Source organism: Leisingera sp. M658 (assembly GCF_025144145.1).
In the GTDB taxonomy this organism is placed as follows: Bacteria; Pseudomonadota; Alphaproteobacteria; order Rhodobacterales; family Rhodobacteraceae; genus Leisingera.
Window position 1 is genome coordinate 936503 of the sequence record NZ_CP083546.1, and the last position, 115023, is coordinate 1051525.

Here is a 115023-nt window from a genome sequence, read left to right on the forward strand (position 1 = left end):
CATTGCCAACCGGCTGGAACCGGGCAAGCGTCCGCGCTCCTCGATGGCGCCGACGATCGTGCTGCGGGACGGCAAGCCGGTGCTGGCCATCGGCTCCCCCGGCGGCAGCCGGATTATCGGCTATGTGGCGAAATCCATCGTGGCATGGGCCGATTGGGGGATGAACATCCAAGCGGCGCTGGCGCTGCCGCATCTGGTCAACCGGTTCGGCACCTATGATCTGGAGGCAGGCACCAGCGCCGAGGGGTTGGAGCAGGCGCTGACAGACATGGGGTATGAGGTCAATATCCGCGATCTGACCTCCGGCCTGCACGCAATTGAAATCGGCGAGGGGCTGAGGGGAGCTGCGGACCCGAGACGGGAAGGGATTGCGCTGGGCGGTTAGCCCGTTATGGCCCGGCCGCCATGCCGGGCGGCATCAGCGCTACGGGGTTCTGGGTATTGCTGAACTGCAAGTTCGCGGCTTAGGTTAACAGGTGAAGTTCCGGGCTCTGTGCCCTGACCCCGAGGAGACCCATCATGGTGCAAGCCATCTCATTGCCCCGCAACGAGGCCGGGATTGCCGCCGCTGTGGAAACGCTGAAACAGCGGTTCGGCGATCAGCTGCAAACTGGCCAAGCCATCCGCGATCAGCACGGCCACACCACTACCTGGATCACCAACCAGCCCCCCGATGCAGTGGTCTTCCCCACCTCTGCGGAAGAAGTTTCCGAGATTATCAAGGTCTGCGCCGAATACGGCGTGCCGGTCATTCCCTTCGGCACCGGCACCTCTCTGGAAGGGCATGTGAACGCCCCCGCCGGCGGTATCTGCATCGACATGATGCGGATGGACAGGATTATCGCCGTCCATGCCGAAGACCTCGACGTGGTGGTGCAGCCCGGCGTCACCCGTGAACAGCTCAACACCAATCTGCGCGATCAGGGTCTGTTTTTCCCGATCGATCCCGGCGCCAATGCATCCTTGGGCGGGATGGCGGCGACGCGGGCCTCGGGCACCAATGCGGTGCGTTATGGCACCATGAAGGACAACGTGCTGGCGCTTGAGGCGGTGATGGCCGACGGCGGCGTGATCCGCACGGCGCAGCGGGCCAGGAAATCCTCGGCAGGTTATGACATGACTAGCCTGCTGGTCGGCTCCGAGGGCACCCTGGGCCTGATCACCGAGCTGACGCTGAAACTGCAGGGCATCCCCGAGGCGGTCCGCTCCGCCCGCTGCTCCTTCCGCACCGTGGACGACGCCTGCCGCGCGGTGATGATGACCATCCAATACGGCATCCCCGTTGCCCGCATCGAACTGCTGGATGCGCTCAGCGTGCGGGCGGCCAATGCCTATTCCGGCCTCGACCTGCCAGAGACGCCGCTGCTGCTGCTGGAATTCCACGGCTCGGACGCGGGCGTGGTGGAACAGTCGGACATGTTTGCCTCCATCGCCGAGGAATTCAGCGGCTTTGATTTCGCGGCAACCTCAACGGCGGAGGAGCGCAACAAGCTTTGGCAGGCGCGCCATGACATGTATTGGGCCAGCCTGCAGCTGCGCCCGGGCGCCAAGGGGATTTCGACCGATGTCTGCGTGCCGATCTCGCGCCTTGCGGAATGCGTCGGCGCCGCGCGGGACAAAGCCGAGGGCATGGGGCTGATGGCGCCGATTGTCGGCCATGTGGGCGACGGCAATTTTCACGCGCTGCTGCTGATTGATATGGACAGCGGGATCGAGCGGCAGAAGGCGGATGATTTTGTCGGCTGGCTCAACGATCTGGCGATCTCGATGGACGGCACCTGCACCGGCGAACACGGCATCGGCCAAGGCAAACGGCCCTATCTGCAAAAGGAGCTGGGCAAGACAACCCGTTACATGGCTGCGGTCAAGGCCGCACTGGACCCGGAGAACATCATGAATCCGGGCAAGATCCTGGAGATGTGATCCGCAAACGTCCGCCAGCCGTCCGCACTGGGCCAGTGGAGGATTTGAATATTTGGAAAAAGGTGAAGCACAAGCCGGTCGCTTCATCTTTTCTCAAATACTCACTGCGCAACGGGGCCAACGGGATGCAGTGCCAGGATGTTGCGCCCCCGGCGCACGCCTGCCTCAGCGTATCTTAAATCCGCTCTGTCATGATCCCCCTTGATCGCGGTCACCGCCGGGCCTGACATCCCCGGCATTTTGGAACAGGGCCCTGTGGCAAGGGCACGCAGAGACAAGTTTCAGCGTGCGGGAGAAACCTCCCGTCCCGCCTCCGCCTCCATGGCGGCGCCGCCATTCCTTACTGCTGACGATCAAAGCATCAGACAGCACCCAAGGATCAGCACCGGCAGAATGCGGCAGCAACCGGCAGGGCAGGGTCCTGGCTGGGCAGCGGCAATTGCACTGCATTCTTCCCTGAAATGCCGGAAAGCTGCCGTAATTCTGCGCCGGGTCCTGAATTGGGATGAAGCCGGAGCGTTTCGCAAAACCGGAGAACGGCATGGGACTGAAAAAGGCTATGGGCATTCTGGTGTTCAGCACCCAGGCGGTGATTGGCTATGACTACTACATCCAGACCCGTGCCGCGGGGCTGAATTGGGGGGATCTCAGCGCCACCGACTACAGCACCATCCTGCAGGACCGCTTTACCCGCGCCCGTGCCGCCAAGGAGGCAACCAGCCTCGCCGGGCTTGCTGCCGGGGATGGCCAGTCGATTTGGAGCGAGGCGGCGGGCTATGGCAAGAGCCTGCTCTCGGGCGGTCAGCAGGTTGCAGATGCACAGAGCAACGAGGACGCGCCGCAGCCCGTCTGCATCCGCCGCGGCAATGTTGCGGACTGCTGACAGCCTCAAACCAGCCTGATCAAGGCACCACAGGGGGCGCCGGCCCGCTTTCTGCTGCGTAGAAAAACGCCATTTCCGGCAGGCCTTCCATCAAAATCCTGTATGCTGTGGCGCGCAAGGTCGGTTTTGGCTGTTTTTGCGTCGGCCTGATTTTGCGCCGATTGCGCGGCTTGGGCATAACCGCAGGCAAGAATCTCACAAAGCTGGAGAGCCGGAGAATGAAAACCCAAGTCAAAGCGCTTGTTGTTGGCGGCGGCGCCGTTGGCACCTCGATTGCCTATCACCTGGCCAAGGCCGGCTGGGAAGACGTCATGCTGATCGAGCGTGACGAGCTGACCTCCGGCTCGACCTGGCACGCAGCCGGCCTTCTGCCGCTGTTCAACATGTCCTATGCGACCACCCACATCCACAAGTACTCGGTCGATTTCTACAAGACCCTGGAAGAGGAAACCGGCCTGAACGCAGGTTTCGCCGTGGTCGGCAACCTGCGCATGGCGCAGACCCAGGAGCGCATGGACGAATACATGCTCTATGCCTCCATCGCGGAAACCTGCGACGTGCCCTATGAATGGCTGACCCCGGATGAGATCAAGGCGCGCTGGCCGCTGATCGAAACCTCCGACCTGAAGGGGGCGATCTACCACACCGAAGACGGCTATATTAACCCTGCGGACGTGACCCAGGCGATGGCCAAGGGCGCCCGTCAGCGCGGTGTTGAGATCGTTCGCAAGCTGCAGGCTGATGAATTCCACTGGACCGGCACCCACTGGGAAGTCACCTGCACCAAGATGGTGGAGAAGGGCGGCAACCTGGTTGAGAGCGACGAGAAGGTGGTGATCACCGCCGAGCATGTCGTGACCGCATCCGGCAACCACGCGCAGCGCACCGCCAAAATGCTGGGCATCAAGATGCCGGCGATCCCGGTCGAGCACACCTTCATCGTCATGGACAAGGACCCCGAGCTGGTCAAATGGCGCGAAGCTGGCAACCCCGAGCATCCCGTGGTGCGCGACGCCGACAATGAATCCTATGCCCGCGAAGAGCGCGGCGGCTGGATCCTGGGGATCTATGAGCGCGGCGCGCCCGCACGTTTCGAACACGGTGTGCCGGACAGCTTCCGCGCCGACCTGTTCCCGCTGGAGCTGGACCGGATTGCCGATCAGTACATGGCGATGGCGGAACGGGTGCCCTCTTGCGCCGAATCCGGCCTCAAGGACGACTTCAACGGTCCGATCTGCTACACCCCCGACGGCAACCCGCTGGTCGGCCCGGCACCGGGCCTGCGCAACATGTGGCTGGCGGAAGGTTTCTCCTTTGGCATCACCGCTGCTGGGGGCACCGGCTACTATCTGGCGCAGATGATGGTGGACGGCGAAGCCGAGATCGACATGGCGTCGCTCGACCCCAAACGCTATTCCTCCAACTGGATGACCACCGAGTTCGCGGCCCGCAAGAACGAAGAGTGCTATGAGCACGTCTATATCCTGCACCATCCGGACGAAGAGCGCCCGGCAGCCCGCCCGCTTCGCACCGCGCCTGCGTTCGACCGTCAGAAAGCCCGCGGCGCACAGTTCGGCTGGGTCAACGGCTGGGAACGCCCGAACTACTTCGGCCCCGTCGATGCGCCTGAGAACTTCGACCACGATGCCCGCTCCTTCCGCCGCGGCGGCTGGTGGCAGCATGCCGTGGACGAAGCCAAGGCAATCCGCGAAGGTGTTGGCTTGGTCGACGCAACCGCGTTCACCAAGCACATCGTCAAGGGCCCCGGTGCCACTCAGTTCCTGGACTGGTTCACCTGCAACAAACTGCCCAAGGTCGGCCGCATCAACCTGACCTATGCGCTGACCGTTCTTGGCACCACCCGGACTGAGTACACCATCGTCCGCCTGAAGGACGACGAGTATTACCTGGTGTCCGCTGGCGCCTGGACCGAATACGACGCCGACTTCCTGAAGAAGGCGATCGCGGACAAGGAAGCTGAGTTCGGCCGTATCGAGCTGCAGGACGTGACCACCCAGTGGGGCGTGTTTGCGATTGCCGGTCCGAAATCGCGCGACGTGCTGAAAGAGATCATCAACGACGCCGATCCGGAAACCGCGCTGTCCAACAAGCGTTTCCCCTGGCTGTCGGCCCGTCAGATCGAACTGGGCATGTGCCCGGTCAATGCGATCCGTGTGGCGTATACAGGTGAACTCGGCTGGGAACTGCACCACCCGATGGAGATGCAGAACTACCTGTTTGATCTGCTGGAAAAAGCCGGTAAGAAGCACGGTATGAAACTGGTGGGTGCGCGCGCCCAGAACTGGCTGCGCCAGGAGAAATCCTATCGCGCCTTTGGCAACGAACTGGGCCGCGATGCGACCCCGCTGGAAGCCGACCTGCCGCGCTTTATCGACCTGGAGAAGGACTTCCACGGCAAGGAGAAACTGGTCGAGACCGGCGTGCGCGTGAAATGCTGTACCCTGCTGATCGACGGCCCCGAAGACGCCGATCCCTGGGGCCGCGAGGCGCTGTACGCCGAGGATGGCACCCGTGTGGGCCGTCTGACCTCGGGCGGCTATTCGGTGGCCTTCGAGAAATCCATCGGCATGGGCTATGTAAAGCCCGAGATGGCGGTGGAAGGCACCAAGCTGAAGGTCAAGATCCAGGACAAGCTGTGGGACGCGGTTGTGACCTGCGACAGCCCCTATGACCCGAAGAACGAGACCATCCGCCAGAACGGGTGATCTTTGGTCCGGGCCCCTTGGGGTCCGGCATCCCGTCCAAGGGACGGGTTAAGGAGATCGCGGCGGAGCCCCGGATCTGTCTCTGGAAACAGCAATATACCCCGGCCTGCGCGCCGGGGTATTTTTTTGTTCGGCCTGGCACTGGCGGCCTGGTCGTTGCCTTCTGAGCCATGTGTCAGTCCGCTGAATGTATCACGCGTGCTTTGCGCAGATGATTTCCCCTTTAAAGTGTGATATAATTGCTGCCGGAACGCAGGCCTTCCACACTGCAAGTTCCGCAGTTTGCCGATCCTTTTAAGGCACAGAACGGCGCGGCGTGGCCGCTGAAACGTACCTTGGCGCGATGCAACCGCGCAGCAGCTAAGCTCGCGGGCAAGGCGCTGAAAAACCTGCCTTTCTATGGGGTTTCCCGTTTCGAGACATGCTGCGCAATGCCCCTGCGCGGCCTGTTGCGGCATGTGCAGGGAGGCGTGCCGTAAGAGGCCGCAGCCCCGCGCCCAGGTGTCTTGCCGCCTCTGCTGAATGAACGCGGCCTGCACTGCGATACCAGTAACGATTGTCCGAAAAGGAGGTTTGAAATGGCCGCTCGCAAAACCCAATCCAGCCGCATCGAGGAACTGGAAGACCGGATTGACGACTTAGAGGAACAGCTTGGCCAGGACCCGGACGGCTATGGCCGTTCCGGCAGCGCGCCTCAGGTCTGCTCGCTGCCGGTGCTGCCGGAACGTGCATTTGATGCCGGAGTATCTTCCGACCGGCAGCGGGCGATACTGGCGACCGGCGATAAATGGGTCAATGGCACCAATATCCACTATTTCCTGTTTTCCAGCGGGTTGTTTGGCGGTGCCAGCGACCAGCGGGCCGTTGTGCAGCAGGCGTTTCAGGTTTGGAAGGATCTGGGTATTGGCCTGAATTTCACCGAGGTGACCGATATCCGGGATGCAGAACTGCGCATCGGGTTCCTGCGCAACGATGGCTCATGGTCCTACATCGGCACCGTGGCGCTGCGTTTGGGCCAGCAAGAGCGCACCATGAATTTCGGCTGGGACCTTACCCAGGCCGGCCCGAACGGGCTGGACACAGCCATCCATGAGATCGGCCACGCGCTTGGGTTGAAACACGAACACCAAAACCCCAACGCGGGTATCGTCTGGAACCGCCAGGCGGTGTACGACTACTTTGCCCGCACGCAGAACCCGCCCTGGGACGAGGAAACGACCGACCACAACATTCTGAACAAACTCGACCCGGCGACGGTCGACGGAACGGAATGGGATCCCGACTCGGTCATGCACTATGCCTTTGCCGCCGGCCTGATCAACCAGCCGCCGGAATTCCGCGGCGGGCTTGAGCCTGCAGCGGGGCTTTCGCAAAAGGACAAAGAGGTGATCCGCCGCTTCTATCCGCCAATCGGCGCGGCGGCGCTGCCGCAGCTCATCCCGTTCAAATCCGAGCAGCTGGCCCTTATGCCCGGCGAGCAGAAGAATTTTGCAGTGATCCCGGACCATTCGCGTGATTACACATTTTCAACCTTCGGATTGTCCGACACGGTTATGGTGCTGTTTGAGGATATTGACGGCACCCCGGTCTATGTGGAGGGCGACGATGACAGCGGCTTTAACCGCAACGCCCGTTTCACCGTACGGCTGATAAAAGACCGGAGCTACAAATTGCGTATCCGTCTTTACTATGACTGGGCTGCAGGCGATGCGGCTGTCATGATGTGGTGAGCGCATAGGTTTTGTATCTGCGCGCCCGAGGGTAAAGCCTGGGCGCGCAGCCTGTGCCGGCATTTGGGATGCGGTTATCGCGCGGCGGCCGGAAGCCATTGATCCGGCCCCGGGGAGGCGGAGTTGCTGTTGTCTGGCTTATTCCTCCGCCGTCTCTGCCAGCTCCATATGGCCCCAGCCGCGCGACAAAACCCGGCGCAGGATCGGCTCGAAGAACTCCAGCGGCTTGGTCGGATAGTGCGGATCAAAGGCGCATTGATCGTATTTTTCGCAGAAATACCGGCAGTCCTCCCAATGGGGGCTGTCACGGTATTTGTCGCGGGCGTTGCGGTCGCCGCCGAAATGATGGTTGTAGTAAAACCCCTGAAACACGCAGTGATGTTTGAGGATCCAATAGGTTTTCTCGCTGACATAGGGTTTCATCATCGCCGCTGACAGCTCGCCATGGTTATAGGGCGACAGGATATCGCCGGTGTCATGCACCAGGGCGGCCACGATGATTTCGTCATCGGCGCCGTCTTCATGCGCGCGGGTCGCCGCCTGCAGCGAGTGCTGGTAACGGTTCACCGGGTAGGGGGTCCAGTCCTCGTCCAGTGAGCGGATCGCGTCCAGGATCCGGTCGGGCAGGGCGGCGTTATAGGCCTCCTCGTATTTCTCCACTGCGGCCCAGTCTTCGGGCGTGGCGTCTTCGAAACTGGTCCAGGTTGGCTTGTGGCTTTTGTCCAGCATGTCGCGGGTCCTTTGGTTGATATGGTTTCAGCCTAGCGAAACGTGTCTGAGCAGGAAAACGAATTGATTTGCTCGATCCAAGCAGAAATAGTGATCGTCATGCAGATCAACGCTTTTGAGACCTTTCTGGCTATTGAGGCCGCCGGCAGTTTTCACGCTGCGGCGCGGCGGCTGCACATCACCCAGACCGCGGTCAGCGCCCGCATCAAGGCGCTGGAGGAGGCGCTGGGCGCCAGCCTGTTTGAACGCGGGCCGGGCGGCACCCGGCTGTCTGCGGCGGGCCGGCAGTTTCTGCCCTATGCCGAGCAGATGATGCGGACCTGGGAGTTTGTTTCCGGCGATTTGCGGGAAAGCCTGGCAGGACGGGTTTCATTGCGGCTGGGGGCGCAGCTGTCGGTTTGGGATCCTCTGCTGGTCGATGTGGCCGTCTGGCTGGAGCAGGCGCAGGGCACCGTGCCGTTCACGCTGAACTATGATCACGGGCTCAACATGGGTGAAGCGGTGGCGCGCAGGCTGCTGGATCTGGCAATTGTGAACGAGGTTCCCGCAGGCACAAGGCTGGGGGTAGAGGAGCTGCCGCCGGAGGAGCTGGTTCTGGTGTCGGACCAGCAGTTGCGGCTGGGCCGGGACGCATTGCCGCTGTTCATCAACCTGGAGTTCGGCAGCGAATATGCGGCGCAGGTGCAGCAAGTGCTGCCGCAGCGCAGCCGCCAGCATATTGTGCTGGGTAACGCCCCGATGGGCTTGCGCTATCTGATGAAGCGGGGCGGCATGGGGTATTTTCCTGCCTATATGGCGGCGGGGGCGCTGGCGGCCGGGCAGATCCACAGGGTCGAGGGCGCGCCGCCAATCCAACTGAGCTGCAAGGTGCTGTACCTGCCGGACAACCCGGCGCTGGAGCAGATCCGCCAGGTCTTGCAAGGGCTGCGGGAGGTGCGCACTCAAAATTCCGGCGCGGAAATTCCGCCGGAAAACAGGTGGTCTCCGGGCTGAATTCCGCGTTGGAATTCAGCGGGTCAGCTGATCGAAACAGTCCATCGCCTTGGCCGCATACATCATTGCCGGTCCGCCGCCCATCTGGATCGACATCGCCAGCACGTCGCCGACTTCCGCCCGGCTTGCCCCCGACTTGACCAGCGCCTCCACATGCAAACCGATGCAATCCTCGCAGCGCAGGGCCACCGCTATGCCAAGGGCCACAAATTCCTTTTGCTTGAACTCCAGCACGCCGCCCTGTTTCACAGCCTTGCCAAGGGCGCCGAAGGCCTGCGCGGCTTCGGGGATGGCGCCGTTCAGATTGCGCAGACCCTTGCGGGTCTCATTCAGTTTGCCGTGCCAGTCCATCTGCCTGTCCCCCAGTGATACATTCCAATTTACGAAGGTGTATGGGCCGCAGGGGCGGGCAGCATTGATTCAGATCAGAGGCGTGGTTTTTCCGCAATCAGCGCAAGGTTGTTGGCGGGCATCTCGACCGCATGCAGCAGCTCCAACCCGTTGCTGTGCAGCCAGCCGATAGTGTCGAAATCGTCCTTGTAGCCGATCTGCGGGTCGTGGGCGGTGAGGCTGGCGTGAAAGGTCCGGTCGCCTTCGCTGGTCAGCCCGCCGCCGCGCAGGAAGGGTCCGTAGATCACAAAGCGTCCGCCGGGGGCGAGGGCGGCGGCGGCCTCAGAGATGAGGGTTTTCGCTTCATCTTCGCTGATCAGATGCAGCAGGTTCACCAGTACAATCAGGGTCTGGCCGGGGTGCTTTGCACCCCAGCCTAGGGCGGTTGCATCCAGCGGCACGGGCGGGGCGATGTTCGCCAGGCCCGCTTCATCGGCATAGGCCCGGATACTGGTAAGCCGGGCCGCCTCCGCTTCGCTGGGCTGCCACATCAGGCCGGGCAGGCGGGCGGCATAGGCCGCAATATGCTGGCCGGTGCCGCTGGCCAGTTCCAGTGCGCGGCCCTGTGCCGGGGCAACTCTGGCCAGCAGATCGCACAGCACATCGCTGTTGCGGGCGGCGGCAGGGGCGAACAGCTTGCCATCCTCTGGTGCCGCCACCGAGGCTGATCCGGGAACAGAGCGCACCGGCATCAGCGCAGCCTTGCAGGCGACAGGGCCGCGACGGCGGACGCATCCAGTACCGGCGTGCGGCCTGCCGTCAGATCGGCAATCAGCTGCGAGGCGGAGGGGGCGGTCATGATGCCATAGCCGCCCTGGGCCGCACACCAGATGAAATCCGGCTGCTCCGGGTCCGGGCCCAGCACCAGGGTGCCGTCGGCCACAAAACTGCGCAGCCCGGCAAAGTTGCTTTCGACCCGCGTCACCGGCTCGGTCACCATTTCCTCGTAGCGCGCCAGTCCCTCGGCCAGCACCATGTCGTCGGCATAGGCGTCATGCGGGTCCACCGGGTCGGTATCGGCGGGGGAGACCAACAGCTTGCCCGCGTCGGGTTTGGCGTACCAGGTTTCACCGACACCGATCATCATCGGCCAGCCGCTGACGTCATGCCCGCCCGGCGCAGGCAGCCGCGCCATCGAGCGGCGTTTGGGCTGCAGGCCGATGGTTTTCACACCCGCCAGTGCCGCAACCTGATCCGCCCAGGCGCCCGCCGCGTTGACCAGCTTGCGGGCCTGATAGGTCTGGCCGCCCGCAGTGACCTCCCAGCCTGACGCAGAGCGGGTGATGGCGGTAACCGGCGTCTTGGTCACGATCTGCCCGCCGGCGGCGCGCAAGGTTTTGGCGAAATCCTGCAGCATCCGGTCGGTGTCGATATCCTCGGCCGCGCCGCTGACGGCGGCAAAGCCGACGGTATCGGGGTTCAGGATAGGAATCATGGCGCGGGCCTCGTCCAGCTCCAGCGTAGCCATCTGCAGCTCATCCACGTCGCGGGCAAAGCCCTCGGCATCGTCCTTGGTCCCCACCAGCATCAGCCCGCGCGGCGACAGGTAGCCGCCGTCGCGCAAATAGGCGGCGCTGGCGCGGTTCAGGTCGATGGTGGGGCCGTGGCCGTAGTTTTCCTCGAACAAAGCAGCGGAGCGGCCCGAGGAATGGTAGCCAAGCGCATCCTCCATCTCCAGCAGGGTAACGCTGCCAAGGTCTGCAAGCCGGGCGGCGGCGCTGGTGCCGGCCATGCCGCCGCCGATGACGATGAAATCCTGCATGGGTCTAATCCTGTTCTTCCAGCCGGTCGGTCGCGGGTGCGGGCCGGGGGCTGAGTGCTTCAATTGCTTGGTAAAGGTCCGGGTCCATAGCGAAATCCAACGCCGCCAGCGAGGGTTGCAGCTGCTGGACAGTGCGGGCGGAGATGATCGGCACAGGGCGGCTGGGATGCGCTGCGGCCCAGGCAACGGCCAGAGTGGCGGGATCGGTTCCATGATCCGCTGCCAGAGCGGTCAGGGCTTGGGCGGCTTCATGCATGAAGGCCAGCCCGTAGCGGGTGCGGTAGCCTTTGTCCTCGGTGATGCGGCCGCTGCCGCCGGCGGCGTATTTGCCGGTCAGCAGCCCGCCGCCCAGCGGGGAATAGGGGGCGGCGGTTATGCCCTGATCAGCGCACATCGGCAGGATTTCCACTTCAGCCTGGCGCTTCACCAGCGAATACATCGGCTGCAGGATGTCCACGGCGGTGCCGGAGGCAAGGCCCGCCATCTGCGCCTTCATCACTTGCCATGCAGCAAAGTTCGACAGCGCCGCATATCGGATCAGCCCTTCGTCTTTGAGGGCCGCAAAACAGTCCATGGTTTCGCGCAGGCCGGTATGCGGATCAAACCGATGCAGGTAGAGCACATCGACCATGTCCAGCCCCAGCCGGCGGCGGCTTTCGTCAAACTGAGTGCGGATGTTCGCGGCGCCGGCACCGCCGGTATAGCCGGCCTTGGTGGCGATCAGCAGCTGCTCGCGCTCCTCCCGGATCAGGCGGCCCAGGATCTCCTCCGAGCGGCCACCCGTATAGATCCAGGCGGTGTCAAAGTGGCTGATGCCAGCGGTGCGGCAGGCGGCGTACATCCGGGCCGATTGCGCCTCATCGGCGCGGCCGCCGAATTGCATGCAGCCAAAGGCAAAGCGGCTCGCGGGGGTGCCATCGGTGGAAGTCAGATTCTGCGTCATGCGCGGAGCTTGGCATAGGGGGCGCGGCAGGGAAAGACGGATTGCAGCCTTCGTGCAGCCCAGGCCTGGATGCCATAATGCGGCCCGGTTTTCTTGTCAGGATAGGCGCGGCAAAGCTACGGAGAGTAAACGTGAAACAGTTTCTGATGATCGGGGCGGCGGCGCTTCTGGCAGCCTGTGCGGGACCGGAGAAGCCCGATTACTGGTCGGCAACACGGGCAGGTTCCGGTGCGCAGGCGGGAGGGCAGATCAGGGTGCGGACCGGGGCAAGCGGCACAGATTACCGTGCAGCAGCCGAGGCTGAGATGGCCCCCCATGCAGCGATGCGCCCGGGCCTGCACAAGACCCGCACCGGCGCCCCATGGCTGGTGGCCCATTCGGCGGGCTTCCAGGCTGGCGGCGCACGGCTGACGGCCCCCGAAGCCGCCGGGGCTGCGATTGCCTACAAGGCGTTTGAACGCAAGTCGCCCTATGCGGCAAAGACCCGTCTGGGGGATGCACAGACCCGGTTCCGGATCGTCACCGTGGATGGCAGCAGCTTTGCAGTGCTGTTTGCCATCAGCATGCCCAATGCCGGGCTGCAGACCGGCGGCAGTGCCGCGCTGCAGGAGCTGACAGCCTATGTCGCGCAGATTTCAGGCTGCGCAGTGACCGGCGCGCCGCTGGCTGAACGGGATGGCGGACAGGTGCGTCGGCTGGCGGCGCCGGTGCGCTGTTCCTGACCGGGGCCGGGGACACCGAATGAAAAAGGCCCGCCAACTGGCGGGCCTTTCCATTTCTGAGTGACGCGCAGCTTACTGCGGGATGTCGCCTTCCAAGCCTTCGACATAGAAGTTCATGCCAGCCAGGGTGCCGTCGTCTGCGGTCTCGCCCTCAGCCAGCCAGTCCGAGCCGTCCTGCTTTTTGATCGGGCCGGTGAACGGGTGGTAGGAGCCGTTTGCAATGGACTCCTTGATTGCCAGCGCGGCGGCTTTCACATCCGCCGGTACCGCGTCGGAAATCTCGCCGATGCCAACCATGCCGGCGCCGATGCCGTCCCAGGTGTCAACCGACTCCCAGTTGCCGTCGATCACCGCCTTGGTGCGGGCGATGTAGTAGGGCGCCCAGTCGTCGATAATTGAAGACACCCGCGGCTTGGGACCGTATTCCGCCATGTCGGAGGCCTGGCCGAAGGTGATCACATTGCCTGCGGCCTGTGCGGCGGCCTGCGGCGCGGTGGAGTCGGTGTGCTGCAGGATCACGTCGGCACCCTGTTCGATCAGCACCTTGGCGGCATCTGCCTCTTTCGCCGGGTCGAACCAGGTGAAGGCCCAGACGATCTTGAACTGGACGTCGGGGTTCACCTTCTTGGCGTGGATATAGGCGGAGTTGATGCCCCGCACCACTTCCGGGATCGGATATGAGCCGATGTAGCCGACCACGTTGCTTTCAGTCATGTGGCCCGCGATGGTGCCCTGTACTGCACGGCCCTCGTAAAAGCGGGCGGAATAGGTCGAGACGTTGTCGGCGCGTTTATAGCCGGTGGCGTGCTCGAACTTCACGTTCGGGAACTTCTTGGCGACGTTGATGGTCGGGTCCATGTAGCCGAAGGAGGTGGTGAAGATCAGGTCGGCGCCCTCCAGCGCCATCTGGGTCATAACCCGCTCGGCATCCGGGCCTTCGGCGACGTTTTCCACGTACACAGTTTCGACCTTGTCGCCGAATTCAGCCTCAACCGCTTTGCGGCCCTGGTCGTGCTCATAGGTCCAGCCGCCGTCGCCGACGGGGCCGACATAGACAAAACCCACTTTGGTGGTGTCGGCCATCGCCGCACCGGCGGCCAGGCCAAGCGCCATCGCGGCGCTGGTCAGAAGTTTGGTCAGTTTCATCAATTTCTCCCCAGTTTGGATCTTTTTGGCCCCGGGGTGCCGGGGCAGTGAAAAGCCCCCCTTAACGGGAGGCATGGAAGTTGCGGCCAAGCGAGGCGGGTGCGCTGCTTTTGTCCGCCGAAAGGATAACAAGCACAATGATCGTAATCAGATAGGGCGACATTGCCAGATACTCGACCGGAATGGCAACGCCTGCCGCCTGCAGATTGAGCTGCACCACGGTGACCCCGCCGAACAGGTAGGCACCCAGCAAAGCGCGCCAGGGTTTCCAGCTGGCAAAGACCACCAGCGCCAGCGCAATCCAGCCGATGCCGGCGGTCATGCCTTCGGTCCATTGCGGCACGCGAATGAGGCTGATGTAGGCACCGCCAAGACCGGCGCAGGCGCCGCCGAACATGATTGCCATCAGGCGGATTTTCAGCACCTTGTATCCCAGCGCATGGGCGGCGTCGTGGTTCTCGCCCACTGCGCGCAGCACCAGCCCGATGCGGGAATACTTCAGCACCCACCAGACCGCGGCGGTCAGCACGATACCGAAGTAAAGGATGATGTCATGGCCGAACAGGATCGGGCCGACCACGGGCAGATCGCTGAGCACCGGGATATGGATATCGCCCATCTGCGGCGGTTTCACACCGACATAAGACTGCCCCAACAGCGCCGAAAGCCCCAGCCCGAACAGGGTCAAAGACAGGCCCGAGGCCACCTGATTTGCCTGGGCAAACTGGGTGAGGATGGCAAACAGGATCGACAGCGCTGCACCTGCAATGGCGGCAGCGACAAAGCCCAGCAAGGGCGAGCCGCTCTCCACCGCCACGGCAAAGCCTGCGATGGCGCCGATGATCATCATCCCCTCGACGCCGAGGTTCAACACTCCGGATTTCTCGACCACCAGCTCGCCTATGGCGGCCAGCAGCAGCGGAGTTGCCGCCACCATCAGCGAAGCGATGAGCAGGACCGGGTTGATTGCAGAAAGATCCATTATGCCACCTCCGGCTTGCTGAGTGCGATACGGAAATTGGTCAACAGGTCGAAGGCCAGCAGGAAGAACAGCAGCATCCCCTGGAACACCTGAATGGCCGCGGCGGGCAGCTGCAGGTTCGACTGCGCGATGTCGCCGCCGATGTATGTCAGCGCCATCAGCCCGCCGGCCAGCAGGATGCCCACGGGATGCAGGCGGCCCAGGAAGGCGACGATAATGGCGGTAAAGCCATAGCCCACGTTAAAGTCGATGCTGACCTGGCCGGACGGGCCGGAGACCTCGAACATGCCGGCCAGCCCGGCCAAAGCGCCAGAGGTGCCAAGGCAGAACAGCACCAGCCGGGTGGGGTTCACGCCGGCAAATTTGGCCGCGCGCGGCGCCTCGCCAGTGAGGCGGATGTGGTAGCCAGTCATGTGGCGGTTCAGCAGCACATAGGCAAAGATCACCGCAATCAGCGCCGCCACCACGCCCCAGTGCATCCCAGATCCGGCAATCAGCTCAGCATTATGGGCGCTGTCCCAGGATTGCAGGTTGCGTGATCCGGGGAAGCCGAAACCCTCCGGGTTCTTCAGCAGCCCCAGCGAGACGGATGCCAGGAACTGCTCGGCCACATAGACCAGCATCAGCGAGACCAGGATTTCATTGGTGCCGAACCGGGTTTTCAGAATGGCCGGGATCATCGCCCAGATCCAGCCGCCAAAGGCACCGGCGATCACCATAAAGGGGAAAATGAGGAAGGATTCGGAAGGATAAAACGCCAGCCCGGCCCCGGCACCGAATATGGCGCCCATGATGTACTGCCCTTCGGCACCGATATTCCAGATGCCGGCCCTGAAACCCAGCGACAGGCCGATGGCAATCAGCACCAGCGGCGCACCTTTGACCAGCAGCTGGGGGCGGTAGTAGAAAGAGAACTCGCCAAACAGCGGCTCCCAGAAAATGGTGCGGATCGCCTCAACCGGCGGTTTGCCAAGGGCTGCAAATAACAGTCCGCCAAACAGCATCGTCGCCAGCACCGCCACCAGCGGCGTTGCCATCGACCAGGCGCGCGACGGCTGCGGCCGTTTCTCAAGCCGGATCATGTAGCGGCTCCCTGTTTCATCGTTATATTTCTTTTGCGGAGGTCAAACATGCGCCACCTCCATGCCGTGGGCGCCGCCCATCATCAGACCGATTTCGTCCACCGTCAGACCCGCGGCCTCACGCGGGGCGCTCAGGCGGCCTTCGTTCAATGCGGCAAAGCTGTCGGAGATTTCCATCAGCTCGTCCAGATCCTGGCTGATGCAGATCACCGCCGCCCCCTTGGCGGCCAGATCCAGCAGCGACTGGCGGATGGCTGCGGCAGCTGCGGCATCAACGCCCCAGGTCGGCTGGTTCACTACCAGCACATCCGGGTCCTGCAGAACCTCGCGTCCGATCACAAACTTCTGCAGATTGCCGCCGGACAGCGAGCGCGCCGCATTGCCGGGACCAGGCGTGCGGACGTCAAAAGCCTTGATGATCCGCTCGGCAAAATCCTTGGTCGCCCCCCAATCCAGAAACCCGTTTTTTTCCAGCCCCTCGCGCACCGATCCGGTGAGCATGGCATTCTCCGTCAGGCTCATATCCGGGGCGGCGGCGTGGCCAAGGCGTTCTTCGGGTGCTGCCAGAACGCCCAGCTTGCGCCGCGCGGCGGGGCCAAGGCGGCCGATGGGTTGCCCATGCAGTTTCACCGCATCCGCATCGGTCAGGACCTCGCCGGAGAGCACACCCAGCAGTTCGTCCTGCCCGTTGCCTGCCACGCCGCCGATGCCAAGGATCTCGCCCTTCTTCACCGTCAAATGCACGTTCTTCAGCGCGGTGCCAAAGGCCGAAGGCGCCGGCACCGACAGGCCGGAGATATCCATCGCCACACCGCCGAATTCGCGGCTGCCGCGTTCCGGGGTCTGCAGGGTGCTGCCGACCATCATCTCCGCCATGTCGCGGGCCGAGGTTTCAGCCGGTGTGCATTCGCCGACGTTCTTGCCCAGCCGCAGAATGGTGGCGTGATCGCAGAGCGTGCGGATTTCCTCCAGCTTGTGCGAAATATAGAGGATCGAGGTGCCCTCGGACTGCAGCTTCTGCAGGGTCTTGAACAGGATCTCCACCTCCTGCGGGGTCAGCACCGAGGTCGGCTCGTCCATGATCAGCAGTTTCGGGTCCTGCAGCAGGCAACGGATGATCTCCACCCGCTGACGTTCGCCGGCGGACAAATCTCCAACAGTGCGGAAGGGATCCAGCGGCAACCCATAGGTCTCCGACACTTCGCGGATGCGGGCGGCGAGGTCGCGCAATTCCGGCGGGTTTTCCATCCCCAGCGCGATATTCTCGGCCACGTTCAGCGCGTCGAACAGCGAGAAGTGCTGGAACACCATGGCGATGCCGTCAGCGCGTGCCGCACGCGGTTCAGCCGGGGCGAAAGGCTCCCCGCGCAGCAGCATCTGGCCGCTGTCGGGCTTCACAAGGCCATAGATCATCTTGACCAGCGTCGATTTCCCGGCGCCGTTTTCACCAAGAAGGGCATGTACTTCGCCCTCGCCGATGTCAAAGGAGACGGAGTCATTGGCCACAACCCCGGGGTAGGCCTTGGTCAGGCCTTGCAGGCTTAACAGTGGTACACTCACGCGCGCCGGTCCTTTCTCAGTTCTTCTTTTGCACTCAGCCGCAGCAGCTGGGCCGCGACGCCGACCGCAATCATCTGCGGATGTTTTCCAAGTTGCGGATCGCCGATCGGGCAGGTGATCCGTGAAATCCGGTCCGGGCTGTGGCCCAGGGCGGCAAGACGCGACCGGAACCGCGCCCATTTGGTTTTGGAGCCGATCAGCCCGGCGAAGGCAAAGCCGTGGCCCAGCAAAGCGTGGCATAGCGCCAGATCCAGCGCGTGGGAATAGGTTAGCACCAAATGCGCAGCGTTTTCAGGCGCATGCGGCACCAGAAGCGCAACGTCAGCTGCCGGAACCGCGGTGACGCCGTCGGGGATCTTAGCCGGGAACCGCTCGGCGGCGGTATCGGCCCAGGTGATCTGCAGGTCCGGCAGCGGCGCCAGAACGTTCACCAGCGCCCGGCCGACATGGCCCGCGCCCCAGATCCAGACCGGCAGTTGCGGCTGATGCAGCGGTTCGATCATCCAGCCGTCCACCAGCTGCGGCGAAGGGGGCAGGCCCTGGCTGCGGGCGGCAGCGAGGATGCGTTTCACCGCCATCGGCATCGGCGCCGGGCTGGCGGAGCGGGCGATGATCTCCTGATCCAGCGCGGCCAGATCCGCGGTCTCATAGACCTCGCTCAGCAGGGTGACGGCGCCGCCGCAGCATTGGCCCAGGTCCGGCCCCAATGCATGGGTGCTGAACGTCTTGGACTCGGCTTGCAGGCGTGCGGCTTCGGCGGCCTCAAACTCCAAGGCGCCACCGCCGATGGTGCCGCTTTGGCCATCCTTCCACACCAGCATGGCGGTGCCCGTCTCGCGCGGGGAGGAGCCGCGGATGGCAGCGATCACCACGCGAGTGACGCGGCCATGTTCGGAAACCGCCTTGCGGAGGGCTGCAACATCAAACCCCATCGCGCACCCTCCGGATTGCGCGCCAGACTTTCTCTGCCGTCGCCGGCGCGTTCAGCGCCGGGTAGCTGTCGCCAAAGGCGGAAACCGCATCGCTGAGCGCCAGCCAGGCGGAGATGCCCAGCATAAAAGGCGGCTCCCCCACCGCCTTGGAGCGGTAGATGGTGTCCTCGCGGTTCTGCCCGTCGTAAAGTGCAACGTTGAACACATCGGGCCGGTCCGAGCAGGCAGGGATCTTGTAGGTCGAGGGCGCATGAGTCCTGAGCCGCCCGGCACCGTCCCAGACCAGTTCTTCGGTGGTCAGCCAGCCGGCGCCCTGCACATAGCCGCCCTCGATCTGGCCGATGTCGATGCCTGGGTTCAGCGACGCGCCGGCATCGTGCAGAATGTCTGCACGCAGGATACGGTTCTCACCGGTGAGGGCGTCCACAACAACCTCGGTCACAGCGGCGCCATAGGCGAAATAGTAAAACGGGCGGCCCTGGCCCTTGATCCGGTCCCATTCCACCTTGGGTGTCTTGTAAAAGCCGGTGGCTGACAGGCTGACGCGGCCCTGGTAGCAGGTCATGGCGGCCTGATCGAAGGACATTTTGTCCTGGCCAATGCGCACCATGCCACCTTCAAACACCACATCGCCGGGGCGGGCCTGATGTTGCAACGCCAGATACTCGGCCATGCGGTCTCGAAGGATGTCGCAGGCCGCCTTCACCGCCATGCCATTAAGGTCGGACCCCGACGAGGCCGCGGTGGCGGAGGTATTGGGCACTTTGGCGGTGTCGGTTGCGGTGATCTTGACCTTCTCCAGCGGGATGCCAAAGCGGCTGGCGGCAACCTGTGCCACCTTCTGAAACAGCCCCTGGCCCATCTCGGTGCCGCCGTGGTTCAGATGCACCGAGCCGTCCTGATAGACATGCACCAGCGCGCCGGCTTGATTGAGATGCGTCAGCGTAAAGGAAATCCCGAACTTCACCGGCGAAAAGGCAATGCCGCGCTTCAGATGCGCCTGGCCCTTGTTCCACTTCGCAATGGCTGCTTTGCGCGCCGCATAATCCGAGGAGCGCAGCAAATCCGCCGTCATCCCATGCAGCTCAAAATCTGTGACTTCCATGCCATAAGGCGTGGTGTTGTCTTTCCTCTTGCTGGAAATATCCCGGGGGGGCGGGGGGGCAGAGCCCCCCTCCGCCGGTGCCGCGTAATAATTCCTCCGCCGCAGCTCCGCCGGGTCCATCCCGAGGTCATGGGCGATATGGTCCATCACCCGCTCGATCCCGACCATGCCCTGCGGTCCGCCAAAACCGCGGTAGGCGGTGGCGCTTTGCCGGTTGGTGCGCAGGCGGTGGCTCTCGATCCGGATATCGGGGATCAGATAGGCGTTATCCGCGTGCAGCATCGCGCGGTCGGCGACCGGCAGCGACAAGTCCTGCGCCCAGCCGCAATCTGCCAGATGCAGGAACTCGACCCCTTGCAGAAGGCCGTCCTCATCAAATCCAGCGCGGTAGGAGATGCGGAAGGCGTGGCGCTTGCCGGTGATCACCATGTCGTCGTCACGGTCATAGCGCATCTTGCAGGGCTTGCCGGTCAGCCGCGCCGCAACGGCACAAGCGACGGCCAAAGCATTGCCCTGGCTTTCCTTGCCGCCAAAGCCGCCGCCCATGCGGCGGGTTTCGACCCTGACACTATGCATTGGCAGGCCGATGGCGTCCGCCACTTTGTGCTGGATCTCGGCCGGGTGCTGGGTCGAGGAGAAGACATGCATGCCGCCATCCTCCTGCGGCCAGGCCATTGCCGCCTGGCCTTCGAGGTAGAAATGCTCCTGTCCGCCGAGGTCGAATGTGCCCTCAATCATGCGCGGAGCGGCAGCGATGGCGGCAGCGGCGTCGCCCTTGGCATAGATGCGCGGGCCTTCCTCGAACCGGCTGTCAGCGGCAAGGGCCGCGTCCAGTGTCAGCAGGGCGGGCTCCTCGGCATAGTCCACCCGGCCCTTGCGGGCGGCGATGCGGGCGTTGCGATGGCTGTTGGCAACCACCAGGAACACCGGCTGGCCGACGTAGTTGACCGTGCCCGAAGCCAGCAGCGGCTCGTCATGGATCGAAGGGGAGACGTCGTTGGAAAACGGCAGCCCCCTGGCGGTCAGCACCGCCACGACACCGGGGCTGTGCTGCGCGTCGTGCAGGTGCATGCCGGTGATATGGCCGCGGGCGATGGGGGAGAGGCCAAAGGCCAGATGCAGCGTGCCAGCGGGCGAGGGTATGTCATCCACATAGCGGGCGGCGCCGGTCACATGCAGTTCGGCGGCGTCATGGGGGAGGGGTTTTGAAATGCTCATGGTTTCACCTCCAGCACCGAAACTGCCGCGCCGTTCATCTCTGCGAAATAGCGGCAAAGCATGCTGCGCGCGGTTTCCAGCCGGTAATCGGCTGAGGCACGCATGTCGCTCATCGGGGTGAAGTCCTGATCAAAGGCCGCGGCGGCGGCCTGGATCGTGGCTTCATCCCAGGGCTGGCCTGTGAGCGCGGCCTCGACGTTCGCGGCGCGCTTGGGGATACCTGCCATGCCGCCGAAAGCGATGCGGGCCGTGGTGATCCGGCCGTTCCCGACTGTCACGTTGAAAGCACCCAGCACGGCGGAGATGTCCTGATCAAAACGTTTCGACAGCTTGTAGACCTTCAGCGCGCCGGGCTGGCGGGGAAAGCTGACGGCCTCGACAAATTCGCCGGGCTGGCGGTCCTGTTTGCCGTAGCCGAGGAAGAAATCCTCCAGCGGCAAATCGCGGCGGTCATCCCCATTGCGCAAGTGCAGGGTGGCACCGAGCGCGATCAGTGCGGGCGGGGTGTCGCCAATGGGGGAGCCGTTGGCGATATTGCCGCCAACTGTCGCGGCGGCGCGCACCTGCTGGGAGGCGAAGCGGCGGAGCATTTCGGCGAATGACGGGTGCAGCGGTTCTATTGCGGTACGCAGGGCGTTCATGTCTGCCATAGCGCCAATGCGGACGGAGGTGTCCGTGACCTCAATGTCCTTCAGGTCTGTGCAGCCGTCCAGGAAGATCATCTGCGGCAGATGGCGCAGCTGCTTGGTGACCCAGAGGCCGACGTCGGTGGCGCCGGCCACAAGGGTTGCATCCGGGTTGGCGCTGTAGAGTTCGGCTAGTTCGTCTGCGGAGGCGGGCAGCAGCGGGGGCGTTGCCGCAGGGGGGGCGGAGGGGGGCGCTGCCTCCCGGCCTGCGGCCTCCCCCCGGAGTATTTCGGAAAAAGTGAAAGAGGTTTCATCCGCGATCCAGTCCGGGACCGGGGCGCCGCTGGCGGCCTTGGCGGCGCGGATGATCGGGGCGTAGCCGGTGCAGCGGCAAAGGTTGCCGGCCAGCTGGTCGTCATAATCCGTCGCACCGTTGGTGTGGGCGGTCACCATCGACATGATGAAGCCGGGGGTGCAGAAGCCGCATTGGCTGCCGTGATGATCGATCATGGCCTGCTGCACCGGATGCAGGCTGCCGTCCGGGCCTGCGGCACCTTCGACAGTGCGGACAGATTTGCCGTTGAGCTGGGGCAGGAACAGAATGCAGGCATTCAGCGCCTTCGATCCGCGTGAATCGGTGACCATCACGGTGCAGGCGCCGCAATCGCCCTCATTGCAGCCTTCTTTGGTGCCGGTGAGACCCTTAGCGTCGCGCAGCCAGTCCAACAGCGTGACTGAGGCGTCTGCGTGTTCGATCAGAACGTCTTCACCATTCAGACGAAAGGCGAGTGCCATCTTCCCGGGATCCGCCGCGTTACCCTGTTGACCCGGTGTGCCTCCCTTCGATGCGGCGTAGAAGGAGAGGCGGGCTGTGTATTGCTTGCGGATACCAGCCTAGGGAGCAGGCCCTTGGCAAAGCAAGGAAAACCGCTGCTGCGCTGCAGTATTCCGCGGCGCAAGAAAATTGCGGATGCAGCGGTTATGCTGTTATTTTTTATGCCTTTTAGCTGTATGTTTGGGGCGGGTCTCTCTTTGCGGGGCGAAACAGCTTCAAATTAATCCTGAAAATGGCGGGTAATCCTTTCGCTATTCCGGGAGGCGGACCGGCACTTCACCCTTTCACCGTGCTGCGGCAATAAGATAGCGTGGCGGCATGACAAGCTCTCCCCGATTCATTCACCTGCGCAGCCATACCGAGTATTCCCTGCTGGAAGGCGCGCTGCGGCTGAAAAAACTGCCGGACCTGTGCAAGAAACACGGCATGCCTGCGATTGCTGTGACCGATACCAATGCCATGTTCTCGGCGCTGGAATTTTCGGTGACGCTGTCCGGTGCAGGCATCCAGCCGATCCTTGGCTGCCAGGTTGATCTGACCTTTCAGCAGGCGGAGCCGGGCGGCAAGCCCAAGCTGCCCGCGCCCCTGGTGCTGCTGGCGCAGAGCGAAGAAGGGTATGAGGGCCTGATGCGGCTGTCGTCCTGTCTGTATGTGAACAATGGCGGGCAGCTGCCGCAGGTCACTTTGGACGATCTGGAGGCCAACAGCGCCGGGCTGATCTGTCTTAGCGGCGGGCCGGACGGGCCGGTGGGGCTGTTGCTGCAGCAGGGACAGCGGCCGGCGGCAGAGGCGCTGATGCAGCAGCTGAAGCGGATTTTTCCAGACCGGCTGTATGTGGAACTGCAGCGCCACCCCGGCGAGCACGGCCAGCCGGAGGCGGAAAAGCAGACCGAGCGCGGCCATGTGGAGATGGCCTATGCGATGGAGCTGCCGCTGGTCGCGACCAATGACGTCTATTTCCCGAACACCGAAATGTACGAGGCCCATGATGCGATGATCTGCATCGCCGAGGGTGCCTATGTCGACCAGTCCGAGCCGCGCCGCCGGCTGACCGCGCAGCATTACTTCAAAAGCCAGGAAGAAATGGTGGCGCTGTTTGCCGACCTGCCCGAAGCGGTTGAAAACACGGTGGAGATCGCCAAGCGCTGCGCGTTCAAGGCCTATTTGCGGGATCCGATCCTGCCCAAATTCGCCGATGATGAGGTCTCAGAACTGCGCCGCATCGCCAATGAGGGCCTGCAGAAACGTCTGGCGGTGATCCCGCACGCGGTGAGTTTGGAAGAATACCAGGCACGGCTGGATTTTGAGCTGGGCATCATTGAGGGCATGGGATTCCCCGGCTATTTCCTGATCGTTGCGGACTTCATTCAATGGGGCAAGGATCAGGGCATTCCAGTGGGGCCGGGGCGGGGCTCGGGCGCGGGATCTTTGGTGGCCTATGCACTGACCATCACCGACCTTGACCCGCTGCGCTATTCGCTGCTGTTTGAACGGTTCTTGAACCCGGAACGGGTGTCGATGCCCGACTTCGACATCGACTTTTGCATGGACCGCCGCGAAGAGGTGATCCGCTATGTGCAGCAGAAATACGGCCGCGACAAGGTGGGGCAGATCATCACCTTCGGAGCGCTTTTGTCCAAGGCGGCGGTGCGCGACATCGGCCGGGTCCTGCAGATGCCCTATGGCCAGGTGGACCGGCTGTCCAAGATGATCCCGGTGGAGGGGGTCAAACCCGTCTCGATTGAAAAGGCGCTGGTGGATGAGCCGCGGCTGAAGGAAGAGGCACGCAATGAGCCGGTGGTGGACCGGCTCTTGACCTATGGCCAGCAAGTCGAGGGGCTGTTGCGCAATGCCTCGACCCATGCCGCCGGTGTGGTGATCGGCGACCGGCCGCTGGACGCGCTGGTGCCGCTCTATCAGGATCCGCGATCCGACATGCCGGCCACCCAATTCAACATGAAATGGGTGGAGCAGGCCGGGCTGGTGAAGTTCGACTTCCTTGGCCTGAAAACCTTGACCGTCATTCAGAACGCAGTGGACCTGATCAAGCAGTCGGGCCGCGATCTGCATACCGGCGAGGACGGCACGCAATTGTACGAGCCGCCCGAGGGCGCGGTGAATGAAATCAACGCCATTCCGTTGGACGACAAGGTCACCTATGACCTTTATTCCCGGGCCAAGACGGTGGCAGTGTTCCAGGTGGAATCCACCGGCATGATGGATGCGCTGAAGCGCATGAAGCCGACCTGTATCGAGGACATCGTGGCGCTGGTGGCGCTGTACCGGCCCGGCCCGATGGAGAACATCCCGACCTATTGTGAGGTGAAGAACGGGCTGAAGAAGATCCAGTCGGTGCATCCGCTGATCGACCATATCCTGGAGGAAACCCAAGGCATCATCGTCTACCAGGAGCAGGTGATGCAGATTGCCCAGGTGATGGCCGGCTACAGCCTGGGCGGCGCCGACCTGTTGCGCCGGGCAATGGGCAAAAAGATTAAGGAGGCGATGGACGCCGAACGCCCGAAGTTTGAAAAGGGCGCGGCGGAGAATGGCGTGCCTGCCAAGAAGGCCTCGGAAGTCTTCGACCTGCTGGAGAAATTCGCCAACTACGGCTTCAACAAATCCCACGCGGCGGCATATGCGGTGGTCAGCTATCAGACCGGCTGGCTGAAGGCGAACCACCCGGTAGAGTTCATGGGCGGCGTCATGAACTGCGATATCCATCTGACCGACAAGCTGGCGATCTACTTTGAAGAGGTGAAGAAAGGGCTGGGGCTGAAATACGTGCCGCCCTGTGTGAACCGGTCGATGGCGACGTTTAATGTGGTCAAGGGCGAGTTGGTCTATGCGCTGGGCGCGCTGAAAAACGTCGGTGTCGAGGTGATGCGATTGGTCACCGACGCGCGCAATGAGAGCGGGTATGACCGGGTTTTTGTGAACCTGTTCGATTTTGCCCGCCGGGTGAATTTAAAGCGCGTCGGCAAGCGGCCCTTGGAGATGCTGGCGCGGGCAGGGGCGTTTGACCAGCTCGACCCGAACCGCCGCCGGGTGTTTGAAAGCCTCGGCCCGTTGGTGGATTATTCCGCCGCGGTGCATGACCAGCGCAATTCCAGCCAGGTGTCGCTGTTCGGCGAGGCGGGCGAGGACCTGCCCGAACCACGCCTGCCGAGCGTACCGGACTGGCTGCCGGCTGAGCGGCTGAGCGAGGAATTTAAGGCGATCGGGTTCTACCTGTCGGGCCATCCGCTGGACGACTACATGCCGGCGCTGAAGCGCAAGGATGTCATGACGCTGGACGAAGTGACGGCGAAGGCCGAGCGCGGCCCGTTCATGGCCAAGATGGCGGGCGTGGTGGCCGGACGGCAGGAGAGGAAGTCTGCCCGCGGCAACCGCTTTGCCTTTGCCCAGCTGTCGGACCCCTCCGGTGCCTTTGAGGTGACGCTGTTTTCCGAAGTGCTGGAGAAATCCCGCGAGTTCCTGGAGACCGGCGCCAAGGTGGTGATCACCGCCGAGGCGACGATGGAGAGCGATCAGCTGAAGCTTCTGGTGCGCTCGGTTGGTCCGGTGGATTCGGCGATCGCCGATGCCGGCCGCAGTTCCCTGCGGGTCTACCTGAGCGATGCGGCTGCGGTGGGCACCGTGGCGCAGGTGCTGGAGGACGCCAAGGCGGCGGCCCGCAATGCCGCGCGCGGGGAAGTCTACATGTACCTGCAGGATCCGGGCCTGCCCGGCGATGTGGAGATGGATCTGGGCCAGGTGTTCCCGATCAATCCACAGATCAAAGGGGCGCTGAAGTCGCTGGACGGGGTGCTGGATGTGGAGGAGATTTGAGGGGTGCAGGGATTTTCTACCGCGCTTCAAATACAGGGACTGGTTGAACGTGCTCGCCAAACATATTCAGGAGAATATGAAAGTTGAGTGCGCGTAGGACGTTCACTTGCTTCTGTTCGAGGGGATAATCAGGGGCACGCATTCGAACATCTTGATGCAAACGTCGATCTTATTTTGAGGCAGTTGGAGAGCGATCAGATAGCAGCGTTGGAGAAGTTTGGAGAGCATCTCGGCGGCGGGGTCATGTTTATTCAAATAAGCCTGTCGAAGATGTGGCTGTTTTCCATGTACGAGATATTGAGGGAGACCTGCGATTTCCCGAGTTGTCTGGGCGCGGGCAAAAGCGTGTACTGCATTCGAAAAGATTGTCTGCGTTGCAGAGTTAGAAATTTACGTGACGAATTGAATCCAGTTCGAACCGCATTGGCCAAACTGCAGCCTGAAAAGGCGTGGAAAGCCTCTCCGAGTAAACGCAATTATCATCCTTCTCTCTTGCTCGACGAAAGTAGCGGCTCGTTTGCTTGGAAAGCACATTCAGACCGCAGGGGATCGTGTGCAACGGTTAGCCGGTTGGAGTTTTCTAATAAGGTATTAGAAGTCTTGGGCCCGGAGTAACGGCGCGGAGCGCCCCGGGCCTGCGGCAGCCCGTTCGGGCGGGCTGCCGCAATGGCAAGGCTGGGTGCTCCGCCGGAGAAGTCGTACCGGTTTGGCCGGGATAAACTGCCCCGAATACCTGTTGAGGCGCCAGCCCACGGGCTGCCGCAGGCCCGTCATGACTGGATTTTGCTCAGTAATGCGGCGGGCGTTCGTCGCCGAAGACCGCGCCGCCGGTGCCGTCCTGCTCGCGGGTGGCCTCGCGCTGCATCAGCATGGCGACGCGGCGGGTCAGGGTGTCGATCTCCTGCTGCTGCCGGGCGATCACGTCGCTCATCTCCTCCACGCTGCGGGTCAGATGGGCGATTTGCTCTTCCAGATGCTGCATGGGGCTCTCCTGTGCGCGGCTGGCCTGTCATAGGGCCATTGCCTGCCTGGGTCCATGGGGCGGCTGTTGCTGACGCGGGTTTTCTGGCGGAAAACCCGCGGGCCTCCGGCGGGGATATTTTCCGTCAGAAGAAGGCGGCGCGGCGCTATGGCCGTTGGGTTCCTGCGTCCCTGTGTGTGCCCGGCTCCTTCTTGCTGTTGCGGCTGGCATCCGCTAGACCGCCGGGCAAGTGAAACCGCTACCCGTGAGGAGGCCGAACATGGCCAAAGTGAAGAAACAGCCCCGCCCCAAGGCACAAACGCCCAAGGGGTTCCGTGACTATTTCGGTGCGGAGGTGACCCAGCGCAGCGAGATGCTGCGGGCCATTGCGGGTGTGTATCATCATTACGGGTTTGAGGCGCTGGAGTCCGCGGCGGTGGAAACCGTTGAGGCGCTGGGCAAGTTCTTGCCCGATGTGGACCGCCCCAACGAGGGTGTGTTTGCCTGGCAGGAGACCGAGGACGATGGAAACGGCGACTGGATGGCGCTGCGCTATGACCTGACGGCGCCCTTGGCGCGGGTCTATGCCCAGCACCGCAATGATCTGCCGACACCGTACCGCCGCTATGCGATGGGGCCGGTCTGGCGCAATGAAAAGCCGGGACCGGGCCGCTTCCGCCAGTTTTACCAGTGTGACGCGGACACCGTGGGCACCGCCTCGATGGCCGCCGATGCCGAGATCTGCGCGATGCTGTCGGACACGCTGGAGACCGTCGGCATTCCCCGCGGCGACTATCTGGTCCGGGTCAACAACCGCAAGGTTCTGAACGGCGTGCTGGAAGTGATGGGGATCGGTGACGACCCTGCTGTACGTGACAACGTTCTTCGCACTATCGACAAGTTCGACAAGGTGGGTGAGGCGGGCGTGCGCGAGCTGCTGACCAAGGGGCGGCTGGATGCTTCGGGTGCCTTCATCGACGGCGTTGGCCTGTCTGATGATCAGGCCGCGCCGGTGCTGGCGTTTCTGACCTCCAAGGCGGCGGAGGCGGCGGGCACCATTGCCAACCTGCGTGCTGCCGTGGGTGACAGTGCGGTGGGCCAGGAGGGCATTGCCGAGCTGGAGCAGATCGGCGAGCTGCTGGCTGCGGGCGGCTATGGCAAGGACCGGATCGAGATTGATCCTTCGGTTGTGCGGGGGCTTGGCTATTACACCGGGCCGGTGTTTGAGGCGGAGCTGACCTTTGATATCCTCGACGAAAAGGGCCGCAAACGGCAGTTCGGATCGGTTGCGGGCGGCGGGCGCTATGACGGGCTGGTCAAGCGCTTTACGGGCCAGGAAGTGCCTGCAGTGGGTGTGTCCATAGGCGTTGACCGGCTGCTGGCGGCGCTGCATGCCAAGGGGCGGCTTTCGGCGGAGGCTGCCGGCCCCGTTGTCGTCACCGTCATGGACCGCGCCCGGATGGCAGATTACCAGGCCATGGTTGCTGAGCTGCGCAACGCGGGCATCCGGGCCGAGGTTTACCTGGGCAATCCCAAGAATTTCGGCAACCAGTTGAAATATGCGGATAAGCGGAATTCGCCTGTGGCCGTGATCGAAGGCGGTGATGAAAAAGCAAATGGCGTGGTGCAGATCAAGGACCTGATCCTGGGTGCCAAGATCGCCGAGAGCGCGACCCTGGAAGAGTGGAAAGAACGTCCGAGCCAGTTTGAAGTGCCGCGCACGGAACTGGCCGCCAAGGTGCGGGAAATTCTGGACGGGCAGGACTGATCATGGCGGCTCAATCGCAAATTCAGGCCCGCGCTGCGATGCTGCGGGTCCGCTTTGAGGCCGCAGGCGCGCAGGTGGTGGACACGCCGCTGCTGCAGCCGGCCGGCACGTTGCTGGATCTTTACGGCGAGGACATCCGGGCGCGCGCCTATGTGACGTCAGATGCGCTGCACGGCGAGCAGATGCTGCGCCCGGATTTCACTGTGCCGGTGGTGGAGGCGCATATGCGCCACGGGGCGGAGCCTGCGCGCTACACCTATTCAGGCGAGGTGTTCCGGCGGCAGGAGGTCGACCCTGACCGGCCCAACGAATACCTGCAAGTCGGCTATGAGGTGTTTGAGCGCAACGATGCGGCGGCAGCGGATGCGGAGGTGTTTGCGCTGTTTGCGCTGCAGGTGCGCGGGCTGCCTTTGCGGGCGGCAACCGGCGATATCGGCATTCTGATGGCCGCCGTGCAAGGGCTGAAAACCACGGAAAAGCGCAAGGCGGCGCTGATGCGCCATATCTGGCGGCCGCGCCGGTTCCGGGCGTTGCTGGACCGGTTCGCGGGCCGGGCATCGGTCCCGGAGAACCGCAAGAAGCTGCTGGAGACCGAGGGTGATCTGACCGGGTCGGCGGTGGAGCTTGGCAAACGCCGCGCGGCAGAGGTGCAGGCGCGGGTTGAAGCGCTGCGCGAAGATGCCAAGGCGCCGCCGATTGCCGAGAATGAGCTGCTGGCGCTGGAAGCGCTGATGGCGGTACGCGAAACGGTACCCTACGCGGTAGAGCAGATGCGCGACATCGCGGTGGACCTGCCGCAGATCAATCTGGCGCTGGACCGCCTGGATGAACGCACCGCGGCGATGAAGGCGCGCGGAGTGGATGTGGAAGCCCTCGATTTCGAGGCCTCTTACGGGCGCACCTCGATGGAGTATTACGACGGGTTTGTGTTCGGCTTTTATGCCGAGGCGCGGCCTGATTTGCCGCCGATCGCCAGCGGCGGGCGCTATGATGCGCTGACCCGGCGCCTGGGCGGGGGCGAGGAAATCCCGGCGGTCGGCGGTGTGCTGCGCCCGGACCTGATGCTGCAGCTTGAGGAGGTGCGCGCATGAGTTTGAAGCTGGGGGTGCCGTCCAAGGGGCGGCTGATGGAGAAGACATTCGACTGGTTCGCCAAACGCGGCGTGACATTGGCGCGTACCGGGTCCGACCGGGAATATGCCGGCGCGGTCGAGGGTGTTGCGAACATGGAGCTGGTGCTGCTGTCGGCGGGGGAAATCCCGCGCGAGCTGGCGGCGGGGCGGATCCACCTGGGCGTCACCGGCACCGATCTGGTGCAGGAGAAGCTGCCGCGGTTCGAGCAGCAGCTAGAGAGCCTGGCCGAACTGGGCTTTGGCCATGCCGACCTGATCCTGGCGGTGCCGCAGTTCTGGATTGATGTGGACACGCTGGATGATCTGGATGCGGTGGCGTCTGCCTTTCGCACCGAGCATGGGCACCGGTTGCGGATTGCCACCAAATACCACCGGCTGGTGCGGGAATTCCTGACCGATGCCGGGGTGGCGGATTACCAGCTGGTGGACAGCCAGGGCGCGACTGAGGGCACGGTAAAAAACGAGACCGCCGAGATGGTGGCCGACATTACCTCGACCGGCGAGACGCTGCGGGCCAATCATCTGAAGCTGCTGGCGGACGGGCTGGTGCTGAAGTCCCAGGCGACGCTGTGGCGCAGCCGGGTGGCGAAATACGGGCTGGATGAGAAGGCGGCGCTGAACACGCTGCTGGATCTGCTGGAACACCAGCGATAGACGGGACCGCCCGCGCGTAAGCGCGGGCTGAGCCCAACGCCATTCGGGCATCTTTGATGCCTGCAATGGGGACGGGAGATCCTCTTTTTTGAAACCTAAGCGGTCCGTGAGCCAGAGTTCTCCCGCCCGGAGCAGCGGCATCCAAGATACCGCCGTTCCGGTTGGGCCGGGCGCCGGGCTGACGCCCGGCGCTGGCGAGGCACGCCGCGGGGGGGTGCGGAAAGCCTCAGATCACTCCGATTTCCGCCAGTGCCTGCGAGAGTTCCAGCGGCAGCGGCTCTTCTTGGCTTTTGCCGGCAGGCAGGTCGGCGGGTGAGTCTTCGGTTTTCAGATAGCGCCAGCCCTGGAATGGGCGTTTCGGCGCGGTGAGGGTACGGTGCAATTCCGGTTCCAGAATGATGGCGCAGCGGCGGATGCCGTCTTCGCCGATGACCTCATCCATGCGCAGCACGCGCTGGCGGCATTGGATCAGCCCCTTGATCACCCAATAGATTGAGCCGCCGTTGAGGATCTCCGCCTCGCGCTTGGGCCACATGCGGGTGACGTGGCGTGGCAGGCCTTCGGGCAGTTCGCGGCGGCGCATCTCCTGCCAGGCCATCAGGCTTTCGACGCTTTCGGTGCCAACCGAAAGCTTCACAAGGTTCACGCATTTATCCACAGGTTCCCCACAGAGTCGTCCAGAGCGGCACCTTTATATAGTAGTTCGGAGTTTGGTGCTAGCAAGGTCTTGTGGTACACTCGGTAATAAATTCTCAGCGATGTACGTTTTCAGCGTTGAGAAATCTGTCTTGCCTGTAGTATCGAAGCCGCCATTCAAGCTGCATTCGTGCTGCCACACGACTCAAAGGATTCGCCATATGAGCCGCTTCGCCGCCCCCATCGCCGAGCAAATCTGGGATATGAAATACCGTTTCAAGCAGGCCGATGGCACGCCGATCGACGTCACCGTCGAGGACAGCTGGCGGCGCATCGCGCGCGATTTGGCGCGGGCGGAGCAATCGCCGGATGCCTGGGAGGAGAAGTTCTTTGCCGCGCTGGAAGACTTTAAATACCTGCCCGCAGGCCGGATCACCGCAGGTGCAGGCACCGCGCGCCAGGTGACCCTGTTCAACTGCTTTGTGATGGGCACCGTGCCGGACAGCATGTCGGGGATTTTCGACATGCTGAAAGAAGCAGCGCTGACCATGCAACAGGGCGGCGGCATCGGCTATGACTTCTCAACCATCCGGCCGCGCGGCGCGGATGTGAAGGGCGTGGCGGCGGATGCCTCCGGCCCGTTGTCGTTCATGGATGTGTGGGATGCGATGTGCCGCACCATCATGTCGGCGGGCTCGCGCCGCGGCGCGATGATGGCCACCATGCGCTGCGACCATCCGGATGTTGAGGCTTTCATCACTGCCAAATCCGATTCTGCCCGCCTGCGCATGTTCAATATGTCGGTGCTGATCACCGATGCTTTCATGGATGCGGTCAAGGCCGACGGGTCCTGGGAACTGGTGTTTGACGGCAAGGTCTACCACACCGTGCAGGCGCGCGATCTGTGGAACAAGATCATGCAGGCGACCTATGATTATGCCGAGCCCGGCGTGATCTTCATCGATCGGATCAACAAGGCCAACAACCTTTCCTATATCGAAAACATCTGCGCCACCAACCCCTGCGGCGAGCAGCCGCTGCCGCCCTATGGTGCGTGCCTTTTGGGCTCGGTCAACATGGCGCGGCTGGTGGCCAATCCGTTTGAGAAAGACGCGCATCTGGACCAGGAGGCGATGCAGGAGCTAGTCGCCACCGCGGTGCGGATGATGGACAATGTGGTCGATGTCTCCAAATTCCCGCTGGAGGCGCAGGCGCAGGAAGCCAAGAACAAGCGCCGGATCGGCCTGGGGGTCACGGGCCTGGCCGATGCGCTCTTGATGCTTGGTCTGGAGTATGGTTCGGACGAAGCGGCGCGTCAAACCGACGAATGGCTGCATAGCATTGCCCGCGCCGCGTATCTGGCGTCGGTGGATTTGGCCAAGGAGAAGGGTGCCTTCCCGCTGTTCGACGCCGAGGCGTACCTCAGCTCCGGCAATATGCTGAACATGGACGAGGACGTGCGCGACGCAATCCGCGAGCATGGCATCCGCAACGCACTGCTGACCTCCATCGCGCCGACCGGCACCATTTCGCTGTATGCCGGCAATGTGTCCTCGGGCATTGAGCCGGTGTTTGCCTATGCATACACCCGCAAGGTGCTGCAGAAGGACGGGTCGCGCACCGAAGAGGAAGTGGTCGATTACGCAGTGCAGATGTACCGCGAGAAATTCGGCGCCGATGCCAAACTGCCCGGTTACTTCGTCAACGCCCAGACCCTGCCGCCCGCGGCCCATGTCAAGATGCAGGCGGCGGCGCAGAAATGGATCGACTCGTCGATCTCCAAGACCATCAACTGCCCGGAAGACATCTCCTTTGATGACTTCAAGGACGTTTACATGCAGGCCTGGGATCAGGGCTGCAAAGGCTGCACCACTTACCGTCCGAATGACGTGACCGGCTCGGTTCTGTCGGTCAGCGAAAGCGCCGACACCGCGCCGGGCGAGACCGCCCAGGCACCGCATGAGAGCGATAGTGCCGAAGTGGTCTACATGTCCGAACCGCTGGACCGCCCGCAGTCTCTGGAGGGCCATACCTACAAGCTGAAGTGGCCCGACAGCGAGCACGCGATCTATCTGACCATCAACGATATCATCATCAACCACCACCGCCGTCCGTTCGAGGTGTTTATCAACTCCAAGAACATGGAGCATTATGCCTGGACGCTGGCGCTGACCCGGATGATCTCGGCCGTGTTCCGCCGCGGCGGTGATGTGTCCTTTGTGGTCGAGGAGTTGAAAGCGGTGTTCGACCCGCGCGGCGGCGCCTGGGTGCAGGGCAAATACATCCCGTCGATCCTGGCGGCGATTGGCGGCGTGATCGAAACGCATATGGTCAAGACCGGCTTTCTGGAAGGCGAGGGAATGGGGCTGAAATCCGACCCGCAGGCGCAGGTGGTGAACCTGAACGCCCCGCGCGGCAAAGCCTGCCCGAGCTGCGGCCAGTTCGACATGCAGATGGTCGAAGGCTGCATGACCTGCCGCAGCTGCGGTCATTCGAAGTGCGGCTGAAGGGGCTGGGGGTTCTTGTTGATGTGTGACGTCCGACAGCGGAACTGCGTCTTTGCGACAAAAAACGGGTTTTTGATCTAGGCTTCTACGGCGCTGTAGAACTGTCCGTTTGGGCGGCAAAGTGCCTCACCAATCAGAGAAGGCGGAGCTAGTGCTCCGCCTTCCTCGCTTTCTGGGTGGGTACATGCGAAACTGGATTGCTTTCCGCAGTCATTTGCAATTCCTTGAGCCCAATTTTGTTTGCCGCTCAATCCAGTATGACCTCCTGTTGTCAACGCGACATAGCCTGAAGTTCAATGCTCAAGAAGGGCCGACAGCGTCCTTTCAGTGAGGTCTTCCGCAAAGTGCAGGTCCAGTTTGACCTGGGCGTTTGAAGCGGTGTCTTCCGCGAACCTGCGGACCATTGCGCGCTCCCCGCAAGACAGCTTGCCCAGTATCATTAGGTCAATGTCCGAGTGCTCTCGGAAATCCCCCTTAGCGAGCGATCCGAAAAGCTCATGTGCGATTCCTTTGCGTGCCAATTCCGAATGAATCGTCTGCCAGGCGGCTTTTGCCGCCTTCAGATGCAGTTGCCTGCGCTGCTCCTGCAAAACTTCGAAACGTGTCATCCGGGTCTCCCTGCCCCCAAAATAGAGGCTGCTCCGGTAACTGTCATGGGAAAGGTTGATTTGGGGCAGCTGCATGGCCACAAGCGAAAGCTTGATTTGGGAAATGGCAAAGGGCCGTTCCCGGTACTCGTGTAAACAGGGGCGGAAAGCAGACGATCGCTACGGGCGCGGGATAAATTCAAGCAGCTAAGCAAAGCAGACATCGAATAGGCTGACGTTTTGAGCACGGTAGCCCTAGATGCACACATGGCATTTCAAATTGAAATGCATCTCAATATACTCATCCTAAACGTGCCACGTGATCTTGATAGCGGCCGAAACAGGAATTTTTAATGCATATTCATCGTCTCAAGATTTCCGGCCTGCGTGGGGTGCAAGACGCAGACATTACATTTGGCAAACACTCAGTTCTTGTTGGGCCGAACAATAATGGCAAGACAACGATTGTTGAGGCTCTTGCACTGTTGCTAGGGAGGGACCGATTGGTTCGGCGCTTGACCGAACATGACTTTCACCAAAGCAGACCAATCGAAACATCTCGAATCTTAATTGTCGCCACCATCGCAGGCTTTCCCGAAAATGACCCGCAACATAGTCCGTCTTGGTTTGCGATGGATCGCGGAGGCGTTGAGAAGTGGCTCAACCCAAGTACAGGCTCCCTTGCCGCCTCGGCAGACGAACATCACACTGAGCTTAGTGTTCAGATAGCATTTGCGGCCCGTTTTGATCTCCAAGAACTCGAAGCCGAAACTGTCAGGTTCTTTGTGGATGATGAAGCAAACCTTGGTGATCCGTTCCATGAAGATACAAGCCACACTCCGATTTCGTCAAAGACGCTTCAAGAACTTGGATTCTTCATGGTCCCAGCTTCCCGAGCATGGGACAAATGGATTTCTTTTACTTCAGAGCTTTTTCGACGTCTCGTTGCAACATTGGGTGGTCTTCCTGCGACTGCTATACGCGATGCAAGGGAACGTCTTTGGGAACCGGGAACAGGTCAGCGGTTAGAAGAACAGGACGGCCTAAAAGCAATTGTTGAGCAGGCCAATGATGAACTTGGAAAGCTCATGCCATCATCACCAAGACTTCAGCTTCGGATTACAGGCACAGACAGCAATTCAGTCCTTGAAACTGTCGTGCCTCATTTTGCTCACGGGGACGGCCCAACCCTCCCTTCCGCCCGGCAGGGAACTGTCTTGACTTCCTTGCAAAGCCTTCTGTTGCTGATGCAATTCGGCAAGGCCAGAGCAGATGCGAATAAGTCATTCGTCCTCGCGGTGGAGGAGCCCGAACTACACATTCAACCTTCTCAACAAAAGCGGCTCGTCAACCGGCTAAACGCGCTCTGCGATCAGACTATTGTCACTACACACTCGCCACTTGTTGCGGCGATGTTCCCTGTCGAAGCAACTTACTTTGTCGACAACGACGATGGGCAAATGTCTGTTTCGCCATTGTCAAAGACAGCACCCGCTGGTCCGACCAATCACAAGCAACACCTCTTTTTTGCTTGGCGACAAAAGCTGATTGCCGCGCTGATGCATCAGCGTGTTTTGGTCCCAGAGGGTATCAGCGATGTCGCTTGGCTAGAGGCGCTCCAAACTGCTTTGGAGCTTAGGCAAAGTTGGGATTCGCCTGAAGACGAACAATCGAAGTTTTCGACGTTTGTTGGGGTCGTGCCCACAGACGACGCAAAGATTGCTGAGACGCACGAAGCGGTCAGACGGGTCCATCATCATTGCGCGATCCTTGTCGACGGAGATCAAGCCGGAAGGGACTACCTAACGGAACTGAATGCGGTTGATCCATCGCCTAGTGCGGCAATCATATGGCCAACTGGTTGGAAAGTTGAGCACGTGGTCACTTGGATTGCGGAAGCAAACCTTGCACAAGTTTTGCCTCACTTAGCTGAAGCCAATGGCACGGCAATCGGTAACGCGGCAGAGCTTTCTGCTTTTCTAGAAAAAAGAAAGTCCTACGCCCCCACACAAGAAATCACGTCGGCGATCCTGATGGGCGAAGCCGCATGCCGCAAGAGGGCAGCGCAGCTACTTAATGCACTGTGTGACACACTAATTGACCCATCAGTCCAGAGCTCTCCACTTTTCGTTCGAGAGACCGACGACGGTGCTGCAATGCCCACCTTCCGTTTCGAACCGCCCAATGACCTTTGACTTCTTCGAAGGGCCTGCTGGATCTGGAAAGACCTTCAGCATGGTGGCTCACGCCCGTCAATTGATCGAGAACGACGTGTTGGGTGAAGGTCAACGTATGCTTGCCCTTACCTTTATGAACGGTGCGCGACGGCGGCTAACGGAAAGCTTGAACGCTGAAACTTCATTCAGACGGAAGTTCGACTGTCTTACCTTTGACTCTTTTGCTCAGACATTAGCCACACGAAGAAGCGCGAAACTGACCGACGAGATGCGGCAGCAAGCAGGGGAATTGGGCCAGTTTCACGGGCCTTGTTTCTTGGCTGGTGAGCTCCTGAAAGATGCAGAGGTTCGCCGTTGGGTGGCAAGAACCTACCCCTTGGTGCTGGTCGATGAGGCTCAAGACCTTGATATCCATCGGCAAGGAATAATTCTTGGTTTGAAGGAGTGTTGCGCGGTTGTTGTTGCCGCGGACAGTTTCCAGTGTTTGAGCGATGGCCAAGAAACAGCAGACTTCATCGACCAATTGCTAGGCGCCGGAACCTCTCACTCCCTTACTCAAAGTCACCGAACAGACAAGAGTGGTTTGCTTGCCGCCGCTTTGGCAGTGAGGAGAGGTGAAGACATTCGGGACGTGTTGAAAGAGGAAACGATCGGGAAGACTGACAGGGTTCATTGGGTCGGCGAAGGTATTGAACTTTTGGAAGTTCCAGCCACGGCTAAAAATCCAGGATTGCTCGCATGGAATTTGGCGTTTCAATTGAGACTTGGCTCTGACGACGTTGCAATCCTCACGCCAGATTCGAAGTACACAATCATACGGAGAGCAATTAATACGGTCACAGAAAAGCAAAGGCCATGGCCACACAACGCATTTTCAGTCTGTTGGGAAGGCGGTGATAACAGCATTGCGGACGAGCTGACAGAAGCGATTGGGTTTCCAGCCTCAGCTTCATACGATGAAGTATGTGCATTGCTGGCCAATCACTTGGCAATGCCCACGGTCAAATCAGTGGACCGGCGTATCCGCAGGCTGCATAGGGTGACAGGCCAAAGTGAGTTCAAAAAAGATCAACTGGTTTCCTTTGTCTCAGATGCAGTCAGAACCAACACACGCCTTGGCTTCAGGAAAAGTGCGAGAATAAAAGCTATGTCCATTCATGGAGCAAAAAACAGGGAGTTTGACAGAGTTATTGTCTTGTGGCCGCAATCAGCAACCGGAAGTGATGAGCACAAGCGGCGCTTGCTCTACAATGCAGTGACACGCGCAAAGAGCCATTGCGCCATTATTGTTCTTGGAGATGGGCGGCTGAATTCATCTCCCTTCGCTCCATCCTAAAGGGATTTTCATGGAATTCATCACCCAGTTTTTTCAGGCTTTGAAGTCACCAAAAACGGCCCTTGTGCTGTTTTTGTTTAGTGGAGCGCTCCTGTTTATTCCCATCGACCGTTTGGGGCTAAAACAGCCCGAGTTTACCGACGCGTATCAGACGCAAATTCTGTTAGTTTTCTTTTTGTCCTCGGCAGTTCTTATCTTGGAAATGGCAATATGGACGGTTTCCACGATCAGTGCTCCCTTCCAAAGGCGGGCACGCGAAAAGGCTTACCAAGAGAATATCGAAAAGACTTTTTATTCACTGAACCTCGATGAACTTTGTGTGCTTTGGGCAATGACTCAAGGTGGCTCAAAAACGATTAAGGCGAGCTATGACAACCATGTAATGGTGTCGCTCAGGCAGAAAAATGCCTTAGGATTGATGACGGGTTTCCAAAGCTTACACGAGGCGCATCACTATATGCCTGACGCACTTTTTGAACTTGTGGCGGAGCGTGGTTACGAGCGCATGCCTGCAGAATTTAGGAACTCCGTACGGTTTGAGGATGAAGTCCGAGAGAGAGTGCATCGATCTATAGATTGGCGCACTTGGGGCTAGTTTCCCCGTGCTCTGTTCGTCCTAGGTAGTTGAGGTTTTTGCGTGTTCAGCGAACGACCCCAACTTGGGCTGCAATCGCAGCATTGCAGTGTTGCGCCGAGAGCCCACTCTGGGCCGCCCGTGCCGGCCGTGTGCGCACTTCCATGCTGTATCAGTTGGAGAATAGAAACGATGACGGTTTGCGGCTCCCCATGATCCATCTTGCCAAGAACAATGCCAGTGAGTGTCTGTAGCATCCAGGGTGAGCTGAGATGCGACACGGACTACCGCCTTTGTTAGGCTGATTCCGGAATCCAAGTTACCCATTTAGCGGGTAGTGTTGAGGTCCTGGGGCAATAGTGGAAGGACGTTCAGGCGCGGTATAACTGACGCTCTCAACGTATCGCACTCCAGAATGGGCGTCTACAAATGCCGCATTCGTTGGGTCGAAAAGGCAAAGGTTGGCACCTTCTGAAACCGAACTGCGAAAACGAACTGCATCGAACCCTCGCTGCTTCAAAACCTCGGCCAGCAATTGAGTGATCCGATAGCTGACCTTGTCCTCCGGCGTCACGGGTGTGCTCATCAGGCGATCAAAGTAATGAATGACTTCGTACATCTCTAGCCGATTTTCGTTGGTCGCAAAGAGGGCAATATCTGGATCAAAGTCTGCAACGCAAAGATCCTTGTTGATTTCAAATCCACCCAGAGAAACATAGTGCCCGGGATGGGGGCGTATTTCCGCGAGAGCGGTATCTGGATTGGATCCAAGGTAAAGTACAGGATTGCCTATGCGGTTGAGTCGACCGTTTCCTGGGTTCGGTGACGCGCCAATCTGGGCGCCCATGTGAGGTTTGCGTACGATTTTACTTTCGAAGCCCAGGGAGCGAACGAAGCGACTTTCGTAGCCGGTGCGCGCCCTAAACCAAATGCCTCCCTTTGGCAACACGAATTTCAGGTCTGATATGAATGGGGAAATCACCGCATCGAGTTCTCCCGAAACTTCTTCGAAGTTTTCAGCATCGATGCGCTTTCTTAGATCGCTTACTGTTTTTGGCCTTGCACGAGAGATGGCGAAGTTCATCATGCGCTGGCCACCGGAATCGAATCCCGCATAAACTGAAATTCCCTTATCCCAATCCGGATAAGCCGGCTCCTGCAATAGGTAATCAAATTCGTCAAGATGTTCGTCACAAGCAAACGGCTTGAGTATTGGGTTCTCAGGGTTACTAAACAGATCGAGAACTGAATCTCCACCCCAATGGTGGTTGTATGCGAGTTCATCCCAGTAAAAACGGATCAGTGCTCGAATTAGCATTACCATTGATTCAGTGTCGTTCGGATTGCGCACCGTGGCATCCGTTTTGCAACAAATGCCACAGACCCCAATGACACTGTCGGCTTCAATGTTGCGTTTTAAACTCGGATGCTGTGCGCACTCTAAACAAACGCTGACCTTCAAATCTTCTTCATCCACTTGCACTAGTCTACTGCCTCGTCTAGTCAACAAGCGAGAGAATGTCATCAGATGTGGTGAACCTCCATAGGGGAACACCACATTTTTTCAGAGTAATTCATCCCATTTCTGTCGGCTGGCGCTATATGTTTGATGCCCAACTGAGCGACAGGAATAAGCCTTTGGTTGCTTTGGATTATTTGCCGTCGTTTGCGTCTATTACGCGAGTGGCGGCATTGCCCCGCCTCACCGGCCTCTGACGATCGTGCCGATGCTGCATAGCGCATGAAGGGCCGTTTCGGTGAAGCCGCGTCGCAGCGACCGGTTCGGGTGTGAAAGGCAGCAATGGGCGTCAGTGTCGGAGCGGTTTTGGCCCTTCAAGTCCCAATTTGAGCCGTTCGATCTGAGTGGACGCGGACTGTGCTCTTGCAATGAAATGATGCCATTCTGAAGGTGCCGACGCATCAGGCTTGGGTGTTGAAGCAAGGAGTTCTTTAAGCGTTTTCAATCCTGTACGCTCAATTGTGCTAATGTGTTGCGTTTCATCCGGTTCAGCAAACATCGAGCACCCCAGACTACTGCCAAGTGCAGGAAAGTGCCGGGCCTTGTGACTGTCCCATTCCTGTCGCGTTTGAAGGCAAGCCTCTTGAAGTATCAGGAAGCTACGCTTCGCATTTGAGATGCTGTCCTGCGCTTTTACTTGCAAAGCCGTGATATCGGAATCTCTGGCAGCTTTGATCGCTTGCTTTGACGTGCGGAAGGCAAGTGCCGCATAGAATAATGCACCAGCGGAAATCAGGATTGAAAGGATCTCAAAAGCATTTTGCACAACAAGTTCCAAATTTTCCAAATGTAGTTTCCTTCCGAATGCAGTCTCAAAAAGTCATTTTATGGTGCCCTTCGATAATACAAGATCGGGTCAGGTTTGATTGATTTCAAGACGTCATATTCGACATACCATCGCCAATGGCAGCTTTGCGGAAGTGGCGTTGCTGCATTTTAGCAAGCGATCAAAGTCCGGTAAGGGCCGACTATGTCTTTGGTGAGCGCCGGGCGTTACGAACTTTAGCAACCCTGCTACCCGAGCTCAGCGGCAGCGAGGAGTGGCATGGCCTCTCGCAAGCGGCAGTTCACAGACTGCAACCTGGTTCCACCGCATTCCAGTACTGGTTTACAGGCAACCTTCGGGCGCGCTGCTCAATCTCTGGCAGGCTCACAGGTTGGAAATCCCAAACGTCGACACCCACGTTTATGCTGTTGCGCGTACCCTGCCAGTTATTGTGGACGTGGCCGAACAATTGGAGCGCTTTGCGGCGGGCGCCCGGGAAGGTGATCATTGGGTAATGGCATAGGAACACTCTCCGGCCATCAACCAGAATCTCAGCCATGTCCCTGACGCTGTCCCATTGCAGCCTTCGAACCCAGGGACGGTCATGGTTCCCCGTGATCAGGTGCTTTTTGCCCGGGATCTGCTCGAATAATTGGCGCAGTCTTTCCCGTTCCTGGTTGGTGACCTTCCCAACGGCAAAGTCGCCCAGAATCCAAAAGTCATCATCGGGCTGCACGCGCGCCCGGTACCGCTCAAGGATGTGCGCATCCATTTCTTCAGCACTGGCATAAGGCCGGTTGCAGAAACGAATGGCGTTCTCATGGCCAAAGTGCGGGTCCGCGGTAAACCAGACAGCCATGTGATCCCCTCGTTCTCAGCGCAGTACTGCCTGCCTGTTCTGGAAAGGCTGCCGTTTTCCGCCGCGAGACTCAAGGAATAAGTTAGCCACTTCAAGTGCTTGTCAGAATTTCCCGTTTTCGCAAAGTCGGCGCACCATGGGGCTGTGGCTCCTTTCCAAGGCTGCTCGCTTGCCGCGATTTCAGCTTCGCCATTATCCTCAACGTGTGCCGCGGCAGGAGTTGCTGATACACTTGAACCCTGTTCCAGGATCGAATTTTGCTTCCACCCTTCTTAGCTGGAACCGGCTGAAGCGAAGATCTGGCACATAGTTTTTCCGTCGCTGGAATAGAAGTGAGCCCAGCCTATTTGAGGCCGTGTTGAAGCCCCGGCGTCCAGGCAAATGGCCCGGTAGTTATCAATCCCGTCCATCTCGGCCATGGCCTCTACCCGCGGGTTCAAATCCTCTCGCACGGCCGGTGTGTGTCCATGGACAACGATTGTTGCCCCCTTGAAATAACCCCCTTCGCCATAGTCCCAGCCATCTGCGAAACATAAGAACTTGTGACGGATTCCGGCCCAGTGGCTATCAGAGAGAGGCCGGTGCCGGTCTAGATGTCTTTCCGGAGAGGCATCCGGATCCAAACCGGCATGAACCATGAGAAGATCGCCGATCCTCACATGCGATGGTGCGGAATGGATCGCGCGAATGAATGCCTCCGGAATGGAAGAGGCAATGCGCTCCCTGACATCCGAAAATGGCTCTGGAGCCATGTCCGGGGCGATTTCCGCCAGCAGTGACCGGCCGCCATTGGCCAGCCAGAGATGATGATCACCGCCGTTCAGAACATTGAGGAGCGCCAGCTCATGGTTGCCTGGCAAAATGAGCTTTTCGTCTGCGCCTGCCAGGCTTCCCGCTTCTAGTGCCAAGCGGATGGCGCGCAAGCTCTCAGGGCCGCGGTCAATCAGGTCACCGAGAAAGACCAGCACCCGCTTCTCAGCAGTTCTGTCTATTACGCGAATTGCCTCAAGGATCGCTGCAAGCTGGTCCGCTCTCCCATGCACATCTCCGATGGCAAAAAGCTCGATACCTTGCGGAAGGGTGCCGGGCAGAGGGCGCTGCGGAAGGCTGAAATTTCGGGTCTGTGGCATGTTCCATCACGGTGGTTGATTGTTGTTTTTTGGGGGGCGGAGAGGAATGACCTGAGATGTTTTCCAGGCATGGTCCTAGCGGCGCTTAGGGGGAACTATTCCATCCTCCAATTTCACCCTGAAGCACCCGGCAACGGGACCAGGCACAGCTCCTCCAGCGGAAGCTCTTCTGGACCGTGCTTTTCAAGGGGAAAGCCGACGGAGACATTGCGCACGGGGGTGCTTCCGACCTGGGCCGCCAGCCGACGGTGAGAGTGCCCGAAGTACCATCCGTCAATCCAGTGCTGATCGAACAGAGGCGTGAGGTCAGAGTGAAACGCCGGGGTGAGGTCGTCGATCTGACCGGCGGCGTCGGGATGGGGGCCGTGGTGCGTGACTACGAAGCTGCGGCCGTTTGGGACCCAATGAGGTTCTGCAAGTCGATCCTCCAGCCAACTCCGCTGGGTGTTGTGCAAGGCCAGGATGTCCTCCGGTGTAATGGCAACCTGCTGCGGACGCCCGAGCAGTTCGGATGGTGAGAGCGGGCCAGCTTCCAGCCGTTTGAAAATCTGCGAATAGTCGTTCATGTGCTGACGCGCCACGTTCATGGCAGCCTCGGGATCGTTCAGCATGGCAAAGTCTGTCCAAAGGGTCGTGCAGAAGTAGCGGTCGTCGCCATGGCGCACCTCGCGCTGCTGTGCGAATTGAACCCCGGCCGCTTTGGCCAGCTTTTCCAGCTCATCATCAGCGCACAGACAGGCGGCGTAATAGTCGTGATTGCCTGGGAAAATGATCGTCCTTGATGGGTCTATGAAGCGGCGCAGATAGGCGAAGGCTGCCGACCAGTTTGTGAATGGAGCGTTTGCTAGGTCTCCCGCAATGATCAAGGCATCGAGTTCAGCCCATTGCAGGCTGCGATCCAGGCCGTGCGACTCGAATGGCTCTCTGCGGATTTTATTGTAGCTGTCGTGGTGGAGGTCTGCGAGCACTGCGACCTTGCCCGTTTTCCAGGGAATTTCGATCGGGGTACGGGACATGATCATGTTTCGGTGCTTCGGCTCTGGCTGGCTTTCTTAGATCGCCCGTAACATCCATGCACGTTTCCGGGGTGGAGTCTAGGCGTTTGGTTTTAAATGATTTTTCGCAAAAGCCATTGCCGTTCTCAGATCGGGTGGAATGGAAAAGACCGCTACAGAGAGCATCTCGGCGAACTGGCTTCAGCTCAGGCTTCGTCGAGCAGGAGGTCAATCTCTGATCTCTCAAAAATAGCCCCATAGTCTTCGCCATCCGGACTGAACGGAAGAACACCATTCTCTTTCAATCTGACCCGCAGGGACTGCCAAGTCATTCCCTTTTCGACGGCGAGGCCGCGCAGCGTAACGAACCTTTTGTGGAATGCCTCGATATCTGCTGGCGATAGAAAGCGTTGCATTGCGCCCGTTTTGGGGTTCAACCCTACGGTTGAAGGGGTGTGGCCTCTCCTCACCAAACGAACCGCGGCAGCCCTCACGAGACCGCACTGCTGTGCAAACTTTTCCAGGCTGATGCCTGGTGCATCGGGTCGCTGCATTAGGCGTTCAACTTCATCAGTCGTAACGAGAAGAGAAAGATAGCCGTCCTTGGTCATGTGTTTGCCAATGCGGCGCAGTTGGCCAGTTTCAATCATTTGGATGATCGCGCCAGGCCTGATCTGAAGACGCTGTCCAGCCTTTGGAATGTCAGACCATTGGTGCATCGGCACATAGATCGGTTCTGCTCCGGTCAACAGTTTTTCGATGAAGGCCCGGCCAGCCCGAACATCCCACAGGGGCTTATGATCCGCCCCATCGAGAAAGGGTTGAAAATAGCCGTCTTCTCTAAGAAGTTCGAACTGATACCTTGGAATACTCAGTGCGGTCTGGAATTCACCTGCTGACTTTAGTGAATTCAAACCATCAAGGAATGGTTTGGCCGCAGCAGCGTCAAATACTTCCCACTTGCCCTTGTCGCCAGCCTCCCTAGGCTGGACGTATCCGGCTTCGACAAGGAGCTTGCGCAACCGGCGGGGGTCCATTCCCACCTCCCGCGAAGCCGTGATAACCGAGTGGACGCGGCGCTCCAAAACAGGTTCGCCCATGAGATCGTCTCCAGGCCCCAACGGCCAGGTTGTCGCAATGTGGTCACGCAGAATAGCTCTGAATTGTGAGTACTCTTCAGAACGCAAATCGAATGCCAACCGGTCATAGAGGTCTCCGAACTTCTTCTTGGGGCCCTCTGTCGGTTCTCCAACCTGGTCCTGGATCTGGCCCAGAGCATCGCGGATGCGTTCTTCGCCGCAATATGCCCATTGGAATCCTGCGCTAAAGACGAGCCAGGCATCTTCAGGTGGGAATTTTCTCCATTTCGGCCACTTTTGGGTCCAAAGGGTTCTTCCCAACAACTCGCAGAAATGAGCGGCAGGATAGAGGGAAAACTGATCCAGCCAGATGCCGGATTTCTCGCCGCGCAGCCGCGCTCCAATCCATTTGTCGAAATCACTGGGTTCACGCGTGGGTTCGTCCAGTTCGCCTGAAAAGATGGCTGGAGCGATTTCTGCCATGCGAGTAGCTACATCGTACCTGTCTGTCTTGGATGAAGCTTTCCAAAGAGGGACAAGCGGGTGAAGGTGCTCAAGACAAAGCGTGACCGGCCGGAAAAGCCAGTCTCCGCGTAGATGCATTGCCTGGTCTGGCGGCAAATCCTGACCTTCTGCGTCCTCGCGCAGGCATAGAGGGCAGCCGCGAACCGTTGTTTCTCTAATCGCCTTGGCATGCATGTACTGCCCGCGGAACCGATGCCGCCTGGAGCCAAGGTATTTCGGAGACCAGGCTTCGATCGCCTCCGCGGACTGGCTGCAGAGTATCGCAAGCTGCGCCAAGTCCTTTGTTGCCCCGTCGATGATCCTGGTGAAAGAAAGCCCCATGTCGGCAGTGAAATCCTGGGTGCTGACGCCATTGTAGGCAGCAACACGGGAAGCGAAGGAAAAGGCTGGCTCGCGGTTGCCAAGCTCCGGGACAAGGGACAGGTGCTGGTTCATTTCACTTGGATATCAAATGCCACAGATGGTGTAAGGCGCGATTTGACTAGGAAGCCTGGGAAGCAAGGCAATCTAGATTGTGTCCGCGCTAGGCTTCAATGGAGAAGTAGTGCGTTGTAATCAGGGCTTGTGTTTAAGCGTTGGGCGGGGCAGAGCTGACAGATGCTGGCCGCGTCTGCCAGATTTGGGCCAAGTGGCCCTGCCTCGAAAGGTGTGTTGGGTCTTGAGCTGTCAGCACCCTGATGCTTGGCCTTGGCTCCCTATTTCAAAAAGTACTTCTCCGCTTCAGGATGATCCTTGAGTTGTTCCGGCCGGTAGGCACGCATCTCACCGAGATGAGAGACGGTTTCAGCTTCCAGCCGGGTGATTACTGAAGGATGTAAGGGAAAAATGGAGTTCACAATCCGTGGCTTTTGTGGCCAGCGTTTTTTCAGCGGGCCAAAACTGAACATGAAAGTCTCTTCGTGCTGCATGCCGAGAGGATCTGGCATAACGTAGAGCTTGTCGGCATTGAATTGGACTTCTGGTACGCATTCCTCCAGTTCTTCAAGCATCCAGCCAAGGGCTATATCGCTCAACCGGGATTCCGGTTCGGGATAGCTTCCACCGACGTCGCTGTGGCAGCCTGGGAACCAGACCTGCTTCAGCCATGGCGGGTTACGTCCTTCTGTCTTTTTTGCCTCTGCTGGCATTGCCCATTTCACGCGCGGAAAATTTTTCCTGTGCTCGTCGATAGCGAGCGCGTGTCGGGCAAAGCCGACATCTGAGTCCAGCCACTTGTCATAATTCTTCAGGTTCCATTTGGCGTAATGGCCGTATCTCCAGATCAACGGCCAATCCGCTATCCTGGAGAGCCTCAGTGGGCGATCCTCGTCAGGCGAGAAAAATTTCCACTGCGACCACTTCAGCTTGCCGTACCAGTAAGCAATGACCCCCAGAAGAATGACAAGTGGTGCCCATACGAACCACGGCCAGGAGAGCCACAGTGCCATTACTAGTGCAGCCAATAGAGCGACTACCGCCGTCCCAGCCGCAATTCCTACTTGCGCATTGCCTAGGGCAGCTACTGTATCGAAGACACCAATGAATGTTGGCTGCACGTTGCCTTGCACATCCTTTTCCGCATCCGGAACGTAGCTGCCGTACTTTTGCCGGAACCGGCGCCCGAGCTCTTCCCTTCTCTCGTAATACGGTTGCTGCCCCCGGGGATAGCCGTTGCCGTGATTGTAAACGTAGTTGACGGCATCAGAGGCGAGCTTGCGAAGTCTTGGCCCGAACCGAGGTACCTGTGAACCGTCTGGCATCTTTGTGGGAATGCCGCAGAGGTTCATTACATTGGCTACAGCACGGACAGTGTATGCTCCGCGGGAAAAGCCAAAAAGCAGGATCCTGTCGCCAGGCTCGTAGTACGAAATGATCTTCTCATAGCAATCAATGACGTTTTCATCGATACCGGTTCCGACAGCCGCAGACAGGACATTGCGAAGCCGCTTCAGGGTAAAGCCGCCAACTTCCCCCGCGCCCAGGCCGGCGTCGTAGAAACAAACCTGCTCGCTTGGCTTGATGGGTGAAGATGGGCCGGGGCGCATTGCCCGGTACATCTTGTAAATGTTTGAAAGGCGCTGGTCTGGACGCAGGCCGCCCACTTGTCCTGTTCCATCTGAGAAGATCAAAATGTTCTTGGGCATTATCGCGCTCGTAATATTCCAGGGGCGGTTTAGTAACGGATAGCGGTATTCTTTCACCAAATCACTACTAATAATTGTGCGCCTGACACCGAGCTGAGCAACCGCCCCTCAACCTGTTCTTGGAAGCCGACTTTAGTGCCGCCTGCGGCGAACTTGCGGCATGAGCCCTCACCAGTCGTTGCCATTTTGTGCTGCATGCGCTCGCAGCTAAGATTTTTCTGCACGCGCGCAAATTCTCATGTTGCGGTGCGGCGGCCATTCCGGCTGTTCGCGCACCACGCAGCATTCATTAAGGTGGGAATTTACAGGTCGCCGGACCTTGCTGTCATTCGCTGCGCAAGCAGCCTAGCCAACTCCATGTGTCCGCTTAGCGCGGCAGGAATACGTGCCTTGCAACCGTCCGAACGGTAGCTGTTACTGAGGCTCGACCCCTGGCGATTTGGCACTCAAAGGTTCCTCCAGGTGCTTCAATCAGTGCGGGCTGGTCAGGTGTCAACGCCCCATTCCCTAGGCCGGCCGCTAAAACGGATAAAGCTCCGGTGCCCCCCGCAGAATTTGCCACTTCACCTTTGTCAGACACCCAAACAGTCTTGATGTGATTGTCTGAAGCCTTGGTAAAGAACATGACCAGGTATTGGCTGTAATTGCCCCCTATACCAAATTGAGCCATCGGAAACTGACTGCCCGCAGTTGCACTTAACTCGATGGCGGCGTCAGATAAAGCGGAGTGGTCGCCGAGTGCGATGTTAAGCTTGTCCGTATCTACAACCAAGTACGGCAACCCGGCATTGACCACTGAAACCGGGACTGCCTCACCTCCAGTTCGTAGCAGCTCTTGGGTGTTGATCAGCAAATCCGGAGCGGAAACAAACCATTTGGCATGTGTCACAGCAATATTCCTGCGCACCAGCTCCACTTCCATTGAACCACTTGCGGTGTCGAGAACGAAGTGCTGTTGGTCCGCAGATAACGTGGAACCTTGTTTCTCCGCGAGTACTGTAGCCGCTGCCATCAGTGCGGTTCCTGCATAGGGTGCGAAAGCAAATCGGGAAGCCAGAAACAACGCCCCGTCCGAGCCTTGCTCAAATGGCGGGTAGAGCAGGCAAGAATTGATTAAGTGGTTGCCGTTGGGCGGCAGGTTCAGGAAATCGCGGATCGGTTCATGTTCCAACCGGAGCTCTGTTAAGGCGTCAACTGCGTTACGCGACGCAAGCTCCGGCAAACCAGTGTTTACTACTCGAAGTATGTCACCAGCCAACTCTACATCAATTGCAGTAATTGGCTTCTGCTTTGCAACGGCTGCCATCGAGATTCCTTAACGTCAGATGATTGATCAACTTGTTCCACTGGAAATTCTTAGAGTCAGCTGTTCTGAAAGACAATCTGGCCCCTGAGGCCGATCCGCCTGTCACGCCGACACAGACCGCGAAGCCACGCAAATCCAACCGGGGGTCATTTCCAAAACATTTGCCACGCATCGAACAAGTGATTGAGCTGGACAGCACGGTCTGTGGTTGTGGTTCTGAACGGCATGTCATTGGCGAGGATGTCAGTGAGCGGCTCGATATCATCCCGGCCCACTTCCGCGTGATCGTCACCCGCCGCCCAAAGTATGCCTGCCGGTCTTGCGAAGATGGTATTACCCAGGCACCCGCTCCGGCGCATCTGATCCCCGGTGGCATGCCGACCGAGGCAACCATTGCCCATGTGATTGTCAGCAAATACGCTGATCATCTTCCTCTGTATCGCCAGGCGCAGATTTATGGACGTCAGGGGATCGATCTGGACCGGTCCACACTGGCCGCATGGGTCGGCCGGGCAGCGTTCGAGTTGCGCCCCGTATACGAGGCGCTGATGGCTGATCTGAAGCGGTCAACCAAACTGTTCCTGGACGAGACGGTGGCGCCGGTCCTTGATCCTGGCCGTAAGAAAACGAAAACCGGATACTTTTGGGCGCTCGCCCGAGATGACCGGCCCTGGACTGGAGAAGATCCACCCGGCGTGGCCTTCACCTATGCGCCGGGCCGCGCTGGTGAATATGCAGAGCAAATTCTGAGGGGCTTCAACGGCACGCTGCAAGTTGACGGCTACGCCGGATACAACCGCCTGCTTAAGCGGCAGGAAGGTGCGATCCGATTGGCTCACTGCTGGGCGCATGCCCGACGCAAGCTCTTTGACGTTGCCAAATCTGGCACAACCACCCCAATTGCGGATGAGGGGATCGCGCAAATCCAGGCTCTCTACCGCATAGAAAAGGCAATCAGAGGCAACGCCCCTGAAGCCCGAAAAGCAGCGCGGCTGGAGCGTGCAAAACCACTGATTGATCAGATGGACATCTGGCTCAGGGACAATCGTGCTCGTGTTTCCGCCAAATCACCCATCGGTGAGACCTTGAGTTACATTGCCAAATACTGGGAAGGCCTGACCGTGTTCCTTGGCGACGGTCGCGTGGAACTGGATTCCAACAGCGTCGAGCGGACAATCCGTCCAATTGCCCTGAACAGGAAAAACGCATTGTTCGCTGGGCATGAAACTGGAGCGCAGAACGGGGCAATCCTCGCGTCGCTGATTGAAACCTGTAAACTGAACAGCGTCGATCCCCATGCCTGGCTTGTCAAAACCCTGACCGCCATCGCCAATGGACATAAGCAATCCGATATCAACGCCCTGCTGCCCTGGACTTACACTCCGCAAGTGTGATCGGCGCACCGCTTACGTATATCTCGGCCGCTTCCCGTGTCCTACTCCTCAGTTGTTACGCTGAGCCAGTAACACTCTCATATCAAATTGCCCTAGTTGGACCCATTCGCGCTGACGTCAAACAGTATCCCTTTTGTGCATATCTGATCCTTTAACTCGGGAATCGAATACAATATTGGACTCAGCTCGCAAATCCTTGTCCGAATTCTCGGCGGTAGGCGACTTTCATAGTTGAGACATTGGAGAAGCCGCAGGCCAGGGCGATGTCCAATACCCGCATGTCCGTTTGGCGGAGTAGGGATTTTGCGTGGTGTAGTCGCATGTGCTGGTAGTATTTAGAGGGAGTCAAAGCTGTGTGGATCTTAAACAGTCGCTCCATTTGACGTCGTGAAATATGAGCCTTCTTGGCAACCATTTCCATGGACAAAGGGTTTTCAATGTGTTCGCTCATCAGGCGAATAGCTGTTTTTAAGGCTTTGTGTCGTGATTCATGCAAGTCACCCGCCACGTTTTGAGGCTGATCGGACCCCGCACGAAGCTTAGATTGGCCACATTGCTGCAGCACCGCCAGTGCCAACGAGCGCCCCATGTCCTGTTCAATGAAACTGGCCGCAAAGTCCAATGCCGCAGTGCCGTCCACGCAACTCAACACGTCTCTTTCTCGACAAAAAAGGCCTTCATGCGGAAGAAGGTGAGAATAGCATTCAGAAAAGGCGGATTTCTCGGATTGAGAGACCACAAATTGTTCGGAAACCAGAACCCCCGCTTCGGCGAAAAGGCGGGCGCATGGGCCAATATAGCCGATCCCGTTTCCAAACCGTTTGCGTCGGCGGATCCAGTTGATAACAAGCTGCCGTTCAGTCGAAGAGGTCAACTCCCCGCCGACAACCAGGCTACAGCGCTGGCAACCTTCGGTGCCGAGCAGTACATCCTCATCGATATGAAACCCGTTAGAGCATCCAAAAGTGTCATCTTCCAGGGAAAGCACCCGCCAGCGAAACGCCTCGCGATGGGTCAGCGCATTGACAATGCGCAGAGGTTCCAAAAATCCACCCAGAGTGAGCATCGATACCCCAGGCAGGACAAGAATATCGAATTCCCGGGTCAGAGCGAGCCTGTCCTGATCCAGCTTTATAACGCAGTGATTGGAGGAGATTGAACTTTGTAGTCCCATGGGATCAATGGTTTCGCGCGTGATTGCAGTGTGTTGGATAGGATCGTTGAGGATCAGAGTTGGGTGATCTTTTCGAGCAATGACTGCGGCACGCAGACGCCCTGGTTTCTATTTTTTGCTCTGGCTTGATACCGTCGATCGCCAGGCAGGCGGGCCCCATCAACCCCGGCGAGTTCTTCGAGGAAGCTGTCGCTATGGCTGCCCCAGGCGGCATCGCCAAATCTAGAAGGGTCCATGGCCAAAAAGAACATACCGCCCCGGGGCGGGCCGCCGTCACCATTGTCTCGGCGTTTCGCTTCGACGCTGAAGGCTTCGCCAATCAATCCTGCGGCCAGCAGTTCGATCATCAATGCGATGGAGCTACCCTTGTGACCGCCAAAGGGCAGCATGACACCTTTGAGAACCTCAGCTGCATCTGTCGTCGCATTGCCATCTTGATCCAGCCCCACCCCGGGCGGCAGGGGCTTGCCATCACGGGCTGCAATCATCACCTCTCCGCGTGCCATGGCCGCCGAAGACTGATCAATGACCAACGGCGGCTTGTCTTTGCGCGGCCAAGCAAAGGCCATCGGATTAGTGCCAAAAAAGGGTTCCTGACTACCAGCCGGAGCGACCGCTGGAAGATAGGCAGTGCAGGCCAAGGCAACACAACCCTGACGCGCAAGGGGTTCAACATCTGCCCAAAGGGCCGAGAAGTGATGAACATTTGTGAGGGCCATCACTGCAACCCCGATGGATTGCGCATGCTCAATCAAAGCCGCCTGCGTCTGTTGCAACGCGAGCGGTGCAAACCCACCACAACCATTCACTTGGATCACAGCGGAGCCTAATGGCCCCGCTGTGATTTCTGGCCGGGCCGTACCGTTAGCTTTGCCGCTCTTGAGCGCAGCAACATAGCCTGGCAGGCGGAACATCCCGTGCGAATGACAGCCGTCCAGTTCGGCTTTGGCAATGTTACCCGCAATGGCTTGAGCATTTTCGGCGTCGCACCCATTTCGCAACAGGCAGGCTTGGCTGATACCTTGGATTTCGGTCTGGAAAAGAGGCTTTGACATGGGCACGACGGTTTACCTTTCTACTTGCTTAAGCGGGTGACGAGATCGTCAGGCCAAAATTCCAGGCGGCATCTCGGAGATAGTCGAAAACGCTCATGGCCCAGGTGGTAGGGACAAAAAGATCAAAGCCCTGATCTGAGGTGCGGTGGAACATCACTGCAACATGATGAATGCCGGATTGACGGAATTCCCCAACTGGAAATTCAGCCCGGCTGAAATCGAGCGCGGCAACCCGCTGCAGCACGGCTTCAACCTCAGCACCAGAGAGATGCAACCGGCACCGGGCATTCTCCAATGCAACCACCCCTGCTTGTTCGGGCGATAATGAGGTTGTCAGACGGGCTAGTTGGTCCGGATCGTCATGCTGTATCATCACTCTCGCAGGGGCGATCTTGAAGATCGTACACCCTTTTGCCTCTTGGGCAGTGTGAAAGCTCAGCGGATGCGCCAGGCCCAAGACCTGTCCGATCAAGCTATCAAAACCCTCCCAGCCAGCGACCTGCACAAGGCCTCCAACAGGTTTCTCCTGCAGATCGACCAAGGTGCTATTGGTTTGGCCACCGTAGCTACCGGGCGTCATGACGGAGGTGAGTGGGGAATAGGGATCAGCCATTTTGCCGCGTTCCTTCCGGATCAAAGAAATGAGGGGATGTGACCTTGGCCGTCTTTGTGCTGTCGCCCAAAAAATCAATCACACGTATCCTGTCGCCATGGCGAGCAGGCCCTTTGGCCAGGAAGCCCAGGGCGATGTATTTTCCCAAAGCTGGTGAATAGGTTGTTGAGGACACCCAGCCGAGCCCGTGGTTTTTGGTGCTACCACCCAGGTCATAGAGGATGGACCCGGATTTGACCCCCGCATCCCCTTCGATCTCCAAACCCACCAGAGTTGGACGATCCTCCGCCAACAGATGTGGGCGATGTTTTAGAACCGATCCAACAAAGGGCTTTTTGCGTGAGGCCATTTTGTCCAACCCAATATCGCGCAGGGTGGTGCGGCCATCCAGTTCGGGCCCCGCCACATGGCCCTTTTCGATGCGCAGGGTGCCCATGGATTCTGTACCATAGGGACAAATGTTAAAGGTGGCACCCTTTTGCATGATCTCCTGCCAGACCGCCTTACCGAATTTTGCCGGGACATAAACCTCATAAGCCAGCTCGCCGGAAAAGCTCATCCGGTGGATACGGCAGGGAACATCCGCAATATCGGCATAGACAAAATGATTGTTCGGCATCGTATCGGCGCTCAGATCCACCATTCCGCAGACTTCTGTCAGCAGGTCGCGGGACTTTGGACCGGCGACGGCCATGGCCGCCCATTGATCGGTCACCGAGGTAACATGGACCTTGAGATCCTGCCAAGCAGTCTGCAACAGCTGCTCTGCTAGGGCCAGAACCTGTGCGGCATGAGCTGTGGTTGTGGACATGAAGTAATCATACTCCCCAATCCGCGCCGTGGCCCCATCATCCAGCACAATGCCATCTTCACGCAGCATCGCGCCGTAGCGGATGCGCCCGATTTGCAGCGTTTTCCAGCCGTTGACATACATCCGGTTGAGGAACTCAGCAGCATCCGGTCCCTGCACCTGGATCTTGCCCAGGGTCGAGACATCCACCATGCCAACCTGGCTGCGCACATGCTCGGCTTCACGGCGATAGGCCGCGTCAACATCCTCTCCTGCTTCTGGGTAGAACCAGGGGCGGAGCCACAGCCCTGCCTGAGTCAGTTCAGCGCCCTGTTCCACATGCCAGTCGTGCAGTGGTGACAGCCGAGTCGGGCTGAAATGATGCAGGGCATCATTTGCGGCCAAAGCACCAACCGCAGTGGGGGTGAAGGGTGGGCGGAAAGTGGTGGTGCCCACCTCGGGGATCGTCATGCTGCGCAGTTCGGCCATTCGGGACAGGGCTGGCAGATTCGACAGCTTGCCTTGGTCGGTGGCCATGCCGGTGGTGGTATAACGTTTCAGATGTTCGACAGAGACATAGCCTTCGCGGTGCGCCAGCTCGATATCGGAGGTGCCGACATCATGTTGCATATCCACAAAAGCCTTGCCTGCGGTCTTGCCGTTCTGCTGGGTCAGACGCCAGATCGGGCTGATCGCGCGCGCCCAATGATCGGCTGCACCCGTAGGGGCCGCAAGCGGGGTGCCGCCAGACGGATCTCCGCCAGCGGCAGCCCCCTGTGCGATGGAGTCGGCCAGGGAGCGAGCCGCTATCGCACTACCCGCCGCCTGCAGCGTCGGAATGGCATCATTGTCGGGAAGGAAGCAGCGCGCAGCCTCATCAAAGACGGGCTTTTTCTGGCGATGGCTCCACAGATGAACCACGGGCGACCACCCGCTTGAGACGGCGATGAGGTCACAGGGCACAGAATGCGGCGCAGCAGTGGCGCGCCCTTCGGCGTTGATCGGCGCAAGCAAGGCACCAGTCACTGACTTACGCCCCTGGGCTGCGATAACCCCCGTGGTCGGCATCACCTTGCCGCCATGGCTTTGCAGCTGCTGGGCTAGATCTGCAGGGGCCTCTAGTCGAAGATCTGCCACCGTCACAGATGCACCGGCCTTTGCGAGATCAATCGCAGTTCCATAGGCGCTGTCATTATTCGTGGCCACGACGACAGTCTTGCCAGCCATCACCGCAAAACGGTTGAGGTAGGTACGCACCGAAGAGGCCAGCATCACGCCGGGGATATCATTGCCGCCAAAGGCTAGAAAACGCTCGATTGCGCCGGTTGCCATCACCGCGCGTTTGGCACTGATCTTCCAATAGACCTGCCGGTTCTGGTTATCAGGTACATGACGAACATGGTCCCATACCCGTTCGACAGCTCCGTAAACGTCACTGTCATAAGCACCAAAAACCGTTGTCCGTTTGAGAATGCGGACATTGTTCATTGCTTCCAGTTCATTACGGGTATCTTCCAACCATTTGTCGCTGTCACTGCCTACCGGATTGGACAATAGCGAGCCGCCAAGCTCAAAATCCTGTTCGGCCAAAATAACCCTCTCGCCTTTGCGACCAGCAGCCAAGGCCGCGCTTAGACCTGCCGGCCCTGCACCAATCACCAGAAGGTCACAATAGGCATTTGTCTTTTGATAGGTATCGGGATCATTCTGATGAACACCAAAGCCCATACCTGCGGCCTTGCGAATGAAAGTTTCGCAGTACATCCAGAATTTGGTGCCATTGAAAGGACCAATAAAAGTCTTGTAGTAAAAGCCAGCACTTAGGAATGGAGCAATTATTCGGGTCGCACTCTGGGCATCGAACCGGACATTTGGCCAGGCATTTTGGCCAGCTGCTTGCAACCCGTCATAAGCTTCAAGCGTGGTGGCGCGAGTATTGGGTTCGCTATGGGCACCCTGGCCCAATTGTACCAAAGCATTGGGCTCTTCGACGCCGGCGCTATAGATGCCACGGGGGCGATGATATTTGAAACTACGGGCAACAATTCCGGTATCAGCAGCCAAGAGCGCTGAAGCCAGCGTGTCTCCGGTATGTGCGGGGATTGCGCGACCATCAAAAAGGACCGTTACGGTCGAGGTGCGGTCAATGCGCCCGCCCTGGGGCAAACGTTCGGCGCTCATTTCGCGTGCTCCTGTGCAAGTTTGCACCCAAAAACTTCATGTGTGGCAGTGTCGCGTTCCACAACAAGCCACTGTCGGCACCCCAAAACGTGATGCCAGAGTTCTTTGTGCGGCCCCTTTGGATTGTCCCGGATGAACACATATTCCACCCAAGCTTTGGGATCGCTTTCGTTCATCGCGGGGCGTTTGACCGTGGCGTCTCCCAAATAGGAGAACTCGGTCTCGTCCCGCAGCCCGCAGACCGGGCAGTTCAGCTTAATCATGTCTCTGACCTCATTGCAGGTTGGGTTGCGGACCGTGCGCTTTTTCGTCGATTTGATAGCCACGTTCAAAGCGCGACAGGGTGAATTCGGCGTTGTCCTTGTGAGGTTCGTCTTTGGCCATGGTCCAGGCAAAGCACCAACCACCTGCTGGCGTCGCCTTAAAGCCGCCGTAACACCAGCCACCATTGAGATAGAGGCCTTCGACCGGCAATTTGGAGATAATGGGCGAGCCATCCATGGTCATATCCATGGCCCCGGCCCAGTGACGCAGCAGCCGCAGACGCGAAATGGAAGGCACCAGGGATTTGGCTGCCGCCATTGTCGCATCCACAATCGGCATGCCGCCGCGCTGTGCGTAGCTGTTGTAGCCATCCAGATCACCGCCAAGCACCAAACCACCTTTATCAGACTGGCTGATGTAGAAATGCGCAGCACCAAAGCTTACGACATTATCGATAAATGGTTTGAGAGGCTCGGTTACAAAGGCCTGAAGAGAATGTGTCTCGATGGGCAGTCTAAGACCGGCCTTTTCGGTCAATTGAGTCGTGTTCCCAGCCACTGCCAGGCCCACCTTTGGGGCACGGATATTGCCTCTGGTGGTTTCGACACCGACAACGCGGTTTCCCTCCCACAAGAAACCTTTGACCTCGCATTGCTGGATGATGTCGGCTCCAAGCTGGTCAGCACCTCGCGCATAGCCCCAAGCCACAGCATCGTGACGCGCCGTGCCGGCTCGGCTTTGAAACAGTGCGCCATGGATCGGAAAGCGAGCATTTGGCGTATAATCCAGGTAGGGCAGCCGCCGCTGCACTTCGGCCCGGTCGATCAACTCGGCGTCAATGCCATGAGCCCGCATGATATTACCGCGCCGCCGTAGCCCGTCCAACTGAGCCGGCGAATGACCAAGGTGAAACTGCCCACGCTGGGACATCATCACGTTATAGTTCAAATCCTGGCTTAGGTTCTCCCACAGCTGCATGGAGCGCTCATAGAACATGGTATTGCCAGGCAGCATGTAGTTTGAGCGCACAATGGTTGTGTTGCGCCCGGTGTTGCCGCCGCCGAGCCAACCCTTTTCCAAGACTGCTACATTTCTGATGCCGTGCTCTTTTGCCAGATAGTAGGCCGTTGCGAGGCCGTGCCCGCCGCCCCCTACGATAACTGCGTCATAACTGGGTTTGGGATCAGGATCGCGCCAGGCGCGCGACCAGCCAAGGTTGCCACCAAGAGCTTTTCTGAACACTTCAAAGGCGGAATAGCGTGACACGCGAAACAGGCTCCATATTGAGGTTTATTTTGCCATATGATACATACATGTTCTTAATGTATCAATTGATCTTTTAGATATTGGACAGATTTCTTATGGTGAGTTAACAAATCAACTGACAGGTAGCAGGAGTGGCCATGCCGACTATTATCGACCGAATTTTGAACGAACTTCCTGATTTGCCAAAAAAGCTCAGGGTGGCAGCCAAGTTTGCCGTCGACCGCCCGGATCGAATGGCCTTTGGCTCGATGCGGGCAGTCGCAACTGAAAGCGGTGTGTCCTCGCCTACGATGCACAGACTGGCGCGATATTTCGACTATGAAAGCTATGATGAGTTCAAAACCCAGTTTCAGACAGAAGTTGCCGCGAGCAGTTTCAGTACCCGTGCGGAAAAGCTCTATGAATCTCGCGTAGAAACGGCAGCTGAACCGCTACTGAAAGGGCTGCAGGACGCTGCGCGTGAAAACATTGACGCCGGTTTCCAGAACAACCCGATCGAAACGCTGCAAGCCATTGGCGACACGATTCGCACTGCCAGGACGACTCACATCGTGGCGACCGGGTCGATGGCCTGGGTTGCGGCCCATCTAGAGGCAACAGGTGGCATTGCCTTTCCAGGTCTTCGCATGACACGTTCGGGTGTTGCCAGCGCGATTGAAACACTAGCCACTGTGCAGGAAGGTGATGCGGTGATAGCAATCGCAGTTTCCCCATATGCCAAATCTGCAATCGAAGCCCTTGAATACGCTAGGGATATCGGCGTCACCACTCTGGCAATCACCGATCGGCGCAGCTCTCCTTTGGTCGGAATTGCCTGCCATAGCATCATCGCGCCCACGAACAGTCCGCATTACTACCCTTCGGTGGTGTCGATCTGTTCCTTGGTCGAAGCTGTCCTGGCCTTTGCGGTTGCTGACAGCGCCGGAGGAGCTATTGGGCGCATCGAAAAAGTGGTGTCTCTGCGAAAGCAAAGCGGGGCCTATCTGGAATGATAACCCCCGCCTTAAGATCTATCATGTGCGCTTTTCTTAGCCGCGATCTACGGTAAGAAACTCGCGCAACGAGATGTTGAACAGATCGCTTTTTTCCAGGTGAACGCAATGGGCACCACCGGAAATGAGGTTTAGACTTGCATTCTTGATACCAGAGGCAAGCTGCACCAAGCCCGGAACACCATAAGAGCGATCCTTATCGCCGGAAATCACCAGAACCGGCATTTCCAGTTCCGACAAGCGCTCTGTCACATCCCAGGTTTGAAAGGCCTTGAGTGATCCCAGAACCGCGGCTTCGCTCGCCCCGGCACCTGCTCCCAGGCAGAAGGGATACATCGGCGCCCTATCATAATCGACAAACCAAGTTGCAGACACTCGCTTAGCCAAAGCTTCTATACCTTCGGCCTTGGCCCTCTTGGCGGTCTCGTCAAAGGTTTCAAAACGGCCAGGCAGATTGCCTGAACAATGGGTCGCGTAGAGCACAAGCTGCTCCACCCGGTCGGGATGATCCAGTGCAGTCTGAAGCGCAATCATTCCCCCCATCGAATGACCGAGCAGACTGAAGCGCTCGACACCCAGCTTATCCAATAGAGCAACCTGGGCTTGAGACAGCGCCTCGATCGAGTCCAGCGCCGGTTCCGCTGCACTGCCCGCATATCCCGGCAGATCTGGGGCGATCATGTCAAAGGATTGCCCCAGAGCGGCCATCTGGGGGGCGAAGTAGCCGCCCCCTCCCAGGAATCCGTGCTGCATGACGAAAGTCTTGCCAGTGCCGTATCGGTGATAGTTCAGCATATCATACTCCTTAGCTGGCCAGTTCTGGCAGGAAAAGCGCCATCTGCGGGAAGAACAGCAGCAAGACAATGAGGATCGCCAGAGCTCCGATGAAGGGGAGCGATCCCAGAATGACATCCTTTAGATCAACATCCTTAGGTGCGAGCCCCTGTATCACGTATAAGTTTAACCCCACAGGTGGCGTTAACACCGCGATCTCCATGGTGATGGTATAGATGATGCCAAACCAGATCAGATCATAGCCGACCGTGCTGATCAGCGGGAACAGTGTCGGCAGGGTAATGAAGGTGATCGAAACAGGCTCCAGGAACATGCCGACAATCAGATAGAAGGCGATGACCATGGCCAGAACCATATAGGGCGCCAGCTCCAATGTCAGGAAGGCTTCGGTGAATTGCTGCGGAACGCGGTGATAGGTCAGAACAAAGCCAAAGAGCGTGCCAGCAGACAACAGGAGGCCCAGATAACCCATGGTCCGCATCGTTGCCATCAGCGCGCCTTTCAGCCCTTCCCAACGCAGCCCACCAACGGTGACGGCGATAAGGAAGGTCAGGAAGGCAGCAATGGCAGCCGCTTCGGTTGGGGTTGCGATACCGGCATAGATGGAAACGGTGATCACCAAACCAATGACCAGAACTGGCAGCACCGCAGACAGAATTTCAAACAGCGGCAGGCGCAGCGCTTTGTCCACCTTTGGAATGGAAGAGGGGCTGAAGATGCCCCAGACCACAACAACCAGGGCAAACATGGTTGTCAGAGCCAGGCCGGGAATGATGCCGGCAATGAAAAGATCACCAATCGAGACATCCACGACGATGCCATAGAACAACAGGATCAGGCTTGGCGGGATCAACACACTGAGAGTCCCCCCCGCCGCAAGAACTCCTGCCGATAGGCGCTTGCCATAGCCGAGCTTCAGCATCTCAGGCAAAGCCACGCCGCCGATGGTCAGGGAACCCACCATGCTAGAGCCGCAGACCGCCCCGAAGCCCGCACAGGCGCCGATGCTTCCATAGGCGGCAGAGCCGCGGACTCGCACGCCCTGATGCATAAAGCGATAAAGATTGGGGCCAATGGTGGATCGGGCGATCAGCTCACCAAGGAAGACAAACAGCGGTACCGCCAGAAGGATATAGTCAACCCAAACCCCCCAGATTTTCAGCTCGACACTAATCAAAGAGGTGCTGAAATCCTGGATCAGCCAAAGAAACGGCAAGGAGGCAGCCGCCAGCGCAAAGGGCAATGGCAGCCCCAGCGAAATGAGAACCATCAGCAGAGCTAGCAGCCCGCCGCCAACATGATACCATTCCATCTTAGTTTTCCTCGCCTGTCGAATGATTGGTTTTATTTTTGAGGGTTCTGAAGACGATCACAAAAAGGATCAGGCAGAAGATGATCAGGGCCAGGGCCGTCGGCGCCCAGAACCATGCGCGCGGCCAGCTCAATACCTCGGAAGATGCACCGGTGCGCGAAGCCCGAAAGAAGGCTTCGGTCGCGGCAAAAGCAAAGAAACCGCCGACCGCCAACATGATGATCAAGTTGAGTGCTCGGACGATGCGCGCCAGTTTGCCAGGCAGCACATCCACAAACATTGTGACCTTTGGCAGGGCGTCCATTTGCATAGCATAGGCCAGCCCCAAAAAGGCACAGGGAACCAGCATAAGCGCGGTTGCCTCGGTGACATATAGATCAGGCGCATTGAACACATATCGCATCACCACCCCATAAGAGATCCAGATTGTCTGAATAACAATTATGATTGCGCCAAGTGCGGCAAGGAGTGGCCCCAGCCGTTCTATGAAACCCATTCTGCGGGTGTTCTGTTGCATGACTCTCCTCCCAAGGCGCTACTTTTTTTGGGGACCTGCAACTACAGGCCCCCAGACTTGCTTAAGCGTCATCCGAATGTTTCGGTGCCTGTATTATTGCTGGTGTTTGGCTAGAAGTGCGCGGATTTTATCTGCGGTTTCTTTGCCGCAGGTGTTGTCCAGCTCTTCGTCCCACTGCGGTACGATCGACGCGAGAAGAGCTTCTTTTTCTTCTGTTGTAAGCGACCGCGCAGAGCCGCCGCCATTCATGACCGCATCACCAACATTTTCATTGACCCAGGCCTCATAGCGGGGCTTCAGCCACGTCTGCGCTTCGCGGCTGGCGTCGCGGATCGCCTGCTGATCTTCGGGACTCAGGGTGTCGAACTTGTTTTTGTTCATCATATACATGACGTTGCCGTAGAACAAATCAGCGTTGATCATATGCGGCATGACGGTCCAGAGCTTCCAGGAGCTATAGGTTGCAACACCCATATTGATGCCATCAACCACGCCACGTTCAGCCGATTGAAAAACCTCCTTGGGAGAGACAAAAACCGGGCTTCCGCCCCAGCCTTCGATCATCGCACTCACCAGTGGCCCGATCGAACGCACCTGCAAACCATTCAGGTTGCTCAGGTCCACATTCTGCTCCTGGAACCACCATTCCTGGTCAAAGGAATAGTTCGACGAGAAGATGTTAACCAGGCCGACCTTGGCGGCTTCTTCAGCCAGGATTGCCGTCATTTCCTCATCCAGAGCGATCTGGTTCTCCAGATCAACTGAGGCGGGATAGAAGGCGCCCGCACGGTAGCAGGGGAGGCGATCATCATAGGAGATGTGACTGACATCGGCGACCCCGCCCAGAACGGCATCAATACCCTCGCTCCAGCCATTCAAGGTGGCAGAGGGGAAGATTTCGATTTTGACCCGGCCTTCGGTTTTTTCTGATACGAGATCTGCAAAATGCTGAAAACCCTCGTAGCGGATATCAACCTCGTTCACATAGGTGGACAGGCGCACCAGTTGTTCGGCATTTGCAGCACCTGCACAGGTAGCCAATGCGATGGCGACTGCCGAAGCTGATGTTTTGATTTTGTTGATAAAGTTCACTTTCTTCTCCTCCAGGTTGGTGTTTTATCGTGTCTCTTTAGGCAGCAGTCTCCCACAGGACTTTTGCCGCCAATTCCAACAGATCCACGGTTTGCAGATCAATTTCGTGCTGGGCGAGGCCTGCAAAGTTCAGGCATTCGTTGAATTTTCTGATGAGGTCGCCGTTGGACAGCGGCCTGTTCGGCATTCCAAAGGCTTCACCACAAAAATGGGTGCGGCTGACGCCGTCAGCATACTTGAACGTTACGCGAGTGCTTTCCGGAAAGTCAGAGGCCATTGGTTCGGCCGATAGCTCCGGACAGATTCGGGTGGTTACCCGGTCCATGATCCACTGTTTGGCATCATCGGCAAGCTCGGCTGCGCTCAGATCCTGTAGGCGGACGCTACCATGTAACATTGCACATGCTACGCTATAGGGAAGCGAAAATTGTGCCTGCTGTGGGTTGACGGGCCGGTCATAGACCAGGCTTGCTGAGACCAGCTTGGGAACCTCTGCTTCAATGGCGACAACCTCAGCTAAAGGTTTTGTAGCCTCCCGGGTCAACAGGCTCGCCGCTTCAATGGCAGCGTGGGCGGCAGAACAGACGGGGCTAGTTTTGAAAAGCAGCCCTGGTGATTGGACACGCCAACGCTCAGCGAGCGGGCAAATTCCTTCCCGTTTGGAAATTCCCTGATTGAGCAGGGAAAAGAACCCGTTCTTCTGTTCAAAGGCATCCTTGGGTCCGGTCAATCCCGCCTGCGCGGCCCGCGCCAGCGTGATCGCCTGACCAGCAACATTCCCGACCAGGTAGGGCTTTGCATCCGTGCCGGCAATTGCCCGTTCAATGCCCGCTGTGACGGCTGCAGTGCCAATGGCATTGGCCGTTTGCTCGGCGTTCAGACCCAGCAACCGGGCGACGCCGGCCACGGTTCCAATGAGGGCACAAGATCCCGTCGCCCACCAGCCCTGCATGAAATGGCTATGGGTGCAGATTTCTCCCAGGGCGTAAGAGACCTCGGATCCAATGACAAAGGCTTGAAGCAGGTCTTTTTCCGAGGCGTCGACAGATTGTGCCACCGCAAGTACAGCCGGAAGGATAATGGCCGAACCATGGATCATTCCAGTGTAGCTGTTGTCATCAAAATCCCAGACATGTGCGGCCATGCCGTTACATGTCGCGGCAGTAATAGGGTCGGTTTTGATCCCGGTAACAGCCAGGCTTGCGCCACCCGAACCGGCGCCATGCGCTGCGAGGGCCTGAACGCCAAGATGCTGGCCGCCAGCGACGATAACACCAATGGTGTCAAGAACCGCACGGCGCGCGCAGATGAGAGCATCCTCCGGCACATCCTCAAACGAGAGCTTGGACGCCCAGGCGCCAAAGTGTTCCGCCAGGTTTTCCCCTGCGGCAAACTCTGTGCCGAGAGATGTCTCGGTCAACTTTCTACTCCTTTTGTTGCTTTCAACAAGAGCCATGTTTGAGTTTCCTGTTATCGTTTGGGATGGTGCCGGAACAAGTCTGACAAACATTGAAATATATTTCGTATGATACATTTTATTCAAAATGCGTCAAATGATATATTTTGGCCGGTAGCATTTTTTACCCCCTTGCGAAGACATCTCTGGGTCTGATCTTCGCAAGCCTCAGAGGGCTGCAGTGATGGTGATTTCAACCTTCAGATCAGGGCTGGCCAAGACGGCCTCACCACAGGCGCGCGCAGGCTCATGGCCTGAAACAACCCATTGATCCCAAACTGAATTCATCTCAGCGAAATCCTCCATAGACGCCAGCCAGACAATCGCTTGCAGGATTTTTGTCTTGTCAGATCCAGCTTCTGCCAGCAGGGCTTCAACCTTTTTCATAATGCCAGCCGTCTGCTCGACTACGCTGGCACCACGTTCGCCCACCTGACCGCATAGATAGACCGTGCCCTGATGCACGACGATCCTGCTCATCCGTCCATTACTGTGTTTTCTGGTGATTTCAGTCATGGGGGGCTCCTTTTGGAACGCCGGTTTCAAACGCCGACCCACTTCACAAAGGCTAGGGCGATCAACAGGAGGAATAGGGTTTCCACGCAGAGGATTGCTGCGTAGGACGGGCGCACATGCAGAAACTTGGCCAGGCTCGTCTTTACGCCAAGCGCGGAAATAGCCACGATCAAACACCAGCGTGACAGTTCGTTGACGGCTGCAATCACGTCGTCAGGCAGAAGACCGGAGTTTGCCAGGATGGCCAGCAGAACAAACATCACGAGGAACCCTGGCAGGCCAACCTTTTGTGACTGGCTGCCCCGGAAGCTGACCATGACAACCACCATAACCACAGGCAAAAGTGCGACCCGCAGCATTTTGACAAAGGTCGCCACCACACCAGCTTCATCACTGATGGAATAGCCTGCACCCACCACCTGGGCGACATCATGGATGGTGGCCCCGATCAGAAAGCCGCTTTCCAGATCGTTCATCCCCATGGCCTGAAACAGGATGGGATAGGCAATCATCGCAATCGTTGAAAGCGCGGTAACGCCGACAACGACAAACAGGGTGTCTTCCTCGCGGCTGGGATGTTTGGGCAGGACCGAAGCAATGGCCAGCGCGGCAGAGGCCCCGCAGATTGCAACCGATCCACCGGCCAAGAGCCCAAAGGCGCTGCGGCGCCCCAAAAGAGTGGACAACAATACGCCGCAACCAAGGGTCGCCAGAACAAAACCAACAATTGCTAGAACCGAAACCCAGCCAAGGCTTTCAACATCGCCCAAGCTCAACCTCAAACCCAGCAGTCCTACACCGAACCTCAGCAAAGTTTTGGCTGAGAATTCGATGCCTGGACGGCAGCTTTCGTCCTCGGCAAGAAAATGAAACGCCATGCCTATCAGAAGCGCAAACAGCATCACTGGAGCGGCATAATGTTCGGACAGAAAAGTTGCCGCAGCTGCGATCACCAACGCGACTATGAAACCACGTGTATGGGTTCCAAAGGTTTCACGCAGGCCTGACACTTTTGCATTCATGGCGTTTCAATACCTGTCTTAGATCTGAGCCCAGCGACCGGTAAAGTCGAAAGCGCTGTCATACCCAAACAGAGCGACCGAACCACCGGTGTGCAGGAAGACCACGCGCTCGCCTTTTTTGAAGTGGCCCTTACGGATCAAATCAATAAAACCGGCAGCCCCTTTGGCCGAATAGACTGGATCCAGCAGGATCGACTCGAGTTCGGCAAACATCTTGATCGCTTCCAAACCGCTTTCAGTCGGAATGCCGTATCCCTCACCGACATAATCGGTGTTGGCGACCACGTCTTCGCGCTGAACCACTCCTGCACAGCCCAGTTTCTCTGCCGTGGTGCAGGCTAGGTTGTAGACGTTTTCTTCTTGCTTTGCCTTTGGCGCCCGCACCCCGATCCCTAGCAGCGGGATCTGCGCATTCATCGCTTTCAGACCGGTGATCAGGCCGGCCTGGGTGCCGGCGCTGCCGGTTGCATGCACCAGGTGATTGATCTTCATACCTGCATTGTTGACCTGGCTGAGCAATTCGAATGCGCAGTTCACATAGCCAAGCGCACCGGTTGGGTTCGAGCCACCACCTGGAATGGTGTAGACCTTTTTGCCGTCAGCCCGCATTTGGTCAGCGACCTTTTCCATTTCGGCATTCATATCACCGCCACCAGGACGCTTTTCGGTGGTTGCGCCATGCAAGTGGTCCAACAGTACATTGCCGTTGTTGTTGTAGTTGGCGTTGTTTGACCCGGTGCGATCTTCCAGCAGAATATGGCATTGCATACCCAGTTTGGCGGCAAAGGCTGCGGTCTGACGCGCGTGGTTGGACTGGGTCGCCCCCTGCGTCAAGACAATTTCTGCTCCCTGCATTTCGGCTTCGGCCATCAGGAACTCAAGCTTTCGGGTCTTGTTGCCGCCGGTCGAAAGGCCGGTGCAATCGTCGCGCTTGATCCATATCTCTGGACCACCTAGTTCTGCAGTCAAGCGATCGAGGCGCTCCAGCGGAGTTGGCAAATGAGCAATGAAGCGGCGGGGGTATCGGGCAAGATGCAAGGGACTCTCCTATTTTACTTTGCTGCATGTTATTTTGGAGGGTTCGCCATTTCTAATTCGAAATTCCGACCCTATAATGCAACTTGTGCATATTGGAGTGGGCAATGCGCTTAGAATGGATCGAAGACATTTTGGCAGTACTGGAAAACGGCTCGCTAAGCAGGGCCGCAGAAAAAAGGCTTTTAACCCAGTCCGCCTTTACACGGCGCATTCGGGCGATCGAAGAAAACATCGGTGCGGAACTTTGTGACCGCAATCGAAAGCCAGTTACGCTTATTCAAGGTGTCGCAGCGCTGGAGCCAGAGCTGCGCGATCTGAGCGCCCGGTTGACGCGTGTGAAACGGCTTTTGAAACAGGCTCCGGAACAGAACAGGCCGGCAGTGCAGATCGCCTGCCAACACGCGCTGACGACAACATTGTCCTCTTCTCTTATTCAAGCGATCTCCTCTGGAGATCAGTCCATCCGTATCCGGTCTGGCAATCGCGACGAATGCATGAGGTTGCTGTTTACGGATGAAGTCGAAATCGCAATCACCTATGAAATGCTGGGAGAGACAACCACTTCGATCCCCGGGACGCTGGAGAAATCCCATCTAGGAGATGATACCCTAATTCCGGTTTGCGCCCCTCAAATGGAGGAGGCAGCACGCAGTGCCGAGATTCCCATCATCAGCTACCCATCAGAAGTTTACCTTGGACAGATCTTCTACCAGGCGATTGTTCCTCGCATAGCTGAATCGACAGAGCTGGTATCAAAGGCCGAAACCGCTTTGACGCTTGCTATGCTGCAATTCGCCCGCGACGCTCTGGGCGTTGCCTGGCTCCCTGTATCATTAGTTTCAGAATCGCTTGCGAACGGGCAGCTGGTGGACGTAAGTGATTGCCTCCCGTCACAGAACATGGCCATATTGATGAGTCGTTTGCCCGGGAAAACGGGAACGCAAACCGACCAAATTTGGAAGTTCTATGGCGTGAGCGATACCTGAAGCACGACTTCTATTGGTGATAAGGGTAGCCCTGTAGGCCCATGAACAATGCGAGATGGCACGTAAGCGGCTTTGTTGATGGCATGGATGCCCCCTCCTGACGGCATCGCAATTTGCCAATGTGATGAGTGTTGAAACCATCACTGAAGGAAGGAGCATCCATGTTCGAAGTTACTATCATCGGTGTCTACTTGGCAAAGCGCGTATTCTAGGTTCTCAGGGCCTGGAGCGACGGGTTGGTCCGCCAGATCATCCGTGGGGAGCGCGAAGACGTTTTTCGCATTCGCGAGAGCAGCCTGAGCCCCTGGTTGTCGCGGCTGGAACGGGAATGGTGTGGCGGCTGCCGGAACGGTGCAGAGCTCTGGCGCCGGCTACGGGCCGATGGGTTCCAGGGCTGGACGTGTCGCGGTTTGATGCCGCTCCTTTGATAGCATTTACTGCAGCAAAGTAGACGAGTTATGGGAACGAAACGGACGGACGAATTCCGCGCTGATGCAGTGCGGATCGCGCTGACAAGCGGGTTAACACGCAAACAGGTGGCGTCTGATTTGGGCGTTGGCGTATCGACGCTGAACAAGTGGAACACGACGCATCGCGATACGGAAGTGGTGTCGGACAAAGACCTCGGCCTTGCCCGCGAGAATGAACGGCTTCGACGGGAGAACCGTATTCTCAAGGAGGAGAGGGACATCCTAAAAAAACCGTTCCGGGCCGCAGCCCGCCTGTGCGCGGTAGCAACAGCTTGTGCTACGTTTTACCCGAAGGGCAGTTGCCGATAGCTTATTGGTGGTTCTGACCCCGTTAAAAAACGTGGCACATGGGTTGATGCGCACTTGAGAATGGTGACGTCGCATTTGTGGCGATCCCGGTTAGGAAGATGACGAACTTGCATGGCCCACGCCCTTCGGCTGAACGGAGGAGATGCCATGACAAAACCCAAGACCGGTGACCACCCGGATTTGAAGATGGTCAATCCCAATGCAGCAGCGATTGATATCGGTTCGACCATGCATATGGCAGCGGTGAACCCTAACACAGGGACCATGCCGGTGCGCGCCTTCGGGACGTTCACTCAGGATCTGCACGATCTGGCCTCCTGGTTCCAGTCGTGCGGCGTCACCAGCGTGGCCATGGAGTCGACCGGCGTTTATCTGCCTGCATTCAAAACACTGGAAATGTTCCGGGTCAATACACTGTCGCCCGTTGAACATATGCAGGCCGTGATCGACCGCGCCGCCGAAGTGGAGCCCAAGGTGAACGCCTTCACCTACACTTACTTCGATGAGGCCATGAGCGCTGCCCGAGCTGCGGAGGAGAAATCTACATCGGGTCAGGACACCCGCCCGCTAGAGGGGTTGGCCATCGGTATTAAGGATGAAAGCGATGTTGAGGGCCTGCCGGCTTCCAACGGCTCGCTGCTGCTGAAAGACATTATTGCGACCTCAACTTCACCGATGAATGAGCATGTCTTCCGCGCTGGCGGCATCATGCATGCGCGCACCGCCACACCCGAATTCTCCGGCACCGTCATCACCAACAGCAAGCTTTGGGGTGTGACCCGCAATCCCTGGAACCTCAGCCAGACCCCCGGAGGATCTTCAGGCGGCTCCAGCGCCTCTCTGGCGTCAGGCAGCTCGGCGCTCTGCACCGGGTCGGATGTCCGCCTGATTGGGGATGGCGATATCCAGCAGGTGTCCAATGACAACGGAACGGAATATGGCAGAGATCCGTTCGGAGGTGCAGCATTCTCGCAGGCAGTGCGGCATTTGGCAGTGTCGCATATGAATACTGTGGCGGGGGTGTCATCTCTGCGCGGGCACATGGAGCGCTTCTTCTGGACTTGTGATCTGAAGTGGGCCCGCTATTTGCCCGGGTACACGGCCAATAACCCTCAAAATCGAAATGACCGAAAGCCTGGTGAGGAGGCCTGCATCACCGATGATGAGTTGCACGCTATGTTCGTGGCGTTCATTGCCGAGTACCACAACACGCCGCATCGTGGATTGAATTTCCGTACTCCTGCGGCGGTCTGGGACGAGTTGACTGAAGGGCAGACCTACGACTACGGCCAGATGCCATCCGCGTCGCAACTTCGTGAAGCCTGCGGCTTTTACACGGATGCCAGCGTCTGCGAAGCCGGGATCAGGTACGCGGGCGCAGTTTATTCCAATGAGTACACCCGCAATCAGCGCAAAGCCCGTTTGGTTGACCGCATCGCTAAGCCTGGGGAAAAAGTCGAGATTAAGGTTGATCCTTTCGATCTGGGTGCAATCACGGTCCTTGCGAAGGGCGAAATGATTTCAGTCAGCGCTCGCGATCCGCAAATGAATGGCAAAACGCTGCGCCAGTGGCAAACCGAGAAGCTCATTCGCAAGCAGCGTGCCGAGGCTGAAAACCTTTCCCGGAAAGGCGCCAGGGACGAAGCCTGCAATCTTTGGGAAAAGATGGCTTCTTCAATCGCGCAGAACGCGGATGTGGGGATGTCTGGCTATTCTCAGGCTGAAATCGACCGCGCCGCTCTGGAACTCGGTTTTGGCAAAGGACAGCATGAAAAACCGTACATCGGGCGCGATGAATACGTGGACCCTGTCCACGGAGGCTTCGAGATTGGTGGCGGCGAATTTGTGGAGGAAGACCACCTTCGTGAGGAGGCTGAAACTGACTCCCCAACCAGCATGGACCGATTTCGGTCTGCAGCGCGAAACCGCAAACGCAAAAAGAAACCGGAGTTGGAATAATGACCATTACTGAAGGCGATCTGGCGGACTTCAACCAATACAGTGATACCGCTGAGTAAATGGTCAGCCTTGAGAACTATTTCGTGAAAACTCAGACGTACTGGGATTTTCGGGACCGGGTTTTCAAGGTGCTTGCGGCGCGTCAGGCGCGTCTTAAGGCAGGCAAGCACGAGTTGAAAGGTGCAGCTCTTATCGGTCCTGCAGGTGCCGGTAAATCCCGGATCGTCAAGGAAATCATCCAAGAGTATCACGCTCTGACTGAAGTTTGTGGCAGGCAAGAGTTCGGTGCTCAAATCGTCAGTGTGATCGTTCCTGGGCGTGCATCCGTGAAAGATACGCTGAAAGAGATCCTCCGAGCCCTTGGCTACCCAGTAAAATCTAACCGTGATGAAGACTATCTCACGCAGAGGGTGATGTTTTTCATGAAGAAAATGGGCGTGGCTGCTCTGCACCTCGACGAGGTGCAGGACAGCGGACGGTACAAAACCAGCGATAGCGTTGAAGTATTCAGCAAGCGGTTTCGCAACCTCATGCAAGATAGGGAGTGGCCGGTTTGCCTGATCATGACAGCAACGCCAGAAGGAAAAATGTTGATCAACCATGATCCGACGCTGACCCGCCGCTTGCGCCCGGTCGAGATGAAGCCGATGAGCTTCAAGAATGACAGTATCGTGCTGCGTAAAGCATTGGCCGAACTCTTCAAAACCGCGGGAATTTTGGATACGGGCCTCTTGGCTCAAGATGAGTTCATCAAAATTCTGATTCATGCATCTGTTGGCCGCTTCGGTGTTGCAATGGAAATGGCCATCGAGGCAATCGGGGAATGCCTTGATGAGCAAAGCCGTGAAATCGACATGGGCTTTTTTGCGGACGCCTATTCGGAGAGGATGGACTGTGATGAGGAGCTGAACCCCTTTGTTGTTGAAAACTGGAGTGCCATTGATACTGGCACTGCCTTGCAGAGATACGAGGAAGAACGCAGGAAGCGGCGGCGACCCAAAAGCAGCTGAACTTCGCCATGTTTTCCAAACCGAACCGCCCCTAGGGGCGGTTTTTTTGTGCCCAGGTTTCGGAGCCGCATTTGAGTCTTCTTGGTCAAGACGGTCTGGACATGCCGCAGAACGGTCTGGGCGTGTCGGAAGGCGGATTTACGTTTGTCGCATGAGAATCTAAGCTATTGAAATTAAACAACCCGTAACGCGGACAAGACGTAGTTCTGGTGTCGGACGTCAATGTGAAAGCTCGCATCAGTTTGCAATTTGACCAGCTTAAACTGCAACTTTGACCACTAAAAGATTGCCGCCGCCCTCAAAGGGGCGGTGGTTCTCTATTTTTGGACTGTGTCGTGATGAGTTGAGTGGCTTCGCATCAAGTATTCTTAGCCTCACAAGGCTCATCTAAACTCAGATAGCTGAAGTGTTGCCTCAGAGTTTATCAAACACCGATCCAAACCGAGGAGCGAACAAGCGCTCATAAGTTTTCAACAAATAGGCGTCGGTCATACCTGCGACAAAGTCACATATCACCCTAAGGCCATCGCCTTCTGCTTCATACTTTTGGAACGTGTCTGTCGGCAGCAAGCGCTTTGGGTCGGATTGAAGAGCTTCAAAAACGGAAACGACCATGCTTTGTCCCTTAAACTCCAAATGCTGGACGCTTGGGCTTTTGATGACCTCAGAAAAGACCAATTTTTTCAGAGACTTCAAAAATTGGGCTTGGGGTGAGGCCAGCTTTGCACGGAATTTCAGGAGTGGCTCGTGAAATTGGCTGTACTCATCATATTCGATTGCCGTGATGAAGTGGTGAACCAAGCGACTTATATAGCGTTTTCGGGTGTCGGTGGTGCCGAATATGCCATCAAGCATCCGGCCATAGACATCGTTTTCGCTTTCCCCTGGATACTTTTCTTTCAGTGCGTTGAGGAAGGGTGAACACTTATCTTCCGGGATAAATTCCTGAAACTGCTTTGCAGAGACCAATTTCAGTGCAACGGCATCTTCAAAATCGTGCACTCCATAAGCAATGTCGTCCGCGACGTCCATGATGCTACAATCCAGGGACTTATGCATTGAAGCATTATGCTTGCCATCTTCTTTCTCGATTGACTGGAAATGGTCACGGTCTGAGCCAGAAAGCGGCTTGAGGATCCAAGCTACTACATCATTCTCGGTGTTCAGGTAACACTTAGGGGGCGTGGAAGCCCTGTCATCAATTATCTTGAGCGTCGAAGGAGATTCTTGCAGCCTTGGTTGAAGCTTGGTGTTTTCGGCTTCTGAGAAGCTGACGGGATACTTCAGTATTCCGAGAAGCGTACGCCTTGACAGGTTTGCGCCTGCATCTGCGGAGAAGTTCTCAAGGCGAGATAGGATCCGGAGAGTTTGGCCGTTTCCCTCGAACCCCCCAACCTTTTCTCTGTCAGCATTACGCATGCAGTAGTTCAGTGCGATTTCACCGCCATGACCGAAAGGGGGATGCCCCAAATCATGGGAGCATCCTATCGCTTGAATAGTGCTTCGGTCAGGTAAGCATTTTGTAGCGTCATGTTTAGGATTCGACTTGGCCAATTGTTTGACCAGACCTGAGCCGATTTGTGCGACTTCCAGAGAATGGGTCAATCTGGTTCGGTAAAAGTCACTGTCTCCCAGGTTCAGAATCTGTGTCTTCCCTTGCAACCTACGAAATGATGCAGAGTGAATTACCCGGGCATAGTCAATGTCGCCCGCATCTCGAGCATCCTCTTGTTGAGCATCCCACGGCTCTCTTCGATCTAACCAAGTCATGCTAACTGCTCATCCTTGTAGTAATTTATTTTATGGCGAAATAACTTGTCTATCGCCGAGATTGCCGCGCGCTCGGATGGTAGAAGATTAGTAGCGCTGCTTCGAGGCTTCTTGAGACACGTTTGTGTCGCAGGATAATGTTCAAATCGCAAAAGATAGCTGGCGAGACCCTTTCAGGGATTCAACCTGCCAAATCCACCCATCAAACTCGCGCCGAGAAACAGACAATAAGTCGGCGGCATAACAAAACACGTGCTTCAAGAAGCCATAGTCATCAGCATCAACGCCGACGCGCTTAGCGAATGTGCGGATGTGACGGTCTACCGCAATCGACTCGATGCCAATAAGGCATGCCAAGTAGTCAACCGTTTTTGGACCTACGCCATTCACCTTTTGAAAGGCCGCTCCAAACTCGCCGGTCTTGTATTTTTTCTTGAGGTCTTCGACGTCTTGAACGCCTTCGTCATACAGAAAGGCAACGATCCGTTCGAAGCGAGCGATTTTTTGGTGATGGCTCCACTGAAGGAAGGCACCTGTTTCACCATCGTTAACAATCCCGATAAGCGCGGAAATTGTATCGGCTTGCGGATGCTGGTTCAGAATGTTTGTTACTCTGGGCCGAACAACCGTAGAGTAGCGTAGTCCCGCCTGAAGAGCGGTGTCTGCCAATACTGCCCCCATATGGTTGCAAACCATGCGCTTCGTCAGGCGGGCTTCCGTTAAGCCTTGGTTGCTGGCAAAGTCAGCAACCTTCCTCGCAGCCGTTAGCACTGCAAGGGGATCATGTTCACGTGAACGCATCATCAAAGTAGCCCCGTTTGCCGGAGTGCTGCTAAACGTTCTACACAATTTGGGCAAGCCCCGCAGGGTAGTTTGCTCGAGGCTTGACAAGAGAATGTTCGACCTATCGGAACACCCAGTTTTTTAGCATCACGAGCTACATCTGCCTTGGAAGCAAATCTATAGGGTGAACAAAAGCGGACGGGTCCGACCGCTTCTGTTAAGCCATCAAGTTTGTTCAGAAACTCGGCAGTGCAATCAATTTCCTTAGCGTGGTTGCTATTTATGAAACCCGTGTAGACTTCACGGATTCCCAAGGTTTGAGCTCTGGCTGCAGCAGCAGAAAAAAACAACATGGTTCTATAGGGCACATAAAGATCGTCGTCTTGAACTTCATCCGACCACAAGTTGGGTTCGTCAATCAATCGTGAAGTGGAGCCCCTGAATAGGTCAGAAATTTTGTTTCGTTCGGGAGGCATAACCCCTTGCGGCATGACCTCATTCAGTCGATTCCATTCGGTTTCTACGCAGTGCTGACCGTAGTCAAAGAACACAGGAACTACAGATTTTCCCTCTGATACAAGCCGGTATGCAACAGTGGTTGAATCCAGACCACCGGACGCCAACAACAGTGTTCGTGTCATTTCTTGGTGCTCCGCAACTTCGATAGGCAAGAGAACAAGCCGTTAAGGCACTCCCCCAATGAATCCGAAAAAACTTCACTACCCGCCATAACCATGGTGTTCTTGTTTTCACATCGTGGGTCGTAGGTGATCACTGGCGTTCTGGATTTCAGGGCATAGCCGATTTCGACCAATGTGCCTGGGTCCTTCTCCAACGGTACCGCAAATACAACGTCACACTTTTCAAGCAGGGCTAAGTCCTTATTGTAGACCTCACGCAGCGTATGGATGTCGGCTGGGCGAGCAACTTCGCCGTTTTCTTGAACAGGGCGTCGCACGTTGAAATTATGATATTCCAGAGCGGACACGGCTTCATCCAATTCATGCTTGTCGATGTAAGAAAAATCGGGTGCAGCAAGATAAATGTTGAATGCTGTTCTTTCGTGCCAGGGCAATGATACTCCACCCAGCGATCGCACCAACTCCATTGGCAGTTTCAAATCTCTTTGAACGTCTCGACGCAGATCGTCTGGGTATGTCGTTTGAGCGTAGCGTGTAGCAGCCTGTGCACCGCGCCAGGTTGCTTCGTTAACATCAATGGGTGCCAATGCGGCCATCACAGCAGCGTATACATCACCGACACCAACCGAGTTCACTGTTTCTCCAAGTGTAGCGTGAATCTCTTCTACACCACCCTCGATTAGATTGATGAGCCTGCTTCCCCCTCGGTTTTCCTTCAACAGAAGGTAGGATGCATTTGCCGATCTTGCTGCTTCTTCCAGTGGGTCCAAACACTTGCCACCCAACGCATCAAAAAGGTCGGAAGAAGTCGAAATCACTATAGTCTGAATGCGATCCTTGAAGCACTCCAACTCAAGAAAAGACTCAACTCCGTAGGCAATATCCACAGTGACGTTCGCATTGGATCTTAGGAGTTCACTCAATGTGGATAGTGAGAACTTGCCTGGGAAAACTACTATCTGTTCAAATTTTTCTAATTGGTTTCCAACTTCCCTCATAGAAACAGATTTTCGCTCACGCAGGAGTTCTTCATATCCTTGGTCGCCAACTTCTGTGACATCGGAAATAAAAACAACATTGGGAGAGCTGGAGATTTCACCAAGCCAGATAAACTCAGTGCAACCGTGCGCATGAAGGTAATCTGTCGCTTCTTGGATAAGATAACTTGGGCAAATACCGGCGACTGCAAATGGAAAGCCGCAAGCCCACAGACCTCGAGCAGCATGAATGATACCCCCAAGGCGCATCTTGGGTGCAAGACCTTTTCCTAACTGAACGAAGTCAACATAAACTTCGCCTACGACCAAAATCGGGTTTGGGTCAGTGATGTTAGACAATTGTAAAATCTACGGTCGTTTGAGGGTTGGGGAAAGTGGATGAGCTTTGAACTATACCAACGTAGTTGAAGCCTTCGTTCAAGCATGCGGCAAGATAGTTAAATCGAGTCGGTAATGCCCCAACAACTACCCCGTTTGTGTCCAACGCCACGATCCGTTGTGCAACGGTAATCGTTAGCTCGGTTCCCGGTGGCGGAACGGTTCCGGTGTTCGTGAAGTAGTCACACTGTCCGACCTCTTCTAATTCTGTCGAAAAGGCCATCGCACATTGATCGGTTCCGCTGCTGCCTCCTGATCCACCACTTCCGTTTGAACTTGAAGGCGATCCTGAATAATCCGAAAATCTACCAGAGCCACTGCTGCCCATAATTGATCCCTCTTAGGGTTGAAGTTAATGAATTTTCATCAACCCTAAATGAGTTATCTGTGACGTCAATCCAAGAAAACACCGCTCTGATATTGTTTCAGAACCCGTCCTTCGATCGCCATCTTCGGCGAAACGCAGAAGTGCTTCTCATCAAGTATGTGTTTGATGCAATGCGCAGCATTTTTTAGATTGGGAGCAGTGTTTGGAAACAGGAGCCTCAAACGACGCATGTAGTAGCCGAAATCGACACACGCTGTAATTGACATCAGGTAGGCTCCATGATCGACGCCTTGCCGATGCTCAGAGTTCCTTCACTCATCCAGTGGATAGCGACGCCATATAGAAGTTTTTCGGGCCACTTCCTGCGAACCATGGAGGCATAAGCGTCAATTTGCGGTCGATAGCTCGCAAAGCGTGCGTCAGGATCGGGACAAGGCCCAGATTTATGGTCGATGATCAACAGCCCGTGCGGTCCCTCGGCAAGGCAATCGAGAATGGCATTGGTTTCCGATCCGTCGGCCGCTTTTTCCTGCAAGGGTAGTTCGAAGTGGAGCCTGTCATAACCCTGGTCGGTTAGCCATCGGGTCAAGGCCTCCGCTTGGGCGGAAATCTGGGCGATGGCCTTTTCAGGCAAGCCGGTTGCGGGGGAAATCCGGTCGACCAGATCGGGGCGCTCGGCCAGAACACGGAAAGCCAAGTGCCAGGCAGTGCCGCGTTCGACTGCGCTACTCGTGCGGGTCTCTGTAACGCCCTCTGCCAGCCGCACAGTTTCGAGGAGCACGTCAGATTCCTGTCCGGGGGCTTTGAGGGTTGAAGGACTGCGGCGCCACGGCGTTCGCGCACTTTCAGGGATGGTGTGCGGCAGGCCCAAGCGTAGGTGCGCCGCGCTTCCCGACTGCTCAGTTTCCACTGGCTCTTCTGGCAAGCCCTCTGTCACCTGCGCCGCAAAGGTCTGTCCGGCGACTGTCAGTGTGTCATCGCCAGGTTCAAACCCTGCACGATCACGCAGCAGGTCAACCATGCGCTCTGCGTGCTCGCGTGGTTTGGACCGTTCCCGAGGCATTGCGAGGATCAGCCGATCCCGCGTACGTGTCAGCGCGACATAGAGTTTGCGGGCCGCGTCGCGTTCGTCCTCGGGGCGGCGGGCCTCGGTGAAAGGGACTTGCGATTCCGACGCTGCGAAATCGGGCAGGTAGCTCAATCCAGCATGATCGAGAACATTGTCGAGATCGTGGAAGGTATCGAAATCGGCCCGCAAGGTGCCCGGGCGCTCGGCAATCTTCTGATCAAGCCCTGCGACAAGGGTGATCGGCCATTCGCGCCCCTTGGCGGCGTGCCAGGTGCAGATCTCGATCCCGGAAGCAGACCAGCCATCCGGGTCGGGATGGCGATCCCATTCCTTGGCAGATTGATGCGCAATCCAGCCGAGGAAGACTTGTACCCCAGCACCGTGGAAGCCTGCGGGGGCGCGCAGGTCCTGTGCCATGGTGTCAAACTCCTGTGCTTCGGCCTCAAGGCGTGCCAGATCGGCCAGAGCTTGTGCCGGTTGCGCCAATCCGGCAGACCAATCGCGTAGTTTGGTCGTGCGCAGGACTTCCGCGAGGGTGTCGGCCACGGTGCGTGTTGCAATGCTGTCATTCAGGGTGTGCAGAGAAACGATTGAAACATGTGTGTTCAGCACCCCGTCAACGGCGTTGCGCAACGCGTCCTCCAGTGGCAGGCGCGGTGGGCCAAGGGTCAACCATGTCAAGGCTGCGTGGGTGTCGTCCGGATCCGCTGCCAACGCCAGCGCGGCGCGAGCGACACGCATTGCGGGCGCTGTCAGCCAACCGTTCTGCTGGATGCGCACGGGTAGGTCATGGGCTTCGAGGGCGGCGGCAGCTGCGCTGGCCTTGGAGTGGGTATAGGTCAAAACGGCGACGTCGCTTGGTTTGGCTGGGCGCATCTCCTTGCTTGCCTTGTCATAGACCGGCGTTCCTGCATCCAGGATGTCAGCCACCCGATTGGCGATGCAAGCGGCCGTGGTGTCCTTGCGCCCACCAGGCAAGTTCAGCACCTCGAGTGCTGGCTTTTCTGTCGCCTCGCGTTGCGGGCTTAGCGGGTCGTACTGGTCGAAGAGCGTCGGGCCAAGTGCATTGACCATCTCCATGATCCGCGCATCGGAGCGCCAGTTTCGGTCAAGCGGCGTGACCGCATCCGGATTCGCAGCTTGCAAGGCCTCTGACAGCCGTGGGTCAGCACCTTGAAAACCCATGATGGATTGTTTGATGTCGCCCACGATCAGCGCTCGTTTTGCCCCCTGCGCAAGCCGCCAGAGCAGCGCGAACTGCACCGGGTTGGTGTCCTGGAATTCGTCGATCACAACACAGTCGATTTCGCCCAGAACGGCATTCAGAATCTCGGGGCGGTTGCGAAGTAGGGTTTCGGTCTCCGCGATCATGTCAGCATAATCGATTAGCCCGGACTGGCGCTTGGCAGTCTGGTAGGCCTCCAGAACCTGCTGAGCGCCAGTGACCAACGCGGTCAGATGCGCGCGGGCATCGGCCAAGGGGCCAGGATGGCGAGGCAGTGCGCTGGCGGCATCCATGACGGCCTGGGCGAGGGCGTCATAGCCTTCTGGTGTGGGGCTGCCGCGTTTCGTTAACCTGAGGTTGCGCAGTTTCTGCCATACCATCCAATCCTTTTCGAGGACACCAGGTCGGTTGGCCTTGCGCAGGATCTGGTGGTTTCTTGCGAACTCATCGCGGACAGACTTCTTTGAAGCAAAATGTGGAGCGAGGCTATCCGGAAAGACCTCCAATAACCCATGTAACGCTCGGCGCAATGCCGCGGTCAGGGCATCGCCATCCGCCTCGACCGGGCCGTAGCCCTCGGCCAGCGCATCCAGAGCCGGCGCCAGGATGTCAAGCGACTGCCCGCGCGCACCGAGCCCGCGGATCAGGTCGACCGTTCGCAGAACATCAGCACGAAACCCATCTTCGGCGGTGGTCTGCGTCGCGTGAGACCACGCATAACTTCACGACAATCTCTTCAGGCTTGGGCCTCTTGGTCGCCATCTATGGTCCTCCGTTTCCTAATCATAGGGGCGGACCACTTCTTTGGGGGAGGCTCACGATGCCACGCCAAGCCGCACCCTCACTCCGCGGCGAACATCAAAGAACCTTCACCAGAGCTGCCAGCCTCCGCCGCTCCTTCAACAACAATGTTTTATAGAATCCGGCCAACGCGGACGGCCCTTTCCTGCCGTCTGATCATTAAGCGAAACGCTGCGGTGCGGCTCGTCAAACCTGCTGTTGGCACATAGCGCAGCATTTCTTCAATGGGGCGGTCCACGTCACTGGAGCCATCCGGGCTGCTGTCGAGAAGGAGGCGCGGCGGGCTTGCCGTGCCAGCTCAAAGAGTCCGGCATCATCGCGGCGGATTAAAATACCGGCGGCATCGGGCTGATCAGCCCGGCACAATGCACGGGCAAGCCGGGTGACAGCTGACATCAGAACAGAACCGGCTTTGTGTAGTAAGGCAGCTCTTCCACTCGGACGGCGTTCGGATCTTTTGCGGCCTCGGCGCGGACATGAGCTGCGATTTCATGCATCGGCGCAAACCAGACATCGCCGCGCTCCAGCACTTTCTCCAGCCAGGTCTCCACCTGCCGTCAGCGCGCCAGACGCCCGGTCAAGAAAGGATGCCAGATCGCCAGCCACAACCCGCCGGCCTCGAATTGGGCTTCGAATCCTTCCCAGAAACCCTCAAGGCCGCGGCTGGGTCCGGCCGCCGGCATCATGTAGCCGATCTCATCGTATTGGGCGAAGGGCGGCCAGTCGTCGGTGCCCCAATGGACCGGAAGCTCAACCAGCGACCCGGCGATGGAGTTCAGCATAACCCGCAAAAACCTAGGGGTGGGGGTGGGCGGCCAGGAATTGCTCCATATGGGTTTGCAGGAAACCGTCCTGTGCCAGCCCGTCTTCACCAATGGCAACCAGGCGGGTTTCCGGCGCACCGCGCCACAGGCCGTCCTTGTGGAATTCAATCCGCGAACCGACCTTTTGGAACACAATCCGGGTTTCCGGAAAATCCGCACAAAAAAGCACGCCTTTGGACCGGAACACGGAATTTGGCAGAGAGCCGAGTGCGGATTTGAAGCTGGCATAGCTGAAAGGCTCTTGCGCCGACCAGATTTGCGAGCGGAACCCTGCCGCAGGTCGCGATTGTGGAAGGACAGCGTTCTCCGGGTCATGCCGGCCAGTGTCCAAAAGAAACTGCACCGGCACTTGCCCGATGCTGGCCTCAAAGGCTGGCAGATTCGGGAACAGCCATCGCGCGCGGAAATCCGCAACCTGCTGCGGCTGCACCAGATCCGTCTTGGTCAGCACCGCGATATCGGCGGCCTCAATCTGCGCCTGCACCAGCTGCTGGCAGTTGTTCGACAGCACATCGGTGTTTTTGACATCCAGCAGAGTTACCACCGCATCCAAACGGGCATAGTTCCGCAGCTGGGGATAGCCGAAGACAGAAGCGATACGGCCGGGCTGAGAAACCCCGCTGGCCTCGATCAGCAGATACTCAGGCGAGTTGCCTGAGCGGAACAGGGCCTGGAGCTGCGCCACCATATCACTTTGGATCGAGCAGCAAACGCAGCCGTTCGACAGCTCCATCACCTCGCGCTCGCGCTTCAGGATCAGGTCGGCGTCAATATTGACCGCGCCGAAATCATTGACCAGCACGGTGATGTTCAGCCCGTGATCCCCCTGCAGCAGGGTGTTGATCAGAGTGGTTTTGCCAGAGCCGAGGAAGCCTGCGACGATGGTAACCGGAACGCGCGTGTCCATCAGATGTCCACCGGAGTGAAATCAGGCACCGGAGAGGTGATGCGGCTTTCAAAATCTGTGCCTTGCATCCAGCCCTTTGGGTCATGCACAATCTCGCCATCCACCATTGTCAGATGCACCTGCGATTTGTGCCAGTTGCCCTTGGCGTCAATCTCCAACAGGTTGCGGTCCAGGACGATCAGATCGGCGGTCTTGCCTGCGGTGATCGAACCGGACACATCCTCGCAGCCCATCGCATAGGCGCCGTTGAGGGTCAGCATCCGGATCGCCTCTTGCGGGGTGATCGACCGGCCCAGTTTGCCCTCCATCTCCCCGCGCGGGTTTTCGCGGGTGACAAGCGTTTCGAACCCGAACCAAGGGTCGATGCTGCTGACCGGCCAATCGGTGCCCATTACGGTAACTCCGCCCGCATCCAGCACGCCGCGCACGTTATAGGCCTCCTGCAGCCGCTCCCCGAAAGACGAGCGCGCACCGATGGTGAACTCCGACGGGAACCATCCCACCGGAGAGAACTCGGCAATCACGTCCAGCTCAGCAAAACGGGCCAGATTGCCCTCGTCCAGCAGGGTGGAATGGGCGCATTGGTGGCGCATGCCACCCGAACCATTGCGGCGGCGGCATTCAGCTACTGCATCCAGGAAAATGTCCGAGGCGCCGTCGCCGGTACAATGGGCGATTACCCGGATCCGCTTGCGGTCCATCTCTGCCACCATGTCGTAGATATGTTCGGGCGTCAGGTTCAGCGAGCCCTGCCAGGTCTTTTCGTTCGGCCATGGGGTGATCAAGTAAGAGGTGCGCGGCTCGGCAGTGCCGTCAAAGTGGAACTTCACGGCATTCGCATTCAGACGCTTGGAGCGGTAGTAATGCCGCTCGCCCGCCAGCAGCTCCCAGCGGCGGCGCACCGGGAAGATGTCGTCTTGCCAGCTGATCGCGGCTTCGACCCGCACCGGCAGCTCACCCTCCAGATCAATGGCGCGCAGTGCGTCCAGCCGTCGTTCACAGACATGGACGTATTTGGTGGCCACCACACCGCGGGCGGACTGGAACCGGGCGCCCTCGCGGTAGGCACGGGTCAGAGCGTGCATCGGCGGCGGCGGCATCGCCGCCATGATCAGCGCATAGGCCCCATCAACCAGAATGCCGTCCGGCTCGCCGGTCAGCGGGTCGCGCACGATGTAGCCGTTGTTGGGATCGACTGTGTCCTTGCTGACGCCTGCCAGCTCCAGCGCCTTTGAGTTGGCCATGCAGCTGCCCCACATCCGGTCCATGATCGCAACCGGCCGGTCGGGGATAAAACTGTCGAGCCAGTCGCGCCCTGGCTTCAGCCCCGCCTTGCGGAAGGCGTAGTGGACGAAATGCTTGCCGAAAATCCACTCGCGGTCCGGGTTTTCGGTTGCATAGCGCAGGGTCGCCTCGCGCACCTGATCCGGGGAGGGCGTCTCCAGTCCCACGTCCAGATAGTCGGAGTATTTCGGCCCCAGAGCCAGATCCGGATGGGTGTGCATATCGTACAGCCCCGGCATCGCAAAGGCGCCGTTCAGATCATGCACATGGGTGTAATCGGCAATCAGCGGCTCTATCTCGGCATTGCTGCCAACCGCCATGAACCGTCCGTGTTTGATTGCCACCGCCTCGGCCCAGGGCTGATCCTGATCAACGGTGTAAATCCGCCCGTTCCGCAGCACCATATCCGCCGCAGGCAGCCCTTCAGGTGTGTTGGTCGACCGGATTCCGACGCTCGAAACCATGCTAATTGTCCTTTTCCTGTCCTGGGCCCGCACCACACCGGCATGCGGCTGCCCTGTCCGAACACAGTAAGAACGCAGGATTTCTCACGTCAAATGAAAGAAATTCCGCTGCATTTAAAAATTTTTCTCATGTAACATGCCCGAAACCCTGCTTAGAGAGGTCCCGAACATGGGTAGCATGGCCGAAAGAGACGCAAGCGATGCGCGCCGGGTCTACCCGTCGATGACCGCGCTCAGGATGCTGGAGGCGGTGTCGCGGCTGGGCAGCCTGCACAAGGCGTCTGAGGCGATGTTTGTGACCCCCAGCGCGGTTTCGCATCAGCTGCGAAATCTGGAACAAATGCTGGGTGTCAAACTGATCAGCCGTGCGGGCCGCAAAGTGGAGCTGACCTCAGCCGGCAACCGCTATGTGCAGGACATCCGCAAGGCGCTGGAGATCGTCGAACGCGCCAACGCTCCACTGGGCGGCAGCGAACCCTTCGGACCCTTGCGGATCAACTGTGCGTCAGGTCTCGGCAGCTATTGGCTCGCGTACCACATCACCGAGTTCCTGGACCTCTTTCCCAACATAGACCTGGAAATCACCAACGAGACCGATCGCAGCGATATCCTCAACGATCAATCTGATTTCTCGATCATCTACGGCGACGGCGCCTGGCCGGGCAAGCACGTCCAGCACCTGTTCACCCCACGCGCTTTCCCAGTCTGTTCGCCCGCCTTCCTTGAGCGCCACGGCCGCATCCGTACGCCCGAGGATCTGGTGAAACTGCCGCTACTGCACCACCGCAATCAAAGCGATTGGGTGGTCTGGCTGTCTGCCGCCAGCAAGAAGAGCTTTGAGTTGAGCAAGGGCATCATGTTCTCGGACGTGACCCAAAATATCAACGCAGCTATTGCCGGAGCCGGGATAGCCATCGGGGACGACATCCTGGGCCGCCACGCGCTGAGCGAGGGTAAGCTGGTACGCCTGTTTGACACCGATATTCGCGGCCCCCACGCCTATTACATCGTTACCCAGAAAGAGCGGATGGAACGCCGGGTTTGCCAGCTGGCGATCGACTGGCTGTCGCGCTGGTTCCAGGAATACACACTGCAAACGCAGAGTTAGCCATACGCAAATTCATGAGAAAATCTCAATTTAACACGGAAATTACTTTCATTTGACGTGAAAAAAACTGACTGCAATCCTTTCGCCAATGCTCAGGGCCTTACCGGGGCCAGGAACGATGGGGAGCCAGTCAGTGTCACAAATCGCGGCCAGCAGCATCTGCAAGTCCTATGGCAACTTCAAGGCTCTGCATGATGTCAGCATGGAGATCAACAAAGGCGAGTTCCTGACCTTTCTCGGCCCCTCCGGTTCCGGCAAGACCACTTTTCTGATGATTCTTGCAGGCTTTACCGAACAAACGTCCGGCCAATTGATGAAAGACGGCCGGGATATCAGCGCAATGGTAGCAGAAGAGCGCAATTTCGGCATGGTGTTCCAGGGTTACGCGCTGTTTCCGCATATGACCGTCTGGCAGAACGTCGACTACCCCCTGCGGGTGCGCAAGATGGGCAGCGCCGAGCGCAAACAGAAAGTCGGGCGGATCATCGAGACGGTGGGCCTCGCAGAACATGCACACAAAAAACCTTCGCAACTGTCAGGCGGCCAGCAACAGCGGGTGGCGCTGGCGCGCTCGCTGGTGTTCCAGCCGGATGTGCTGCTGCTGGATGAGCCGCTCTCGGCGCTCGACCGCAACCTGCGCGAACAGATGCAAAGCGAGCTGAAGCGGGTGCATGAGGAGACCGGCACCACCTTTGTCTTTGTCACCCACGACCAGGGCGAGGCGCTGGCGATGTCCGACAAGATCGCCATTTTCAATAGGGGCCGGCTGATGCAGCTGGACTCGCCTGACCGGATCTACAACGCGCCGGACTCGCGCTTCGTCGCGGAATTCCTGGGCCAGATCAACATTTTCCCGGTGGCGAACCCCGGCATGGACGGTAGCCTCTTGCGCGGCAACCTGGACGGCACGACGCTTTCGGCCGCCAATCCGGGAAACCGCGTGAACGGCACCGTCAACATCGCCGTGCGGCCTGAACACATGACACTCAGCTCCGAGCGCCCCGCGGATCAGGCCAATGTGCTGTCCGCCAAGGTGATCCAGACCACCTATCAGGGCTCGCACAGCGACCTGGTGCTGCAGACGCCGCAAGGCCACAGCATCAGCGCCTCCACCCACAACGCCAGTGGCGTGCTGCCCCGCGTTGGCAGCGATCTGTGGGTCGGCTGGTCGCCCGAAAACACCATCGTGATTGCCGACTAACAAGATCCGGGCCGCACCGCCCCGGGCGGCGGATGGACCCGGCAGAAAATGACCAGGGAGGATACCATGAACAACTTTCAACGAGACTGCTGCGAGCTATTGGCTGAGCGCTTCCGCAACGGCAAACTGGATCGCCGCGGCTTTCTGACCGGGCTGGTGGCACTGGGTGCCGCCACTGTAGCCGCGCCTGGGGCCCGTGCTGCGGGCCAGGAACTGGTGGTGGTCAACTGGGGCGGCGACGCGATTGACGCGTACTCCGCAGCCTTTGCCGAAGCCTATGAAGCCGCCACCGGCAACAAGTTGAAAATCGACGGCTCCGGCCCGCTCGAAGGCTCGATGAAGACTCAGTTCGAAAGCAATTCGGTCCGCTGGGACGTCTGCGACGCGGAACCCTATTCCGCGATCCGCCTGGGCCGCGAAGGCATGATGGAGAAAATTGATTACTCCATTGTCGATCGCAGCAAGATCGAACCGGGCTTTGACGGTGAATTCTACGTTCCTTCCTATTTCTACAGCAACGTCATCACCTATGACGCCGCCCGCTTCGGCGATGACGCGCCCAGCACCTGGGGCGATTTCTGGAACATGGAGAAGTACCCGGGCAAGCGCACCCTCTACAAATGGATGACCGGAGTGCTGGAGGCCGCGTTGCTGGCCGATGGCGTTGCACCTGCCGAGCTTTATCCGCTGGATGTGGACCGCGCGCTGGCCAAGATCGAGGTGCTGAAGCCGCATATCGTCAGCTTCTGGTCCTCCGGCGCCGAAAGTCAGCAGCTGTTGCGCGACGGCGAGGCCTCGATGGGCCTGCTGTGGCACACCCGCGCGAACCTAACCAAACAGGACACCGAGGGCGAGGTCGACTGGACCTTTGATCAGGGTCTGGTGTCGCCCTCTGGCTGGACTGTGATCAAGGGCAACCCGGCCGGGCTCAAGGCTGCAATGGAGTTCATCGCCCTGGCCCAAAATCCGGACAATCAGGTGACCCTGCTGAACGAGCTGGGCAACGGCCCAGCCAACCCTGCCGCCCATGCGCTGGTGTCGGAAGAGATGAAGCCTGTGGATGCCAGTTCGAAGGAGAACCTGGAGCGTCAGATCGTGCTGCAGGCGGAATGGTATGCCGACCACTACGGCACCGCACTGGATAAATACCTGGCCTTGGTCAGCAGCTAAGCACTCGGGGAGGGGCAGCAGGATGGCCGCACGGCTCAATATACACACCATAGCCATGTGGCTGCTGCCCGCCCTGTTCCTGGCGGTCTATCTCGCGCCGCTCTTGGGCGTCTTCGGCTGGTCTGTCTCTCGGCCCGAGCCGGGCGCGGAGAACTATGTGCGGATGCTGACCGACGCCGATGCGCTCAACATAATGCTGCGCACCGCGCGGGTCTGCATTCTGGTCACCGGCATCTCGGTTCTGCTTGCCTATCTTATGGCCTACCACTGGGTCTTCGGCTCGCCCGCCCGCAAGCTTTTCATGGAGCTTTGCATCTTTATCCCCTTCTGGATCTCAGTACTGATCCGCGCCTTCGGCTGGGTGGTGATCCTGCGCAACAAGGGCATTCTGAATGAAACATTGCTGTCCATTGGCGCCATTACTGAGCCGCTCACACTGGTCAGGACCGAGCTTTCGGTGATCCTGGGCATGGTGCATTTCCTTGTGCCCTTCGCGGTTTTCCCGATTGCCTCGGTGATGCGCCAGATTGACTCACGGGTGCTCCTCGCCTCGCGCGGCATGGGCGCTAATCCCGCCTTCACCTTCTGGAACGTGTTCCTGCCGCTCACCATTCCCGGCGTCCTCGCCTCGGTGATCATCGTCTTTGTCTTTGCCCTTGGCTTCTTCATCACCCCGGCGATCCTCGGTGGCGGCAAAATCGTGATGATTGCGGAATACATCTACATCCAGATGTTCCAGACATCGAACTGGGGCTTTGGCGCCGCGCTCAGCATCGGGGTGCTGGCCGTGGTCGCGGCAATGGCGGGCCTGCTGTTCAGGGTCATCCGTCCGGAAAGGCTGGTCAAATGATGCGCAAGCCCCTGAACCTGCAAGGCTGGCTGCTGAAACTTGCCGCCGTCCTCACCGGCCTCTTCATGCTGATGCCGCTGATGGCTGTGATCCCGGTCTCCTTCACCCCCAAGCGGTTCCTGTCTCTGCCAAAGGGCGACTGGTCCCTGCGCCACTATCAGGCGCTGATGACGGATGAGGCCTGGCTGGCAAGCATATCCGACAGCGTACTGGTGGCTCTGGCCAGCAGCGTGATCGCCACGGTTCTAGCCACCGCTTTTGCCTTGGGCCTTTGGTTCCGCCAGCCGCGCTATGGCGGGGCGCTGGTGGGGCTGGCGCTGTTGCCAATGGCGGTGCCTCCGGTGGTCTCGGCGGTAATCATCTACTTCCTGCAAGCGCGCATCGGCCTGATCGATACCTATGCGGGGCTGATCCTGACCCATGTGATCATGGTGACGCCCTTTGCGGTGATCGTGATGCTGACCGCTACCTCGCGCCTCGACAAGTCGCTTGAGCTCGCTTCGCGCAACCTCGGCGCCTCGCGGATGCAGACCACCTTTTGGGTGGTACTGCCGAACCTCAAATTTGGGCTGTTCTCGGCCTGGTTCCTTAGCCTGGTGCTATCCTGGGAGGAGATCGCCGTCACCCTGTTTGTCAGCGGCATCGACGTGATCACCTTGCCGAAACGGATCTGGGACGGGCTGCGCCTGAACGTGGACCCGATCATCGCCGCAGTTTCGGTGATCCTGATGGTGCTGACCACCATCGCCATTGTCGCCAAGACCCTGCACGAGCACCACAAAGGCAAATCCGGCAGCTAAGACCGGCACAATCGAAGGTACCCCTGATGGACATCAATCAGATTTCCGAGCTGTTCACCCTGGTGACCGGCGCCCAGAATGTGATCACCGGCGAGCGGCTCGCCCTGCGAAACACCGGCTATTGCGCCGCGAGCTACGATGGTGGCGTGCTGCTCACGCCGGGTTCGGCGCAGGAAGTCAGCGGGATTTGCCGGCTGGCCGCTGACAACGGGCTGACCATTGTTCCGCAAGGCGGGCTGACCGGGCTGGTTCAGGGCACAGCCACCGCATCCGGGCAGGTGGCTTTATCACTGGAAAAGATGAACCGCATTCTGGATCTTGACCCGGTGCAAGGCGTTGTTACCGCCGAGGCCGGCGTCACCCTGCAGCAGGTAATCGACGCCGCCGAGCCCCTCGGCCTCGCCCCCGGTGTCGACCTGCCGTCGCGCGGCAGCTGCACCCTGGGCGGCATCGCCTCGACTAATGCCGGTGGGATCCAGGCGATCCGTTACGGCATGGCGCGGGACAACATCCTGGGGCTGGAGGCGGTGCTGGCCGACGGCACGCTCCTTGACCTCAGCAACACCCTGCTCAAGAACAACGCAGGCTATGACCTGAAACAGCTGTTCATCGGCTCAGAAGGCACGCTGGGCATCATCACCAAACTCACCCTGCGCCTGCACAGCCGCCCGTCCTCGGTGCAAACTGCGCTGATCGGCTGCGCCGGAACCGAAGATCTGTTCCAAGTGCTGGCCAGCGCCCGTAAGGTCTTTGGAGGCAGCCTCTTGTCATTTGAAGCTATGTGGCCGGAGTTCTTCACCCAAATCGCCACACATTTGGGCACCGGCCTGGTGTCACCAGATTGCGGCATCTACGGAGTGATTGAGACAGGTCATTGGGGCGATGTAGGGCAGGACGACACCCTCACGGCCTTCCTGGCACAATGTTACGAAAACGGCATCCTGCTGGACGGTGTCGCCGCCCAATCCGAATCCCAGCGCCGAACCATTTGGCAACTGCGCGAGGACGCAGACGTGATTGAAAGCCGCAAGGGGCCCTGCCTGTCCTATGACGTCGGCCTCTGCCTCAGCGATATCCCGGGCTATGTCGAACAGCTGCAAGAACAGATCGCCCGGGAATGCCCGGGTGTCGGCTGCTATGTCTTCGGCCACATGGGCGACGGCAACCTGCACATCATGGCGGGCCCCGCCCCTGACCCCGCCAGCCACGCCGCAATTGACGGTGCGATCTACGGCGTGCTGCAGCAGTTCCCTGGCACCACGGTTTCGGCAGAACACGGCATCGGACTGGAAAAACGCGCTCAGCTGCCGCTTAGCCGCCCCGCACCAGCTCTTGCGGCCATGCGACGGCTAAAGACAACGTTTGACCCCCAACTTATGCTCAACCCCTTCAAGGTATTTTTAGATCTATCCTAGCCTCCTCTTGAAAGGTGATGCGCGATTTGACTAGCCTGAATGCCCGCCAAAAAACCGGTGCCTGGGGGATAGCACTTTTGCAGCGAGTATTAGCATCCTGCCCCTCACATCCCACAAAGAGTTGAGTGTTGGAGACTTCTCGCTACTGCAGCGAATGTCTGGAATGTCCGGCCCCTCGATGATCGATCATGGCTGCAGCGAAAGGGTGGTTCGAGTTTCACGCCTCAGACTGGCTTCGAATGACCGGTCCGGCGACATCGGCTGCATCGCAGCGAGGAGCGTGCCGCACCTGCAAGCGAATGCTGCCTCAGCAAACACCTGGAAGGGCAAGGGCAACGAAGTCCGGCTCACCGCCAGTCCCAGTCCGACCAGGTGAACGGCCTCTTTCTCGGAGATCAGCCATTCACGCCCGGCGCGGCGAACTTGCGGCATGAGCCCAACCTGTAAACTCGAATTTCTCGCTGCATGCGCACGCAGCGCGAGAAATGCTGCATACGCGTGAAACTCGGTGCTGCCGCTCAGCGGAAGGAACGGTCATTCATGCTGGCCGCAGCGAAGATCAGACGCGAAACTCACAGGTCGCGGACGAAGTTGCCGTTCCCCGGTTCAGTCTGGAAGGTCCGCTCGGAAAATTTGGAGGGTGCAATTGATACTCTTCCGCACCTTAAGATAGGCAGGCAAATCGTATTGGATGTCAGGCGACGCCCCACCAGCGCTGGGTCTGTTCGCAGTGATATCGGATCGCGTTGACCGCGCCTTTAGTGTCACGGCTTTCCAGAGCTTCAATGATCGTAAGATGCTCTTCCATGGCTGATACGATCCGGTTTTGAAGAAACGGGCGCGCATTTTGGATAATTGAGATCCGCATCCGGTTGGCTTCATAGCTGGCCGTTAGCTGCGAGTTGTCGAGGCCCTCGGCAAGGAAATTGTGCAGCGACAGATCGACTTCGATAGCCTTCGGAGGAAGACTGCTTCCCAGTTCAGCCCGTGCGGTGTCTAGCATTGCATTGTGCTGCACCCGCAAGTCCTTCAAGCCTGATAACGTACTGCCGGCGATCCGCCGGCGCGCTCCCTCCTGATCCAGAACCATCCGGAAATCCAGGCAATTCCGGATGATCTCCGGACGCGCTTCCATTACTTGCACGCCTCGTTTCGGCAACGTGGCCAGCAGGCCGTGCGAACTGGCCTGTTTCACCGCCTCGCGGACAGCGGCGATCGGGCAGTCGAGAATTTGGACAAGTTGCGACATGGACAGGAACTGCCCGTCGCGCAATTTGCCGGTCCGCAGCGCGTGCCAGAGCTCCTGCTGAGCTTTTTCCGCCAGAAGCTGAACGCCGCCTGATTGAGTCATTGACGCCCCGATGTGGTATTATCAACCAAAACCATAAGGTGTTACCTGGATTTTCATATAGCCTGCTAGATAACATATCTTCTAAAATGTTAGATGCAAGATTAATTTCGCTCGATGTTTAACAGGATAAAAGGGCCGCTTGTCGGGTGGCTTCGGGGAGGAAAGCATGGCTTCTATAGATCAATCGAATGTCGCCCACGGTGGCACGTTAGACCCAGAGGGCAACGCCCTTAACCCAGTCGGCGCTGACGAAAAAACCTGGGGATGGTTCGCGATCTTCAACATCTGGGCAAACGACGTGCAATCGCTGTTCGGCTATTCACTTGTCGCGTCGCTGTTCATCTCGTTTGGTGTCGGCGGCTGGACTGCGTTTGCGGCGCTGATCACTGCCGGGCTTTTTGTCATGTGGATGGTCAACTTGTCTGGTGCCGCTGGTGAAAAATACGGCATTCCCTACCCTGTCTTCGCGCGCGCCAGCCTGGGAACCCAGGGCGCAAAGCTTCCGGCCATACTTCGGGCAACGGTTGCCGTGTTCTGGTACGGAGTTCAGGTTTACTTTGCCTCGACGGCGGTGGCTCTCCTGATCCGCTCAATCACCGGCGCAAGTGGCGGGGTGGAAATCCTCGGTCTGACGGGCATCGACTGGATTTCCTTCCTCATTGTCTGGGGCTTCCACATCGTCATTTTCTGGCGAGGCATGAACTGGGTCGAGACCTTCCTGAACATCGCCGGTCCTTTCGTCTATCTGGTGATGATCGGCTTGGTGATCGTGCTTTGGCAGCGCTCCGACGGTCAGCTTCTTTCGGCAACTGCGTCGATCTTTGCTAATCCCGAGGGTACGTTCTGGACAGAGTTCAAAGGCTTCACCGCCATCGTCGGCACAATGGTGGCCTATTTCGCCGCGGTCATGATCAACTTCAGCGACTTCTCGCGCTATGCTAAGGACAATCGGACGATGAAGCTGGGCAACCTTGCCGGTCTGCCCTTCAACATGATTCTGTTCTCGGCACTTGCGCTTTTGACCACTGGCGGCGCAGCTGTGGTGTTTGGTGAAGAAATCATCAACCCCACAGAAATCGTCGAGCGCACGGACAGCGTGCTGCTGGGCGTTATCGCGGCGATCACCTTCTTCGCCGCTACGGTTGGCATCAACCTGGTGGCCAATTTCATCCCCGCAGTAAATGGCATTGCCAACTTGGCGCCAGAAAAGATCAGTTTTCGAAAGGCCGGCTTGATCACATCGATCTTTGCCCTGGTGATCGGTGGGTTCTGGAACAGCTTCATCAGCCAGTTCGGGATCAGCGGCTTCGTCAATACGCTCGGTGCCGTGCTCGCCCCGATCTTTGGGATCATGATTGTCGACTACTATCTGCACCGCAAAGAGCAGCTGAGCGAAGCCGATCTCTACAACATGGAAGGCGGCATCTATCACTTTGACAACGGCTGGAACGGTCGTGCAGTTAAGGCGTTCGGCGTGGCGGCGGTGTTCTCGGTCGCAACCGTTTGGGTCCCTTGGTTCGCAGTCTTGTCCGGCTTCAACTGGGTGATCGGCGCAATCCTGGGCGGCGTAATCTACCATGCCATCGCCAAGGACCAAGTGAAAGTCTGATGATGCGCTAGTGTCTCGCCGGTGGAGCCTTGTGCTTCACCGGCAACTCTTCTGGGCTCATGACCGAAAACTCAGTTCCCAAATCAAGCTGGCGAGTTTGCCCTCTCCGGCAGGGCTGGATCTGGCTGGGCAAACGGATCGAGATGACCACGGCTGAAATCAAGGAGGTCAGCGAAACTGAGCCGGGTTGCCAGCGGCTTATGACGATCCCAGGTATTTGGCCCGTTGATCTCAACGGCGATGGCTGCTGCCGTTGGCGAGGGCGAGGCCTATGACCGGGGACGCGACTTTGCAGCCTGGCCCGGATTGGTCCCGAGGCAAAGCAGCACCGGCGGGCGCACGATATTGGGGACATCACAAAACGGGGCAGTCGTTATCTGCGCATGCTCTTTGTGCAGGCCGCACAGGTCATCATGATGCGCCCCAAGAACTGGCACAAGTTCAGCTTTGGTCCGTGGCTGGAAGCAGCGTTAATGCGGATGCAGCACAACAAACTTGGTGCGGCACTGGCCAACAAGCTCGCCCGGATCGCCTGGAGCGTCCTCAGCTCCGGCAAGGACTTTGATTGGAAAGGACAAGAGATAGCGGCTGCGGTCTGATCAGGCCAATGCCGCAAACAACGTTCGTAAACCTCAACTGCATGGAACGGAATTAAGACGCACCCAAAGTCTGAGAGTCCAAATGGTCATCAATGATCTGGCAAGTAATGAGACAGCGGCGCGTGCGCACTCCCAACAGGGCCACGGCAAACAATGAAGCCGATACAAAGACCGGATGCATATCAGCGGCTTCCAGAAGACATGCGATTGATCACTTGCGAACAGCAGCCGGTACATACATTGGGCTCAATGCTGACCTCGAATGCGCTGCAGCATCCACGGGCTCCAGATCGCCCGGCTAGGCGCGACCGGCCCAACTAGAGGTGGTCGCGGGGTTGATCCAGCGACGTTTTCGGTGATGTGCTGCCACCCGCGTCCCAAAAGCCGAGGTTCGGCCTAGTGGCGGCGGAATCTTGGTGAGAGCCCAATGTGCAGGATGCTGCGTTCTGTACTGGTAAAGCTGCTCTTCGCGGCCAATCAGGATGTTGGCCAGGAACCAATATGCTTCGCCCCAGGCGCGGATCACTTCCTCGGTCGCCGCCTCTTTGAGAACCGCCTTGATCGCGGCCAACAGGGCGCTGACGACATGATCATAGTGGCGGGGTTCGATTTGCAGGCCCACATGCTTGTTTGCAATACGCTCCACCGCCGACGCCATCGCCGGAAGGTTTTCGATGTTCTGGGCGTAGGCCAGGATCGCGTTGGTCAATGCTGCGCGCTGGGGGAGGCGCCGTTCTGGTGCGACTGGTTGAGCAGTGTGCGGATTTCAGGATCGGCCAGCAGCCTGTCGTACATTTCTGCTACGATCTCGCGCCCATGCTGCGCCAGCGCCGGAACAGTCGCCTTTACGGTGTCGATGGTGGTTTGGCTGAGTGGTGTGCCATTGCACGCTCCTGATTTGTCGGTTGGCAAGCCTGCGGCCTGCTTCGTGAGTTTCACTGCATGAAACATTCAGGCTGGTTGCATGTATGATTGCAGCTTTGAAAGATGCAATCCAAATGAATATTAAAAGCGTGATCGGAGCCCCGGATGAAGCTGAACCTGACAACTGATTACGCGTTGAGAATTCTTATTTTTCTGGCGTCCAAACCCGAAGAGCTGCACTCGATTGAGACATTGAACCGCATCTACCGTCTGTCGCACAGCTCTTTGATGAAGATCGTCAGCGAGCTGGTCCGGCAAGGCTGCGTCATGAGCGTTCGCGGCCGCTACGGCGGCATCAAGCTCGGACAGGCCGCCAGCGAAATCAATGTGGGGCAAGTCGTACGAAGCATGAAAGAAAGCTTCGAAGTTGCTAATTGCGGAGAATGTCTGATCCTGCCCCAATGCGGGCTTCGAGGGGTCTTTGCTGAAGCGGTCAATGCGTTTCTGAGTGTCCTCGACCGCAGCACCGTCGCCGATCTGATCAGAAACAAGGCGGATCTGGTTCCGTTGCTGACATTGTCGGAGGCGGCAGATAACCCGTAATCCGCCGTGAACCGGCCAGGGAACCCAAACTAGGCAAGGGCAGTGACCAGGGGCTAGGCAGGACGCTAATTGCAGGGAGTGGCTGAAATTTGCGACGCCGTCCCCGTTTGGCCTGCCAACTGCAAGACACACCCGGTTAGTGAGCAGGAAAACAAGGACGAAACGCGGCTTACTATGTCTTCTTTCTGCCTGAGGTTCTGGGTAACCGTGGCTTCCTGCAATGGCGTAAGGGATGCTGCAAGGCTGGAAGAACATTTGTGTGCCGAACCATGAGCCACCGAAGAGTTGCCGGGCGATAAAACGTTTTCATAGCGCCTGTTTTGTGCGCAGTTTACCGGCGGGTGGTTCATTTCCGGGCAGGCGGAGCCATGCAGCTGAAGTCAAATCTCTTGCGCCATCTCTCACCGGTACTGCCGCCAGCACAGATACGGAAAACCCTCGCGTGGCGACGGGTGCCGCCACCGGGATTTGTGTTTGCGCGTTGTTCGCGCTTGTCTGGCCGGAAATCGCAGGGGTTCCAATGCGCCTGCTCGCCGCCTTGGGCGCCTCCGCGGTTTTAATCTACACCGTCCAAAATTCCCCGCTGGCGCAGCCCTGGTCGGCAATCTGCGGCAATGTTGTTTCCGCCGCGGCAACGGTTGCAGTCTTGCAAAACCGTGCCCATGCCCAGGCAACCGGCATTGGCTGTGGCCGCAGCGATCTTCGCAATGATGATCGCGCGGGCCCTGCATCCTCCGGACGGGGCAAATCCCTTGGTGGCGGGACTGGAACCGGAGCCGGTCCTTGATGCAGGTTTTGCCTTTGCGATCGTACCAGTTGACCTTCTGATGGCCGCTTTAGTCCTGACGGGTGTTCTGATTAACTGGGTCACAGGCCGGATGTACCCGTTTGGCCAATCCTTAGAGACGCCTGTGCAGCCGCAAGAGGTCCGCGTGGGTCTCAGCAATGACGAGCTGGAGGAGTTGCTGGAGCGCTTCCATCAATCTGCCAACATCGGCGTGGCAGATCTGGGGCGGTTGCTTGCCGGTACCGAAGGATGGCCGCCTGGCAGGTATTCTCACGCGTACCGACATCATTGGTCTGCTTCTGCGAGGGGCGCAAAACAGATTGGCCGCGTAAGTTAGAAGTCGGTTAGGGGCACTGGAGACGCCCAGGCTGCACCTTCGGTGCCGGGCAGTTTTTACCGCTCAACTTCAGTTAGTGCTGGGCGCAACTAAAGGCGACTCGCCCCGGACCAGCTACTCGTGCTGTTTGCGGAAAATTGGCGGGTCGAACCCAAAGCGCCGAATGCAGCGCCTGGCCCGAGCGGCAGGGCTGCGCAGGAAGCGGGCTTTGCAAAGCATTGATCGCTTCCCGATTTCAACCCTTCGCGCCGCTTGCCGGGAACCGCGATCACGGCCGCCGGACAGAGTTTCCGTTGGCGATGATCTGATTGATCAGAGCGGCTGCTGCCTTGTGAGCTGCGACTTCTGCATCCGTACCGGCAGCGTTTTCATGTGAGGCTGCAGCGTCACGGAGGATACCGGTGATTTCATGCTCCGGCATCACTTGGAGGTCATTCATGGCAAGCAGCAGCGCCTCGCAAATTGATAGGGCGGCCATTCCAGCCTTGTCGGAATACTCAGGCATCCTGCATTTTCCTTTCTTGCATTGCATATCAAGCCAATGTGGCAGACTGGTGATCAAGGGCATCTTTGCAGAAAACGGAGTATGCTGGACTGATCGAGAGCAGCCCTGTCCTGGGGACGTTCCGAAATGCTGCGTCTGTCCGGGGGGGCCATGAACGCCATCAAAAATAGCCCGTTTACCAGAAAGCTATCAGCTTTTGCCGTATTGTCAGAAGGTGAGCTTGCCGTGCTGGAGCGTTTGCACCAGCGCCGCAGAACGTTTGCTGCCGGGAGCGATCTTGTGCATCAGGGGCAGCCGGAACAAGCTGCCTATATTCTGTCCTCCGGCTGGGCTTGCTCCTATAAAATCCAGCAGGAGGGATCGCGCCAGATCGTTGACTTCCAGATACCGGGTGATTTCCTGGGATTGCGCAGCGTTCTTCTGCGCACCTCTGACCATAGCATTGAACCTATCGTGGAGATCGAAGCTGCTGAAGTTTTGGCAGAAGACCTTCTTGGGGCATTTGCCGATACCCCAAGGCTGGCGGCAGCCATACTGTGGGCCGCGTCCCGGGACGAAGCAATGGTGGTGGAGCATCTTGTGGGGCTTGGGCGCCGTGATGCGGATGCCCGAATGGCGCATTTCCTGCTGGAACTTGGTGCGAGGCTGGCTCTCGTCGGGATGGGAAGCAAGGCGGGCTACGCCTGCCCGTTAACGCAATACCATCTGGCCGACGCGCTGGGACTGACCGCAGTCCATGTGAATCGTGTGCTGCGCCAACTGCGGGAACGAGACCTGGTCACTTTCCGCGACGGTTATGTGAAGTTCGGCAGTTTTGACCGCCTGGTGACACTGGCGGATTTCGATCCGGCGTATCTGGATCAGGCTGGACCGCTTCTGAAATGAAGCGGCCGCCCTCGGGTGAAACCTGGGCGGCCGGAAAATCGGTCCGGAATAGGAAGGTTACACGAGGGCTAGTTTTGCCGCATCAAGCTCCTTGTACATTTCAGCATCGTTTTCCTCGCTCTGCGCCAGCTCGGCCAGCCGGTAATGCTTCCAGGCAGTATCTTTCTGCGGCCCGGCAGGAGCCCTTTCGCAGGCAGCTCTCACAGAGGCCAGCTTTATGGACAGCTCTCTTGTTTCAGGTGTCATTCGATTGTCCTTTCCTTGGCGCCCGCGGAAAAAGAAGCGCGAACTGCACGCAGAGCCAAATTAGGCCGGCACATCCTCGGCGCTTCTTGGCACTCGTAATACCCCCGCTGGCAAATGCATGGCCAGTCCGAGATGCTTAGCTGGATCCCAATCAGTGCGCACTGACCTAGGTTAGCTAGCGGCGCTGCGTTGCGGAGGCTTGTCAGGGATCAGGCTTTCTCCGTCAGCGAAAGACGCGGCCGATTGGGGCCAGGCACCAGATCATCCTATGGCTTCAGAGAGCCCTATACCCGGGCACAGAGCAGCGGCTGTAAAGCACCCGCCTCTCCGGTTGATCAAAACCACACCTGGAACCGCCCAAGCTGGAAAACCGTCAGGCGCTAACATCGATCAGCACGTGACCATTCCTTTCAGCTTAAAGTCTCGATGACACTCAGCGCTGCCGTGATCTCGCGCAACAGGTTACGAGGCGCCCCGCGGCAGCAGCTGCAAGCAGCCGCCATACAGGACATCAATGAGAAACAGGATGAACACACGGTCGTCCAGACTGATGGTGACGTTTTCCCATCCGTTTGCCTTAGCTGGCTACGCTGACGAACTTCCTTCGGGTGGGTACGAAGTTATCGTGGAAGAGGAGCTTATTCAGGGGCTCAGCTTCGAAGCTTACCGAACCACAGCAACCTACCTGCTGGTCCATGGCAGGGGCGGCCGCGCGGGGCGGACCGAACTGCGCCTGATCACTCAGAAGGATTTGGAAACGGCGCTGAACCGCGACAGCGGATTCCACACATAATTGCAATCATAGCGAGGCGGCGCTTTCTCCGCAGGAGGACTAGAAATGACTTATCCCGAATGGCTGAGACCCGGCGTTTACGGTGCCTTGATTGGCGCGGTTTCTATTACTATTGCCGGTTTTTCCTGGGGCGGCTGGGTGACAGGAGGTCATGCAGAGGCAATGGCGAGCACCAGATCCCATGACGAACTGATTGCAGCCTTGGTGCCAGTGTGCGTCAACATGGCCAAAACAGACACCGACCGGATCGCCAAGCTGGCGTCAATCCAGGAAACGATGTCCTTCAAACGCCGGGACGCGGTTATTGCAACGGGCTGGGCAACAGTTCCGGGCGCTGAAACGCCAAACCGTGATCTGGCGCAGGCTTGTCTGGCCGGGCTGGAATTAGATGCATCGTAATCTTCTTCCACCAATACCGCTTCTTCGCGCCAACGCGGAGAACTTCAGCCGGGTGATGGAATTAAGACGTTTTCTGCACTCAATGATCAAACGCCTTGTTGTGGTGTTCGGTCTGCTGGCAGCCTTTATTCAACCTGCATTTTCAGAGACGGTTGCTCTTCCAGTGCCAGAGAATGCACATAAAAGCAGTTACGGTGATGGCTGGGAATGCAACCGGTCTTACCGGGTGGTCGGCAGCGCCTGCATAGCCGTCGTTGTTCCGCAAAATGCCTACCCCACACACAGAAGCTATGGTCCCGGGTGGGAATGCTCACACGGGTTCATTGAGGCCGAAGGGGCGTCCTGTGCTAAAGTGTTTGTGCCCGAAGGCGGGTATCTTGCCCCCTCAGGAACTCGGTGGAACTGCCTGCGCGGTTATAGAAAGATCGACGATTTCTGCCAGAAAATAGTTCTGCCGCCTGACGCCTATCTGACCAACAGCACACACGGGCCAAGCTGGCTTTGCGACCGCGGTTTCGAAGCTAAAGGCGGCGCCTGCGCAGTTATCGAAGTTCCAGAACACGCCTTCCTGAATGCGTCGGCTTATGGCCGGCAGTGGAAATGCGAGCGCGGCTACGCAGTGTCTGGTGACCACTGTATCCTGATTGAACTGCCGGAAAATGCACATCTTGCCAGGACGGGTAACCGTTGGGAGTGCAACAAGAATTTTCAGCAGAAGAAAGGCCGCTGTGTTCTGAACAACTAGGCGCCGCACCTCCGGCTGCCGGCTTGGCAGCATCAATTCCTGCATCAAGAGCACCAATGCCCTGAACGCGGGCCTCTCAGAAGGAAATTCCATGGAAACCGCAGTCAACGCGGGAAGGCCGGTATGGCAAAATGCCAGCGGTCCGCAACTACGATTATCTGAACGCTCTCAGAAACCTGGCGGTTCCCCCGCCGCTCGCCCCCCCACCGCAATCGTGTATTGCGAAGGGAATTTCGCACGTGTCGACGGCAAGACAGCAAACGGGCTTGTCCGGCACTCACAAGCCTATCGCATACTCTCGGTGGTCGACAGTGATCACGCAGGAGGTGACAGCGGGCAGATCCTTGACGGCGCCCCGAACCACATTCCAGTCTTTGGCGATCTTGAAACGGCAGTTACTCACGAGGCCGTCATTCCTGACACGCTGATCTATGGGATGGCTCCGTCAGACGGAAAACTTTCGGCAGATGACCGCCGTGTTGTGCTGGATGCAGTTTCTTTAGGGATGAACATTGTCAGCGGGCTGCATGAATACCTCAGTGACGATCCGGAGATCGCCCTGGCAGCCAAATCGCGCAGTGTTTCCCTTCGCGATATCCGCAAACCGCGGAGCAGCAAGGACATGCGTCTGTTTGACGGCAGTGTCGCGAATGTGAGGGCAATCCGTATTGCTGTGCTGGGAACCGATTGTGCGATTGGTAAGCGGACGACGGCAACGCTTCTCGCCCGCGAACTGAATGCGCAAGGGATCAAGACTGTCCTGGTGGGCACCGGTCAGACCGGCCTAATGCAGGGTGCCAAATACGGCGTGGCAATGGACGCGGTGCCGCCGCAATTCTGCTGCGGGGAACTTGAAGGGGCCATTGTCGCGGCATCTGAAGGTGAACAGCCTTATGTCATTCTGATCGAAGGCCAGGGCGCACTCAGCCATCCGGCATTCTGCACGTCTGCATTCATTCTGCGCGGCAGCCAGCCGGACGCGGTGATCCTTCAGCACGCACCCATGCGGGCGCACCGTTGCGACTTTCCAAACATGGCAATGCCTGATCCCGGTGACGAGATCGCTTTGATAGAAGCCTTCGCGACCACAAAGGTGATCGGCGTCACACTCAATCACGAGGGGATGACGGACGCCGGACTCACTGCCGCGATCAAGGAACATGCCGGTACCTTGGGCCTTCCTGTCAGCGATGCCCTCAGCCGTCCCGCGGCGCATCTTGCCGAAATTGTCCTGTCCGCATACCCCCGGTTGCGGCTGATGCCTGTTGCGGCAGCGTTATGACCGCACCGCGTATCAAAATTGACCTGCACAAAATCCGCGACAACACGCGATGTCTTGTTGAGCGTCTGAAACCGCTCGGAATTACCGTCACAGGGGTCACAAAAGGCGTGTGCGGTCACCCTGGCATTGCAAGGGCGATGCTGGACGGCGGCGCGATCGGATTGGCAGATGCGCGGCTTGCAAATGTAAGACGCATGCGTAAAGCAGGGCTGACCTGTCCGATCCTGATGATCCGGACCCCAATGCTGAGCCAGGCCGGGCAAATCGTCGAAACTTGTGAAGCAAGCTGTAATACAGAGACCAGCGTTATTGCAAAGCTTGCCGCTGCGGCCCTGCGCAGAGGCATTCGTCACGAGATAATTCTGATGGTGGAAATGGGGGATGGGCGGGAAGGCATCATGCCTGAGGATTTGACGGATGCTGCCCTTCACGTCACCAGGACGCCGGGTGTGCTTCTCAAAGGTATTGGCGCAAATTTCGCCTGTCTGGCTGGTGCAGCCCCCACCTCCGGGATGTTGGCGGCACTCTCAACCCTTGCTGATGACATTGAGCAGATGTGCGGCCCCTTCGCCGAAGTGGTTTCCGGGGGCAGTTCCGCAAACCTGCCATGGGCATTCGATGGCGGGGCGGCAGGGCGGATCAACAATTTGCGCATAGGCGAGGCCATCCTGCTGGGCACTGACCCTGTTTCGGGGCATCCGATCAGCGGGCTTCATACAGATGCTTTCACGCTGCTGGCTGAGGTGATCGAGACGAAAATCAAATCAAAGCCGGTACCGCTGAAATTATCCGACCCGGCCCTCTCGGCGCTGAGCCTGGTGCCAGGCAATCATTGGACAACCCGCTCGATCCTGGCCCTCGGACTGCAAGATACCGACCCTGCAGGGCTGACCTTTCCAGCAGCTGTTACCTTTGCCGGTGCGACCAGCGATCACATTGTGGTTGAGACGACCAATTGCCCCCTTCGCATCGGCGGCGAGATGTCGTTGCAAATGAGCTACAGCGCCCTTGTGCGCGCCATGGCAGCCTCCGGTGTTTCGAAGGTTCTACACAGAAACAGAACATTGACAGAAGGTGCCGCCGGTAGCCGCAATGACCGGCTTCCTGAGTTTTTTTGATCCTGGCGTTTCCTTAACAGCATTGCTCCAAACCGCGATCAGAGGCCTCCTTCTGCGGCGCTCCGTAGTAAATGGTGCAGTGAATGCCTATATTGATGACAATTGCGCATTTTTCCGTGCCTCGCCGCTGGCATGAAAATGGCTCCGGCCGTCAGGCGATCGCAACATCTCTCTCAAAGACCGGATGGCTCATGTGGCGGCCTTGCCGGAACCAAAGCCATCTGCAGCTTTGAAAGCTGTGGCGGACTTCGGGCGTCTTTCAAAACCCCGGAAACGCCCAATCCTGCCGCTTGGAGGTCAGGGAAACATTCAAGCGGCGGAGACATACACGCTATGGGCCGCGCAAATACAGCTTAGCAGCAGAGGAGAGATAAATTAATGGATCAGCTCAGCAGCAGGACCGTCGCAGTATTTTCCCGATCCTTCACCTTGCCGGGTTTTGATGAGGCACTCCCCGCTGGTGAATATGATATTGAAACCGAATTATCCGCGCCTCCTGACCACCTGGATCCTCAAGCCTGGAAGGCTTCGGTTCTGGTGCATCTGCATCCCCGGAAATCACATCCTGGTCTGGCGAGGAGCCTGACCGTTTCATTGGCGGATCTCGACAGTGCCCGGGCCAAAGACAAGCTTTCTGGAAAAGAACTGTCGACGTTCCTCTTCGAGGAAATGCTAGCCGATCCGATGGTGCGCCTTGTTATGCAATCCGACGGTGTCTCCGAAGCTCAGATCCGGCACCTTTACTCTGGTTTGGGAATATCAGAGCCGGATGGCGAACGGCATGACTAGCAGTTTGAGTACAGACGGCAAAAGGAGCGGCTCTTAATGATGGAGGCAGGCCAATCATGACCAATACCGGCCAAAATGAAGTATTCGTGGCTCCGGCCCGCGAAGACGTGCCGCGGGAGCGCCAGTGCCTTCGCTGCAACACCGCGTTCTGGAGTGAAGGGTTCGGTGAGCGGATCTGCCGACGCTGCAAAGCGTCGAATGCATGGCGCAACGCCGTTCCAGTAAAGTCCGGTTCACCTCGCCGTTACTGAATGTTCCAGTTAATGACAACTTTCTTGTGCTTGCTTCGGGCTTTGTGAGAAAAGGTGAAGGTCTGCTTCGACGATTTCGGGGCGACTATTAGGCGTCTGTTCCGTCCCGATTCTGTTGAAAAACAACGTGTTGCTGGCGCAGAAAGTAGCGTCTGAAACAGAGTGCGGGCGCCTTTCTGATCACGCTTTGCGGGTTTGCTGCGGTGCAGGAAAGATCTTGGCCAGTTTGCGGAGGTTTTGAGCGGTTGCGGCGAGTAGGAATTCGTCATTTTCGCCGCATGGGCCACGTAATCGGAGCCGTCCGAGGCCAAGGATGCGTTTGAGATGGGCGAAGAGCATCTCGATCTTCTTTCGCAGCTTCATCGAGATTCCGTATTGTTTGGTCTTTGCAATATCGCGTGCAATCTGACGGGCGTCTTCGTGTTCTTCCCGGGTGATGGAACGGAAGTCCATGCTGGGGCAACAACGGGCCTTTGATGGGCATGATTGGCAGGTGAGCTTGAGCGCCCGGTATTTTGCGACACCTTTGCCGGTTGGTCCCCTGTTTGGATCGGAGTAGTTACGGCGGAACTGCTTCAGTTCCTGACCTTCGGGGCAGATGTATTGATTGTTCTCAGCATCCCATTCGAAGTCAGCCCGTGTCCAGGTTCCATCTGTCCGGCCAGCCCTGTCGATAACTGGAATATGTGGCGCGATTTTGCGACCCACCAGCCAGCCCAACATCGGGCCGGAGCCGTATGCCGTGTCCGCAATGATCCGTTCCGGGTGCTGGCCAAACCCGCCTTTGACCCGATCCAGCATCGTGCGGACAGCACCCGCTTCTGCCTTTCTGATCGACCGGGTCGCTTCGACGTCCACGATGATGCTGTGATCTGTGCCGATGAGATAGTTGGTGGAATAGGCAAAGAACGCAGGGCCTTTGCGGGCTGCTGTCCATTGGCTGGACGGGCCGGAATGGGACGTGAACTTTGGTTCGGCCTTTGTTGCTGCGCCAAAAGCCGCGTCGTCCAGTGCGCCGAGATACTCGCGCACGGCACGGGGTGCGTCGTCGGGGGTGATGGTGCCGTGATCCCAATCTTCCTTGGGTGTCGAGTTTTGTTTGTTCGCGTCCGCTTCAATCAAACTGGCATCCGCTGCAAAGCGCTGGCCGCTGACCAGTCCTTCGGCGATGCTACACGCCGCCGTCGCTTCCAACAAGCGGCGTAACAGATTGCTTTCTCGGAACCTACCGTGCCTGTTCTTAGAGAAGGTGGAATGATCCGGCACAGCATCCGTCAGATCGCGGCGGCAAAACCAGTGATACGCCAGGTTCAGATGCACCTCTTCACACAAACGCCGTTCAGGCCGAATGCCCAAACAATAGCCAACCAATAGCATTCGGGTCAGCAACTCCGGATCAATCGGAGGGCGGCCTGTATGGCTGTAGAAATCAGCCAGATACTGACGGATGTCGCTCAGATCGACGATGCGGTCAATGGACCGCAATAGGTGATCTTGAGGGACATGACCCTCAATGGAGAACTCGTAGAATAGCGCACCTTGCGCTTCCTGCCTCGGTCCCAACATGATCAATCCCTCCGCTCGATACGGGAATTGAAGCAGCAGTTCATGTGTCAATCAAGAAAGAGCTTTTCAACGAAACAGGCTGCCTGGCGTCATTGCAATTTTTCGCTGCGCGCGCTCGCAGCGCAAATTTTTCTGCATCTGCGCAGATTCTCGTGCTGCGGCGCGGCGGCGATTCCGGCCATTCGCGCATCGCGCAGCATTTTTGGATGTGGGAATTTGCAGGTCGCCGGACAAGGATGAAGCCGCTGCCGCGGCAATGTTACTTGTGGCTGGTGTTCCGCTTTGCGTTTGGCCGAGTGCATTTTGCGAACTGACGAACCTGTCTGTCGATTGGGATCTTCTCAATCTGATGACAGGAGGGTCCCATGGCGGACGCCAAGACCACGCATTTGCGTGAACGAATGATCGAAGATATGCGGATCAAAGGGCTGGGCGAGAACTCACAGAAGTCCCATATCCGGGCGGTTCGATACCTTGCCGAGTTCAAAGGCCGATCACCGGATACTGCGAGCGCCGAAGATCTGCGTGCTTACCAGCTTCACATGTTGAACACGAACGTCACCCCGTCGACCTATAAGGCGCGGCTGGTCGGGCTGCGGTTCTTTTTCGAAACGACGTGCCAGCGACCGGACATGAAGCAATGCCTGCGTTTCCATACCGAGCCGCGGAAGCTGCCGGTTGTGTTCAGCGTCGAAGAAGTGTTCGAATTGCTGAGAGTTGCGCCCGGCCCAGGGCTGAAGTACCGCGCGGCGCTGAGCATTTCCTATGGCACCGGGCTCCGTGCGTCCGAGGTTTGCAATCTCAAAGTCACTGACATCGACAGCGATCGGATGCTGATCAATGTCGGGAATGGCAAAGGCGGGAAGACGAACGGCGCAAACGGCACGTTGCTTGCAACCTGCCCGTCACGTTTGACGCTGATCAAGATTGTGCCCGGGTGGCTGAGGAACTCTTTAGCAAGTTGAGCGGTTTCTTCGCCTTCTGTTTCTCCAAACGCCAGTCTGTGGACTTCCAAGTCTGGTCTTCCCCCACTGAAGTGGTCCTCCGCTATGTTTAGGAAAACGGCGGAATACCATGGCCAACAAACGGCCAAAGCCCGAGGAGATTGTCACGAAGTTACGGCAAGTTGAGGTTCTGACTGGGCAAGGTATGCCGCGTCTGGATGCGATCCGTCAGATTGGTGTGACTGAACAGACGTCTTATCGCTGGAAGATCGAAGCATCGCAGCGCCATTGGTTCAAGCGTGATGCTGAGGGTACGGTGGAATGGGCACGGACCAGCTGAAAGAACTGAAGCGTCTTCAGAAGGAAAATGAACGGCTGAGAAAGGCGGTGTCTGACTTGACGCTGGACAAGTTGATTTTGGCGGAAGCTGCGAAGGGAAACTTCTAAGCCCCGCTCGCCGCCGCGCTTGCATTGATCGCGTTCGTGCTGAACTGCACATCCCGGAGCGCCGGGCATGCCGGGTTCTGAGACAGCATCGATCCACGCAGCGCAAAGTGCCAGTAGGCCGCGCTGATGAAGAACGATTGGCTGCCGGCATGATCGAGCAGGCGGGACAATACGGTCGATATGGCTATCGTCGGATTGCGGCTTTGCTGAGGGACGCTGGCTGGCATGTGAATGACAAGCGGGTCGAAAGGCTGTGGCGGCGAGAGGGGCTGAAAGTACCAATGAAACAGCCGAAAAAGGGACGGCTCTGGCTGAACGATGGATCGTGTGCGCGTCTTCGGCCACAACGGCGCAGCCATGTCTGGTCATATGACTTCGTGCATTGCCGCACTGACGATGGAAAAGCCTTCCGGACACTGAACATCATCGACGCGTACAGTCGGGAGTGTCTTGCCATCCGTGTGGATCGCAAGCTGAACTCAGGCACCGTCATCAATGTCCTGAGCGGCCTGTTCATTCTGCGCGGGGTGCCGTCGTTCATTCGTTCAGACAACAGTCCGGAGTTTGTTGCTCAGGCCGTCCAGAACTGGATCAAGGCTGTTGGCGCGAAGACCGCATACATCGAACCAGGGTCTCCATGGGAGAACGGATATTGCGAGAGCTTCAACGCACGGTTCAGGGACGAGTTCTTGAACGGCGAAATCTTCTACAGCCTGCGCGAGGCGCAAATCCTCATCGAAGAATGGAGGAAACACGACAACACCAAACGCCCACATAGTGCTCTGGGCTATCGCCCACCGGCGCCAATCGCTGCCCGGCAGTTGATTACAGAGCAATCAATGAGAGGGGCGCAAAGTGCATCTTGCGATGGATGCTGCCACGTCTGACATCCGTGCTGTCCCTTGTCCGGCAGGCGATTTGCAAAGCAAATTTGAGGAGAGGGAATTCACCCCCAGCCGCGACGGCCCCTCTCGTGGTTATGCTGCGCAAACCACTGCCGGGCAGTGGACAGCCCGGTCCTGCCGGAACTGCTCGATCAGAGTCCGAAGGACGAAGAGATCGGCAGCGTGACTGCAGACGGGGCCTATGACACGCGCCGTTGCCACTCCGCCATCATCAAGCGTGGGCCGTCCCGATTATCCCTATCCGCAAGAATGGCCAGCCGTGGAAAGAAAACTGCCCGGCGGCACAGGTCAGAAACGAAACCTTGCGCGCCACCCGGCACTACGGCCGGGCCTTCCGGAAACGCTGGACGGGATACCACGCCCGGAGCCGGGTCGAGGCAAAGATGCGCTGCTTGAAGGCATTCGGCGAGCGCATAGCCGCAAGAGACCCCGACCGCCAAACCGCTGAAATCCACATCCGCATCGCACTCATCAACCGCTTCAACGCACTCGGTACCGCCGAGATCGTCCGCGTCGCCTAAGTTCAGAGGGGAAAGGGGGAGCCAGGCCTCAAGAGGGAGTTCTGCAACATGTATAACCGCCCCTTGCGCAAGAGGTAACTTCAGAGTTGATCTTGGCGCGTCACCGGGTGCTGACATGTACCCGGCCTCGTATGCGGCGTCACACATGCCGCAGGGCCCGTATGGTGTTCGCGGATCAGACCCCAAATCAAAGCCGCGTGCTCATGGGCACTCTGTTGCACACTGGTTTTCCCGATCCCGTCTCACGACTATTGCGCCAAACTGCTCTTTGCCCTCTTACGCTCCGGCGCCCTCGCGACCTACCGCTGGCTCATGCCACCGCGGCCGGAGATTGGTAGACGCCGCCTCGGGCCATCCGCTGCCCGGCAGGGCATTGCGCAGCAATGTCCCGAGAGGGGGCTCAGACGACCCGCGCCATCTTGTTCGCCAGCGCCACCCTCACCAGCACCGGTGGCTTGCGTGACAGCATTCCAGCCAGCCAGGTGCCCGGCCGGGCCGCAGCATGGACGTGACGTTTGATGATGACGCTGTTGGCGTCAATGATCAGCAACCGCCTGAGAGACCGCTCGCCTATCCACTGCCCGGCAGGGCATTGCGGCACGCAATGTCCCGGGAGGGTCGTAGTGGCCCCAAGCCGCTGCTTGCCGCCTGTCGAATGCTGGCGGGGCGTGAGGCCGAGCCATGCCGCAAAATCGCGGGTCTTGCGGAACGTCTCGGGCGGCGGCGCAAGGGTCGCGATGGCCGTAGCGATCAGCGGGCCGATGCCCGGCACCGTCATCAGGCGGCGCGCCACGTCGTTTTCCTTGGCCCGGCGGGCGATCTCGGCATCGAGCTTGACAATCTCTGCCTCCAACTGGGGCAGGGCCGCGATCAGCACCTTGAGTGTGGGGATGGCATCGGCTGGCAAGCCGCTTTCCGGGGCTTCGACGATTGCAATCAGCTTCGACGCGTTGGCCGCCCCCTGTGGCGCGACCTGTCCGAACTCGCTCAAATTCCCTTACAGTGCATTGATGGCCTGGGTCCGCTGCCGGATCAGAAGCCCACGCACGCGGAACACCATCGCCGCACCCTACGTCTCTTCGCCTTTCACAGGCACAAAGCGCATCGTCGGACGCAGCGCGGTCTCGCAGATCGCCTCGGCATCGGCTGCATCATTTTCTGGCGTTTGACAAAGGGCTTCACGTAGGCGGGTGGGATGAGCCCTACATCATGACCCAGCTTGCCGATCTTACGACCCCAGAAATGAGCACCGCCACAGGCTTCCATGACGACAACACAGGGCTGCAACCCGCTGAAGAAAGCCAGCACCTGATCCCTCCGCAGCTTCTTGCGCAGAACAGGCTGCCCCGCTCTATCTGCCCCGAGGGCCTGAAACACATTCTTCGCCAGATCGAGCCCGACCGTGATAATCTCTGACATGACCGCTCTCCCTTGTGGATCGTTGCAGACCCACCTTGGCACAGTGATGCCGTCGGGGGGCGGTCACATCATCAACGCCCCTAAAGGGGTCCGAACCGGCCTTTTCATTGATTGCCAGTGCCAGTTGTCACTTTTGGAAAGGGTTTTGTCCCATATGGACGTGGAAGCGCTGTCAAACAACACGTAGGTGGCGTGAAGGAACCCAAATTCGGAGCAACAAAATGACCTATCAGGCGCCGGTTCGCGATATCATGTTCAATATCGAGCATTTGTCTGACTGGCCCGGGGTTGCATCTCTGGCGGCTTATGCCGGGATCGAAACCGGGGATGTCCAGGCTGCGCTGGAAGGGTTCGGGCGCTTTTGCTCGGACGTGGTTGCTCCGCTTTCTGGCTCCGGAGACGACACCGGTGCGCGGTTCGACGGTGAAAATGTCGTGATGCCCGAGCCATACCTGCAGGCTTATGCGCAATACGCCGGGATGGGCTGGCAAAGCCTGCCGCACCCGGAGGAGTTTGGCGGGATGGGGCTGCCGCGGGCCGCAGGGGCCGCTGCGACGGAGATATTGAACGCAGCGGATTTGAGTTTCGGGCTGTGTCCGCTTTTAACCGACGGGGCGGTTGAGGCGCTGTTGCTTACCGGCTCCGGCGCGCAAAAAAAGCGATACCTCGAGCCGATGATTTCCGGCCGATGGTCCGGCACCATGAACCTGACAGAACCCCAGGCGGGCAGTGATCTGGGGCGCGTGCGGTGCAAGGCGGAACCGGGTGCGGATGGTGCGTATTCGATCAGCGGAACAAAGATCTTCATCACCTATGGCGCGCACAGCCTGACCGAAAACATCGTTCATCTTGTTTTGGCGAGAACCCCTGATGCCCCGGTCGGCCCAAAGGGGCTGAGTCTGTTCATTGTGCCGAAATTCCTGGTCCAAGAAGACGGATCGCTTGGCCGGCGCAATACCGTCCAATGTGTCAGTATTGAGCATAAATTGGGCGTCAGGGCGAGCCCGACCGCGGTTCTGGAATTTGACGGCGCCACCGGTTTTCTGGTGGGAGAGGAAAACCGGGGCCTTGAATATATGTTCGTGATGATGCGGGCTGCCCGGTTTTCTGTGGGCGTGCAGGGGGTTGCCGTATCGGAACGCGCGTATCAGCACGCCTTGCGCTATGCGCAGGAGCGGGTGCAGAGCCGCCCGGTTGACGGCAGCTCCAAGGAGGCTGTGCCGATCCTTCAGCATCCGGATGTGCGGCGGTTGCTGCTGCGGATGCGGGCCTTGGTCGAAGGCGGGCGGGCTTTGGCGATGGCCACTGCAGGATGGCTGGACCTGGCGCAGCACGCCGAGGCCGAACAGGCCCGCGAGGCGTCGGAGATGGCCGAATTTCTGGTGCCGCTGGTCAAGGGGTACTGCACGGAACGGTCTGTGGAAGTCACCTCTATGGGCCTGCAGGTTCATGGCGGCATGGGGTTCATCGAAGAAACCGGGGTTGCGCAATTTTATCGGGATGCCAGGATCCTGCCGATCTACGAGGGCACGACGGCGATCCAGGCCAATGATCTGCTGGGCCGCAAAGTGCTGCGGGACGGTGGCAAGACCGCCCGCCGCTTTGCCGGCATGATCCTGTCGATTGAGGCGGACTTGCGCAAGGGCAGCGCGAAGGCGCAGCTGGTTGCAGACCGGCTGGGGCAGGCGCGCCGCGCGTTTGAGACCAGCCTTGCCTGGCTTCTGGAGACCGCGCCCAACGACCCCAATGCGGCCTATGCCGGCGGTGTTCCCTTTCTGATGCTGGCAGGCAATCTTGCCTCGGGCTGGCAGCTGGGCAGGTCAGTCCTGGCTGCTGAATCCAAGCTGGAACAGGGCGAAGACACAGCCTTCATGACACAGAAAATCGCCACCGCAGTGTTTTACGCACAGCATATTCTTGTGGAATGCGGAACCGAAAGCGCCCGGATCATCGACGGCAGCAAAAGCCTGTTCGATGCCGGTTTCGAAATCTGAACAATGGAAATTCCCGGCCTGGACAGGGGCCGGACAGTAAGGAAAAGGCCAGAACAATGTCGCAAGCTGCCAGTTCGCAAACCTATGAAAAGCTCGCCATCGAACAGCGGGACAATGGTGTCTTTATTGTCTCGCTCAACCGGCCGTCCAAGCGAAATGCGCTGGATGCTGCCACGATTGAGGAACTCATCTGCTTTTTCAGCGGTGCGCATCGCAATGGCGTAAAGGCGGTGGTGCTGGCAGGCGCGGGCGACCATTTCTGTGCTGGCCTGGATCTGGTGGAGCACTGGAAGGAAGACCGCAGCCCGGATGACTTCATGCATGTCTGCCTGCGCTGGCACGAGGCCTTCAACAAGATGGAATACGGCGGGGTGCCGATCATTGCCGCCCTTCAGGGGGCGGTTGTCGGCGGCGGGCTGGAACTGGCCAGCGCGGCCCATGTCCGGGTGATGGATCAGACCACTTATTTTGCGCTTCCTGAAGGTCAGCGCGGCATTTTTACCGGCGGCGGCGCCACCATCCGGGTGTCCGACATGATTGGCAAATACCGGATGATTGACATGATCCTGACGGGCCGGGTGTATCAGGGGCAGGAAGCGGTCGATCTGGGACTGGCGCAATACATCACCGAAGGGTCCAGTTTCGACAAGGCGGTCGAGCTTGCCGATAAGGTCGCGCAAAACCTGCCGCTGACCAACTATGCCATCTGTTCGGCGATCAGCCATTTGAACAATATGTCGGGCATGGATGCGGCTTATGCCGAAGCCGTCGTGGCCGGCGTTGTGAATACGCAGCCGGCGGCGCGTGAACGGCTGGAGGCCTTTGCCAACAAAACCGCAGCCCGCGTGCGGCCCAACAGCTAGGCCGGGCAAATCAGCCGTCAGGCCGTGGTTTTGCATGGCCTGATGCCACCGCAGGGTGGCGGGCAGGGGAGACGGACCCTGTATGCGGTGCAGATTGCTTATGCTTTGTGATAGTCCACATCTTGACATAACCGGTTTTGTGGTTATTTTGACGTCATGACAATATCAAGCCACAACGCCCGCGCCCTTGCTGCCCTTGGCCACGATGCCCGTCTGGCCATTTTCCGCCTGCTGGTCAAAGCAGGCGAGGACGGGCTGCGGGTCGGCGAGATTGCCGAACATCTGGGTTTGGCGCCCTCCACGCTGGCGCATCATCTGTCGGCACTGGTGGATGCCAGGCTGGTTGTGCAGGATAAGCGCGGGCGTGAAGTGTTCAACCGGGTTGATTACCCCGTCATGCTGGGCGTGGTGAATTTCCTGACATCCGAATGCTGCACGGGCGTGACCCTGTCAGCCAAGGAGGAGGTCGCATGAGGTGAACAATTCTTTTCTGCGATCTGAAACAACTATAAAACCGGTGATATAAAAAATGGCAAACGCAACGAACATTCCCCCAAGACCAGGCGCATCCGTCTGGCGGTTCTTCCAACAGCAGCGGGTCTGGTTCGCCTCCGCCGCAATCCTGCTGCTGCTGGCCATTTTTGATCCGGCGCAATCTGCAGGCAGTGCTGTCTTTGCCGGGGCCGCGCTGGCGCATACGGCACCTTATCTGCTGTTCTCCATTGCCATCGCGGCCTGGGCTGGCGCTACTGGCGCGGACAATCTGGTTGCCAAGGCTTTTACCGGTAAACCGCTTCTGATGATTGCGCTCGGCGCTCTGGCGGGCGGGTTGTCGCCGTTCTGCTCCTGCGGGGTGATCCCGCTTATTGCGGCACTTCTGTCGATGGGGGTACCGTTGTCCGCCGTCATGGCGTTCTGGCTGGCGTCGCCGATCATGGATCCCTCGATGTTCTTTCTGACCGCCGGAGTTTTGGGTGTTGAATTCGCGGTGGCCAAAACCGCAGCCGCAGTGGGTCTTGGCATTTTTGGCGGCTTGGTTGTCCATTTGCTGAACCAGAGCGGCGCCTTGAAGGATGCGTTGCGTGACGGTGTCGGAAACGGCGGCTGCGGCGGAGCAAAGCTGCGCGCGCCCAAGCCGGTGGTCTGGGCATTCTGGACCGAGGCTGAGCGCCGGGCAAAATTTGCCGCAACCGCCTGGACCACAACGCTGTTCCTGGCCAAATGGCTGCTGCTGGCCTTTATTCTGGAAAGCCTGATGCTGGCTTGGATCCCGGCGGAAACAGTGACCTCCGCCCTGGGCGGTGAAGGGCTGCTGCCGATCATTACAGCAACGCTGATTGGTGTCCCGGCCTATCTGAACGGTTATGCGGCGCTGCCGCTGGTCGGCGGGCTGATCGAGCAGGGTATGGCACCAGGGGCAGGCCTTGCCTTTCTGGTGGCCGGTGGCGTGACCTCGATCCCCGCAGCGATGGCCGTGTGGGCGCTGGCACGTCCGCAAGTCTTTGCGCTGTACCTTGGCCTATCGCTCAGCGGAGCTTTTTCCGCGGGGCTGCTGTTCCAGCTCTGGCACGCAGTCTGATCTTGCCAGCCGGGGGATGTGCCAGTGTCCTGGGGCGTCCCGGCGAAACCAGCGCGGACGGGCGGGGCAGTAACCCAGTGGTTTCGCCCCGCCCAGGCGTGCCGCCTCAGGCCTTCACCCGGCTCATCGACGGGTCGTAGAGCGGGCTGAGCTGCACCTTGCAGGGCACTCTCTCAGTTGCGACTTCCAGCTCGTAGTCCCCGCTCAGCACATATTCTGCATCAACGCCATCTGAGTTGCGGATATAGCCGTAACCAATGGATTGCCCCACCGTGTAGCCATAGCCGCCCGAGCTGAGCCAGCCGACCCGCTGGCCATTCCGGTAGATGGTTTCGCGGCCTAACAGCACCACACCGGGATCAGCGGTAAAGCAGGCGAGCATCTTCTTCACACCCTTGGCTTTTTGCGTTTCGGCGGCGGCACGGCCCTTGAAGGGCATGTCCTGCTTCAGCTTCACTGCCCAGCCCAGCCCGGCTTCAAACGGGGTGTGGTCCGGCCCGATATCAGCTCCCCATGCGCGGTAGCCTTTTTCCAGGCGCAGGGACTCAATAGCGCGGTAGCCGGCGTTGATCAGCCCCTGCGGAAGCCCGGCTTCCATCAGCGCATTGTAGACGGTCTGGGCGTATTCCACCGGCAGGTGCAGCTCCCAGCCCAGCTCACCCACATAGGTGACGCGCAGCGCCTGCACCGGGCAGCCAGCGATGCCGATGGTGCGGATGGTGCCGAACTTGAAACCGTCGTTTGATACATCGTCGCGGGTGACAGCGGCAAGGATGTCGCGCGCTTTCGGCCCCATCAGCGACAGCACCGCGTTCGATGAGGTGATGTCGAACAGCTGACAGTTCATGCCATCGGGGATGTTGCGGTGGATCCAGTCGAAATCATGGGTGGCATAGCCGGTGCCGGTGACAATGTAGAATTCGTCATGCGCCACCCGGCCCACGGTCAGATCGCATTCGATACCGCCTTTGTTGTTCAGCATCTGGGTGTAGATCAGCGCGCCCACCGGCTTGTCCACGTTATTGGCGCAGATCCAGTTCATCGCGACCAGCGCATCCGGGCCTTTCAGCGCGAATTTGGCGAATGAGGTCTGGTCGAACAGCACCGCGGCTTCGCGCGCGGCCTTATGTTCGCGGCCCACCGCCTCGAACCAGTTCTGGCGGCCAAAGCTGTAGACGTCCTTTGGCGTTTCTCCTTTGGCGGTATCGACGAACCAGTTGGGGCGCTCCCAGCCGAGCTTCTCGCCGAAACAGGCGCCCTGGCTCTTCAGAGTGTCATAAAGCGGCGACTTGCGGCAGGGGCGGCCGGAGTCGTGTTCCTCATGCGGCCAGGCCATGGTGTAGTGCTTGCCGTAAGCCTCGACTGTTCGGGTGCGGACCCAGTCGGTGTCGAAATGCGGGCGGCCAAAGCGGCGGATATCGGCGGACCACAGGTCGAACGGCGGCTCGCCGTTCTTCACCCATTCCGCCAGCGCCATACCTGCACCGCCGCCCGCGGCGATGCCGAAGGCGTTGAAACCCGCGCCGACAAAGAAGTTCTGCAGCTCAGGCGCCTCGCCGATGATGAAGTTACCGTCCGGAGTAAAGCTTTCCGGCCCGTTGGTCAGCGTCTTGATACCGGCATGTTCCAGCGCCGGGACCCGGCCAAGCGCCTGTTCCATTAGTTGCTCGAAATGGTCGAAGTTGCTGTCCAGCAGCGTGTAGTGGAAGCCCTGGGGGATGCCGTCCTGGGCCCAGGGGATCGGGTTCGGCTCGTAGCCGCCCATCACCAGCCCGCCGACTTCTTCCTTGTAATAAGTCAGCCGGTCGGGGTCGCGCAGGGTGGGCAGGTTGGACGGCACGCCCTCGAACGGCTCGGTCACCATATACTGGTGCTCCATCGGCACCAACGGCACGTTGACACCAAACCGCTTGGCAAAAGTGCGGGTCCATTGACCGGCGCAGCAGATCACCTTTTCACACTCAATCCGGCCATGTTCGGTGATCACGGCGCGGATTTTGCCGTCCTTGATCTCGATATCGGTGACCTTGGTGTCCTCAAATATCTTCGCCCCGGCCATCCGTGCGCCCTTGGCCAGCGCCTGGGTGATGTCGGACGGGTTGGCCTGGCCGTCGGTGGGCATGAAGGCGGCGCCGATCACGTCGGAGATATCCATCAGCGGCCACAAGTCCAGCGCCTCCTTGGGGGTCAGCAGCTCCATCTCCAGACCAAAGGAATGCGCGGTGGTGGCCTGACGCTTCACTTCGGTCCAACGTTCCTCGTTGCAGGCCAACCGCAACCCGCCGTTCATTTTCCAGCCTGTGCCCAGGCCGGTTTCTTCCTCAATCTTGTTATAAAGGTCGACCGAATAGCCCAAGAGCTGGGTGATATTGGCGTTTGAGCGCAGCTGCCCGACCAGCCCGGCGGCGTGGAAGGTGGTGCCCGAGGTCAGCTTTTTCCGCTCCAGCAGAACGGTATCCGTCCAGCCCAGTTTGGCCAGGTGATAGGCTGTTGAGCAGCCGATAATGCCGCCGCCGATGATGACTGCCTTGGCAGTTGAGGGGAGTTCGGTCATGTCAGTCCTCAGGTGTTTTGAAAGTCGTCAAGTGCGGCGCGGAAGCGCGCGAGGTTTCCGGCGGTGTAAGCCGCATAGTCAAAGTCGAT

At 58.5% G+C, this 115023-nt stretch carries 99 protein-coding genes and 7 pseudogenes (2 of these 106 only partly in view); 50 read left to right on the forward strand and 56 right to left on the reverse strand.

Going from position 1 to position 115023, the window contains the following annotated elements; translation table 11 throughout:
• The 6 genes from ggt to K3724_RS04805 form a co-directional block, all read left to right on the forward strand.
• On the forward strand, nucleotides 1-385 hold the final stretch of the coding sequence (gene ggt / locus K3724_RS04780; RefSeq protein ID WP_259990567.1) for a gamma-glutamyltransferase. 1394 nt of this gene lie to the left of the window's left edge; 385 of the gene's 1779 nt are visible here — the last part of the coding sequence; its start codon lies off the left edge, out of view; it ends in the stop codon at nucleotides 383-385.
• A gap of 134 nt (nucleotides 386-519) precedes the next feature.
• Entirely contained in the window at nucleotides 520-1923 is a 1404-nt protein-coding gene (locus K3724_RS04785) for an FAD-binding oxidoreductase (protein WP_259990569.1), read from the forward strand.
• 541 nt (nucleotides 1924-2464) lie between these two features.
• Entirely contained in the window at nucleotides 2465-2806 is a 342-nt protein-coding gene (locus tag K3724_RS04790; RefSeq protein ID WP_259990571.1) for a hypothetical protein, read from the forward strand.
• Nucleotides 2807-3024: 218 nt separating this feature from the next.
• Nucleotides 3025-5532 carry an FAD-dependent oxidoreductase gene (locus tag K3724_RS04795; protein ID WP_259990573.1) on the forward strand — a complete coding sequence of 836 codons (2508 nt, stop codon included), beginning with the start codon at nucleotides 3025-3027 and terminating at the stop codon, nucleotides 5530-5532.
• A 239-nt stretch (nucleotides 5533-5771) separates the two neighbouring features.
• Nucleotides 5772-6011 (forward strand): hypothetical protein, encoded by a 240-nt coding sequence (locus K3724_RS04800; RefSeq protein ID WP_259990575.1) that lies wholly within the window; start codon nucleotides 5772-5774, stop codon nucleotides 6009-6011.
• Nucleotides 6012-6110: 99 nt separating this feature from the next.
• Nucleotides 6111-7262, forward strand: a complete 1152-nt coding sequence (locus tag K3724_RS04805) for a matrixin family metalloprotease (protein ID WP_259990577.1) — start codon at nucleotides 6111-6113, stop codon at nucleotides 7260-7262.
• Between the two features lie 138 nt (nucleotides 7263-7400).
• Here K3724_RS04805 and K3724_RS04810 read toward each other — a convergent pair whose 3' ends face one another.
• A complete protein-coding gene (locus K3724_RS04810; RefSeq protein WP_259990579.1) occupies nucleotides 7401-7991 on the reverse strand; it encodes an HD domain-containing protein in 591 nt (196 codons plus the stop codon).
• 99 nt (nucleotides 7992-8090) lie between these two features.
• On the opposite strand from K3724_RS04810, the gene K3724_RS04815 reads away from it, so the two are divergent.
• Complete coding sequence (locus tag K3724_RS04815) at nucleotides 8091-8984, forward strand: LysR family transcriptional regulator (RefSeq protein ID WP_259990581.1); 894 nt, start codon at nucleotides 8091-8093, stop codon at nucleotides 8982-8984.
• A 15-nt stretch (nucleotides 8985-8999) separates the two neighbouring features.
• Here the strand turns inward: K3724_RS04815 and K3724_RS04820 are convergent, their stop codons facing one another.
• From K3724_RS04820 to K3724_RS04835, 4 genes are all read right to left on the reverse strand, one after another.
• A complete protein-coding gene (locus tag K3724_RS04820; RefSeq protein WP_129370066.1) occupies nucleotides 9000-9335 on the reverse strand; it encodes a carboxymuconolactone decarboxylase family protein in 336 nt (111 codons plus the stop codon).
• 74 nt (nucleotides 9336-9409) lie between these two features.
• Entirely contained in the window at nucleotides 9410-10066 is a 657-nt protein-coding gene (locus tag K3724_RS04825) for a class I SAM-dependent methyltransferase (RefSeq protein WP_259990583.1), read from the reverse strand.
• Nucleotides 10066-11136 (reverse strand): FAD-binding oxidoreductase, encoded by a 1071-nt coding sequence (locus K3724_RS04830; protein WP_259990585.1) that lies wholly within the window; start codon nucleotides 11134-11136, stop codon nucleotides 10066-10068. Before K3724_RS04830 ends, K3724_RS04825 begins: the two co-directional genes overlap by 1 nt.
• A gap of 4 nt (nucleotides 11137-11140) precedes the next feature.
• Complete coding sequence (locus K3724_RS04835) at nucleotides 11141-12079, reverse strand: aldo/keto reductase (RefSeq protein WP_259990587.1); 939 nt, start codon at nucleotides 12077-12079, stop codon at nucleotides 11141-11143.
• Nucleotides 12080-12210: 131 nt separating this feature from the next.
• Here K3724_RS04835 and K3724_RS04840 point away from each other — a divergent pair, with 131 nt between their 5' ends.
• Nucleotides 12211-12801, forward strand: coding sequence for a hypothetical protein (locus tag K3724_RS04840; protein WP_259990589.1), 591 nt, complete (start codon nucleotides 12211-12213; stop codon nucleotides 12799-12801).
• Between the two features lie 72 nt (nucleotides 12802-12873).
• Here K3724_RS04840 and K3724_RS04845 read toward each other — a convergent pair whose 3' ends face one another.
• From K3724_RS04845 to xdhA, 7 genes are all read right to left on the reverse strand, one after another.
• Nucleotides 12874-13947 (reverse strand): BMP family ABC transporter substrate-binding protein, encoded by a 1074-nt coding sequence (locus K3724_RS04845; RefSeq protein ID WP_259990590.1) that lies wholly within the window; start codon nucleotides 13945-13947, stop codon nucleotides 12874-12876.
• Between the two features lie 61 nt (nucleotides 13948-14008).
• Complete coding sequence (locus K3724_RS04850; protein ID WP_259990592.1) at nucleotides 14009-14929, reverse strand: ABC transporter permease; 921 nt, start codon at nucleotides 14927-14929, stop codon at nucleotides 14009-14011.
• A complete protein-coding gene (locus tag K3724_RS04855) occupies nucleotides 14929-16011 on the reverse strand; it encodes an ABC transporter permease (RefSeq protein WP_259990594.1) in 1083 nt (360 codons plus the stop codon). The genes K3724_RS04850 and K3724_RS04855 overlap by 1 nt, the downstream gene beginning before the upstream one ends.
• Before the next feature lie 42 nt (nucleotides 16012-16053).
• Nucleotides 16054-17571 carry an ABC transporter ATP-binding protein gene (locus tag K3724_RS04860; RefSeq protein WP_259990596.1) on the reverse strand — a complete coding sequence of 506 codons (1518 nt, stop codon included), beginning with the start codon at nucleotides 17569-17571 and terminating at the stop codon, nucleotides 16054-16056.
• Entirely contained in the window at nucleotides 17568-18503 is a 936-nt protein-coding gene (xdhC, locus tag K3724_RS04865; RefSeq protein ID WP_259990598.1) for a xanthine dehydrogenase accessory protein XdhC, read from the reverse strand. The genes K3724_RS04860 and xdhC overlap by 4 nt, the downstream gene beginning before the upstream one ends.
• Nucleotides 18493-20826 (reverse strand): xanthine dehydrogenase molybdopterin binding subunit, encoded by a 2334-nt coding sequence (gene xdhB, locus K3724_RS04870; protein WP_259990600.1) that lies wholly within the window; start codon nucleotides 20824-20826, stop codon nucleotides 18493-18495. The genes xdhC and xdhB overlap by 11 nt, the downstream gene beginning before the upstream one ends.
• Nucleotides 20823-22247 carry a xanthine dehydrogenase small subunit gene (xdhA, locus tag K3724_RS04875; RefSeq protein ID WP_259990603.1) on the reverse strand — a complete coding sequence of 475 codons (1425 nt, stop codon included), beginning with the start codon at nucleotides 22245-22247 and terminating at the stop codon, nucleotides 20823-20825. The genes xdhB and xdhA overlap by 4 nt, the downstream gene beginning before the upstream one ends.
• 358 nt (nucleotides 22248-22605) lie before the next feature.
• On the opposite strand from xdhA, the gene dnaE reads away from it, so the two are divergent.
• Both dnaE and K3724_RS04885 read left to right on the forward strand, forming a co-directional pair.
• Nucleotides 22606-26118 carry a DNA polymerase III subunit alpha gene (gene dnaE / locus K3724_RS04880; RefSeq protein ID WP_259990605.1) on the forward strand — a complete coding sequence of 1171 codons (3513 nt, stop codon included), beginning with the start codon at nucleotides 22606-22608 and terminating at the stop codon, nucleotides 26116-26118.
• Between the two features lie 87 nt (nucleotides 26119-26205).
• Nucleotides 26206-26733, forward strand: a complete 528-nt coding sequence (locus K3724_RS04885) for a hypothetical protein (protein WP_259990607.1) — start codon at nucleotides 26206-26208, stop codon at nucleotides 26731-26733.
• 172 nt (nucleotides 26734-26905) lie between these two features.
• Here K3724_RS04885 and K3724_RS04890 read toward each other — a convergent pair whose 3' ends face one another.
• Nucleotides 26906-27100, reverse strand: coding sequence for a SlyX family protein (locus K3724_RS04890; protein ID WP_259990609.1), 195 nt, complete (start codon nucleotides 27098-27100; stop codon nucleotides 26906-26908).
• A 259-nt stretch (nucleotides 27101-27359) separates the two neighbouring features.
• Here K3724_RS04890 and hisS point away from each other — a divergent pair, with 259 nt between their 5' ends.
• The 3 genes from hisS to hisG are packed head-to-tail and all read left to right on the forward strand — an operon-like array spanning nucleotide 27360 to nucleotide 30633.
• On the forward strand, nucleotides 27360-28847 hold the full coding sequence (hisS, locus tag K3724_RS04895; protein ID WP_259990611.1) for a histidine--tRNA ligase: 1488 nt from the start codon (nucleotides 27360-27362) through the stop codon (nucleotides 28845-28847).
• A 2-nt stretch (nucleotides 28848-28849) separates the two neighbouring features.
• A complete protein-coding gene (locus K3724_RS04900; protein WP_259990613.1) occupies nucleotides 28850-29938 on the forward strand; it encodes an ATP phosphoribosyltransferase regulatory subunit in 1089 nt (362 codons plus the stop codon).
• Nucleotides 29935-30633 carry an ATP phosphoribosyltransferase gene (gene hisG / locus K3724_RS04905; RefSeq protein WP_259990615.1) on the forward strand — a complete coding sequence of 233 codons (699 nt, stop codon included), beginning with the start codon at nucleotides 29935-29937 and terminating at the stop codon, nucleotides 30631-30633. The genes K3724_RS04900 and hisG overlap by 4 nt, the downstream gene beginning before the upstream one ends.
• A gap of 226 nt (nucleotides 30634-30859) precedes the next feature.
• Here the strand turns inward: hisG and K3724_RS04910 are convergent, their stop codons facing one another.
• Nucleotides 30860-31291, reverse strand: coding sequence for a DUF1489 family protein (locus tag K3724_RS04910; protein ID WP_259990617.1), 432 nt, complete (start codon nucleotides 31289-31291; stop codon nucleotides 30860-30862).
• A 199-nt stretch (nucleotides 31292-31490) separates the two neighbouring features.
• On the opposite strand from K3724_RS04910, the gene K3724_RS04915 reads away from it, so the two are divergent.
• Complete coding sequence (locus K3724_RS04915) at nucleotides 31491-33776, forward strand: adenosylcobalamin-dependent ribonucleoside-diphosphate reductase (RefSeq protein WP_259990619.1); 2286 nt, start codon at nucleotides 31491-31493, stop codon at nucleotides 33774-33776.
• Nucleotides 33777-34069: 293 nt separating this feature from the next.
• Here the strand turns inward: K3724_RS04915 and K3724_RS04920 are convergent, their stop codons facing one another.
• A complete protein-coding gene (locus tag K3724_RS04920; RefSeq protein ID WP_259990621.1) occupies nucleotides 34070-34459 on the reverse strand; it encodes a nucleotidyltransferase domain-containing protein in 390 nt (129 codons plus the stop codon).
• A gap of 257 nt (nucleotides 34460-34716) precedes the next feature.
• Here K3724_RS04920 and K3724_RS04925 point away from each other — a divergent pair, with 257 nt between their 5' ends.
• The 3 genes from K3724_RS04925 to K3724_RS04935 are packed head-to-tail and all read left to right on the forward strand — an operon-like array spanning nucleotide 34717 to nucleotide 38471.
• On the forward strand, nucleotides 34717-36558 hold the full coding sequence (locus K3724_RS04925) for an ATP-dependent endonuclease (RefSeq protein ID WP_259990623.1): 1842 nt from the start codon (nucleotides 34717-34719) through the stop codon (nucleotides 36556-36558).
• Nucleotides 36548-37876 carry an ATP-dependent helicase gene (locus tag K3724_RS04930; RefSeq protein WP_259990625.1) on the forward strand — a complete coding sequence of 443 codons (1329 nt, stop codon included), beginning with the start codon at nucleotides 36548-36550 and terminating at the stop codon, nucleotides 37874-37876. The genes K3724_RS04925 and K3724_RS04930 overlap by 11 nt, the downstream gene beginning before the upstream one ends.
• 10 nt (nucleotides 37877-37886) lie before the next feature.
• Nucleotides 37887-38471: a superinfection exclusion B family protein gene (locus K3724_RS04935; protein ID WP_259990627.1), complete on the forward strand. Its 585-nt coding sequence runs from the start codon at nucleotides 37887-37889 to the stop codon at nucleotides 38469-38471.
• Between the two features lie 298 nt (nucleotides 38472-38769).
• Here K3724_RS04935 and K3724_RS04940 read toward each other — a convergent pair whose 3' ends face one another.
• The 8 genes from K3724_RS04940 to K3724_RS04975 all read right to left on the reverse strand — a co-directional run bounded on the left by K3724_RS04940 (nucleotide 38770) and on the right by K3724_RS04975 (nucleotide 48752).
• Entirely contained in the window at nucleotides 38770-39927 is a 1158-nt protein-coding gene (locus K3724_RS04940; RefSeq protein ID WP_259990629.1) for an RES family NAD+ phosphorylase, read from the reverse strand.
• 331 nt (nucleotides 39928-40258) lie between these two features.
• Nucleotides 40259-40756 carry a hypothetical protein gene (locus K3724_RS04945; RefSeq protein ID WP_259990631.1) on the reverse strand — a complete coding sequence of 166 codons (498 nt, stop codon included), beginning with the start codon at nucleotides 40754-40756 and terminating at the stop codon, nucleotides 40259-40261.
• A gap of 280 nt (nucleotides 40757-41036) precedes the next feature.
• Nucleotides 41037-41594, reverse strand: a complete 558-nt coding sequence (locus K3724_RS04950; RefSeq protein ID WP_259990633.1) for a metallophosphoesterase — start codon at nucleotides 41592-41594, stop codon at nucleotides 41037-41039.
• A 272-nt stretch (nucleotides 41595-41866) separates the two neighbouring features.
• Nucleotides 41867-42724, reverse strand: coding sequence for a metallophosphoesterase family protein (locus tag K3724_RS04955; protein ID WP_259988009.1), 858 nt, complete (start codon nucleotides 42722-42724; stop codon nucleotides 41867-41869).
• 113 nt (nucleotides 42725-42837) lie between these two features.
• Nucleotides 42838-43746: a metallophosphoesterase gene (locus K3724_RS04960; RefSeq protein ID WP_259990635.1), complete on the reverse strand. Its 909-nt coding sequence runs from the start codon at nucleotides 43744-43746 to the stop codon at nucleotides 42838-42840.
• Nucleotides 43747-43925: 179 nt separating this feature from the next.
• Nucleotides 43926-45758: a TniQ family protein gene (locus K3724_RS04965; protein WP_259990637.1), complete on the reverse strand. Its 1833-nt coding sequence runs from the start codon at nucleotides 45756-45758 to the stop codon at nucleotides 43926-43928.
• A 260-nt stretch (nucleotides 45759-46018) separates the two neighbouring features.
• Nucleotides 46019-47446: a DUF2235 domain-containing protein gene (locus tag K3724_RS04970; RefSeq protein ID WP_259990639.1), complete on the reverse strand. Its 1428-nt coding sequence runs from the start codon at nucleotides 47444-47446 to the stop codon at nucleotides 46019-46021.
• A 367-nt stretch (nucleotides 47447-47813) separates the two neighbouring features.
• On the reverse strand, nucleotides 47814-48752 hold the full coding sequence (locus K3724_RS04975; RefSeq protein WP_259990640.1) for a proline racemase family protein: 939 nt from the start codon (nucleotides 48750-48752) through the stop codon (nucleotides 47814-47816).
• Nucleotides 48753-48874: 122 nt separating this feature from the next.
• On the opposite strand from K3724_RS04975, the pseudogene tnpC reads away from it, so the two are divergent.
• Nucleotides 48875-50146, forward strand: a pseudogene (gene tnpC, locus K3724_RS04980) (IS66 family transposase); the annotation flags it as partial.
• A gap of 181 nt (nucleotides 50147-50327) precedes the next feature.
• Here tnpC and K3724_RS04985 read toward each other — a convergent pair.
• Genes K3724_RS04985 through K3724_RS05010 form a run of 6 tightly spaced genes read right to left on the reverse strand, consistent with a single transcriptional unit; the run spans nucleotide 50328 to nucleotide 57489 of the window.
• Nucleotides 50328-51320 carry a GlxA family transcriptional regulator gene (locus K3724_RS04985; protein ID WP_259990642.1) on the reverse strand — a complete coding sequence of 331 codons (993 nt, stop codon included), beginning with the start codon at nucleotides 51318-51320 and terminating at the stop codon, nucleotides 50328-50330.
• A 53-nt stretch (nucleotides 51321-51373) separates the two neighbouring features.
• Complete coding sequence (locus K3724_RS04990) at nucleotides 51374-52375, reverse strand: Ldh family oxidoreductase (protein WP_259990645.1); 1002 nt, start codon at nucleotides 52373-52375, stop codon at nucleotides 51374-51376.
• A gap of 28 nt (nucleotides 52376-52403) precedes the next feature.
• On the reverse strand, nucleotides 52404-52988 hold the full coding sequence (locus K3724_RS04995) for a sarcosine oxidase subunit gamma (RefSeq protein WP_259990647.1): 585 nt from the start codon (nucleotides 52986-52988) through the stop codon (nucleotides 52404-52406).
• The gene (locus K3724_RS05000) at nucleotides 52981-55959 is read right to left on the reverse strand and encodes a sarcosine oxidase subunit alpha family protein (RefSeq protein ID WP_259990649.1); all 2979 of its coding nucleotides are present in this window, start codon (nucleotides 55957-55959) and stop codon (nucleotides 52981-52983) included. Before K3724_RS05000 ends, K3724_RS04995 begins: the two co-directional genes overlap by 8 nt.
• Nucleotides 55956-56222: a sarcosine oxidase subunit delta gene (locus K3724_RS05005; protein ID WP_311200203.1), complete on the reverse strand. Its 267-nt coding sequence runs from the start codon at nucleotides 56220-56222 to the stop codon at nucleotides 55956-55958. Before K3724_RS05005 ends, K3724_RS05000 begins: the two co-directional genes overlap by 4 nt.
• A gap of 10 nt (nucleotides 56223-56232) precedes the next feature.
• Nucleotides 56233-57489 (reverse strand): sarcosine oxidase subunit beta family protein, encoded by a 1257-nt coding sequence (locus K3724_RS05010; protein ID WP_259990651.1) that lies wholly within the window; start codon nucleotides 57487-57489, stop codon nucleotides 56233-56235.
• Nucleotides 57490-57626: 137 nt separating this feature from the next.
• Between K3724_RS05010 and K3724_RS05015 the strand changes: the two genes are divergently transcribed.
• Nucleotides 57627-58481 carry a MurR/RpiR family transcriptional regulator gene (locus K3724_RS05015; RefSeq protein WP_259990653.1) on the forward strand — a complete coding sequence of 285 codons (855 nt, stop codon included), beginning with the start codon at nucleotides 57627-57629 and terminating at the stop codon, nucleotides 58479-58481.
• Nucleotides 58482-58517: 36 nt separating this feature from the next.
• Here the strand turns inward: K3724_RS05015 and K3724_RS05020 are convergent, their stop codons facing one another.
• From K3724_RS05020 to K3724_RS05055, 8 genes are all read right to left on the reverse strand, one after another.
• Entirely contained in the window at nucleotides 58518-59276 is a 759-nt protein-coding gene (locus K3724_RS05020; RefSeq protein ID WP_259990654.1) for an alpha/beta fold hydrolase, read from the reverse strand.
• A 10-nt stretch (nucleotides 59277-59286) separates the two neighbouring features.
• Nucleotides 59287-60588: a TRAP transporter large permease gene (locus K3724_RS05025; protein WP_259990656.1), complete on the reverse strand. Its 1302-nt coding sequence runs from the start codon at nucleotides 60586-60588 to the stop codon at nucleotides 59287-59289.
• Nucleotide 60589: 1 nt separating this feature from the next.
• The gene (locus K3724_RS05030) at nucleotides 60590-61105 is read right to left on the reverse strand and encodes a TRAP transporter small permease (protein WP_259990658.1); all 516 of its coding nucleotides are present in this window, start codon (nucleotides 61103-61105) and stop codon (nucleotides 60590-60592) included.
• A gap of 93 nt (nucleotides 61106-61198) precedes the next feature.
• Nucleotides 61199-62197, reverse strand: a complete 999-nt coding sequence (locus K3724_RS05035) for a C4-dicarboxylate ABC transporter substrate-binding protein (protein ID WP_259990660.1) — start codon at nucleotides 62195-62197, stop codon at nucleotides 61199-61201.
• 37 nt (nucleotides 62198-62234) lie between these two features.
• Nucleotides 62235-63653, reverse strand: coding sequence for an MmgE/PrpD family protein (locus K3724_RS05040; RefSeq protein WP_259990662.1), 1419 nt, complete (start codon nucleotides 63651-63653; stop codon nucleotides 62235-62237).
• A gap of 168 nt (nucleotides 63654-63821) precedes the next feature.
• Nucleotides 63822-64169: a RidA family protein gene (locus K3724_RS05045; protein WP_259990664.1), complete on the reverse strand. Its 348-nt coding sequence runs from the start codon at nucleotides 64167-64169 to the stop codon at nucleotides 63822-63824.
• A 26-nt stretch (nucleotides 64170-64195) separates the two neighbouring features.
• A complete protein-coding gene (locus K3724_RS05050) occupies nucleotides 64196-65191 on the reverse strand; it encodes a YeiH family protein (RefSeq protein WP_259990666.1) in 996 nt (331 codons plus the stop codon).
• Between the two features lie 18 nt (nucleotides 65192-65209).
• Nucleotides 65210-66229 (reverse strand): D-cysteine desulfhydrase, encoded by a 1020-nt coding sequence (locus tag K3724_RS05055; protein WP_259990668.1) that lies wholly within the window; start codon nucleotides 66227-66229, stop codon nucleotides 65210-65212.
• Nucleotides 66230-66333: 104 nt separating this feature from the next.
• Here K3724_RS05055 and K3724_RS05060 point away from each other — a divergent pair, with 104 nt between their 5' ends.
• The 5 genes and pseudogenes from K3724_RS05060 (at nucleotide 66334) to K3724_RS05080 (ending at nucleotide 70963) form a co-directional block, all read left to right on the forward strand.
• Entirely contained in the window at nucleotides 66334-67215 is an 882-nt protein-coding gene (locus tag K3724_RS05060) for a LysR family transcriptional regulator (protein ID WP_259990670.1), read from the forward strand.
• Nucleotides 67216-67451: 236 nt separating this feature from the next.
• Nucleotides 67452-67610 (forward strand): annotated as a pseudogene (locus K3724_RS05065) (ISL3 family transposase); the annotation flags it as partial.
• 63 nt (nucleotides 67611-67673) lie between these two features.
• Nucleotides 67674-67916: pseudogene (locus K3724_RS05070) on the forward strand (transposase); the annotation flags it as partial.
• Between the two features lie 225 nt (nucleotides 67917-68141).
• Nucleotides 68142-69953, forward strand: coding sequence for an amidase family protein (locus tag K3724_RS05075; RefSeq protein ID WP_259990671.1), 1812 nt, complete (start codon nucleotides 68142-68144; stop codon nucleotides 69951-69953).
• Nucleotides 69954-70012: 59 nt separating this feature from the next.
• A complete protein-coding gene (locus tag K3724_RS05080) occupies nucleotides 70013-70963 on the forward strand; it encodes a TniB family NTP-binding protein (protein WP_259990673.1) in 951 nt (316 codons plus the stop codon).
• Between the two features lie 414 nt (nucleotides 70964-71377).
• Here the strand turns inward: K3724_RS05080 and K3724_RS05085 are convergent, their stop codons facing one another.
• The 10 genes from K3724_RS05085 to K3724_RS05125 form a co-directional block, all read right to left on the reverse strand.
• Nucleotides 71378-72733, reverse strand: coding sequence for an anti-phage deoxyguanosine triphosphatase (locus K3724_RS05085; protein ID WP_259990675.1), 1356 nt, complete (start codon nucleotides 72731-72733; stop codon nucleotides 71378-71380).
• A gap of 141 nt (nucleotides 72734-72874) precedes the next feature.
• A complete protein-coding gene (locus K3724_RS05090) occupies nucleotides 72875-73537 on the reverse strand; it encodes a hypothetical protein (RefSeq protein ID WP_259990678.1) in 663 nt (220 codons plus the stop codon).
• Complete coding sequence (locus tag K3724_RS05095) at nucleotides 73537-74157, reverse strand: 7-cyano-7-deazaguanine synthase (protein ID WP_259990680.1); 621 nt, start codon at nucleotides 74155-74157, stop codon at nucleotides 73537-73539. The genes K3724_RS05090 and K3724_RS05095 overlap by 1 nt, the downstream gene beginning before the upstream one ends.
• Nucleotides 74154-75494: a nucleoside 2-deoxyribosyltransferase gene (locus K3724_RS05100; protein ID WP_259990682.1), complete on the reverse strand. Its 1341-nt coding sequence runs from the start codon at nucleotides 75492-75494 to the stop codon at nucleotides 74154-74156. The genes K3724_RS05095 and K3724_RS05100 overlap by 4 nt, the downstream gene beginning before the upstream one ends.
• Before the next feature lie 432 nt (nucleotides 75495-75926).
• On the reverse strand, nucleotides 75927-76127 hold the full coding sequence (locus tag K3724_RS05105; protein ID WP_259990684.1) for a hypothetical protein: 201 nt from the start codon (nucleotides 76125-76127) through the stop codon (nucleotides 75927-75929).
• Nucleotides 76127-78661 carry an exodeoxyribonuclease V subunit beta gene (locus K3724_RS05110; protein ID WP_259990686.1) on the reverse strand — a complete coding sequence of 845 codons (2535 nt, stop codon included), beginning with the start codon at nucleotides 78659-78661 and terminating at the stop codon, nucleotides 76127-76129. Before K3724_RS05110 ends, K3724_RS05105 begins: the two co-directional genes overlap by 1 nt.
• Nucleotides 78662-79351: 690 nt before the next feature.
• The gene (locus K3724_RS23815; protein WP_311200018.1) at nucleotides 79352-79507 is read right to left on the reverse strand and encodes a hypothetical protein; all 156 of its coding nucleotides are present in this window, start codon (nucleotides 79505-79507) and stop codon (nucleotides 79352-79354) included.
• A 6-nt stretch (nucleotides 79508-79513) separates the two neighbouring features.
• A complete protein-coding gene (locus tag K3724_RS23820) occupies nucleotides 79514-79738 on the reverse strand; it encodes a hypothetical protein (protein WP_311200204.1) in 225 nt (74 codons plus the stop codon).
• Nucleotides 79739-79751: 13 nt separating this feature from the next.
• Complete coding sequence (locus K3724_RS05120) at nucleotides 79752-80687, reverse strand: GTP-binding protein (RefSeq protein ID WP_259990688.1); 936 nt, start codon at nucleotides 80685-80687, stop codon at nucleotides 79752-79754.
• Entirely contained in the window at nucleotides 80687-82435 is a 1749-nt protein-coding gene (locus K3724_RS05125; RefSeq protein WP_259990690.1) for an amidohydrolase, read from the reverse strand. The genes K3724_RS05120 and K3724_RS05125 overlap by 1 nt, the downstream gene beginning before the upstream one ends.
• A gap of 136 nt (nucleotides 82436-82571) precedes the next feature.
• Here K3724_RS05125 and K3724_RS05130 point away from each other — a divergent pair, with 136 nt between their 5' ends.
• From K3724_RS05130 to K3724_RS05155, 6 genes are all read left to right on the forward strand, one after another.
• Complete coding sequence (locus K3724_RS05130; RefSeq protein WP_259990691.1) at nucleotides 82572-83543, forward strand: LysR substrate-binding domain-containing protein; 972 nt, start codon at nucleotides 82572-82574, stop codon at nucleotides 83541-83543.
• A gap of 133 nt (nucleotides 83544-83676) precedes the next feature.
• Entirely contained in the window at nucleotides 83677-84744 is a 1068-nt protein-coding gene (locus K3724_RS05135; RefSeq protein WP_259990693.1) for an ABC transporter ATP-binding protein, read from the forward strand.
• A 66-nt stretch (nucleotides 84745-84810) separates the two neighbouring features.
• Nucleotides 84811-85914: an ABC transporter substrate-binding protein gene (locus K3724_RS05140; RefSeq protein WP_259990695.1), complete on the forward strand. Its 1104-nt coding sequence runs from the start codon at nucleotides 84811-84813 to the stop codon at nucleotides 85912-85914.
• A 22-nt stretch (nucleotides 85915-85936) separates the two neighbouring features.
• Entirely contained in the window at nucleotides 85937-86764 is an 828-nt protein-coding gene (locus tag K3724_RS05145) for an ABC transporter permease (protein WP_259990697.1), read from the forward strand.
• Entirely contained in the window at nucleotides 86761-87564 is an 804-nt protein-coding gene (locus tag K3724_RS05150; protein ID WP_259990699.1) for an ABC transporter permease, read from the forward strand. Before K3724_RS05145 ends, K3724_RS05150 begins: the two co-directional genes overlap by 4 nt.
• Nucleotides 87565-87590: 26 nt before the next feature.
• Nucleotides 87591-88979, forward strand: a complete 1389-nt coding sequence (locus K3724_RS05155; protein WP_259990700.1) for an FAD-binding oxidoreductase — start codon at nucleotides 87591-87593, stop codon at nucleotides 88977-88979.
• Between the two features lie 694 nt (nucleotides 88980-89673).
• Here K3724_RS05155 and K3724_RS05160 read toward each other — a convergent pair.
• Entirely contained in the window at nucleotides 89674-90330 is a 657-nt protein-coding gene (locus tag K3724_RS05160) for a GntR family transcriptional regulator (protein ID WP_259990702.1), read from the reverse strand.
• 166 nt (nucleotides 90331-90496) lie between these two features.
• Between K3724_RS05160 and K3724_RS05165 the strand changes: the two genes are divergently transcribed.
• A complete protein-coding gene (locus K3724_RS05165; protein ID WP_259990704.1) occupies nucleotides 90497-91939 on the forward strand; it encodes an NCS1 family nucleobase:cation symporter-1 in 1443 nt (480 codons plus the stop codon).
• Between the two features lie 413 nt (nucleotides 91940-92352).
• A complete protein-coding gene (locus K3724_RS23945; protein ID WP_409201398.1) occupies nucleotides 92353-92538 on the forward strand; it encodes a hypothetical protein in 186 nt (61 codons plus the stop codon).
• A 298-nt stretch (nucleotides 92539-92836) separates the two neighbouring features.
• On the opposite strand, the gene K3724_RS05175 is transcribed toward K3724_RS23945, so the two are convergent.
• Together K3724_RS05175 and K3724_RS05180 are read right to left on the reverse strand one after the other, a co-directional pair.
• Nucleotides 92837-93247, reverse strand: coding sequence for a globin domain-containing protein (locus K3724_RS05175; protein WP_259990706.1), 411 nt, complete (start codon nucleotides 93245-93247; stop codon nucleotides 92837-92839).
• Nucleotides 93244-93489 carry a hypothetical protein gene (locus K3724_RS05180; RefSeq protein ID WP_259990708.1) on the reverse strand — a complete coding sequence of 82 codons (246 nt, stop codon included), beginning with the start codon at nucleotides 93487-93489 and terminating at the stop codon, nucleotides 93244-93246. Before K3724_RS05180 ends, K3724_RS05175 begins: the two co-directional genes overlap by 4 nt.
• 78 nt (nucleotides 93490-93567) lie before the next feature.
• Between K3724_RS05180 and K3724_RS05185 the strand changes: the two genes are divergently transcribed.
• The 3 genes and pseudogenes from K3724_RS05185 to K3724_RS05190 all read left to right on the forward strand — a co-directional run bounded on the left by K3724_RS05185 (nucleotide 93568) and on the right by K3724_RS05190 (nucleotide 95129).
• Nucleotides 93568-94005, forward strand: a complete 438-nt coding sequence (locus tag K3724_RS05185) for an Rrf2 family transcriptional regulator (protein ID WP_259990710.1) — start codon at nucleotides 93568-93570, stop codon at nucleotides 94003-94005.
• Nucleotides 94006-94525: 520 nt separating this feature from the next.
• Nucleotides 94526-94606: pseudogene (locus K3724_RS23950) on the forward strand (HPP family protein); the annotation flags it as partial.
• A gap of 61 nt (nucleotides 94607-94667) precedes the next feature.
• Complete coding sequence (locus K3724_RS05190; RefSeq protein WP_259990712.1) at nucleotides 94668-95129, forward strand: HPP family protein; 462 nt, start codon at nucleotides 94668-94670, stop codon at nucleotides 95127-95129.
• A 268-nt stretch (nucleotides 95130-95397) separates the two neighbouring features.
• On the opposite strand, the gene K3724_RS05195 is transcribed toward K3724_RS05190, so the two are convergent.
• On the reverse strand, nucleotides 95398-95634 hold the full coding sequence (locus tag K3724_RS05195; RefSeq protein ID WP_259992562.1) for a hypothetical protein: 237 nt from the start codon (nucleotides 95632-95634) through the stop codon (nucleotides 95398-95400).
• Nucleotides 95635-95784: 150 nt separating this feature from the next.
• On the opposite strand from K3724_RS05195, the gene K3724_RS05200 reads away from it, so the two are divergent.
• Nucleotides 95785-96519: a Crp/Fnr family transcriptional regulator gene (locus K3724_RS05200; RefSeq protein WP_259990713.1), complete on the forward strand. Its 735-nt coding sequence runs from the start codon at nucleotides 95785-95787 to the stop codon at nucleotides 96517-96519.
• Nucleotides 96520-96576: 57 nt separating this feature from the next.
• Here K3724_RS05200 and K3724_RS05205 read toward each other — a convergent pair whose 3' ends face one another.
• Nucleotides 96577-96765, reverse strand: coding sequence for a hypothetical protein (locus tag K3724_RS05205; protein WP_259990714.1), 189 nt, complete (start codon nucleotides 96763-96765; stop codon nucleotides 96577-96579).
• Nucleotides 96766-97291: 526 nt separating this feature from the next.
• Between K3724_RS05205 and K3724_RS05210 the strand changes: the two genes are divergently transcribed.
• The 6 genes from K3724_RS05210 (at nucleotide 97292) to K3724_RS05235 (ending at nucleotide 101891) form a co-directional block, all read left to right on the forward strand.
• A complete protein-coding gene (locus K3724_RS05210; RefSeq protein ID WP_259990715.1) occupies nucleotides 97292-97558 on the forward strand; it encodes a hypothetical protein in 267 nt (88 codons plus the stop codon).
• A gap of 45 nt (nucleotides 97559-97603) precedes the next feature.
• Entirely contained in the window at nucleotides 97604-97957 is a 354-nt protein-coding gene (locus K3724_RS05215; protein WP_259990716.1) for a hypothetical protein, read from the forward strand.
• Nucleotides 97947-98702, forward strand: coding sequence for a hypothetical protein (locus tag K3724_RS05220; RefSeq protein ID WP_259990718.1), 756 nt, complete (start codon nucleotides 97947-97949; stop codon nucleotides 98700-98702). Before K3724_RS05215 ends, K3724_RS05220 begins: the two co-directional genes overlap by 11 nt.
• Before the next feature lie 91 nt (nucleotides 98703-98793).
• Nucleotides 98794-99984 (forward strand): DUF1611 domain-containing protein, encoded by a 1191-nt coding sequence (locus tag K3724_RS05225; RefSeq protein WP_259990720.1) that lies wholly within the window; start codon nucleotides 98794-98796, stop codon nucleotides 99982-99984.
• A complete protein-coding gene (locus tag K3724_RS05230; RefSeq protein WP_259990722.1) occupies nucleotides 99981-101102 on the forward strand; it encodes an alanine/ornithine racemase family PLP-dependent enzyme in 1122 nt (373 codons plus the stop codon). Before K3724_RS05225 ends, K3724_RS05230 begins: the two co-directional genes overlap by 4 nt.
• Nucleotides 101103-101480: 378 nt before the next feature.
• Nucleotides 101481-101891 carry a hypothetical protein gene (locus K3724_RS05235; protein ID WP_259990724.1) on the forward strand — a complete coding sequence of 137 codons (411 nt, stop codon included), beginning with the start codon at nucleotides 101481-101483 and terminating at the stop codon, nucleotides 101889-101891.
• Nucleotides 101892-102322: 431 nt separating this feature from the next.
• Here the strand turns inward: K3724_RS05235 and K3724_RS05240 are convergent, their stop codons facing one another.
• Nucleotides 102323-103708, reverse strand: a complete 1386-nt coding sequence (locus tag K3724_RS05240; RefSeq protein WP_259992563.1) for a transposase — start codon at nucleotides 103706-103708, stop codon at nucleotides 102323-102325.
• 44 nt (nucleotides 103709-103752) lie between these two features.
• Here K3724_RS05240 and K3724_RS05245 point away from each other — a divergent pair, with 44 nt between their 5' ends.
• The 4 genes and pseudogenes from K3724_RS05245 to K3724_RS05260 form a co-directional block, all read left to right on the forward strand.
• Nucleotides 103753-104022, forward strand: coding sequence for a hypothetical protein (locus K3724_RS05245; protein ID WP_259990726.1), 270 nt, complete (start codon nucleotides 103753-103755; stop codon nucleotides 104020-104022).
• A 51-nt stretch (nucleotides 104023-104073) separates the two neighbouring features.
• Nucleotides 104074-104673: a site-specific integrase gene (locus tag K3724_RS05250; protein WP_311200205.1), complete on the forward strand. Its 600-nt coding sequence runs from the start codon at nucleotides 104074-104076 to the stop codon at nucleotides 104671-104673.
• 109 nt (nucleotides 104674-104782) lie between these two features.
• Nucleotides 104783-105986: pseudogene (locus K3724_RS05255) on the forward strand (IS3 family transposase).
• A pseudogene (locus tag K3724_RS05260) lies at nucleotides 105949-106525 on the forward strand (IS5 family transposase); the annotation flags it as partial. The pseudogenes K3724_RS05255 and K3724_RS05260, both read left to right, overlap by 38 nt.
• 310 nt (nucleotides 106526-106835) lie before the next feature.
• Here the strand turns inward: K3724_RS05260 and K3724_RS05265 are convergent.
• Nucleotides 106836-107944: pseudogene (locus K3724_RS05265) on the reverse strand (IS110 family transposase).
• Nucleotides 107945-108165: 221 nt separating this feature from the next.
• Here K3724_RS05265 and K3724_RS05270 point away from each other — a divergent pair.
• From K3724_RS05270 to K3724_RS05285, 4 genes are all read left to right on the forward strand, one after another.
• A complete protein-coding gene (locus tag K3724_RS05270) occupies nucleotides 108166-109938 on the forward strand; it encodes an acyl-CoA dehydrogenase (protein WP_259990728.1) in 1773 nt (590 codons plus the stop codon).
• A 56-nt stretch (nucleotides 109939-109994) separates the two neighbouring features.
• A complete protein-coding gene (dmdD, locus tag K3724_RS05275) occupies nucleotides 109995-110801 on the forward strand; it encodes a methylthioacryloyl-CoA hydratase (protein ID WP_129370120.1) in 807 nt (268 codons plus the stop codon).
• Nucleotides 110802-110957: 156 nt separating this feature from the next.
• Nucleotides 110958-111275, forward strand: a complete 318-nt coding sequence (locus K3724_RS05280) for a helix-turn-helix transcriptional regulator (RefSeq protein ID WP_259990730.1) — start codon at nucleotides 110958-110960, stop codon at nucleotides 111273-111275.
• A gap of 55 nt (nucleotides 111276-111330) precedes the next feature.
• A complete protein-coding gene (locus K3724_RS05285) occupies nucleotides 111331-112380 on the forward strand; it encodes a permease (RefSeq protein WP_259990732.1) in 1050 nt (349 codons plus the stop codon).
• Nucleotides 112381-112486: 106 nt separating this feature from the next.
• Here K3724_RS05285 and K3724_RS05290 read toward each other — a convergent pair whose 3' ends face one another.
• On the reverse strand, nucleotides 112487-114934 hold the full coding sequence (locus tag K3724_RS05290; RefSeq protein WP_259990734.1) for an FAD-dependent oxidoreductase: 2448 nt from the start codon (nucleotides 114932-114934) through the stop codon (nucleotides 112487-112489).
• Between the two features lie 8 nt (nucleotides 114935-114942).
• Nucleotides 114943-115023: the 3' end of a phosphotransferase gene (locus K3724_RS05295; protein WP_259992564.1), read on the reverse strand. The gene runs 801 nt beyond the window's last position; the window shows 81 of its 882 coding nt (coding positions 802-882); its start codon lies beyond the right edge, outside the window; the stop codon is at nucleotides 114943-114945.

What these genes read in the sequence shown, in the direction of transcription:
- K3724_RS05000 (WP_259990649.1), bottom strand. Translation starts at nt 55,959, where the DNA reads ATGAGCGCCGAACGTTTGCCCCAGGGCGGGCGCATTGACCGCACCTCG.
- K3724_RS05270 (WP_259990728.1), top strand. Translation starts at nt 108,166, where the DNA reads ATGACCTATCAGGCGCCGGTTCGCGATATCATGTTCAATATCGAGCAT.
- K3724_RS05030 (WP_259990658.1), bottom strand. Translation starts at nt 61,105, where the DNA reads ATGCAACAGAACACCCGCAGAATGGGTTTCATAGAACGGCTGGGGCCA.
- dmdD (WP_129370120.1), top strand. Translation starts at nt 109,995, where the DNA reads ATGTCGCAAGCTGCCAGTTCGCAAACCTATGAAAAGCTCGCCATCGAA.
- K3724_RS04820 (WP_129370066.1), bottom strand. Translation starts at nt 9,335, where the DNA reads ATGGACTGGCACGGCAAACTGAATGAGACCCGCAAGGGTCTGCGCAAT.
- K3724_RS04785 (WP_259990569.1), top strand. Translation starts at nt 520, where the DNA reads ATGGTGCAAGCCATCTCATTGCCCCGCAACGAGGCCGGGATTGCCGCC.
- K3724_RS23945 (WP_409201398.1), top strand. Translation starts at nt 92,353, where the DNA reads ATGATGCGCCCCAAGAACTGGCACAAGTTCAGCTTTGGTCCGTGGCTG.
- K3724_RS04845 (WP_259990590.1), bottom strand. Translation starts at nt 13,947, where the DNA reads ATGAAACTGACCAAACTTCTGACCAGCGCCGCGATGGCGCTTGGCCTG.
- K3724_RS05240 (WP_259992563.1), bottom strand. Translation starts at nt 103,708, where the DNA reads ATGTTGGGACCGAGGCAGGAAGCGCAAGGTGCGCTATTCTACGAGTTC.
- K3724_RS05045 (WP_259990664.1), bottom strand. Translation starts at nt 64,169, where the DNA reads ATGACTGAAATCACCAGAAAACACAGTAATGGACGGATGAGCAGGATC.
- K3724_RS04985 (WP_259990642.1), bottom strand. Translation starts at nt 51,320, where the DNA reads ATGGGACTACAAAGTTCAATCTCCTCCAATCACTGCGTTATAAAGCTG.
- K3724_RS04795 (WP_259990573.1), top strand. Translation starts at nt 3,025, where the DNA reads ATGAAAACCCAAGTCAAAGCGCTTGTTGTTGGCGGCGGCGCCGTTGGC.
- K3724_RS05285 (WP_259990732.1), top strand. Translation starts at nt 111,331, where the DNA reads ATGGCAAACGCAACGAACATTCCCCCAAGACCAGGCGCATCCGTCTGG.
- K3724_RS05095 (WP_259990680.1), bottom strand. Translation starts at nt 74,157, where the DNA reads ATGACACGAACACTGTTGTTGGCGTCCGGTGGTCTGGATTCAACCACT.
- K3724_RS05105 (WP_259990684.1), bottom strand. Translation starts at nt 76,127, where the DNA reads ATGTCAATTACAGCGTGTGTCGATTTCGGCTACTACATGCGTCGTTTG.
- K3724_RS04915 (WP_259990619.1), top strand. Translation starts at nt 31,491, where the DNA reads ATGAGCCGCTTCGCCGCCCCCATCGCCGAGCAAATCTGGGATATGAAA.
- K3724_RS05020 (WP_259990654.1), bottom strand. Translation starts at nt 59,276, where the DNA reads ATGCTGAACTATCACCGATACGGCACTGGCAAGACTTTCGTCATGCAG.
- K3724_RS05015 (WP_259990653.1), top strand. Translation starts at nt 57,627, where the DNA reads ATGCCGACTATTATCGACCGAATTTTGAACGAACTTCCTGATTTGCCA.
- K3724_RS05085 (WP_259990675.1), bottom strand. Translation starts at nt 72,733, where the DNA reads ATGACTTGGTTAGATCGAAGAGAGCCGTGGGATGCTCAACAAGAGGAT.
- K3724_RS04970 (WP_259990639.1), bottom strand. Translation starts at nt 47,446, where the DNA reads ATGCCCAAGAACATTTTGATCTTCTCAGATGGAACAGGACAAGTGGGC.
- K3724_RS05005 (WP_311200203.1), bottom strand. Translation starts at nt 56,222, where the DNA reads ATGATTAAGCTGAACTGCCCGGTCTGCGGGCTGCGGGACGAGACCGAG.
- K3724_RS05160 (WP_259990702.1), bottom strand. Translation starts at nt 90,330, where the DNA reads ATGACTCAATCAGGCGGCGTTCAGCTTCTGGCGGAAAAAGCTCAGCAG.
- K3724_RS05090 (WP_259990678.1), bottom strand. Translation starts at nt 73,537, where the DNA reads ATGATGCGTTCACGTGAACATGATCCCCTTGCAGTGCTAACGGCTGCG.
- xdhA (WP_259990603.1), bottom strand. Translation starts at nt 22,247, where the DNA reads ATGGCACTCGCCTTTCGTCTGAATGGTGAAGACGTTCTGATCGAACAC.
- K3724_RS04935 (WP_259990627.1), top strand. Translation starts at nt 37,887, where the DNA reads ATGGAATTCATCACCCAGTTTTTTCAGGCTTTGAAGTCACCAAAAACG.
- K3724_RS04855 (WP_259990594.1), bottom strand. Translation starts at nt 16,011, where the DNA reads ATGATCCGGCTTGAGAAACGGCCGCAGCCGTCGCGCGCCTGGTCGATG.
- K3724_RS05040 (WP_259990662.1), bottom strand. Translation starts at nt 63,653, where the DNA reads ATGGCTCTTGTTGAAAGCAACAAAAGGAGTAGAAAGTTGACCGAGACA.
- K3724_RS05165 (WP_259990704.1), top strand. Translation starts at nt 90,497, where the DNA reads ATGGCTTCTATAGATCAATCGAATGTCGCCCACGGTGGCACGTTAGAC.
- K3724_RS05205 (WP_259990714.1), bottom strand. Translation starts at nt 96,765, where the DNA reads ATGACACCTGAAACAAGAGAGCTGTCCATAAAGCTGGCCTCTGTGAGA.
- K3724_RS05140 (WP_259990695.1), top strand. Translation starts at nt 84,811, where the DNA reads ATGAACAACTTTCAACGAGACTGCTGCGAGCTATTGGCTGAGCGCTTC.
- K3724_RS04890 (WP_259990609.1), bottom strand. Translation starts at nt 27,100, where the DNA reads ATGCAGCATCTGGAAGAGCAAATCGCCCATCTGACCCGCAGCGTGGAG.
- K3724_RS05185 (WP_259990710.1), top strand. Translation starts at nt 93,568, where the DNA reads ATGAAGCTGAACCTGACAACTGATTACGCGTTGAGAATTCTTATTTTT.
- K3724_RS04790 (WP_259990571.1), top strand. Translation starts at nt 2,465, where the DNA reads ATGGGACTGAAAAAGGCTATGGGCATTCTGGTGTTCAGCACCCAGGCG.
- K3724_RS04930 (WP_259990625.1), top strand. Translation starts at nt 36,548, where the DNA reads ATGACCTTTGACTTCTTCGAAGGGCCTGCTGGATCTGGAAAGACCTTC.
- xdhB (WP_259990600.1), bottom strand. Translation starts at nt 20,826, where the DNA reads ATGAGCATTTCAAAACCCCTCCCCCATGACGCCGCCGAACTGCATGTG.
- K3724_RS04810 (WP_259990579.1), bottom strand. Translation starts at nt 7,991, where the DNA reads ATGCTGGACAAAAGCCACAAGCCAACCTGGACCAGTTTCGAAGACGCC.
- K3724_RS05200 (WP_259990713.1), top strand. Translation starts at nt 95,785, where the DNA reads ATGAACGCCATCAAAAATAGCCCGTTTACCAGAAAGCTATCAGCTTTT.
- hisG (WP_259990615.1), top strand. Translation starts at nt 29,935, where the DNA reads ATGAGTTTGAAGCTGGGGGTGCCGTCCAAGGGGCGGCTGATGGAGAAG.
- K3724_RS04805 (WP_259990577.1), top strand. Translation starts at nt 6,111, where the DNA reads ATGGCCGCTCGCAAAACCCAATCCAGCCGCATCGAGGAACTGGAAGAC.
- K3724_RS04975 (WP_259990640.1), bottom strand. Translation starts at nt 48,752, where the DNA reads ATGGCAGCCGTTGCAAAGCAGAAGCCAATTACTGCAATTGATGTAGAG.
- K3724_RS05190 (WP_259990712.1), top strand. Translation starts at nt 94,668, where the DNA reads ATGCCCAGGCAACCGGCATTGGCTGTGGCCGCAGCGATCTTCGCAATG.
- K3724_RS05080 (WP_259990673.1), top strand. Translation starts at nt 70,013, where the DNA reads ATGGTCAGCCTTGAGAACTATTTCGTGAAAACTCAGACGTACTGGGAT.
- K3724_RS04965 (WP_259990637.1), bottom strand. Translation starts at nt 45,758, where the DNA reads ATGAACCAGCACCTGTCCCTTGTCCCGGAGCTTGGCAACCGCGAGCCA.
- K3724_RS04990 (WP_259990645.1), bottom strand. Translation starts at nt 52,375, where the DNA reads ATGTCAAAGCCTCTTTTCCAGACCGAAATCCAAGGTATCAGCCAAGCC.
- K3724_RS05150 (WP_259990699.1), top strand. Translation starts at nt 86,761, where the DNA reads ATGATGCGCAAGCCCCTGAACCTGCAAGGCTGGCTGCTGAAACTTGCC.
- K3724_RS04960 (WP_259990635.1), bottom strand. Translation starts at nt 43,746, where the DNA reads ATGATCATGTCCCGTACCCCGATCGAAATTCCCTGGAAAACGGGCAAG.
- K3724_RS05130 (WP_259990691.1), top strand. Translation starts at nt 82,572, where the DNA reads ATGCCCGAAACCCTGCTTAGAGAGGTCCCGAACATGGGTAGCATGGCC.
- K3724_RS04995 (WP_259990647.1), bottom strand. Translation starts at nt 52,988, where the DNA reads ATGGCTGATCCCTATTCCCCACTCACCTCCGTCATGACGCCCGGTAGC.
- K3724_RS04825 (WP_259990583.1), bottom strand. Translation starts at nt 10,066, where the DNA reads ATGCCGGTGCGCTCTGTTCCCGGATCAGCCTCGGTGGCGGCACCAGAG.
- K3724_RS04830 (WP_259990585.1), bottom strand. Translation starts at nt 11,136, where the DNA reads ATGCAGGATTTCATCGTCATCGGCGGCGGCATGGCCGGCACCAGCGCC.
- K3724_RS05215 (WP_259990716.1), top strand. Translation starts at nt 97,604, where the DNA reads ATGACTTATCCCGAATGGCTGAGACCCGGCGTTTACGGTGCCTTGATT.
- xdhC (WP_259990598.1), bottom strand. Translation starts at nt 18,503, where the DNA reads ATGGGGTTTGATGTTGCAGCCCTCCGCAAGGCGGTTTCCGAACATGGC.
- K3724_RS04900 (WP_259990613.1), top strand. Translation starts at nt 28,850, where the DNA reads ATGGCGGCTCAATCGCAAATTCAGGCCCGCGCTGCGATGCTGCGGGTC.
- K3724_RS04835 (WP_259990587.1), bottom strand. Translation starts at nt 12,079, where the DNA reads ATGACGCAGAATCTGACTTCCACCGATGGCACCCCCGCGAGCCGCTTT.
- hisS (WP_259990611.1), top strand. Translation starts at nt 27,360, where the DNA reads ATGGCCAAAGTGAAGAAACAGCCCCGCCCCAAGGCACAAACGCCCAAG.
- K3724_RS04815 (WP_259990581.1), top strand. Translation starts at nt 8,091, where the DNA reads ATGCAGATCAACGCTTTTGAGACCTTTCTGGCTATTGAGGCCGCCGGC.
- K3724_RS23820 (WP_311200204.1), bottom strand. Translation starts at nt 79,738, where the DNA reads ATGCTGAACTCCATCGCCGGGTCGCTGGTTGAGCTTCCGGTCCATTGG.
- K3724_RS04850 (WP_259990592.1), bottom strand. Translation starts at nt 14,929, where the DNA reads ATGGATCTTTCTGCAATCAACCCGGTCCTGCTCATCGCTTCGCTGATG.
- K3724_RS05050 (WP_259990666.1), bottom strand. Translation starts at nt 65,191, where the DNA reads ATGAATGCAAAAGTGTCAGGCCTGCGTGAAACCTTTGGAACCCATACA.
- K3724_RS05075 (WP_259990671.1), top strand. Translation starts at nt 68,142, where the DNA reads ATGACAAAACCCAAGACCGGTGACCACCCGGATTTGAAGATGGTCAAT.
- K3724_RS05120 (WP_259990688.1), bottom strand. Translation starts at nt 80,687, where the DNA reads ATGGACACGCGCGTTCCGGTTACCATCGTCGCAGGCTTCCTCGGCTCT.
- K3724_RS05125 (WP_259990690.1), bottom strand. Translation starts at nt 82,435, where the DNA reads ATGGTTTCGAGCGTCGGAATCCGGTCGACCAACACACCTGAAGGGCTG.
- K3724_RS04955 (WP_259988009.1), bottom strand. Translation starts at nt 42,724, where the DNA reads ATGCCACAGACCCGAAATTTCAGCCTTCCGCAGCGCCCTCTGCCCGGC.
- K3724_RS05235 (WP_259990724.1), top strand. Translation starts at nt 101,481, where the DNA reads ATGGATCAGCTCAGCAGCAGGACCGTCGCAGTATTTTCCCGATCCTTC.
- K3724_RS04920 (WP_259990621.1), bottom strand. Translation starts at nt 34,459, where the DNA reads ATGCAGCTGCCCCAAATCAACCTTTCCCATGACAGTTACCGGAGCAGC.
- K3724_RS05290 (WP_259990734.1), bottom strand. Translation starts at nt 114,934, where the DNA reads ATGACCGAACTCCCCTCAACTGCCAAGGCAGTCATCATCGGCGGCGGC.
- K3724_RS05145 (WP_259990697.1), top strand. Translation starts at nt 85,937, where the DNA reads ATGGCCGCACGGCTCAATATACACACCATAGCCATGTGGCTGCTGCCC.
- K3724_RS05210 (WP_259990715.1), top strand. Translation starts at nt 97,292, where the DNA reads ATGAACACACGGTCGTCCAGACTGATGGTGACGTTTTCCCATCCGTTT.
- K3724_RS04950 (WP_259990633.1), bottom strand. Translation starts at nt 41,594, where the DNA reads ATGGCTGTCTGGTTTACCGCGGACCCGCACTTTGGCCATGAGAACGCC.
- dnaE (WP_259990605.1), top strand. Translation starts at nt 22,606, where the DNA reads ATGACAAGCTCTCCCCGATTCATTCACCTGCGCAGCCATACCGAGTAT.
- K3724_RS05220 (WP_259990718.1), top strand. Translation starts at nt 97,947, where the DNA reads ATGCATCGTAATCTTCTTCCACCAATACCGCTTCTTCGCGCCAACGCG.
- K3724_RS05155 (WP_259990700.1), top strand. Translation starts at nt 87,591, where the DNA reads ATGGACATCAATCAGATTTCCGAGCTGTTCACCCTGGTGACCGGCGCC.
- K3724_RS05060 (WP_259990670.1), top strand. Translation starts at nt 66,334, where the DNA reads ATGCGCTTAGAATGGATCGAAGACATTTTGGCAGTACTGGAAAACGGC.
- K3724_RS05225 (WP_259990720.1), top strand. Translation starts at nt 98,794, where the DNA reads ATGGAAACCGCAGTCAACGCGGGAAGGCCGGTATGGCAAAATGCCAGC.
- K3724_RS05180 (WP_259990708.1), bottom strand. Translation starts at nt 93,489, where the DNA reads ATGTTTCATGCAGTGAAACTCACGAAGCAGGCCGCAGGCTTGCCAACC.
- K3724_RS05250 (WP_311200205.1), top strand. Translation starts at nt 104,074, where the DNA reads ATGGCGGACGCCAAGACCACGCATTTGCGTGAACGAATGATCGAAGAT.
- K3724_RS05195 (WP_259992562.1), bottom strand. Translation starts at nt 95,634, where the DNA reads ATGCCTGAGTATTCCGACAAGGCTGGAATGGCCGCCCTATCAATTTGC.
- K3724_RS05025 (WP_259990656.1), bottom strand. Translation starts at nt 60,588, where the DNA reads ATGGAATGGTATCATGTTGGCGGCGGGCTGCTAGCTCTGCTGATGGTT.
- K3724_RS04925 (WP_259990623.1), top strand. Translation starts at nt 34,717, where the DNA reads ATGCATATTCATCGTCTCAAGATTTCCGGCCTGCGTGGGGTGCAAGAC.
- K3724_RS05230 (WP_259990722.1), top strand. Translation starts at nt 99,981, where the DNA reads ATGACCGCACCGCGTATCAAAATTGACCTGCACAAAATCCGCGACAAC.
- K3724_RS05280 (WP_259990730.1), top strand. Translation starts at nt 110,958, where the DNA reads ATGACAATATCAAGCCACAACGCCCGCGCCCTTGCTGCCCTTGGCCAC.